At 38.8% G+C, this 115,343-nt stretch carries 68 protein-coding genes and 3 pseudogenes (1 of these 71 running past the window's edge); 48 read left to right on the top strand and 23 right to left on the bottom strand.

Features of this window, described 5'->3' with window-relative positions:
• Together E7K77_RS06385 and E7K77_RS06380 are read left to right on the top strand one after the other, a co-directional pair.
• Positions 1-572, top strand: partial view of a hypothetical protein gene (locus tag E7K77_RS06385; RefSeq protein WP_215676029.1) — the 3' portion only. 94 nt of this gene lie to the left of the window's left edge; only the last 572 of its 666 coding nucleotides appear in the window; its start codon lies off the left edge, out of view; the stop codon is at positions 570-572.
• A 233-nt stretch (positions 573-805) separates the two neighbouring features.
• Complete coding sequence (locus E7K77_RS06380; protein WP_004694414.1) at positions 806-1,093, top strand: cupin domain-containing protein; 288 nt, start codon at positions 806-808, stop codon at positions 1,091-1,093.
• Between the two features lie 162 nt (positions 1,094-1,255).
• On the opposite strand, the gene E7K77_RS06375 is transcribed toward E7K77_RS06380, so the two are convergent.
• The 10 genes from E7K77_RS06375 to E7K77_RS06330 all read right to left on the bottom strand — a co-directional run bounded on the left by E7K77_RS06375 (position 1,256) and on the right by E7K77_RS06330 (position 10,100).
• Positions 1,256-1,777 (bottom strand): nitroreductase family protein, encoded by a 522-nt coding sequence (locus E7K77_RS06375; RefSeq protein WP_077707864.1) that lies wholly within the window; start codon positions 1,775-1,777, stop codon positions 1,256-1,258.
• An 88-nt stretch (positions 1,778-1,865) separates the two neighbouring features.
• On the bottom strand, positions 1,866-2,324 hold the full coding sequence (locus tag E7K77_RS06370; protein ID WP_004698051.1) for an OmpH family outer membrane protein: 459 nt from the start codon (positions 2,322-2,324) through the stop codon (positions 1,866-1,868).
• Between the two features lie 280 nt (positions 2,325-2,604).
• A complete protein-coding gene (locus E7K77_RS06365; protein WP_004698027.1) occupies positions 2,605-2,982 on the bottom strand; it encodes a GerW family sporulation protein in 378 nt (125 codons plus the stop codon).
• Positions 2,983-3,059: 77 nt separating this feature from the next.
• On the bottom strand, positions 3,060-4,199 hold the full coding sequence (locus tag E7K77_RS06360) for a hypothetical protein (RefSeq protein WP_077708642.1): 1,140 nt from the start codon (positions 4,197-4,199) through the stop codon (positions 3,060-3,062).
• A 29-nt stretch (positions 4,200-4,228) separates the two neighbouring features.
• Positions 4,229-4,807, bottom strand: a complete 579-nt coding sequence (locus E7K77_RS06355; RefSeq protein WP_004694402.1) for a cob(I)yrinic acid a,c-diamide adenosyltransferase — start codon at positions 4,805-4,807, stop codon at positions 4,229-4,231.
• Between the two features lie 129 nt (positions 4,808-4,936).
• Positions 4,937-5,893: a M23 family metallopeptidase gene (locus tag E7K77_RS06350; protein ID WP_077707865.1), complete on the bottom strand. Its 957-nt coding sequence runs from the start codon at positions 5,891-5,893 to the stop codon at positions 4,937-4,939.
• Between the two features lie 9 nt (positions 5,894-5,902).
• Positions 5,903-6,424 (bottom strand): DUF4446 family protein, encoded by a 522-nt coding sequence (locus tag E7K77_RS06345; RefSeq protein ID WP_004694397.1) that lies wholly within the window; start codon positions 6,422-6,424, stop codon positions 5,903-5,905.
• A 207-nt stretch (positions 6,425-6,631) separates the two neighbouring features.
• On the bottom strand, positions 6,632-7,897 hold the full coding sequence (gene hydF, locus E7K77_RS06340; protein WP_195213403.1) for a [FeFe] hydrogenase H-cluster maturation GTPase HydF: 1,266 nt from the start codon (positions 7,895-7,897) through the stop codon (positions 6,632-6,634).
• A 323-nt stretch (positions 7,898-8,220) separates the two neighbouring features.
• Positions 8,221-9,150: a ParB/RepB/Spo0J family partition protein gene (locus tag E7K77_RS06335; RefSeq protein ID WP_118091170.1), complete on the bottom strand. Its 930-nt coding sequence runs from the start codon at positions 9,148-9,150 to the stop codon at positions 8,221-8,223.
• 179 nt (positions 9,151-9,329) lie between these two features.
• Positions 9,330-10,100, bottom strand: a complete 771-nt coding sequence (locus tag E7K77_RS06330) for a ParA family protein (protein ID WP_004698040.1) — start codon at positions 10,098-10,100, stop codon at positions 9,330-9,332.
• Positions 10,101-11,020: 920 nt separating this feature from the next.
• Between E7K77_RS06330 and E7K77_RS06325 the strand changes: the two genes are divergently transcribed.
• The 3 genes from E7K77_RS06325 to E7K77_RS06315 are packed head-to-tail and all read left to right on the top strand — an operon-like array spanning position 11,021 to position 15,150.
• Complete coding sequence (locus E7K77_RS06325) at positions 11,021-11,788, top strand: hypothetical protein (protein ID WP_004698043.1); 768 nt, start codon at positions 11,021-11,023, stop codon at positions 11,786-11,788.
• A 47-nt stretch (positions 11,789-11,835) separates the two neighbouring features.
• Positions 11,836-14,271, top strand: a complete 2,436-nt coding sequence (locus E7K77_RS06320; RefSeq protein WP_316689706.1) for a homocysteine S-methyltransferase family protein — start codon at positions 11,836-11,838, stop codon at positions 14,269-14,271.
• Between the two features lie 21 nt (positions 14,272-14,292).
• Entirely contained in the window at positions 14,293-15,150 is an 858-nt protein-coding gene (locus tag E7K77_RS06315) for a methylenetetrahydrofolate reductase (RefSeq protein WP_081094610.1), read from the top strand.
• 309 nt (positions 15,151-15,459) lie between these two features.
• Here E7K77_RS06315 and rsmG read toward each other — a convergent pair whose 3' ends face one another.
• The 8 genes from rsmG to rpmH all read right to left on the bottom strand — a co-directional run bounded on the left by rsmG (position 15,460) and on the right by rpmH (position 22,316).
• Positions 15,460-16,212, bottom strand: coding sequence for a 16S rRNA (guanine(527)-N(7))-methyltransferase RsmG (rsmG, locus tag E7K77_RS06310; protein ID WP_325306246.1), 753 nt, complete (start codon positions 16,210-16,212; stop codon positions 15,460-15,462).
• 119 nt (positions 16,213-16,331) lie between these two features.
• Entirely contained in the window at positions 16,332-18,203 is a 1,872-nt protein-coding gene (gene mnmG / locus E7K77_RS06305) for a tRNA uridine-5-carboxymethylaminomethyl(34) synthesis enzyme MnmG (protein WP_325306247.1), read from the bottom strand.
• 50 nt (positions 18,204-18,253) lie between these two features.
• Positions 18,254-19,639 carry a tRNA uridine-5-carboxymethylaminomethyl(34) synthesis GTPase MnmE gene (gene mnmE, locus E7K77_RS06300; protein WP_316704413.1) on the bottom strand — a complete coding sequence of 462 codons (1,386 nt, stop codon included), beginning with the start codon at positions 19,637-19,639 and terminating at the stop codon, positions 18,254-18,256.
• 190 nt (positions 19,640-19,829) lie between these two features.
• The gene (jag, locus tag E7K77_RS06295; protein WP_227065082.1) at positions 19,830-20,627 is read right to left on the bottom strand and encodes an RNA-binding cell elongation regulator Jag/EloR; all 798 of its coding nucleotides are present in this window, start codon (positions 20,625-20,627) and stop codon (positions 19,830-19,832) included.
• 11 nt (positions 20,628-20,638) lie between these two features.
• Positions 20,639-21,304 carry a YidC/Oxa1 family membrane protein insertase gene (locus E7K77_RS06290; RefSeq protein ID WP_278617591.1) on the bottom strand — a complete coding sequence of 222 codons (666 nt, stop codon included), beginning with the start codon at positions 21,302-21,304 and terminating at the stop codon, positions 20,639-20,641.
• 168 nt (positions 21,305-21,472) lie between these two features.
• Positions 21,473-21,694 carry a membrane protein insertion efficiency factor YidD gene (yidD, locus tag E7K77_RS06285; RefSeq protein WP_012865047.1) on the bottom strand — a complete coding sequence of 74 codons (222 nt, stop codon included), beginning with the start codon at positions 21,692-21,694 and terminating at the stop codon, positions 21,473-21,475.
• 48 nt (positions 21,695-21,742) lie between these two features.
• Complete coding sequence (gene rnpA / locus E7K77_RS06280; RefSeq protein ID WP_302943643.1) at positions 21,743-22,102, bottom strand: ribonuclease P protein component; 360 nt, start codon at positions 22,100-22,102, stop codon at positions 21,743-21,745.
• A 79-nt stretch (positions 22,103-22,181) separates the two neighbouring features.
• Positions 22,182-22,316, bottom strand: coding sequence for a 50S ribosomal protein L34 (gene rpmH, locus E7K77_RS06275; RefSeq protein ID WP_004692946.1), 135 nt, complete (start codon positions 22,314-22,316; stop codon positions 22,182-22,184).
• 1,200 nt (positions 22,317-23,516) lie between these two features.
• Here rpmH and dnaA point away from each other — a divergent pair.
• From dnaA to E7K77_RS06230, 9 genes are all read left to right on the top strand, one after another.
• A complete protein-coding gene (gene dnaA, locus E7K77_RS06270) occupies positions 23,517-25,091 on the top strand; it encodes a chromosomal replication initiator protein DnaA (RefSeq protein WP_325306249.1) in 1,575 nt (524 codons plus the stop codon).
• A 326-nt stretch (positions 25,092-25,417) separates the two neighbouring features.
• Positions 25,418-26,530 carry a DNA polymerase III subunit beta gene (gene dnaN / locus E7K77_RS06265; RefSeq protein ID WP_004698016.1) on the top strand — a complete coding sequence of 371 codons (1,113 nt, stop codon included), beginning with the start codon at positions 25,418-25,420 and terminating at the stop codon, positions 26,528-26,530.
• Between the two features lie 253 nt (positions 26,531-26,783).
• Positions 26,784-27,017, top strand: coding sequence for an RNA-binding S4 domain-containing protein (locus E7K77_RS06260; protein WP_004692943.1), 234 nt, complete (start codon positions 26,784-26,786; stop codon positions 27,015-27,017).
• Positions 27,018-27,020: 3 nt separating this feature from the next.
• On the top strand, positions 27,021-28,121 hold the full coding sequence (gene recF, locus E7K77_RS06255) for a DNA replication/repair protein RecF (protein WP_004698068.1): 1,101 nt from the start codon (positions 27,021-27,023) through the stop codon (positions 28,119-28,121).
• Positions 28,108-29,010 (top strand): DUF721 domain-containing protein, encoded by a 903-nt coding sequence (locus E7K77_RS06250; protein ID WP_325306250.1) that lies wholly within the window; start codon positions 28,108-28,110, stop codon positions 29,008-29,010. Before recF ends, E7K77_RS06250 begins: the two co-directional genes overlap by 14 nt.
• A gap of 13 nt (positions 29,011-29,023) precedes the next feature.
• Entirely contained in the window at positions 29,024-29,272 is a 249-nt protein-coding gene (locus tag E7K77_RS06245; RefSeq protein ID WP_004692940.1) for a DUF370 domain-containing protein, read from the top strand.
• A gap of 77 nt (positions 29,273-29,349) precedes the next feature.
• The gene (gyrB, locus tag E7K77_RS06240) at positions 29,350-31,251 is read left to right on the top strand and encodes a DNA topoisomerase (ATP-hydrolyzing) subunit B (RefSeq protein WP_038125606.1); all 1,902 of its coding nucleotides are present in this window, start codon (positions 29,350-29,352) and stop codon (positions 31,249-31,251) included.
• 10 nt (positions 31,252-31,261) lie between these two features.
• Positions 31,262-32,743 (top strand): amino acid permease, encoded by a 1,482-nt coding sequence (locus E7K77_RS06235; protein ID WP_325306251.1) that lies wholly within the window; start codon positions 31,262-31,264, stop codon positions 32,741-32,743.
• A gap of 209 nt (positions 32,744-32,952) precedes the next feature.
• A complete protein-coding gene (locus E7K77_RS06230) occupies positions 32,953-33,270 on the top strand; it encodes a YbjQ family protein (RefSeq protein ID WP_004692937.1) in 318 nt (105 codons plus the stop codon).
• A 194-nt stretch (positions 33,271-33,464) separates the two neighbouring features.
• Here the strand turns inward: E7K77_RS06230 and E7K77_RS06225 are convergent, their stop codons facing one another.
• The 3 genes from E7K77_RS06225 to E7K77_RS06215 all read right to left on the bottom strand — a co-directional run bounded on the left by E7K77_RS06225 (position 33,465) and on the right by E7K77_RS06215 (position 39,362).
• A complete protein-coding gene (locus E7K77_RS06225; RefSeq protein ID WP_325306252.1) occupies positions 33,465-36,527 on the bottom strand; it encodes an efflux RND transporter permease subunit in 3,063 nt (1,020 codons plus the stop codon).
• Positions 36,524-37,588 carry an efflux RND transporter periplasmic adaptor subunit gene (locus tag E7K77_RS06220; protein ID WP_156697390.1) on the bottom strand — a complete coding sequence of 355 codons (1,065 nt, stop codon included), beginning with the start codon at positions 37,586-37,588 and terminating at the stop codon, positions 36,524-36,526. The genes E7K77_RS06225 and E7K77_RS06220 overlap by 4 nt, the downstream gene beginning before the upstream one ends.
• Before the next feature lie 418 nt (positions 37,589-38,006).
• The gene (locus E7K77_RS06215) at positions 38,007-39,362 is read right to left on the bottom strand and encodes a hemolysin family protein (RefSeq protein ID WP_270279110.1); all 1,356 of its coding nucleotides are present in this window, start codon (positions 39,360-39,362) and stop codon (positions 38,007-38,009) included.
• A 254-nt stretch (positions 39,363-39,616) separates the two neighbouring features.
• On the opposite strand from E7K77_RS06215, the gene E7K77_RS06210 reads away from it, so the two are divergent.
• The 22 genes and pseudogenes from E7K77_RS06210 (at position 39,617) to E7K77_RS06105 (ending at position 65,707) form a co-directional block, all read left to right on the top strand.
• The gene (locus E7K77_RS06210; protein ID WP_325306253.1) at positions 39,617-40,216 is read left to right on the top strand and encodes a class I SAM-dependent methyltransferase; all 600 of its coding nucleotides are present in this window, start codon (positions 39,617-39,619) and stop codon (positions 40,214-40,216) included.
• A gap of 304 nt (positions 40,217-40,520) precedes the next feature.
• On the top strand, positions 40,521-41,699 hold the full coding sequence (locus tag E7K77_RS06205; RefSeq protein ID WP_325306254.1) for a transcriptional regulator: 1,179 nt from the start codon (positions 40,521-40,523) through the stop codon (positions 41,697-41,699).
• Positions 41,700-42,035: 336 nt separating this feature from the next.
• Positions 42,036-44,069 carry an LTA synthase family protein gene (locus E7K77_RS06200; protein ID WP_325306255.1) on the top strand — a complete coding sequence of 678 codons (2,034 nt, stop codon included), beginning with the start codon at positions 42,036-42,038 and terminating at the stop codon, positions 44,067-44,069.
• A 99-nt stretch (positions 44,070-44,168) separates the two neighbouring features.
• The gene (locus E7K77_RS06195; RefSeq protein WP_128114445.1) at positions 44,169-45,137 is read left to right on the top strand and encodes a glycosyltransferase family 2 protein; all 969 of its coding nucleotides are present in this window, start codon (positions 44,169-44,171) and stop codon (positions 45,135-45,137) included.
• A gap of 15 nt (positions 45,138-45,152) precedes the next feature.
• Positions 45,153-45,911, top strand: coding sequence for a glycosyltransferase family 2 protein (locus tag E7K77_RS06190; RefSeq protein ID WP_325306256.1), 759 nt, complete (start codon positions 45,153-45,155; stop codon positions 45,909-45,911).
• A gap of 13 nt (positions 45,912-45,924) precedes the next feature.
• Positions 45,925-46,863: a VirK/YbjX family protein gene (locus tag E7K77_RS06185; protein WP_325306257.1), complete on the top strand. Its 939-nt coding sequence runs from the start codon at positions 45,925-45,927 to the stop codon at positions 46,861-46,863.
• Positions 46,864-46,872: 9 nt separating this feature from the next.
• Entirely contained in the window at positions 46,873-48,093 is a 1,221-nt protein-coding gene (locus E7K77_RS06180; RefSeq protein ID WP_325306258.1) for a glycosyltransferase, read from the top strand.
• 46 nt (positions 48,094-48,139) lie between these two features.
• Entirely contained in the window at positions 48,140-49,318 is a 1,179-nt protein-coding gene (locus E7K77_RS06175; RefSeq protein WP_325306259.1) for an O-antigen ligase family protein, read from the top strand.
• A gap of 246 nt (positions 49,319-49,564) precedes the next feature.
• Positions 49,565-51,004 carry an undecaprenyl-phosphate galactose phosphotransferase WbaP gene (gene wbaP / locus E7K77_RS06170; protein WP_325306260.1) on the top strand — a complete coding sequence of 480 codons (1,440 nt, stop codon included), beginning with the start codon at positions 49,565-49,567 and terminating at the stop codon, positions 51,002-51,004.
• 40 nt (positions 51,005-51,044) lie between these two features.
• A complete protein-coding gene (locus tag E7K77_RS06165; protein WP_287540735.1) occupies positions 51,045-52,094 on the top strand; it encodes a glycosyltransferase family 9 protein in 1,050 nt (349 codons plus the stop codon).
• Between the two features lie 102 nt (positions 52,095-52,196).
• On the top strand, positions 52,197-53,375 hold the full coding sequence (locus E7K77_RS06160; protein WP_325321179.1) for an O-antigen polymerase: 1,179 nt from the start codon (positions 52,197-52,199) through the stop codon (positions 53,373-53,375).
• A 3-nt stretch (positions 53,376-53,378) separates the two neighbouring features.
• A complete protein-coding gene (wzx, locus tag E7K77_RS06155; protein ID WP_325306263.1) occupies positions 53,379-54,779 on the top strand; it encodes an O-unit flippase-like protein in 1,401 nt (466 codons plus the stop codon).
• 3 nt (positions 54,780-54,782) lie between these two features.
• Positions 54,783-55,919, top strand: a complete 1,137-nt coding sequence (locus E7K77_RS06150) for a glycosyltransferase (RefSeq protein ID WP_325306264.1) — start codon at positions 54,783-54,785, stop codon at positions 55,917-55,919.
• A complete protein-coding gene (locus E7K77_RS06145) occupies positions 55,900-56,970 on the top strand; it encodes a glycosyltransferase family 9 protein (RefSeq protein ID WP_325306265.1) in 1,071 nt (356 codons plus the stop codon). Before E7K77_RS06150 ends, E7K77_RS06145 begins: the two co-directional genes overlap by 20 nt.
• A 55-nt stretch (positions 56,971-57,025) precedes the next feature.
• Complete coding sequence (locus E7K77_RS06140) at positions 57,026-58,090, top strand: acyltransferase (protein ID WP_325306266.1); 1,065 nt, start codon at positions 57,026-57,028, stop codon at positions 58,088-58,090.
• A 74-nt stretch (positions 58,091-58,164) separates the two neighbouring features.
• The gene (gene gmhA, locus E7K77_RS06135) at positions 58,165-58,725 is read left to right on the top strand and encodes a D-sedoheptulose 7-phosphate isomerase (RefSeq protein ID WP_325306267.1); all 561 of its coding nucleotides are present in this window, start codon (positions 58,165-58,167) and stop codon (positions 58,723-58,725) included.
• Positions 58,718-60,199: a D-glycero-beta-D-manno-heptose 1-phosphate adenylyltransferase gene (rfaE2, locus tag E7K77_RS06130; RefSeq protein ID WP_325306268.1), complete on the top strand. Its 1,482-nt coding sequence runs from the start codon at positions 58,718-58,720 to the stop codon at positions 60,197-60,199. Before gmhA ends, rfaE2 begins: the two co-directional genes overlap by 8 nt.
• Before the next feature lie 344 nt (positions 60,200-60,543).
• Positions 60,544-60,830 (top strand): annotated as a pseudogene (gene tnpA / locus E7K77_RS06125) (IS200/IS605 family transposase); the annotation flags it as partial.
• Between the two features lie 222 nt (positions 60,831-61,052).
• The gene (locus tag E7K77_RS06120) at positions 61,053-63,218 is read left to right on the top strand and encodes a KAP family P-loop NTPase fold protein (RefSeq protein ID WP_322352814.1); all 2,166 of its coding nucleotides are present in this window, start codon (positions 61,053-61,055) and stop codon (positions 63,216-63,218) included.
• A gap of 27 nt (positions 63,219-63,245) precedes the next feature.
• On the top strand, positions 63,246-63,860 hold the full coding sequence (locus tag E7K77_RS06115) for a hypothetical protein (RefSeq protein ID WP_325306270.1): 615 nt from the start codon (positions 63,246-63,248) through the stop codon (positions 63,858-63,860).
• 377 nt (positions 63,861-64,237) lie between these two features.
• Positions 64,238-65,314 (top strand): annotated as a pseudogene (locus E7K77_RS06110) (acyltransferase).
• Between the two features lie 66 nt (positions 65,315-65,380).
• Positions 65,381-65,707: a hypothetical protein gene (locus tag E7K77_RS06105; protein ID WP_008714489.1), complete on the top strand. Its 327-nt coding sequence runs from the start codon at positions 65,381-65,383 to the stop codon at positions 65,705-65,707.
• Positions 65,708-66,307: 600 nt separating this feature from the next.
• Here the strand turns inward: E7K77_RS06105 and E7K77_RS06100 are convergent.
• Positions 66,308-67,717, bottom strand: a complete 1,410-nt coding sequence (locus E7K77_RS06100) for a YadA-like family protein (protein ID WP_325306271.1) — start codon at positions 67,715-67,717, stop codon at positions 66,308-66,310.
• A 372-nt stretch (positions 67,718-68,089) separates the two neighbouring features.
• On the opposite strand from E7K77_RS06100, the gene E7K77_RS06095 reads away from it, so the two are divergent.
• The 7 genes and pseudogenes from E7K77_RS06095 to E7K77_RS06075 all read left to right on the top strand — a co-directional run bounded on the left by E7K77_RS06095 (position 68,090) and on the right by E7K77_RS06075 (position 85,391).
• On the top strand, positions 68,090-69,133 hold the full coding sequence (locus E7K77_RS06095) for an inverse autotransporter beta domain-containing protein (RefSeq protein WP_325306273.1): 1,044 nt from the start codon (positions 68,090-68,092) through the stop codon (positions 69,131-69,133).
• A gap of 500 nt (positions 69,134-69,633) precedes the next feature.
• The gene (locus E7K77_RS06090) at positions 69,634-78,075 is read left to right on the top strand and encodes a YadA-like family protein (RefSeq protein ID WP_325306274.1); all 8,442 of its coding nucleotides are present in this window, start codon (positions 69,634-69,636) and stop codon (positions 78,073-78,075) included.
• An 87-nt stretch (positions 78,076-78,162) separates the two neighbouring features.
• On the top strand, positions 78,163-78,807 hold the full coding sequence (locus E7K77_RS06085) for a hypothetical protein (RefSeq protein WP_325306275.1): 645 nt from the start codon (positions 78,163-78,165) through the stop codon (positions 78,805-78,807).
• Between the two features lie 508 nt (positions 78,808-79,315).
• Positions 79,316-79,453, top strand: a complete 138-nt coding sequence (locus E7K77_RS09990) for an ESPR domain-containing protein (protein ID WP_443084083.1) — start codon at positions 79,316-79,318, stop codon at positions 79,451-79,453.
• Positions 79,438-83,385 (top strand): hemagglutinin, encoded by a 3,948-nt coding sequence (locus E7K77_RS06080; RefSeq protein WP_443084082.1) that lies wholly within the window; start codon positions 79,438-79,440, stop codon positions 83,383-83,385. The genes E7K77_RS09990 and E7K77_RS06080 overlap by 16 nt, the downstream gene beginning before the upstream one ends.
• Before the next feature lie 58 nt (positions 83,386-83,443).
• A pseudogene (locus E7K77_RS09985) lies at positions 83,444-84,640 on the top strand (YadA-like family protein); the annotation flags it as partial.
• A 106-nt stretch (positions 84,641-84,746) separates the two neighbouring features.
• Positions 84,747-85,391: a hypothetical protein gene (locus E7K77_RS06075; protein ID WP_316072915.1), complete on the top strand. Its 645-nt coding sequence runs from the start codon at positions 84,747-84,749 to the stop codon at positions 85,389-85,391.
• A 112-nt stretch (positions 85,392-85,503) separates the two neighbouring features.
• On the opposite strand, the gene E7K77_RS06070 is transcribed toward E7K77_RS06075, so the two are convergent.
• A complete protein-coding gene (locus E7K77_RS06070; protein ID WP_004692901.1) occupies positions 85,504-85,770 on the bottom strand; it encodes a hypothetical protein in 267 nt (88 codons plus the stop codon).
• A gap of 700 nt (positions 85,771-86,470) precedes the next feature.
• Here E7K77_RS06070 and E7K77_RS06065 point away from each other — a divergent pair.
• From E7K77_RS06065 to E7K77_RS06050, 5 genes are all read left to right on the top strand, one after another.
• Positions 86,471-91,360, top strand: a complete 4,890-nt coding sequence (locus tag E7K77_RS06065) for an ESPR-type extended signal peptide-containing protein (RefSeq protein WP_443084081.1) — start codon at positions 86,471-86,473, stop codon at positions 91,358-91,360.
• A gap of 104 nt (positions 91,361-91,464) precedes the next feature.
• On the top strand, positions 91,465-92,607 hold the full coding sequence (locus E7K77_RS09980) for a YadA-like family protein (RefSeq protein ID WP_443084080.1): 1,143 nt from the start codon (positions 91,465-91,467) through the stop codon (positions 92,605-92,607).
• Between the two features lie 464 nt (positions 92,608-93,071).
• Positions 93,072-103,112 carry an ESPR-type extended signal peptide-containing protein gene (locus tag E7K77_RS06060; protein WP_325321178.1) on the top strand — a complete coding sequence of 3,347 codons (10,041 nt, stop codon included), beginning with the start codon at positions 93,072-93,074 and terminating at the stop codon, positions 103,110-103,112.
• A 518-nt stretch (positions 103,113-103,630) separates the two neighbouring features.
• Entirely contained in the window at positions 103,631-113,974 is a 10,344-nt protein-coding gene (locus E7K77_RS06055) for an ESPR-type extended signal peptide-containing protein (protein ID WP_325321177.1), read from the top strand.
• Between the two features lie 90 nt (positions 113,975-114,064).
• Entirely contained in the window at positions 114,065-114,814 is a 750-nt protein-coding gene (locus E7K77_RS06050; RefSeq protein ID WP_058948381.1) for a hypothetical protein, read from the top strand.
• Positions 114,815-115,343: the final 529 nt, after the last annotated feature.

Below are 115,343 nucleotides of genomic sequence, written 5' to 3'. Positions count from 1 at the left end.
AAGTTGTTGATGATTTGGCAGAGGAACTACACTCCATCTCCGTAGATACATACGGCGAGCCAATTAATCCAAGCATTCCCTTGGAAAACATCATCGACCATGGCAATATTCATGGCTGGTTATCCAACCAAATCAACATCGCTTCCGTTCGCGAAGCAGCTTTCATCAAGGATATGCTCGACACAAACTCCGGCGATGAAGCAGTAAACGTAGTAACCGCTATTCTAGATGCCTTTGCAGTACAAGGCCAAGCATGTGGCGTTGTGGCACAAGATAACCTTGAAGAACACACTGCACCAGCGATTTACAATGCGTTACAAAACTTCTACGTAAATGGCATGCCTTGCGATGGTGGTGACCAAGTGGTTTCTGAAAGCCCAGAAGAATTTACATGGGTTGGCGACCACAGATTACAAGCAGGCTACTGGCGTACAGCAGGCGTTGACCCTAAGTTCATGGCATTAGCTTACCAAACATGGTTCGAGGCCTTTGTAAAAGCTATCGATCCAGCATTTGAACTTGTAACGACAGAAGAAAACGGCACACGTTTATACTCAATTCGTAAAAAATAATATAAACTATCTACTCTCAGATATATGTACTGAAAAAGGAGCGTAACTTACGCTCCTTTTTTCATACCTATTTTTATATAAATTATACAATAGCTTAACTATTTTCGAAACTGTAGCCATAAGCACAGCATTGATAAACAATATCATTTATAATACAATTATAAGACAGATATACAACATAGTATGTATTACATTAAACTTTCAATATAAAAATTAGAACTAGGAGGTCCATTATGGCAGGCACAGTTAATCAAGAATTAGGTTTATTATTCCAAGGTCCTAACTATGTAATCGTAAAAAAAGGCGGCAAGGCTGGTGAAAAGGTGGAAAAACACAACCATCCAGAAGCTAATGTCATCTTTACAGTAGTAAAAGGTAAAGTACAAGTGTTCCTTAATGAAACGGAAGAGCATGTACTTGTACCAGGCCAAGTATTGGAATTCAATGGCGACAACTACATCCAAGCTACACTCGTAGAAGACAGCGAATTCGTTGTAAACCTCATTCATAAACCAGAATAAAATACCAAAGGACAGTTGATACAAGCAACTGTCCTTTTTATATGGAGTATGTATTAAAGAGAAATCATATAGTTATTAAGTTTTATATAACTGTTCAATAGTTCAGTTATATCCATAGTTATTAAATACTTATAGAGTAATACATAGTCTAAAAACATTCTTTTAAAAGGAATTATAGATTGTAAATTCACTCACATCAAAGCGTTTTGTATGGCCTGGTGCAGGAACACAGTCTGGATGAGGGTAACCAATTGGGAAGATAGCTACAGGGATGATATTATCAGGCAAGTTATATGCCTTGCGAACTTTAGCAGGATCAAAATGAGCAATCCACGTTGTGCCTAGACCGATATCGGCTACGGTAAACATAATGTGGGATCCCACAATGCTAGCATCTACAACCCCCATATCTGCATCATCGTATTCTCGCTTCCAGCTCACCGTATTATCGTAACAAACGATAATTGCCAACGGTGCATTGAAGTGACCATTAGTGCAATCTTTTAGTTTCTTTAAGCTATCTTCTGTATTTAACACGAGCAGTCGTTGTGGCTGATAATTGTGCGCCGTAGGTGCTAATCGAGCGACTGCTAGTAACATATCTACCTTCTCCTGCTCCACTTGTCGAGTATCGAATTTTCGAACCGAATACCGCTCTGTGGCTAATACTTTAAAATCTTTCATTAAATCTCACTCCTTTATCGGATTTATTAAAATGTATTTTAATAAATAACCCCCTAGCTGATACCTCAGTTAGGGGGTTTCGTGCTTATTATTTTTTAAGACGGCTAATTACTTCGTTAGTAATGTTTTCGATTTTGCTGTTAGCGTCAGCAGCACGAATTGTGTATGGATCATCCAATACTACGTCCATTTGTTTTTCAACACGGATAGCTTCAACAGTGTTGTGAATTGCTTGCATCATAGGTTGAGCAATTTTATTGATTTCTTCGTTTTCTTTTTGAAGCAATGGAGCTACAGTTTTGTTGAATTCTGCTTCTGCTTGTGCAGAGTCTTTAATTTTTTCAATTTCTTGTACTTTTTTTTCAATTTGTGGACGGTATTGAGCGTCTACTTGTTGCATTTTCATATCTAATGCACCGTAGCCAGGGTAGCTATTTACTACTTGGCTCATATTTACTAAGCCAATGTTAGCAGCACTTGCTACTGCAGCAGTAGCAGACATAGCACCAACGATAGCTAAGGTAGTCAATTTTTTAGATAATTTCATCTGAAATCCTCCTCGATTAAAAGTGTCACTATACAATCCAATAGTGTACTATTTTTACTATAACAAATCTTGCTAACTTTCACAAGACTATGATAAATAGCATAATAAAGCCCTATGAACTACTTATGAAAGTTATTAGAACTTAAAATAATACCCACAAGCATACTCTGAGACCCTTAAAGCAATCGATACAGACATATTCAGAACACACATGTGGGCATTTCGACTTTCACCAATTATTTATAATTTGTCATCAAATTATGGTTTATTATTCACCGAATTATTGTTCATCATTTAAATAGATGTATTTATCGGATTTCAATTTGGACACGAGATCAGGCACCAAACCGATAAGGCGATCAAAGCTGCTGCTGTAAGGGTTGCCCTTAATGTTGAACAATTCGATGCGGTCACCTTTAATAACAAGGATTGCGCTTGGTTCCATTTTGGCACCACCGCCACCGCCGCCAGATTCTTGGCTTTTGTTGGCTGTGCAATGGTTTGTACCAGTACCGAAGCCAAAGGTTACATCAACGAATGGAACGAGCGTAGTATCGCCAATTTGCACAGCTTCACCAACTACAGTTTCCACTTTAATCATATTTTTAAACTTCTCGAATAGGACTTCCAAATTCTCTTTTACATTACTGTTCTCCATCACAGTACCTCCGCTTTTTGTGAAAGTATTATAGCTATAATAATATAGCTCATATACTCAATTGACTTTATATATCCTTACGCTGTTTGACCCTGTTCGGCTTTTAGCTTTTCTAGCTGCTTTGCTTCCTTCCGTTTAACCCAGAAGACACGAGCGCTTTCACCCAATAGGGAACGCATAGGTTTAGATACCAAGAATCTAGTACCATACCATGCCAATACGGCAAGAATCATACGACCTTTAATATGGCCGCTGCCTTCAGCTACCCAGTTCACATAATCTATCTCAATAGACTCTGCTTGCTCAGGCCAAATGCTATACAACATAGAGGCAATAAGCCCCATCCGATACGGATCACCAATACCAAATCGGCCCTCTATAGCCATATCACGTGGTTTAGAGTGATTATAGCATCGTTTCGACACAAGGAATATCTGACGCCACAACTCTGTATTTCTCAAGTGTTTCATGAACCAGAATGTAGGAATTTCAGACTTGAATGATGCTACCGGATCATTGGAATCAGGCTTTCCAAAACGTTGTTTCACAGTCGTTTTAATATCATTTACCTTTGTAAAGACCTTTTCCTTGATAGAGCCGTCACTATTGAAAGTAACATGACTTATTACTTCATCATCATCTTGAATATGAGCCGTTGGATCTTGTTGTATCGAATCATACCGCTCAGCACGAGCTTGTGCATCCATATCCTTAGAAGCCGCATCAGGTCGCTCAATGCGCTCCTTTGCCCTAGATGCGCTCCCCGCCCCTGGTGATTCGTCATCATCAAAGATTGTATCGGAGCCTTGGGCGCTCTTCAAGTCATCAAAGCTTGTGCCGCTAGAGCTTGCAGTTGGACCTTGTCCGCCTCCTTGCATAGCCTTTGCAAAAGCTTCTGCCTGTGATATGTCGCCGTCATCATCCATTACCTTTTGATATTCTTCATCTACACGATTTTCAAGCCATTGTTCATAGTCTTTCACAGGACCGATCTTAAGTACACCTAAAACGTATAATTCCTTAAAAAATGGTTTATTTTGAATGTACGCTAAGTGGAGTGAAAATACGCGCCACAGCCATTTGATGCGCAGCTCGCCACGATATGGTGTCCGCCCATCAATTTCGATGCTATATGTGATTGGTGCCAGTAGGATAGTCAAGATGAGTGCTACAATGATGGCCACAATAACGAGGGCCACAATAGCCACTGTACTCAACCACATCACCTCCTTAGGTGTTCCTATGATTAGTTTTCAATGCCTTTTCGAGCCATTACGCCTTGTAGGTAGTAATGTTTAATCTCTTTCATCTCCGTTACGAGATCGGCCTCATCAATTAATTCTTGAGGAGCCCCACGTCCCGTAAATACGAGTTCCGTTTCTGGATGACGAGCATCGAGTAAAGCTTTAGTTTTATCCCATGTAATGAGTTCAAAGAAGAGAGCCATATTGTACTCATCAAGTACAACGAGGTCGTACTCACCACTGCTGATAGCAGCGAGTGCACGTTCATAGCCTTTTTCGATGAGCGCTACATAATCCTTCGGAGGATTACCAGACTCAAAGACAACGACTTCATCGCCCCATTTAGCAAGTTCATCCTTACTCTTCATCCCTTCTTTGATGATAAAGAATGGCTTGCCCACAGTTTCTAAGGTTAAATTTGTTAAGGTAGGTAAAATAGTATGCTCACTATATACTTTAGATTTCATAAATTGTAAGAAGAGGACTTTCTTGCCAGCGCCGATGGCACGAATGGCTAGGCCGATTGCGGCAGTTGTTTTGCCCTTGCCTTCGCCGGTATAAACTTGTACATAGGCCTTCATAGATATACCTCCGTTCATATACTTTTATTTTACAATATATATATACAAAAGGAAAGAAAAAGAACTTGCTATGAGCGCATATGCACGCATAACAAGTTCTTTTTAGGTCTTATATAAGCTTTTATATTTCTAATTGCTAATTGGTAAGAAGATCATAGGGTCTACAGGCGTATTGTTAAGGCGTACCTCGTAGTGAACGTGGGCACCCGTACTTTTACCAGTACTACCCATCAAAGCTATGGTTTGACCTTGTTTCACGCTCATCCCTACCGTTACCAATACGGCACTATTATGGCCATAACGGGTAACAAAGCCATTGCCATGATCGATTTCAACGAGATTACCATAACCGCCGCTTGTATACCCCGCAAAGGTTACCACCCCTGCCGCAGTAGCCACGATTTGAGAACCATAGTCATCGGCAATATCGATACCTTCATGGAATGCACCAATAGCACCCGTAACAGGGTCAACACGGCTACCAAATGGAGATGTAATAACGCCCTTACTTGGCCAAATACTAGGTGTCGTACTATTCACAGCACCACCAGAACCAGCGGAGAAATTGATGGATTGTAATGCCATCAAATCTTGTGCGCCACCATCGCGAAGGATATTGCGCATCGTATAGAAACTAACAAGCAATTTTTGTGCTTCCTTATCCATTTTGGATAGTCGAGCCGATAATTGTGCCGCTGTTAACGTCTGTGCTTCACTATTATCAGCGGCTTCCTGCTTTGGGTCGCTACCATCCCCGCCACCTTGAGCTGGTGTGCCAGATTCAGCGCCCTTCAGCATTTGCTTATTCTCTTCACTAATTTGATTTAAGTTTTGAATTTTCTTATCCAGAACTTCTGTTTTTTGTTGTAACAATTTCAACTGTTCCGATTGCAATTGCGTTTGTTGACGTAATTGCACAATCTCAGCTTGGCGCACGATGCCCCAAATACCGAGTACCAATGCCAAGACCAATACTACGGAACCAATAATGGCAACGAGTTTCGCTTGCTTGGTAGTTAATGTCAATATGCAGTTGTCACCATTTCTTTCAACTTTGTTTGAAATGAATGCCGGTATTTTCAACATAAAACTTCCTTATTTCGAAACGATAGCGCTCGTCAACGCTTCCTCATTAGTACGCTCACCCAACGCTTCGTTCAAACTTTCTAATTCTTCTTGTGAAAGACTTACTAAACTTTTACCTTTCACAATAGGTTTACTAAAAATACGAGATTCGCTACGACCGTAAATACTAGAGATACAGATACCATTATTGTTGCCATCTAGCAAGGTAAGCGCAAAGGACAAATCATTTCCGATATTTTCAAAGGCATTATACTTAATAAAGCCAATTTTTTGTATCGTATTACTCTGAATATTGCGGATTGCCACTTGCTCGGATAACAAGGACTCAAGGCCCTTCGCAGCATCGCGAATTTCACTGACCTCTACAGATAATTTACGCTCTAGGCTCGCACCATGCTCCCCTTGCATAAAGAAATCGTATTTCTTTTTCAAGCTACCTAAGCGGATGTGTAAGATTACACAATATACGAATAACACTATAACAAGAACGATGGTAACCATGCCTATCCACGGTTGAATCGATTCGAACATGTATTTTCCTTCCTATACAATCATCAAAACTCCAACAGTTAATTATACCATTCCAATTGTGAAAGTTAAATGACTGCATGCAATTTAATTTAATATATCTAATATAGATAAACGATATCTATATAACAATTTATATAGCAAGTATGTAATGTATATCTAAATGTATGTGTTACATACATATTACAATGCTATTTATTAGGCTATTTATCAGCCCTCTAGTTCGTCAACAAATGGGCTTATTGCTCGTTCTAGTATACCATGTAGAGCTGCTATGAGTACACCGTAATTTACAATGGGTGTACCTTGTACAACAGCGCATTCTATACGACGTAACACCTCACGGCGTGTTAACATACAAGCACCACAGTGGATGATCAAATCATACTGTGATACATCCTTAGGGAATGCTCCCCCACTAGTGAATTCTAACTGTAAATCTGTATAGCCTTGCTTTTTTAAAAGATTAGGTATTTTTACAGTCCCAATATCATCGCATTGACGACGATGTGTACAACCTTCACTGATAAGTACCTTGGAACCAGCTTTCAAATTCTTAATAGCCTTAACACCAGTTACTAAATCCTGTAATTTTCCCTTGAACCGCGCCATCAAAATAGAAAAGGATGTCAATGGAATCGAATCGGGTGTCAACTCATCAACCCGATCAAATGCTTGGGAATCACAGATTACCATTTTAGGGGGATTCTTAAGCGAGTGAATCATAGCCGGTAATTCTTCTGTTTGGCAGACTAAAGCTAAGCCTTTATGATCGAGAATTTCTCGGATAGTCTGTACCTGTGGCAAGATGAGTCGCCCCTTTGGTGCGGCACTGTCGATAGGACATACAAGAATGATTGTATCCCCCTCTTCAACTAAACCTTGTAAAAGAGTTTGCTCCCCTTCTACATCAAGTGGTGTTAGCCCACCGAGTAGATCAAGCAACTCTAATCGTTTCGCATCAGATGTGAAGTCAGCAGAGCCAATGACAGTAACCAATTCAGATAAACCCGTATGATCTGCTATATAACGCTCTCCCAGTATATCTCTGCCTATACTAGCTTTAGACTCCGTTAAATTGTTTGGCACCGCATTAATCTCATTAATGAAAAGTGCAACAGGTACATTATTTTGTTTCAAAAGACCTAACCAGTGCATATCGTCGGAGGTTGGCTCTTCATCGGTGCGAAGCACATAAACAGCCAAGTTAATCTTTTTCACGACCTCTTCGGTTTTCTCCATGCGCAATGCACCTAATTCAGTTGTATCATCTATACCAGCAGTATCAGTAATCACCACAGGGCCAAGTGGTAAGATTTCCATAGCTTTGCTTACAGGATCTGTTGTAGTCCCTGCCACATCGGATACTAACGATACAGGCTGATCAGTTAACATATTGATCAATGTAGACTTACCAGCATTACAACGGCCAAAAAAGGCAATATGTATGCGGTTTGCCTTAGGTGTTTGTTCCATAACCTATCCTTGTTACTTAACCTTCACATATATTACAAAATATATTATAAAGCTTCTGATAAATTATCTAATAACTTATCATATTATTTATTATAATCTCTTTAGAATACAGTAAAAGCGCAGCCCGTAGACTACACTTTTACTGCAGATTGTTATTATTACTATTACGACTATTGCAATTGCTATAGCTGTTATTATTGTTATTGTTGTTACTATTAGCTTTTGCTTTTGCTTTTGCTTTTGCTTTTGCTTTTGCTTTTGCTTTTGCTTTTGCTTTTGCTTTTGCTTTTGCTTTTGCTTTTGCTTTTGCTTTTGCTAGCCAATTATACTCTAAACTCTATTGTTTCCGCATCTTCTGTTTGATCTTGCCCATCCATATATGCAATAAGTCTTTCTAATTCAGCTTCAGAGGAGAAAGCAATTTCAATTTTTCCTTGTACTTTTTTGCCTGCACGGAATTTAATATTCACAGGGGACCCTAAGCTTAGTTTTAAACGGTCCATTAGGGCACGAACCTCTGCCGTATTTTGAGGTTTACCAGTCTTTGCTTTAGACGATTTATTTTGCATAGACTTAACAAGGGCCTCTGCTTGTCTAGCACTTAGCTCACCCTCTTTAATACGTTCAGCTGCTTCTATTTGTTGAGCTGCACTTCTTAACGCTAATAATGGACGAGCTTGACCAACCGTTAAATCACCTTCGATAAGATCCTTTTGTACAGAATCACATAATTTTAAAAGACGAACCATATTAGCAATATATGAACGGCTACGGCCAAGACGAGCAGAAATCATTTCTTGCGTTTGCTTATAAGTATCCATCAATCCTTGATAAGCCAATGCTTCTTCAATGGGATCTAATCCTTCACGTTGTAGGTTCTCTACAAGAGCAACCTCTGTCATTTCTTCGGTATTATATTTTTTAACAATAACTGGTACTGTTTTCAATCCAGCAATCATAGCAGCACGATAACGGCGCTCACCAGCTACAATTTGATATTTATTCTTTTGTTTACGAACTACAATCGGTTGGAAAATACCAAGATTCTTGATTGATTCAGCCAATGTAGCTAGACTATCTTCATCAAAACTTTTACGCGGTTGATCTACATTTGGAACTAACTCAGAAATTGGCAGTTCATGTATCTCCTTTTCAGGCAATACAGACTCTACAGAGTCAACCTTCATTAAATTCTCAAGGCCCTTCCCCAATCCAGACGCTTTGCTTTTTTTGCTTTTAATTTCTCTTGGCATACAACTAACCTCTCTCGGCCTTACAAATATTTACAAATTTAAAATATGTAAATCACGCAAACCACCAAAAACTAATATTCTTAGCATTAGATACATACATATAACAGATACTTATTACCTTTAGGTACTTACTTCGCTTTTGTGTTTATTGAGCTTTAATACTTATTTATCTCTAGTGCTTATTTAGTTTTAGATGCTTTAATTACCTCTTTAGCTAATTTCGTATATACATCAGCACCTTTGGATTTTGGATCATATACAATGATTGGCTCCCCATAACTAGGTGCCTCACTTAAACGTACATTACGAGGAATAATTGTTTTATATACTTTATTGCCAAAGAATTTTTTTACTTCATCGGCTACTTGAATCGATAAATTTGTGCGGCCATCAAACATAGTCAATAGCACGCCTTCAATTTCAAGATCCTTATTTGATGTTTGTTGTACAATTGTTATCGTTTTAACTAATTGACTAACCCCTTCCAATGCGTAAAATTCACTTTGAATCGGAATCAATACACTATCAGCAGCAGTGAAGGCATTTAATGTTAATAACCCGAGAGATGGTGGACAATCAATAACGATAAAATCATATGTATCTCTTACTGACGCTAATGCTTTTTTCAACATTGTTTCACGTGAAACAACGGAAACTAGTTCTACTTCAGCACCAGCTAGTTGAATTGTTGCAGGCGCCACAAATAGGTTTTCAAGCATTGTAGGTTGTACAATATCAGCAATTGGTTCTCCATCAATTAGAACATCATGCACACAGAGCTCTAAATCATCCTTTTCAATACCTAACCCAGAACTAGCATTACCTTGTGGATCCAAATCAACCAGTAATACTTTTTTACCTGCATCAGCTAAACAAGCACTCAAATTTACTGATGTTGTAGTTTTACCAACACCGCCTTTTTGATTAGTAATAGCTATAACTTTGCCCACTTAATTCACCTCACATCTTCGTTCAAAATATTTCTTTTCCATTATAACATAAAACAATGCTAATTACGGTATTTATAAATCAAATTCTCATTAATTTTTTATCTACTATATTATTTTATTTATCTACTACATTTTTCCCACTTACATTTATATTACGCACATAAACTTATAGGTAAATAACTTCATTAATATAATTACAACACTTATTTTTTATTGTTTCACGTGAAACATAGCAATTTATTCCTTTACTATATAGTACAACACAAAATAAGAAAAATTACATCAAATGTTTTATAAGTTTTACGATTAAATGTTTCACGTGAAACATTTAAGGATTAAAATCTAACGTAAAATTAAGTTATAGAATTAATAAAAAATTTTACAGTAAAAAATTATTGCCTTAATATAAATCTATACCAATAGACAAATATATACAAAACTATTTTATATCATTTTTTTATTTATAGAACAACACCATCAGCGAAAGGTATAAAGTAATCAACTTTTGATCGGTAACATTATATATAACAATAATATACGAAATGTAATGAACTAATATTAATATACTTATATACTCATAACAAATTATTAGATTATATTTAATAAATTGTTTCACGTGAAACATTATGGTTAACATTAAACATATAAAACCTTCATCATCAATAACTTTTATGAACAAAAATCATTTTGATATAACTTTAAACTATACCTATATACTACTAAATTATATGAGAATACAGGCCCCATATACTTTGACAGGTATTATTCATATCTATATACTATTAGTTAGATAGTAATTAGATTGATAATCTTAAGAGTCTAGAAAAATCACTTTATAAGATCTATATATACAATTGATAACAGTAAGCACACGCTCTACGGATACGCAGAGCTTTTTATTTTGAAGAGGAGGCGTTTCTATGCCCATCTATAACGGAATGCTTCCTGCCATCGACAAAGCAGAAGTAAAACGATACGCAGGACTTCGTCACGCTGAGGATTTCCCACAAAACTATGTTGACGAAGCATGTAAGGAAATCCAATTATTGGCTACACCTAGGGGTGTATATCAAGAATATGATTACGATGCAGAAACAAAAACAATTTTAAGCAATCCACCGCTTAAAATTGAAGGGTCTATCATCGAAAAGCATCTAGAAAAATCTACTAAAGTATACGTATTAGGCGTAACAGTTGGAGAAGATGTAGAAATTCGTAGTGAACAGTTATTTAAACAAGGTAACTATACGGTAGGCTTATTACTTGATGCAGCAGCCACAACTGCTGTAGAACAGGTAGCTGATCAGGTAAACGAAGTAATCAATACAATTGCTAAAAAACAAGGCTATAAGCCAACTTGGCGTTTTAGCCCTGGTTATGGCAACTGGCCACTAGAAATCCAACCACAATTAGCTAAAATCATCAAAACAGAGATGATTGGCTTACAAGTAACAGAGAACTATTTATTATTCCCACGTAAGTCTGTAACGGCTATCATCGGTTTAATGCCAGCAAACGAAGATATTAAAACTAAACGAGGCTGTACATCTTGTTCACAACAAAACTGTGCATCTCGAAAATTACCAGAGAAAGCAACAGTCAACACCCAAGATGGGGGAGAAGAGGAAGGTAGTAAAACTACTGCCGACATTTCTGGTATTGCCATGAAGGGGCAGCCAATACAATAGTGTTTCACGTGAAACATTGTAATTTAGGATGTTAAAGGAAGATGTTTATGTATATATTTGACGGTGCTATGGGCACAATGCTTCAAGCGGCAGGCTTAGAAGAAGGCTATTGTCCAGAGCTATTTAATATTGAAAGACCAGAAGTAGTAAAGGATATTCATGCTCAATACTTACAACATGGCAGTGATGTAATCACTACCAATACATTCGGTGCTTGTGGTCTTAAATTAGAAGATTATGATTTACAGGATCGCGTAAGAGAAATTAATATTGCAGCTGTGAAGGTAGCAAAAGAAGCCATTGCAGAGACTAAACCAACTGCTCGTGTAGCAGGTTCTATGGGACCTACAGGTCGTTTTTTACAACCATTAGGCAATATGAGCTTTGACTCCATTTATGATACATATCGTGAACAAGCCGAAGCATTAATCGAAGGTGGCGTTGATTTTATTATCATTGAAACTATCATCGACGTACAGGAAATGCGTGCCGCTTTATTAGCCTCTTTAGATGCTCGTGAAGCAGCAGGGAAGACAAAAGATGATGTACAAATCATCTGTCAATTTTCTTTTAGTGAAGACGGTCGTACTATTACAGGTACACCACCAGCAGTAGCAACTACTATCGTAGAAGCTATAGGGGCTGATATCATTGGTATCAACTGTTCCCTTGGACCTGAACAAATTACACCACTTATCGAAGAGATTGCAAGCGTTACAAATTTACCAATAAGCTGTCAGCCAAATGCCGGTATGCCTCAATTAATAAATAAACAAACTGTATTCCCACTTTCAGCTGAAGAGATGGGGCCTTTGATGCTTCCAATTGTTGATGCTGGTGCAAGCTATGTTGGCGGCTGCTGTGGTACAACACCAGCTCATATTCAATCTATTTCCGATGCTGTGAAAGCTCATACGCCAAAAGAACGCGCCCACATTGCACCTAAAACAATTATTACAAGCCGTACTAAACTTTTAGAGTTAGGCCATCATACAAAACCACTTATCATTGGCGAACGTATTAATCCAACTGGCCGTAAAGTCCTTGCTCAAGAATTGCGCGATGGCTCTTTCATCCGTGTAAAACGGGATGCCTTAGACCAAGTAGAGGCAGGTGCAGATATCCTAGATGTAAACATGGGTGTAGCCGGCATGGATCAATCACCCTTAATGGAACGCGCCATTTTCGAGTTATCCATGCTCGTAGAAACACCATTATCCATTGACACATTAGACCCAGTAGCTATGGAAATAGCTCTTAAAAACTATCCAGGTCGTGCCCTCATTAACTCCGTAAATGGGGAGGAGGAGTCTATTACTCACGTAATGCCTTTGGCTAAACGGTATGGTGCAGCATTGCTTTGCTTGCCAATCTGTAGTGGTGACTTACCTGAAAAAGCAGAGGACCGCGTTGCTTTAGCTGAAAGCATCATAAATCGCGCTTACGGTTATGGTCTTCAACCACATGACTTATTACTCGATCCATTGGTATTAACACTTGCCAGCGGTGAAGATAGTGCACGCCAAACATTGCGTACGCTACAATTATATAAAGAAAAATTTGGCTTCCCAACAGTAATGGGCTTGTCCAATATCTCCTTCGGTATGCCTCAACGTCCTTATTTGAACGGCCAATTCTTAACAATGGCCCTCGCATGTGGCTTAACAACACCGATTATGAATCCACTCAATTATCCAGCAAAAAAAGCATTTGTATCTAGTACTACCTTACTAGGCTGGGACCCAGGTTCTGCTGAATTTATTAAAGAATACGGCTATGAAGACGAAACTACCGCTCCTGGTAACTCTGCTCCTAAAGGGCCAGATAAAAAATCCTTCGATAGTAATGATCCTTTAGCCAATATTCGCGCATGTGTAGAACAAGGCGAAAAAGAAGCTATCATTGATCTTGTAAAAAAAGCCTTAGCAGATGGTATCGATCCATTAGATCTTACGAAAAAAGGCTTATCGGAAGCGATGAACGTAGTGGGGGATAAGTTTGGTTCTGGTAAATTATTCTTACCACAAGTAATGCTTGCTGCTGAAACAATGCAGGCTGCTTTCAACACCATTAAAGAAATTATTCCTGCTAGTGAAAGCTTAGATAAAGGCACCGTTGTCGTGGCTACAGTTAAAGGCGACATCCACGATTTAGGTAAAAATATCGTAGCAGCATTGCTCGAAAACAATGGTTACAAAATCGTCGACCTGGGTAAGGACGTTGACCCAGAAGTTATCGTACAAGCCATTAAAGATAACAAAGCTGCCCTCGTTGGCATCTGTTCCTTGATGACGACTACCATGCCACAAATCGACAATACTATCGCTGCTATCCGTGCAGCAGGCCTTAAAACTAAGGTCATGGTTGGTGGCGCTGTAGTATCTCAAGACTACGCAGACCAAGCAGGTGCAGATATCTACGCTAAAGACGGCATCGCTGCTGTTAACCACGCCAATGACTTCTTTGAAACACTAGAAAAATAATGTATAGTAACGAGGTACATGATGACATTACGAGAAAAACATCAACAAAGACAGTTCACCATTACTGTTGAATTGGATCCTCCTAAAAGCAGTTCTGCAGAAAAGACCTTCGAACAAGCAGCCCGTTTGAAAGGGAAGGTCGATGCTATCAACATCGCTGATAGCCCTATGTCCAAAATGCGCATGAGCCCAATTTCTCTTTCTTATTTGTTACAACATAACAAAGAAATTGAAACTATTTTCCACCTTACATGCCGCGACCGTAATATTATCGGATTGCAATCTGAATTACTCGGTGCAGCAGCATTGGGCGTGCATAATATTTTAACACTCACTGGTGATAAACCAGATAATGGGGACCATCCATTTGCACAATCCGTATTTGAAGTCGACTGTATGGGACTACTTAACATCGCTAAGACATTAAATGCAGGCAAAGACCTGGCAGGTAATGACCTAGATGCACCTACGAACTTCTACATCGGTGCCACTGGTAATCCTGGTGCTCCAGATTTAGAGATTGAACGCCAAAAATTAGCTGCTAAAATTCAAAATGGCGCTCACTTTGTACAAACACAACCAATTTACGATTTAGAACAGGCAAAACGCTACATTGACAAGATGTCTGAATTCGATGTACCTATCATGCTCGGTTTGATTCCACTTAAAAGCTTTAAAATGGCTACATACCTCCATGAAAAAGTGCCTGGAATCAATCTTACTCAAGAAATATTGGACCGCATGGAAAAAGGTGGTAAAGAAGCGGGTACAGAAATTGCGATTGAAACACTTGAACAAATCAAGAAAATGGCAGCAGGCGTACATATTATGCCTTTAAATGATATCGATACAACATTATATATTATTGATCACCTATAAAGTCATTCTGAGATTAACATATAACACCTTTCCCACGACCTCCATAGTGAACTAAGTCGTTCTTAGGGAAAGGTGTTATATGTATCTTTATCTCCGCCTCATATAGTGAACAAAATATATAATTTTGTCGTAAACGATATCATTTAATAGATATAGAGTGGGGGAGGGCATACAAACTAATTCGTTACTAAGAAAAGGAAAAGAGGATGCAGATCTATGATTTGCATCCTCTTTTTCTTTATGTAGCAATGTAACATGGGGTTTAGTTATATTAATTTATATTAGTTTCTACGCCTAAATCATTAACTGCTATACTAACGGTTTGTCTTTGATTTCTTTTGGTTTTCGTGGATATTGTTTTGGTGTTTTTCCAATTTTCTTTATATATACGATTGCTCGTTTATCCTCTAAGGTTGGCAAAGTAACGGTTCTTACTTCTTCGATAGTAGCTTTTAGTGTGCTAAGGGCTTTATTAGATTCTTTCACTTCTTCTTCGTAGATAGCTCCTTTTAAAGCAACTATGTATCCACCTTCTTTTACGTATGGCACAGTCCATTCTAAAAGAATCGGCAAGCGTGCCACGGCACGGCTCGTAGCAATATCAAAGCTTTCACGGTAATCTTGATGACTCAAATCCTCCGCACGTCCGTGTAAGGTAGTACAGTTCGTCAGTTTCAGTTCATCTATAACCGATTCCAAAAAGTTAAGCCGCTTTTTTAAAGAATCAAACAGGGTAACCTTGAGGCTACGGTCATAGATAGCCAACGGAATACCCGGGAAGCCTGCACCCGTACCGACATCAATAATGGACATGCCAAATTTGATAATTTCAGAATTATAACAGGAGAGGGAGTCAATCATATGCTTAATCACGACCTCTTTCATGTCTGTGATACCCGTTAGATTAAGATATTTATTTGTTTCAATCATATGCACATAATACAAGTAAAAGTCTTTTGCTTGCTCTTCCGTGCACGGCAAACCAAAATGACTCATTTGCTCCATCATATATGAAACAAATTCAGACAGAGGTGCTATAGGCACATCGTATTTTTCTTTCATAAGTACTCCTAATGAATTGTCTAATATGTATACGACAATAAGATTTGTAGGAAATATCTTTTAAAAAGTTCATATAAAATGCATGTTATTACATGAATTCATATTATTACATGCTATTTTTATTTACTTCTGTTGTATTGCTCTAATTGGATCAATAGAACAGATACGTCTGCAGGAGAGACGCCAGAGATACGGCTTGCTTGGCCGATGGAGTGAGGACGAATCTTGTTGAGCTTTTGTTGAGCTTCAAGAGAAATGCCCTTAATTTCTGTGTAGTCCCATTCTTTTGGAAGAATTTTTTCTTCTAGTTTGCGAACTTTATCGACTTGGTCCATTTGCTTTTTAATGTACCCTTCGTAGGTAATGGAAATATCGACAGCCTCTTCTACATCAGGTGTATAGCGTTTCAAACCAAATGCATCAGCTACAATGGCGTAAGAGAGTTCATTACGTTTTACTAAATCATAAGCATGAATACCTGTTCTAATAGGTGCTGTACCTAAACCTTCAAGCAAAACTTGTGTTTCTTTAGACGGATTGACAGGTGTATTTCGTAACATATCCATTGCTTCTTCGATAGCAGCTTTCTTTGCTGTAAATTTGGCCCAACGATCGTCTTTTACAAGACCGATTTCGCGGCCTTTTTCTGTAAGACGCAGGTCTGCATTATCTTGACGAAGCAATAGACGGTATTCACTGCGGCTTGTCATCATGCGGTACGGTTCATTTGTACCTTTTGTTACAAGATCATCGATAAGAACACCGATGTACGCTTCGGAGCGAGCAAGGATGAACGGTTCCTTCCCTTGAATCCACAATGCTGCGTTGATACCAGCCATGAGGCCTTGAGCAGCCGCTTCTTCATAGCCAGATGTACCGTTGGCTTGACCTGCAGAGTAGAGACCTTCAATATGTTTCACTTGAAGTGCTGGTGTCAATTGCATTGGATTCAAGCAATCGTATTCGATAGCATAGGCAGGACGCATAATTTCAACATTCTCAAGACCTGGGATGGTACGCAAGAAAGCATATTGTACATCCATTGGAAGAGACGTACTCATACCTTGTACATACATTTCATTTGTACCCGTGCCTTCTGGTTCTACGAATAATTGATGGCGTTCTTTATCGGCAAAGCGCACTACTTTATCTTCGATGGAAGGACAGTAACGAGGGCCTACGCCTTCGATTTTGCCACTATACATAGGAGCCCGGTGAATATTGCTATGAATGATTTCGTGCGTTTCTTTATTAGTATAGGTCAACCAACATACATCTTCATTACGATTAATCCATTCATCCATGAAGGAAAATGCGTGATGATGTGCATCGCCTTCTTGAACTACCATATTTTCGAGGTTTAAAGTACGTTTATCTACACGTGCTGGTGTACCCGTTTTAAAGCGCATCAATTCAATACCATTATCGAGTAAGGATTGAGAGAAATGTTCTGCTACGCGTTGACCATTTGGACCGCCCACATAATCGATATCACCGATGAGGATTTTACCTTTCAAATAGGTACCTGTACAAAGAATAATAGCCTTAGCGCCATAGAATTCACCAAGCTCTGTAACGATACCTGTTACCTTGTCATCCTCAACCTTAAGTTCTGTCACCATGATTTGCTTAACATTGAGATTATCTGTATTCTCCAATGTTCGTTTCATCAAATGTTGGTATTTAATCTTGTCAGATTGGCAGCGCAAAGAATGAACGGCAGGTCCTTTGCCCATATTGAGCATACGCATTTGGATAGCTGTAGCATCCGCATTGATACCCATTTGACCGCCTAATGCGTCAACTTCGTAAACAAGATGGCTTTTACCAGGGCCACCCACGGCAGGGTTGCACGGCATAAGCGCAATATTATCTAAACTGATGGTCGCCATCAACGTGCGATGACCCATGCGGGCAGCGGCGAGGGCCGCCTCACAACCAGCATGACCACCACCGATGACGATGACATCATAATTATCTACTGTGTACATATCAATTAAATTCCTTATATTTGTTACTTATCATATTGTAAAAGTTTAAATCACTTACCAAGGCAAAAACGACTAAACAATTCATCTATCATGCTTTCTCGGATGGTATCGCCTGTGATGTCGCCTAGTAGTTCCCAAGCGCTACGCAGGTCGGTGGCTACAAAGTCTACAGGCATGCCCATGTCGATAGAGGAGAGGGCTTGTTCTACTTGAGCCTTCGCTTGTTCCATGAGGCTGATGTGGCGCACATTACTGATCATGGCGCTATTGTCTTGTTTTACGCGACCGCCGTAGACGAGTTCTTGCACCCATTTGGCAAGAACCGCAGAGCCTTCGCCTTCTTTAGCACTGATTCGTTCGATAGCCGTGAAGGTTCCGTGTTCTTTAATATTTTCATCTGTAACGACTTGTGCCACATCGGACTTATTAAGGAGTACGATAGTATTCAAACCGCTCACAGAGGTCAAAATTCCGATTTCTTCAGAGGTTAAAGGAGTAGATCCGTCAATAACGCAGAGCACGATATCTGCTTTGTTGATATAATCGCGAGCACGCTCAACACCGAGGGCTTCCACCGTATCTTGTGTGTCGCGAATACCTGCTGTATCAATAAGGCGTAAAGAAATACCTTCTACGGTCATATATTCTTCAATACTGTCACGTGTCGTCCCCGGAATATCCGTTACGATAGCGCGGTTTTCGCGCAAGAGAGCATTCATAAGGCTCGATTTACCTGCATTTGGACGACCTACGATAACCGTCGTAATACCGTCGCGAATTAGACGGCCTATATTAGCTGTGGACAAGAGTTCATCCATAGCTTTCAAAATAGGCTGCAACTGTTCGCGAACCTCTTGGCTCGTTACGTCTTCTATATCCTCCTCAGGATAGTCGATGGTTACCTCTAAATGAGCAATCATAGCAATGAGCTGTTCACGCACATCTTTTACAAATGAAGAAACAGTCCCATCTAGCTGAGCCACAGCGAGGGAGAGGGAGTCCTCCGTTTTTGCTTCAATAATATCAATAATCGCCTCCGCTTGCGTGAGGTCGATACGTCCGTTCATAAAGGCACGCTTCGTAAATTCACCGGCATCAGCCATGCGCACATCGTGATTTACAAGCAATTTTAGAATTTGTCGAACCGGCACAATACCGCCGTGACACTGAATTTCTACCACATCTTCCGCCGTGTAAGAATGAGGGCCTTTCATTAATAACACAAGAACCTCGTCGATGGTCTTGTTCGTCGCTGGATCCACAATGGTCCCGTATTGAATCGTTCTATTTTGGCGGTCCATCAAAGGAACGGTGCCAATGCTCTTGAACAGGCTATTTACAATAGGAAAACTATCCTTGCCGCTGACCCGAATAATACCAACCCCGCCGATGCCGGGCGGCGTCGCAATGGCCGCTATTGTATCATCTATATACATACATATCTCCATATTTCGATTATCTAGTATTTGCTTTTGTATATGTTCTTCGCCTGTGAAAGTTAAACTAAACCAATCTTACCCGCGCGAAGATTAACTTAGGTTAGCTTTCACCATAACCTAAAGAATAAAGGGAACAGCCCTCAAGTAACGGAAAATCCTAGTTACTTGAAAGCTGCACCACTATATTTTATTTTTTGTACGAAATCACAACGTGACGGAACGGTTCGTCCCCTTCACTGTTAGTAATAACATTTTTATCGCCTTGAAGGGCAGTGTGAATGATTTTACGTTCAAAAGCATTCATCGGTTCTAAGGAAACCTTTTGACGATTGCGTTTCACCTTAGAAGCCAAGCGTTTCGCGAGATTCACCAATGTTTCTTCTCGGCGAGAACGATAATTTTCCACATCTACCACGATATGGCAATGGCCAGATACATCCTTATGAGCCACGAGATTTGTTAAGTATTGAATAGCATCTAATGTTTGACCATGTTTACCAATCAAAATACCTAGCTCTTCGCCGTGTACTTGGAATGTAATCTTATCTTTCGTCATCATCTTCTCGATAACGACAGTAAGACCCATTTGTGTAAACATATCATCAAGGAATTGTTTACCCTTTTCAGCAATTTCTTGTTGATCTTCTTTTGAAAGTTCTTTTTTAGAAGGTTTTTCTTCTACAGTACCTTCAGAAGTTTCAACTGCTGTATCTTGTACTTCTGTTTCGCTTGTTGCCACCGGCTCGGAAGCAACAGCCACAGATTGTTCTTCCGCATTAGTTGCCTCTTCTGCAGTAGCAGATTTAGCTAAAGCGGTGAAGAATAAGCGAACAACTGCTGGTTTACGACCAATGCCTAAAAATCCACTAGAAGGTTGTTCTAAGACTTTAGTTTCTACCAATTCTTGGCCTTCAGCAGCTAATTGAGCTACACCTTTAGCAATGGCATCTTCAATGGTTTTAGCAGATACATCGATAAATTCCATAGTGCCTCCTATTATTTAGCTTCTAAGCCTTTGTAAATAAAATGTTGTTGTACAAATTGGAACACATTGGATACGATCCAGTAAATAACTAAGCCAGAAGGGAAGTTAAGGGAAATGTAACCAATGAATAGAGGCATAAAGATTGTCATAATCTTTTGTTGTTGTGCAGCAGCACCAGTTGCACCGCTACTAGTTTGACGAGACATAACCCATGTGGATAATGCACTCAAAACTGGCAAGATGTACATTGGATCTGGTTCGCCAAGGCTAGGAAGCCATAAGAACTGTACATAATTTTGATCGTATGGATAGCTTTGTAAAGCATAGAAGATAGCGATCAAGAATGGCATTTGTACCAACAATGGCAAGCAACCAGCCAATGGGTTAACGCCCATTTCTTTGTACAATGCACCCATTTCCGCTTGCAGTTTTGCAGGATCATTTTTGTATTTATCTTGCAATTGTTTCATACGAGGCTGCAATTCTTGCATAGCCTTCATGGATTTGATTTGCTTAACAGTAAGTGGTGCCAAAATCGCTTTGATAACGATTGTTAAAAGGATAATAGCCACACCGTAGCTTGGATAACCTATCATTTGAGTCAATTGGAACGCATAAGTTACCAATGTGCTCATTAAATCAACGATAGGTTGGAAAATACCACTTAAAAAGTCCATTGTTTCTCCTTTTTCATACAGTCCGAAATCGTCCTTTGCGCATCTATATATCGTTATGGTATGGTCTAAATTTCATCCATACAGATGCTCAGGTATTTCCAAAACTGTGCTTGATGGTGATGGTGAAAGTTACTTTCACAGAACACATCCAGCCTAATCCCACGTGGGTTAGGGAACTGGATCGTAGCCACCCTTATGGAAAGGATGACAGCGAAGAATGCGTTTTAAACCCATCCAGCTACCTTTCAAAGGACCATATTTTTCGATAGCCTGCAGAGTATATGTGGAACATGTCGGATAATAACGGCAACATCCAGGTTTTAAGGGAGATATGGCGAGCTGATAAAACCTAATTAAAAGTCGTAAAAGCATGGTTATACAGCGTTTCATGGAAACCTCCATATACACAAAAAGGACCAAAGCCTCTAACTTGTGGTCCTATTTATCATTTTGTATCAATAATTTGCTTTTTCGCAAGAGATACAAAATCTCCTTTTCCGCTTTTTCGTAGGTAGCGTTTTTCAGAGGGCCACGTCCAACAATTACGATATGATACCCTTCGCGAATGGCGTGCTGATTGAGGCGATATACCTCTTTCATCAGGCGTCTAGCTCGGTTGCGCTCCACTGCACAACCAACCTTTTTGCCGGTTACAAAACCAATGCGCGTAGGTTGCTTTGCCACGGGCATACGATACAGTACACACATACGGCCTACTTCGTATTTACCGTGCTTATACACAAGGCGATATTCATTATTGTGCGTCAGTCGTCTTGCTTTATCAAAGCAATAATCCATATGCATTGTCCTTAAGTCCTAAGAATAGAAAAACTTGGCAGCAGCGCCAAGTTTTTTCTCCTGCCTAACAGCTATTATATTATGCAGATAAGCGTTTTCTGCCTTTTGCACGTCTTCTTTTCAAAACGAGACGGCCGCCGATAGTTTTCATGCGTTCACGGAAACCATGGGTACGTTTTCTCCAAAGAGTATTTGGTTGGTAAGTACGTTTCATTAGTAAAACACCTCCTCGTCATTCTGTATTGTTTTACTTATACCATAACAGGGTAATTATAGAGGTAAAACGTAAATTTGTCAATATAATAAAGGGGTTCTGCTGTGAGTTCTTGTATTTCTGAAAATAATTCTACTACACATTTTATCCTGTAATTGATGTTACGTTTCCAGGGGGAGGAATATAGGGCTCCTTCATCGTTCCATACTCATCGTAAAGTCGCTCAAAAGGACCCTATATTCCCTCCCTAAGGCAACCCTAATGTCACCTTCAACACCACTACACGATGTAAACGTAACATCAATTTATCAACATACAAGAACTCACAATTCAAATCTTTTTATACTTTGGCAAATTTATGTTTTGATCTCCAGTTGAAGAGAGGGGAGGAATAGATGTGGTTTTCTCCCTCCATACTCATCGTTTCGGTCAAAAATCCACATCTATTCCTGCTCCTAACACACTCTAATAACTACTCATACACCTACCACCAGTATAAAAAGTAGTATCAGTTTTTATAGGAAATCTAAAAGTCTTTCAGAATACGGATCTAAGATTTAACAAATGTTACCTTTTAACCTCTTGCTAGGAAAGGGGGAAAATTGATGCTATTAATTTCCTCTGACTTCTTTCCCCGATTTTCATTTAAGTTGTGTTGATAACGTTTTATAAACAGATCTAATGTAGATTGATAAAAGGTATATCTATTACTTTTTCGATTGTATATAAAAATCATAAAATTATATGGTTGGAGGAGGGGAAGTGAAACTACTTTTTGAGCGACTTGCGTCAGAATGGAGCGATAAAAGTAGTTTCACTTCCTATCCCAAAAGTAATAGATATACCAAGAAAAAATTAAAATATACATTATAAACAGTTTATAAAAGTTATCCACAGATTGAATGACAAATTACTTATTTTTTGGTACAATCATACTTGAAATTAGGGAAAATTATATATTTTTATAAGTTTTTGATGGATAACTTTCGAGGTTATCCACATTTTTTCTCTTTTAATCTATAAAAACTAAAAAGTCAGTAATTATCTATATAAAATAGACTTTTATTTTTACTTATTCACAGGTTATACACAAGTTATTCACAGGAATAATAGTTTTTTCCACAGCTTTTACAATGGTTATACACATTATTCCTAAAGTTATGCACATTTATCGCAATAGTTATTCACAAGAGGCACGTCATGCAATCATTTGATTTAAATAATATATGGGAGCATATATTGCAAGAGGCGAAAAAGAATATGCAGCATTTACCTGACGCATTGTATTTGCGCGTCACGTCATCGTTGATTCCCATGTCTCTCGAAAGTCATTCGATCCATATTGGGGTCATGCAAACATTTGTAAAAAACTTAATCGACCAGCAGCCGCAAATTAGCAAGGCTTTACAAGATGCGATTACCACGGTCATCGGCTCTCCTCGAGATATGGTTTTATTCGATTTTAATCAAGAGAGTATAGATACAAATTTTGTTGATGAAAGTCTCATCGATACACCAGTTGTAGCACCGCCGATGCCTTTACCACCTATAGTAGAGGAAAAGGCTCATCAAGAGGAGTTTTACACACCAGTCTATCAAGATCCGGTCTATATCGACCGCGCGCCAGCGCCTGTAGAGATTCCAGACGAACCAATGGTAGCTACACCAAAGAAATCTACAGAAACAACGCCAACATTGCAGTCTGATAATGTACCTGTGGATTTATCGTTATCTAATCTCAATCCGGCGTACCGTTTTGATAACTACGTAACGGGTAATGCCAACCGTATACCATTTGGGGCTGCACAAAATGTAGCTGAATTTCCTGGTGGAGACTATAATCCGCTCTTTATCTATGGTCCATCGGGCCTCGGCAAAACACACTTAATGCACGCCATCGGTAATGCTATCAAGGAAAATCATCCACATATGAAGGTCATGTCTATTACGAGCGAAAATTTTATGAATATTTTCGTTGAAACATTACAGCGCAATCAAGGTAAATTATTCCGCAACACATTCCGCAATATAGACGTGCTCATGATTGACGATATTCAGTTCCTTGAAAGCCGTGAAAGTACGAAAACTGAGCTGTTTAATACATTCAATGAATTATTAAATAACAACAAGCAAATCGTACTTACCTCTGATACGATGCCAAACGATATGGAACAGTTCGAAGATCGTCTTCGCTCTCGTTTCCAAGCTGGTTACATTGCCACAATGGAAAATCCAGATTTAGAAACGCGCATTGCCATCTTCAGGTCACTGCTCGAACGAGAATATAAAAAGAATCGCATTATTCGCATCGATAATGATTCAATTAACTACGTAGCATTACAATTTAGCGAAAACGTCCGCGTATTGCAAGGTGCTTTCACCAAGCTCATCGGTACAGCATCCATCGATCAACGTCTCGAATCTATCGACCTAGAATACACAAAACACGCCTTGGCGGGCCTCGTTCATACCGAAGAGGTGAATATGGTTAATATTGAAAGCATCCAGAATTTTGTAAGTTCTTATTTCAATATTAAAAAGCAAGACCTACTCGGCAAGAAACGAAAAGCCCAATTCGCATTTCCACGGCAAATCGCCATGTATCTATGCCGCGATATGATCAATGAAAGCTATCCTCAAATCGCAGCAGCTTTTTCTCGTGACCATACGACAATTCTCCATGCGTACGATAAAATAACGAAGGAAATTGAAAAAAATGAAGAAACTAAACGAATGGTTGCAGAAATTAAACAGAAATTAACAACCTGTGGATAACTCTGTGGATATATAGTGAATAACTTTGTGGATATCCTAAAACTCGTACTTTGATGTTAATATGTGGATAAGTAGGTACAAACTATCAACATAGTTATACACAACTCATAATTCACACAGTTAGTGGTGCCAAATCATTTTTACACATATAAACAGGCCCCTACTATTACTACTACTAAAACTAACAAACAATCAAAAAACTAGTAGAAATAGATCTACCGTAGAATATCTATAGAACATCTACGATAGTAAACATTAAATATTACAAACAAAGCAAGTAATTATTAGTGCTTTTACAATATATAAAAATCATAAAGGAGTAACATATGCATATTACATTCCCTAAAGCAAATCTCCAAAAAGCAATCAACGTATTGCAAAAGGTATCTCAAAATAAAACAAGTTCTAACTTGCCAGGCGCTATTTACATGACTACAAAAAATGGTCAAGTAGAATTGCAAGGTAACGACTTCGAACTCGGCATTCGCTTAACCATCGATGGAGATATCAAAGAACCTGGTACTTTAGTGGTAGGTTCCCGCTATTTCCAAGAATTAATTCGCAAATTACCTGGCGATACTATCGAACTTTACAAACCAGAAGACGGAAATTCTTTGACAATTACATCTGGATCTTCCGAATTTAACCTTGTTACATTACACCCAGATGATTTCTCCTTGGTTGAACAAATTCACGACCAAGATCATGTAAACATCGATAGCTTTGCTATGAAAGAACTTATCGATTTAACAAATTATGCAGCTGCTACTGATGAAGATCGTCCTGTATTTACCGGTGCTCTTCTTGAAATCAAAGAAAACGAAGTGACTATGGTTGCTACTGATACACACCGTATGGCTGTAAAAAAAATTACCATCGATGAACCAGCAACGACTCCAATGCGTGCTATCATTCCTACAAAAACGTTGGCTGAAGTATCTCGTTTATTACCAACAGATAATCCAGCTATGATCAATATCATTTGGAATCGCACACAAATCGTATTCAATTTTGAATCTATTTATATTATTTCTCGCTTGATTGAAGGTACATACCCTGAATATGAAAAGGTAATTCCTTCTCAATTCGATTCTAGCGCTGTAATTGATCGCCGCGAATTCGCTGGCGCTGTTGATCGCGTATCCTTATTGGCTAAAGACATTAGTTATAATGTAATTCGTTATGATTGGTCTGAAAGCAATGTCACATTGTCTACTCAAAATACTGAAATCGGTATGGCGAAAGAAGACGTAGCTGTTGAATTTAAAGGCACACCTTTCACAATCTCCTTCAATGGTCGCTACATCTCTGACATCTTGCGTCACAGCACAGGAGATAATATTCACTTGTTCTTAAAACAAAATGGTCCTGTTGTTATTCGCCAAGACAATAATCCGAACTATACATACGTAGTAACACCAGTTCGCACAAATGCATAAAAGTAAAAGCAGGGCAGTAGTCAATGGAGGAGCTTGCGACGACAGAGACACTGCATCGCTTTGTTCTGAACGTAAGATTTTCTAGATAACAAAGTTATCTAAGAAAATCCACAGTGAAGAACTGTGCTTTGGGCTCCAACCAAATATAACTTTGGTCGGAGCGTGCAATTTTTCGAAGAAAAATGCCCAGCGAGCGACCTGGACTCAGTATGATATATATGCTTATGTTAATTGTCTACTTTAGGAGAACGTTATGAAAGAGCAACAGCAGGTACCCATTCATACGGAGTATATTCAAATTGATCAGTTGTTGAAGTTAGAAGGCATCATTGAAACAGGTGGTCAAATTAAATCTTTCATCGATGAAGGCATCCTTACCTTGAATGGTCAGGTCGTAACGGAAAAACGCAAGAAATGCCGCGTTGGTGATGTGATTTCTTGTGAAGGTCTCGATGTAGACCTCGTGATTACACAAGAGGAGGCATAATCGGTGAGAATTGACTCACTGCAGTTATTTCAGTTTCGTAATTATAAGGATGTACAGATACAGTTTAATCCTGAGATTATTGTTCTATATGGCACTAATGGGGCTGGTAAGACGAATATCCTCGAATCTATCTATGTTGGTACGATTGGTAAAAGCCATCGTACAAACGATATATCGGATATGCTCATGTTCAATACTGAAGAAGCAGGCATAGTTGTAAAATTCGAGAAAAAAGATACACCTCAAAAGGTAAATATTAAATTATTCCGTCAAGGCCCTAAGGATATTCGATTAAACGACACAAAAATATCTCAAAAAGAGCTGATTGGTACATTAAATACAGTTATCTTCTGTCCTGAAGATTTACAGCTCATCAAGGGGACTCCATCGGGACGTAGGCGATTCCTCGATATGGAAATATCTCAGACTAGTGCTACATACTATCATCAATTGATGCAGTATAATCGGTTGTTACAACAACGAAATGCAGTCCTAAAAGAATATAGAGGAAAGAATACTATTCCTCTTGAAGAATGGGATTTGCAGCTAGCAGATATGGCAAGCTTTATTGTGAAAAAACGATTAGAAAGCCTAAAGAAAATCAATTTGCTTATCGATTTGATGAATCGTAAATTGACAGGTGGTCTTGAGAATTTAACCATTGGTTATGAACAGCCGTATATGGACAATGGTTCATTGGAATATACAAAGGAAGGCTTTTACGAACGCATCAAAGCAGCGTTGCCTCAGGATCGTCATCGTTTAAGCACTAGCGTTGGTCCTCATCGCGATGATTTACGATTCTTTTCCGATGCGATGGATTTAAAGAAATTTGGATCTCAAGGGCAGCAACGAACCGCTGTATTGTCCTTAAAGTTGAGTGAGCTTGAATTTATCAAGTCAGAGGTAGGAGAATATCCAGTACTTCTTTTGGATGATGTATTGAGCGAACTTGATGAGTCGAGACGAGCGAATTTATTGCAGTTTATTCATAAACGAATTCAAACATTTATTACCACTACAGATATTCACGATTTTAAAGATTTAAAATCCGTTCAATTTATTTCTTGTGAAGGGGGACAGGTTCAGTATGGACAGCCTTGATCTTTGTTTACCAAAGGCCTTAGCAGAACTGAATTTACTGGAACAATATAAATTAAATACCCTTGTTCACAAGTGGCGTGATGTAGTAGGTGATGTCATTGCGGATCATACAAAAATTGTGTCCATCAAGCCTCCAAATATGGTTATCAGCGCAGATAATTCCATGTGGATGCAGGAATTACAGATGCAAAAACGACGTATCATCGAGGCTATCAACAAGTATTACCGCCAAGAGGTAATCACCGATATTCGCTTCATCATGAAACGTCAGAGCTATGTGAAAGTAGAAACTAATACGTCTCTCACGATTCCTGATGAACAAATTATTACAAAACGTATTAACTTTGCAGATATCGTGCTTTCAAAAGAAGACGTAGACGCTATCGATACATCGTTGAAACAAACGGATAACGAAGTATTAAAAGCTGCTTTCAGGAAAGTACAGATTACGGCTCGTAAGAGAGAAATCTATTTAGAGCAGCATGGATACCATCGTTGTAAACGATGTGGCATGCATATGAAATCTAAAAAGGAAATCTGTCCTACTTGTGAATATGAATTGCATCGGGCTCATATCAAGGACATTAAAGCTGTTATTCGAAAGTATCCGTACTTTAAATATAGCGATTGCCAGCAATTTATACAGTGTAGTTTTCCAGACTTTGCAGAAGCGATGCGAGAATCCATATACTTTTACCTTGATAAGATTTATAAAGGATCTATCAATCGCCGTCATATGTTTATGGTGGCCATGCTTATCACCCACAAAAAGCCTGATGAGTTGACGGATCAGCACGTTATTAATTTGTGTAATAAATATCGCTCTAAGTTCCTTGCTGAAGAAGAACAGCGCAAAATCGATGCCCTTAATGGGACATTAGAAAAGTAGAGGGGTCATTCTTATGTACGTTCATATTGGAGATACCATTTCCGTGCCCATAGAATCCATTATTACGATGGTGCATGCCAAGGGCGGAAAGTCCCATAAAAGTCCTATTCATCACTATGAAACACTAGAATATATCGCCATGGTGCCAGAGGAGCAAATCAAGACATATGTGGTCACAGATGACTGTGTGTATGGATCTGGTATCAGTATTAAGACTTTAATGAGACGGATTGATGAGTTTTATAGTATAATAAAGAGATAAAGTTTAATCCTGTACATGTTTTGTTACTTTATTTCAATCAAGTGCAGTATGATAGATTGTTAGGAGGAGTTTGTTTCATGCCTGAACAAAATTATGGCGCTCAGAATATTCAGGTTCTTGAGGGTCTAGACGCGGTGCGTAAACGCCCAGGGATGTATATTGGTAGTACGTCTGCTCGTGGTTTGCATCACCTCGTATACGAAGTTGTAGATAACTCTGTGGACGAAGCGCTTGCTGGTTATGCTACACATATCGAAGTATCCATCAATCCAGATAACAGTGTTACCGTTGTCGATGATGGTCGTGGTATTCCAACAGGGATGCATGAATCCGGTATGTCTGCGGTAGAGTTAGTATTAACGAAATTGCATGCCGGTGGTAAATTCGGTGGTGGCGGCTACAAGGTATCTGGTGGTCTTCACGGCGTAGGTATTTCCGTAGTTAATGCATTGAGTGAATGGACTAAGGTTCAAGTATCTCAAAATGGTATTGTTCAAGAGATTTCCTTTGCTCGTGGTCATAAAACTTCTGAGTTGCACGAAATTGGTAAGGCCGAAGGCACTGGTACTACAGTTATTTTCAAGCCAGATGCAGAAATCTTTGAAACTACCGTATTTAGCTTTGATACCTTGAAAATGCGTTTACAAGAATTGGCATTCCTTAACAAAGGCCTTCGCATTACATTGAGCGATTTGCGCTTAGAGGAACCTCGTGTTGAAAGCTTCCACTATGAAGGTGGTTTGGTTTCTTTCATTACCTTCTTGAACGAAAATAAAGAGGCAATTAATCCAACTGTTATCAACATTGAAAATACAAAAGACGATGTTGTGGTAGATGTAGCATTGCAATATAACGATAGCTATAGTGAAAACTTGTTGTCCTTCGTAAATAACATCAATACGATTGACGGTGGTACACATCTATCTGGTTTCCGTGCTGCCTTGACTCGTACCCTCAATGATTATGGCCGTAAATCTGGTTTGATCAAGGAAAATGAGTCTAATCTTTCTGGTGAAGACGTACGTGAAGGTTTGACAGCTGTCGTATCTGTAAAAGTTTTGGAACCTCAATTTGAAGGCCAAACAAAAACTAAACTTGGCAATAGTGAAGTTAAAGGTATTACAGATGTTATCGTTACAGAAGGTCTTAAAACATTCTTCGAAGAACATCCTCAAGATGCGAAGAAGATCATCGAAAAAGCAACGATGGCGAGCCGTGCTCGTGAGGCTGCTCGTAAAGCCCGCGACTTAACGCGCCGCAAAAATGCGTTGGAAGTATCTAGCCTTCCTGGTAAATTGGCGGACTGCTCCGAAAAAGATACATCTATGACTGAAATTTATCTTGTGGAAGGTGATTCTGCGGGTGGTTCTGCAAAACAAGGGCGCGATCGTCGTTACCAAGCAATTTTGCCATTACGTGGTAAAATTCTTAACGTAGAAAAAGCACGTCTCGATAAGATTTTGGCTAATAACGAAATTCGCTCCATGATTACCGCTTTTGGTACAGGTATTGGCGATGAATTCGATATTACAAAATCCCGTTATAACAAGATTATCATCATGACAGATGCGGACGTTGACGGCGCTCACATCCGTACATTGTTATTAACATTCTTCTACCGCTATATGAAACCATTGGTAGAGGAAGGTCATATCTATATTGCTCAACCACCTTTGTATCAAATCAAGAAGGGTAAATCTCACTGGTATGTATACTCTGATGCAGAGTTGACTGCTAAACTTGATGAAGTAGGTCGCGATGGTACTACAATTCAACGTTATAAAGGTTTAGGTGAAATGAATCCTGAACAATTATGGGAAACTACAATGAATCCTGATAATCGTACGATTTTACAAGTTAGCTTAGAAGATTCTATCGAAGCTGACAAAATCTTTACGGTTCTCATGGGTGATAAGGTAGAGCCTCGTCGTAAATTTATTGAAGATAACGCGAAATACGTGCGTAATCTAGATTTGTAAGAGGTGACCCATGTCTGATAATCATAATAATAACGTAGAGTTTACGTCTAACAAAGATCAACACCTAAAACGTTCCCTAAAGGCGCGTCATATGAATATGATTGCTTTAGGTGGTGCTATCGGTACAGGTTTATTCGTTGCTGGTGGTGAAGTCGTAAGTACAGCTGGCCCTGGTGGTGCTCTTGTAGCTTACGGCCTTATTGGTATCATGGTTTATTTCCTTATGACATCTCTTGGGGAAATGGCCACATATTTACCAATTCCAGGTTCCTTCGGGACTTATGCAAAACGTTATGTAGATCCTGCCTTTGGGTTTGCCTTAGGTTGGAACTACTGGTTTAACTGGGCTATTACCTTGGCTGCTGAAGTATTAGCAGGGGCGCTCATCATGAAATATTGGTTCCCTGATGTGCCTGCCATCGTATGGTCTGCTCTGTTCTTGTTCATTTTATTTGGCTTGAACTATTTATCTACTCGTTCCTTTGGTGAAAGTGAATATGTGTTCTCTAGCATCAAGGTAATTACTGTATTCGTATTCCTATTCTGTGGCTTTATGCTCATCTTTGGCATCGGTGGTACATCTCCAGGATTTGCGAACTGGACCGTAGGAGAAGCTCCATTTGTAGGTGGCTGGGAATCTATTCTGGCTATCTTTATGGTAGCAGGATTTTCCTTCCAAGGTACTGAGCTAATCGGTGTAGCCGCTGGTGAAGCGGAAGACCCTGAAAAGAATGTGCCAAAAGCGATTAATACAATCTTCTGGCGTATTCTATTATTCTATATCGGTGCTTTCACGGTTATCGGTTTCTTGATTCCGTACACAGATCCAAATTTGTTGAATTCTAGTGTAGAGAACGTATCTATTTCTCCATTTACACTCGTATTTGACCGCTTTGGTTTTGCCTTTGCTGCTAGTTTTATCAATGCTATCATCTTAACGGCTGTATTGAGTGCTGGTAACTCTGGTCTGTACTCTTCTACGCGTATGCTGTACGCACTCGCTAAGGAAGGTCAAGCACCTCAAATTTTTGCTAAGTTAAATAAACGTGGCGTTCCAGTGCCTGCGTTAATCTTAACGACGGCAATCGGTTTATTTGCATTCCTAACAAGCTTTATCGGTGAAGGTACAGCTTATACATGGATTGTTAATATCTCTGGTTTATGTGGTTTCATCGCATGGGTTGGTATCGCAGTATCTCACTATCGTTTCCGTCGAGCTTTCATTGCACAAGGCAGAGATCTTAGTGAATTGCCATACAAAGCGTGGTTATTCCCAGTTGGCCCAATCTTGGCGTTCATTCTTTGCGTCATCATCATCTGTGGTCAAAACTACTCCGCTTTCACAGGCGATACCATCGACTGGTACGGTGTATCCGTTGCCTATATTGGCTTGCCAATCTTCTTCGCAGTGTACCTTGGTTACAAATACATCAACAAAACTAAAGTTGTGCCGTTGAAAGAAGTTAACTTAGACCGCGATTTTGATAGATAAAAATATAAAATTAGACCTGTTCATTATGAAAGTAGTGAACAGGTCTTTTTTTGATGTATAATATGTAAATTTTTGATATATAGTATGTAATTTTTGGAGATATACTATGTAATTGTTTTATGTGAAAGCTATATTTATATTTGTTTTTCTCTAAAAGTCTTGTTATAATAAATCAAAATATATTGTAGTCAATTAGAAAGGATACAATTATGATTATTACTACAACTATGCATATTGAAAATAAACCTGTACAAGAGTACAAAGGTATTGTATTTGGTGAAGTCGTAGAAGGCCGTAACTTTGTAAAAGATTTCATGTCCGGTATTCGTGACATTGTTGGTGGTCGTAGTGGCAGCTATGAAGATTCTTTGATGAATGCGCGCAAAGCAGCTCTCGACGAAATGTCTCAACGAGCTTCTAAATTGGGTGCTAATGCTATTATTGGCGTATCCTTCCAATACAGCACAGTAGGTGCACAAAATGGCATGCTTATGATTACATGCAATGGTACAGCCGTTGTAGTTTAATAATAAATAATATAAATCCCCTAATCGATGTTTAAGTGTAAACTTTTACAATGATTAGGGGATTTTTACTAAGGAAATGAAGTTACTAGCTAATGCTAGATTTTATGATGTTACGTAAATACTAGATATTTCGTTAGAAAAATATTAGACATTTCATTAGATTAATATTATATATTTTATTAGCTAAATATTAGTTATTTTACCTTATACCAGCTTGCATACATGACTGGTAATACGATGAGTGTTAGAACCGTTGCCACTAGTAAGCCGCCGCTGAAGGCGATGGCCAATGGGCTCCAGAAGACAGATCCCATGAGCGGAATCATGCCTAAAATCGCTGCGATAGCGGTGAGCATGATAGGGCGGAAACGAAGTGTAGCGGAATTGATAATCGCTTCATGAGGTTCTTGTCCTTCTGCTTTGTGAATTTCGATTTGGTCTAACAAGATAATGGAGTTACGGATGATCATACCCGAGAGGGCGATAATCCCTAGAATAGCCATAAAGCCTAATGGTGTTCTCGTAATATTGAGTGCTAATACAACACCGATTAGTCCCAATGGAGCCGTGAGTAGAGCCATTATCATGAGGGCGATACGCTTTAATTGGAACATGAGGATGGTCATGATTACAAAGAGCATAATTGGCATTGGCGTTAATAGCTTTTGAACGGCTGTTTCACTCTTTTCAGCGGCGCCGTCTAGGTCAATAGAATAGCCTGTAGGCAAGGAATCGCGAATGTCTTGTAAGGATTTGTAAACCTCTTTTGTTTTCGCATTACCCAATACACCTGCTTTTACATTGGCATGCACACTAATGGTTGGCATCATATTGCGATGCCAGATAATACCATCCTCTTGTGTCATGGTAATGGTTGCAATTTGGCTAAGTGGTACATAGGAGCCATTTCCTGTTTGAATTGGCAAGGATGAAAGAGCACTTAAGTTATGTTGCTCGTTGTCACCTAAACGGAAGGTAACAGGAATGGTTTGGTTCCCTTCGTAGTATTCACCAGATTTAGTACCAGACAATAGACTTTGCAAGTGCAAGGATACAGCATAGCTATCGATGCCGAGTAAACGTGCCTTGTTTGGATCGATGTGAATATTGGCTACAGGCTCTGTATCTGGCCAGTCAAAGGCGATATTTTGTAAGTCTTTATCGTCTTGCATTTTAGCTTTTACTTGATTTGCAATTTCTTTTACCACCTTTTGATCAGGGCCAGCAACGCGAAGCATGACTGGAAATTTGGATGGTGGACCGATTTGTAAGAATTGCGTATTTACAAGGGCCGATGGGAATTGCTCGTTTAAATACGGAGTCAATTCAGCATAGAGTTTATCGCGATCCTCTAAGGATTTTGTGACGATTACATATTGCAAGAAGTTGTTCCGTTGCAATTCCGGTTCCAAGGTGAGGACGAAACGTGGAGAACCTTGTCCGATGTAGGAGGTGAAGGTTGCAATGCGTTCGTCATCTTTCAAATGTTCATCGATGAGTTTTGCTTGGTTAGCAGTATATTCGATGGACGAGCTTTGAGGAAATTGCATGGATACAATGATTTCATTACGCGTTGATGATGGGAAAAATTCCTGTTTGATCAATGGTAGTGAAAGCAAGGATAAAACGAAAGCACCTAGGGTGACTAGTAGGACTACCTTGTGATGTCCTAGAGCCCAATGTAATAGTTTTTCAAACTTATCATAGAAGGTCACATTGAGCTTGTGCATGATACGGTCTCGTTTAGTCCATTCCGATTCCGGCTTGGGAGCCTTGTTTTCAATGATTTTATAACCCAATACAGGGCTGACGAGAACAGAGGCAAACCAAGATAGAATAAGCGCCATAAATACAACGATGGATAGGGATTTTGTAAACTCTGCTACCATACCTTGTGCTAATGCTAATGGCAAGAAACCTGCACAGGTAATGAGGGTACCCGATAGCATTGGAAATGCTGTAGATTGGTAAGCAAAGGTAGCCGATTTAAAGTGGCCCCATCCTTCTTCGAGCTTAACGCTCATCATTTCTACAACGATGATGGCATCGTCTACGAGGAGGCCTAAAGCTAGAATTAAGGCACCTAAGCTAACTTTATGTAGATAAATGCCACTTTCATACATCAAGATGAACGTCGTAGACACAACGACTGGAATGGTAAGGGCTACCACAACACCTGTTCGTAAACCAAGGGATGCAAAGCTTACGAGCAATACGATGGCGATGGCTTCAAATAAGGATTGAGAGAAATCGCCAATAGATTCCTTAACGATATGGGGCTGATTCGATACTTGCTTGAGTTCGAGGCCGGCAGGAATCGTTTTATTCAATTCTGCTAGCTTTTTATCGATGGCTTCACCAAATTCTATATTATTCCCACCTGCATCCATGGAGATAGCAATACCTATAGCCGGCTTGCCTTCGTAGTAGAACTGAGGACTACTAGGGTCTTGGTAGGTCATGGTTACATCGGCCATGTCACCGAGGCGCAACGTTTGGTTATTGATGCGGATTGGCATATCTCGCACCGCTTGAGGGCTATCGAATAGACCGTTGACGCGAAGATATACATTGTTTGTATCCGTTGTAATCACACCAGCTGGAACCATCATACTTTGCTGTTTAAGCGCTGTTAACAGCTGTTGTGTACTGACTTTATAGGATGCGAGTTTATCCTTGTTTATGGTTACATTGAGGGTTTGTTGTTGAACCCCAATGAGGCTGATTTTTTTAACATTAGGAACAGATAAAAGCTGACGCTTTAAGTCTTCTGCTTGTTGACGCTTTTCTTCATAAGAAAATTCATCACCACTAATGGCATAGATAATGCCATATACATCGTCGAACCTGTCGTTGATGGTCGGTCCTTGAACGCCTGTAGGCAATGATTTCCATTCGTCGTTGATCATATTCCGCGCTTCTTCCCAAGCGGGACGAATCTTATCGGATGGCAAATCCTCTCTTAGATTGATATAAATAACGGATTTGCTGCCATCTGTGAAAGATTTTGTATAATCTACACCAGGAAGGTCGCGTAGTTTTTCTTCGAGTTTATCCGTTACCTGATTCGACATTTCTTGTGGAGAAGCCCCCGGCCAAGCAACACCGACCACCATGGTGCGCATCGTAAAATCAGGATCTTCCATGCGTCCCATATGGGTAAATGAGAAAATACCGAAGGTGAGGAGCACAGCCATGAAGTAGTAGATAATGGACTTGTGTTTAAGAGCCCATTCGGCTAAGTTAAATTGTTTCATTGACTAACCGCCGTCCCTTCTTGTAATTGTTGGGTGCCTGCGGTGATGACAATGTCGCCTTTAGCTAAACCAGATGTGACGATGACGGAGTTCTTACCGAATTCACCAGTCTTGATAGGCACGAGATGAGCCTTCTTATCGCGGATGATATAGACCGCATTATTGCCGTTAGAGTCTTTTACAAGAGCCGTTAACGGAATAGAAATATTGGTACTATCTGTGGTAGATAGATTAGCATTGACCGTCATACCTAGTTGTACCTCTTTAGGCGCATTTTGCAAGGTGATTTTTACGGTATACGTTCTCGCTACAGGGTCAGGAACTGGTGAAATTTCACGTACAACGCCTTGTACTGTTACATCTGGTAAGGCCCAGAAGGTAATAGTAGCAGGGCTTCCTACATGAATTTTACTCAACTCTTGTTCAGGAAGGGCAATGACTGCTTCTGGATTGTGACCAGCTGCTAAGGTACCAACGCTTTGACCGGCTGCTACGACTTGTCCTGCTTCAATATTGAAAGCTGTAATAATACCTGTATCAGGAGCCGTTAAATTAGTATAGCTATTTTGATTACTACTCAAATTAAGGTTTGCTTGTGCTTGTTGTAATTGAGCAGATGTGGCATTCAATTGGTTTTCAGCTTGGTCTAATTGCAATTTACTAATCGCTTGTTGTGCATAAAGCTCGCGGTATCGTTTAGCATTGGTTTCTGCCAATTCGTAGGCCGATTGAGCAGCTTTTACAGCACCTTCAGCATTTTGCACCTGAGCTGATGTATCTGAACCATTGACTTGAGCAATCACTTGGCCTGCTTGCACTACATCACCAACATTTACAAATTTGTTGATGACACGCCCTCCAATTTGAAAGGCTAAGTTTGTTTCTGTTTTATTATGAATGGTGCCTGCATAGCCAGCATCAGTAGTTCCAGACTCTTCACCTATAGTGATGGTACGCACCTTGAGACTTGTATCTTCAGGGGGCTTTTCTGATCCACAACCACTTATGATGGCGGTCCCTATTAATAGGGCTCCTATGGTTGCTATGATTCGTTGATTCATAGAATCTCTCCTTTTACTACTACATATAAGTCCTATGAAATACACTATACAAAGTGATCATAGGACTTTATATTTTATTGAACCTATTTTAGGATAGCTATTATTTCTATATTAGGTTTAATTATATATTTTATACAATTTAATAATACTATATTTATATTGAAAGTTCTAGCCTTTATGCAGAAAATTAAAGAATTATATACTATTTATATAATTGATGATATATTTTAACGATAATTTTTAAAAGTAATCTATATTTTGCTAGTATTTGTATTACTTATATTATGAATACAAAATTGTAGCAAAAAAAGTGAGTTCTCTATTGATTGAGCTGTATCCAAAAATATGTCCAATTTTTGGGGTACAGTTCATAGTAAGAGAACTCACTTCTTTAGCTTTTGTCTATATAATTTGAACTTTATTTTTCTTCTTCTTGTTCTACAATAGGTTCTTCATAGGTTACAAGGATTTTATCGATACGAGTATGATCCATATCGATGACTTCAAAGGTATAGCCGTTCCATTTTGCCTTGTCGAGTTCCTTTGGGATACGACCGAAGAGGACGTTTAAAAGACCGCCCATAGTTTTGTACAAGTCGTCTTCTTCGCCTGGTAATTCTTGATCGATGTGAAAGAATTCTTTAAATTCATCTACGTTGAGAAGGCCATCTACGAGCCATGCACCATCGCGTTCGATGATCTTGTTTTCTTCTTCCTTGATTTCTTCCTCACCGGAAGGCATAAGACCTACGATTTCCTCCATGATGTCATGTAAGGTGACAAGGCCAGTAAAACCACCATATTCGTCGAGGATAATTGCTTCGTGAACGCCTTCTGTACGTAGAACGTTCAATAATTTCATGAGTGAAATGGATTCAGGAACAAGAACCGGTTCTTTCAAACAAGCTTTGATGATATCATGAATGGAACTTTCACTAGGACGTTGCATAATTTGAACTAATACATCGGATACGGTAACGAGACCCTTTAATTCATCCAAGGAATCGGTACCTACAGGAATGCGGTAATGGTTGGCATTCTTGAGGACCTCCATAATTTCGTCTTCCGTGCCGTTAAGATCAATCCATTTGAGCTGTGTACGAGGCGTCATGATGTCACCTGCGTTCATATCTGCGAGATGGAAGATATTTTCTACGAGGATAGGTTCTTCTTCTTCGTAAGCACCCATGGCAACGCCTTCGGTAAGCATTTTATTAATTTCAGATTCTGTAACAGGGGCTTCTTCTTTTACAGTAACGCCTAGAATTTTTAAGAGGAATTCTGTGGAAATGCCGAGGAAGCTAACGATTGGTTTCAACGCCACAGATAGCCAGTAAATTGGTTTTGCTACTACAACGGCAATGCTTTCAGGGCTATTTAAGGCCAAGCGTTTAGGCACAAGTTCGCCGATAACGAGGGATAAATAGGTAATGATAGCAACGATAATGAAGGAGCTCACAGAGGCTGCGTATGGTTCGATGCTTGGAATATTTGATACTAAAATTTCTTCTAATGGACTAGAGAAGGTGGCACCAGAATACAAACCAGTTAAAATACCTACGAGGGTGATGCCGATTTGAATGGTAGAGAACATTTCATTTGGGTTCTCTGATAATTCAAAGGCTGTTTTCGCGCGTTCATTGCCTGATTCTGCTAACTCTTCAAGTTTACGTTTTTTCGCATTTACAATGGCTAACTCCGTCATGGAGAATAAACCATTTGCAATGATTAATACGATGATAATGATAAAATCTAAGGTCAGATCACTGTCCATGTAAGTAGATACTCCTTTTTAATGACATATAATTCTGCACATGAGAATAATAGAAATATTACTCCTAGTATACCATATCGACATTAATAAGTGTTTCATATAACAAAAGCACCCGATGTGGATGCTTTTGTTATATACTATAGGTGTTACTGGACTAGTAAATAGTACCCTAATAAGGGTATAGTATGTATAGAAATTAAGATTAATATCAGTATTAGGTCATATAATTTAGGCTTCATAATAGGATTATATAGATGGCAACAGAGCAAGAGTGGGAAAGTGTATTACAAATTAAAACCTCTGGTCGCGATGATAGTCGTTCCGATACGGAGCATCATCCGTACGAGCCGACGGATTATTGCGTGTTGGAGCGTTTAGCAAATAGTGGTCATATTCGCAAGAAAAATACGCTCATCGATTATGGTAGTGGCAAGGGCCGAGTGAGTATTTTCATGGCTTACCAAACGGGCTGCCATTCTATAGGCATCGAATACGATGAACGGCTCTATGAAAAGGCTTTAATTAATGGTGAAAGCCCGGCAACTCGTAATCGTGTAAGCTTTGTACTAGGTGATGCAGCACTGTATGAATTGCCAGATCAGGCTGATCGATGCTTTTTCTTTAATCCCTTTGCACTCCATACGATTAAGCGGGTATTAGGAAATATTTTTGATTCGCTATATCATAATCCTCGGGAGATTAAGTTATTTTTCTACTATGTTAATGAAGAGGTGGAGAACTTTTTAAATAGCCATGTGCGCTTGGAACAAGAGGAAACTATTGATTGTAGTGACCTCTTTGAGGCCAGCGATGCAAAGGAACGAATTCTCGTCTATTCAGTCAACTTGTTTTAGTGCAGTAATGTAAGACTTTTATGTAACAATTAGATATATTTTAATGTAACAGTTAATTAAATAACCTCGGTTTGAATAGTGTTTTAGTAGTATGAAATGCATACTATTAGGAACGTATTTAAATTGAGGTTTTATTCTATTTTTAAGGAACTTTTACACATATTATTAAGGAAAAAGCATATAAATTCTGCTATAATAATATATTAGAGATTATAAAATCAATTCATTTTTATGGTTCTATACATTGATTCGTATACGCTAATGTAGCGGGTAGGACTGAGTGTATTGAATATAGGAGGTGCATATGGAACTCATCGATACAATGTTGATTGAACGCATTCGTAAAGCGTTAATTAAACGATATGACCGAGATCAACAGATTCAACAAATGATTGAAGAAATTGGTGCAGAGGAAGGTCTTAATGAGACCGAATTATCTATCGTTTACCAAGCTTATTTAGAGGTAAAAGAACGGGTGTACTATACATCTTCTCTCGTTGATTTGTGGAATCAAATTGAAGATGTTCAAAAACGTATGGCCTTATTGCATTCTTACGAATCTTTAGAAGAAGATTTATTTGGTGATGTGTTAGGCGACGATAAGGAAGATATCGTCATTTCTAATACATCTGAACTTGGCAAGGGCGCTAGTTATAATGATGATGCATATGCTATGGAACAGGTACAATTATCTGATGTTCCTGTGCATCATGATTCTACGGTGGGCATGAACCATATTAAATTGAACGAATTAAAATCTATAGGCGGCCTCTTTACTGGTTTTGGTGAAAGTTCCAATAAGGAAATGGCAGATTTTGAAGATACTGCGATTGAGCACCTTGATGTAAAACCATTAGAAGGCGTTGAAAGCTTAGCAATTCATCATTTAGATGAAGATGAAGCATTAGATGTAGATGGTCTTGATGAACTTTCAAAAGATAAGAAATCAGAGGCAGCTAAAGTGGATGATGAGGATATGTCGTCTATCGATCCATACACGGCGGTGAATGCTTTATTATTTGGTAAAGCCGGTTTAGAGTCCGATAAAACAAATAAGAAGATGGAAAAGCTTCTTAAAAAGAAATTGAAACGCGTTGACGATGAATGGGCGCGTATTAACGGCTCTGAAGATAAGAAATTTAAGGGCGATAAAAAATTCAAGGAAGATAAAACATCTAAAGAGGATAAGAAATCCAAAGAAGACAAAAAGTCTAAAGACGAAAAAAAATCTAAGAAAGATAAAACGTCTAAAGAAGATAAAAAAGAGAAAAAACACAAGAAGTCTAAGGAAGAAAAACGCTCTAAAGACGAAGAAAAGTTAAAGAAAAAGAAAGACAAAGCTGAAAAGAAGCTTAAAGTCTTAAATGATAAGTTAAAAACAGTCTTCTTGGCTGATACTTTCAAGAAAAAAGATAAGAAGAAAGATAAGAAAAAGGATAAAAAATCCAAAAAGGATGAATCCGCAAAAAAGCAAAATCGATAGTTTCCGTATGGAATAGTAAGGCCTCTGAAAAGATGGCCAAGGAGAGTGCTAGTGCGAAGAAATCAGCAGGTGCTGAGACTATCGACCGTGGATGCGGTAAATGCAAACGATGTAAAGGTCCTAAATGTAAGAAATATCCGAAATAATTGATAGTTATGTAATTAGTAGAATATTACGTAATATATTACGTAGGATATATATATAGCATATATATGTAGTTTATAAATTTTATTACTCATTTAGGCAGTATAGTTATGTAGTTTTGTTACGTTTGTAACAATATAGTTGGATTAGTGATTTAACAATTTGGTTATACGATTCAACAGTTAGGGGTTAATGATGAACCGATGGCAGCGATTATTTGAAGGCATACGAACAGAGATTAAGGCATTTATCTTTTTCTCTGTTTTGTTGACTGCATTTAGAATCGTGTTTCTTGCAGTATTTCAATCACAACTAGCTTCCGTGACGATGGAGAATATCCTCACATCCTTATGGCTAGGATTTAGATTGAGTCTCAAGACCGTCGGTTCTTTGTGTTTACTAGGCTTTTTAGGGGGGACGTTGGTACATACCTTTGTGCCAAAATGGCCGTCCTTGCGCATTAAACAGGTCCTCTACTCCATTGCGACTATATTGTTGACCTTCCTGTTTTTGGGACGCATTCCGTTCTACAAGATATTTAACTCTTCCTACAATGCGATGCTCATCAACGGTAAAAACGATGATATCGGCGCCATTGTAAATACAGCTATCAACGAATATAACGCTTTAATGTACATCGTTGGAGCCGTTGTATTGAGCGCAGCGCTTTGCTATTTTTTAGTTCGTTTCCTAGAGTGGGGAGCCAAGAAATATAGTGATTACGCTGTTGACCTAAGGAATGGTGATGATGCGGATAATGTAAGAAATAGTGATTCTGCAGATCATCAACGACTTTGTACTACTTGGTATCCTAAGACGAAGAAAACGCAATGGATGACGGGCATTGGATTGACTGTCGCTATTGGCGTAATAGGTTTATTTTTTAGATTTGGCGGTGCTTTCAGCTATACAAATTCTATTAACTGGGAAAGTGCGGCCCGACTTAGTTCCAATTTGTTGAACGAAAATATTCTAGACGATGTACAGGCTCTCTATCGAGTTAAAAGCATTGCGAAACGGACGGCTGAGCTTGAGGTTATTAACTTAACGCCTCAAGAGTTAAATGAAAAAATCACTGCCGTTGGTGGTAAGTTTAACGGTACAAATTTTGACGGTTCTTTCACGAGAACCATTACGACACAACGATTAGCGGATCAACCGCACTCCATAAACCTCGTTCTTGGAGAATCCTATGGCTTGTGGCCGTTCCTCGCTGAATATAACGAGCCTGGTGCCTATCTCGTTGAGCAAGGTCGTAAATACGCTGCCAGCCCTCAAGCGATGAGCACGCAATTAGCCCTTGCCCAAGGCACAGGCACGATGCCGGCCATCAATGGTTTATTGACAGGGATGCCTGATACAGGGCTATATCCTAACTATGAAGGTGAAAGTTTCAAAGAGCCTTACGGTTTAGGCATTGGTCCTGTTATGAAAAAGCTAGGATACAAGACTGTATTCTGGTATGGTGGCTTTAGCACATGGCAAAATGTTAAAAACTTTGTTTTATCTCAAGGTTTTGATGAATTCCACGATGCCTCCGAAATGCCAAGCGAAGACGGCAATGCTTGGGGTGTAGGCGATAAAGATTTGTTTAAAGCTATTTCTGCCTACATGGATCAGCATAGAGGGGAAAAAATCCTCAATGTGATTATGACTACCTCTAATCATCCGCCGTATAGCATCAATGTGGCTAAGGAAGGCTACGATGTGAATAAGGTAAAAGGGCATTTGCCAGATTCTATCGAAGAAAACGATAAGCAATTGAACGAAATGGGCCATATTTGGTACGCAGACCACGTAATGGGTGATTTTATTGCTCGCGAAGAAACAGCAGATCCGTCTGCACTCTTCGTCATTACAGGTGACCATAGCGAACGCTTTAACTTTGCTCGTGAAGTAGGTCCTAATGTGGCATCTACTATTCCTATTATTTTTTATGGCCACGGCATTCATAAAGATTGGCTTGCGCCTAATGCGTTCGGCATGAGCATTCAAATCATTCCAACCTTGGCGGAATTGGTAGGCCGACCTGGTCAAACCTATGAAGCGATGGTACCAAGCTTGTTTACACAAGAGGAATTTGTATTTAATCATAGACTATATCTCGATAAAAGTGGCAAAGTGTTAGAACAAAGTGCGAGTATGCCTCAATCCTATGGAGATATGATTAAAAACATGCGCGAACTTGCGGCATGGCGCATTAAACATGGAAATAACATTAAGTGAGGAACATTTTAGCTAATGATATGTAGCTAGAACGAACTATATAAGTTTGAGAGTTTGTAAATCTAGTTTGGCTAGTACATGTTGTAAGAGGAGCATGGAATGGAGTTAATTTCGGTCATTGTACCCGTCTATAATGTGGAATCTTATGTTGCAGAATGTATTGAATCCATTCAAAACCAAACCTATATGAATTTAGAAATCATCTTAGTAGATGATGGCTCTAAAGATATGAGCGGTGATATTTGCGATCAATATGCAGCCTATGACGAACGCATCAAGGTCATCCATCAAGAAAATGGCGGTCTCAGTGCAGCTCGCAATACGGGGATAGAAGCGGCTAATGGTGACTATATTTCCTTTGTAGACTCCGATGATTACATTGGGCTTACCCTCTTTGAAGATATGTTGCAGCTTCTAAAAGAATATGATCTTGATATTATCGAGTTTACTGCTTTCAGAGATAAAAGTGGCGATATTATTGAAGGTTGTAATGATGGACACTTAGAAATTTATAGTAAAGAGGATGCCTTGCGATTAGCCATGCACGATTGTTTTGTGGCTGCTTGGAGTAAGTTATATAAACGCAGTGCTATTGGCGATGTGCGTTTTCCTGTAGGTCGAAAATTTGAGGATACTGCTACATCCTATCTCTATGTGGCCAATGCTAATCGGGTGGGTCATATCAATCGTTGTTACTATTACTATCGACTCAATCCAAATTCCATAACTCAAACCTCTTTTGATGCTAAATCTCGATGGGACTTTGTGCTTGGTTACGAGGAACGTTTGCAATACGCTATGGATCATCAATTACCATATGTTGATGATTGTAATAGCTTATTGATGAAAGCTGTATTATCCTGTTTAACGGCTTATTATGCAAAACCAATGGGTAATCAAGTGTATTACGATAAGTGCAAAAGAACGATTGAAACCTATCGCAATGATGCATCCTACAAGCTATTAAATTCTAAATATAAGCTCTTTTTATGGTCCTTCGGTCGTGCCGATTGGATTCATAAAATAGGGGCTCGTTTATCGTATTTAGCAAAACAAGTACGTTCGTAAGTGAAAGGTAAATCTATGGCAACTGTATCTGTAATAATCTTAGCGAGAAATGAAGAACACAATATTCATGACTGCATTGAGTCTGTGCAGTTTGCCGATGAAGTTTTAGTTATCGATGATTTCAGCACCGATGATACCGTAAAAATTGCCAAAGAAATGGGTGCTCGTGTTGTGCAACATGCCATGAATGGCGATTGGGGTGCGCAGCAGACCTTTGGTATTAAACAGGCTAAGTCCGACTGGATCTTATTCCTTGATGCGGATGAGCGCATTTCTGAGCCTTTAGCAAAAGAAATTCAAGAGATTGTTGTAAATGAACCTAATAAAGCATATTGGATTCAACGGCGTAATAAATTCCATTATAATCATGCTACTCATGGTGTATTACGTCCGGACTATGTGCTTCGCCTCATGCCGAAAGAAGGCAGTTATGTAGAAGGCTACGTGCATCCAGCCATAATTACGCCGTATCCAACAGAAAAATTACGACATCCCATGTACCATTACACCTACGATAATTGGCATCAATATTTCAATAAATTCAATAACTATACCACATTATCTGCGGAAAAATATCGTGATAATGGTAAAAGCTGCTCGTTCATCAAGGATATAATTCTGCGCCCTACCTGGGCTTTCATCAAGGTGTACTTCTTACAAGGTGGTATTCTCGATGGGAAGATGGGCTTTATTTTGTCCGTTAATCACTACTTTTACACGATGACTAAATACGTGAAGTTTTACTATTTACTAAAATCCAAGGGAAAATTGTAATAGAGGAAGCATTATGTTAGGCAATTTTGGAAAACATTGGCACATAGGCCGTACTATATATGGTAAGCGCACATGGCGTGAAACGAGACGCACCTTCTTACATACCATGCGCTCTTGTCGTCATGACTCAACGGTTACTGAATTTGAAAATTTCTTTAAGTCCTATACGGCAGATCCAAAGCTGTTGCAAAAACATCCAAGTCTTTATGAATTGATGAGCCGTATGTTTTTGATTAAAAACTCTACACCTCAGTGGCGCTTGGAAGCCCTTCGTCAGCATTTTACCATCTTACAAGAGGTGTTTACGGATGAAGCGATTCAGCTCATGTATGTAGACGAAGCAGAGTTTGATTATTTCGATAAAAAACGAGGTATTACCCTTTGGAGTTCCGATGAGCTCGATATGTCTGCTCACCTCTATTATGAGCCTGGTCAACGTAAGGAAGGCTTCTTGACTGTTATGCTCTTGCTCGAAGATAAGGGTGTATATCATGCAAATATTCGCTTTGCTAAAGGCCCTAATGGAGAGAGAACTCTTGTTATCGGTACGATTCAAGGTTATAAAGATGGACTTGAGCGAGCTAAGAAGATTACGAAAAAGATGTATGGTTACCGTCCGAAGAACTTTATTACTTTCTTAATTCGTGAAATCGGTCGTGCTGCGCAAGTAGAATCCATACTTGCCGTATCTGATGAAGGCTTCTATGCAAATTCCCATATGGTGCGCGGTAATAAAGCAAAGGTAGCCATCTTAGATACTTTGTGGGAGGATATTGGGGGTACAGTATTGGAATCTGATCCAAATTATTTTACCATTCCACTTGAAGAAGAACGTAAACCTATGGAAGAGATTAAATCACAAAAACGTAGCCAATATCGCAATCGCTATGCTCTTTTAGATGAGTATGAAGCTATGATTCAAGAAAACATAAAACCGTACGTAAAGGCCTAGAGGTGTGCTATGCGCGTAGCAATTTTAGAAAGTATTGTCATGCCTGCTGGTCATGAGGTGGAGTTTGATCGCATCCTCATCAATGAACTGAAGCGTCAAGGTCATGAGCCAGTACTATTCGTGCCGGAGAACTTTCCTTTCAAAGTAGATTATGGAGTAGATATAGTGTACTTAGAAGGTGGAGAGGTAGTGACATATGCGGGAGCGTCTAAATGGAAGAAGCCGTTTTTATCCATTTTACGAGAACGCCGTCGCCGCAATTGGTTCACATCAGCAGCAGAAAAAATTAAAGAACATAATATAGATGCTTTGATTATTCCCACAGGGACATACCGTTATATTAAAGCTTTGTTAGACACGCCATTAAAGGATAGTAAGGCAGCAGTACATGTTATCTTCCATGGTATTGGGAAGGGCGAAATGGATCGCTTTATCAAGCAAGCTCATCGTGCTAATGCGTATAAAAACGTGTACCTCGATGTTATCTCTTTGCGCGATGATATGTTGCGCCCTGATCTACCAAGAGTCCGTAAAATTTTGCCTCCTGTGTTCTTGCCATCGATTGAATTGAATGGAGAACAAAAGAATAGTGATACGCAGGGTAATGCTAGTATACAAGACAAAAAAAATCCGAATTCTGCAACTTGTATAGGTAGTAATTTGGAAACTCCTATATTAACGAATAAACCGATAAAATTAGGTTTCTTTGGTCAGTATAGAAAAGAGAAAAATATTGAGCGCTTTTTAGATGCCTTTGTATCACTTAATTATGATGATTCGGTACAACTTGTCGTTCAAGGAGCAACAGTAAAACCTGAAGATGGGGCATTATTTGAGTCTATCATTAAGAAATATAGCCAGTATAGTAATATTAAGTTCATCCATGCCAGTTTGATAGGGAAAGACTGGGATACAGCATTATTGAGTGTAGATGCTCTATTATTGCCCTATGGGGCTGAGCGATATCGGTATCACTGGGCAGCTATGCTATTTACGGCTATTGGCTTTCACAAACCTGTTCTCATATCTCCAGAAATTAATCCCGAGGTATTAGAACAGTATTCCATTGGGGAATTTTTAAATTTAGATGATGTAAACTCTATCAGACAGGGGATTCAAACGTTTGTAGAAAATTTACAGCATCATAAAGAGCAATATAATCAAGGTTTAATGAATGCAAATGAGGACTACAGTCATCGTGCATTAATTCAATCCATCATACATGTATAAGGGGCACTATGTAAGGTTTGTAGTTTATATGTAAGGGAGAATGAACATGGGGGTATTATCAAGTGTAAGATTAGAGTCGTGGATTGCCATTATGATTACGTTGATGGCGTGCTCTACAAGGCTATCCATGGCAGCTGGTCAAGTATTTTATGTTATTGCCATTTTGTTAAGTATTTTCTATATTTGGAAACATAGGCATGACCTATATGTTCCGTCCTATGTTAAAAAATATAGTAAAACGTTTGCTCTAATGTTGTTATTGTTATTGCCTTCCGCAGTATTAACGAACAATATAGCTGTAGGATTACCTGAATTTATCAATGTTTGGCTGTGGCGGATTCCTGTATTTTTCGTTATCGCCCTGTGTATTCGTGATAAGAAAACATTATTTACAATGCTTGCCGTATTTTTTGTGGATTTTGGTATCGATAATTTAGTAGCCTTTTATCAACACGTTTCAGGAATGACCGATAGAGGCTGGGGATTTGGCAGTAGTGTGTTGACCATATCGGGTCTCATGGTTATGCTAGTACCTATTTTCTGCGTCATTTTATTAGATTCGGCCTTTCCTAGCTATGTGAAAGCATCCGCTTTATGGGCACTGGGTTGTGTTGGTTTTGGTATGTATGGTAATCAAAGTAGAGGATCTTGGCTCTTTAATATGATTATGGTACCTATCGTATCCTTACCGTATTTGATAAAGCGTTTTGTCTATGTAATAGCAGTTCTCGCCGCATTAGGTGGCATCGTATGGGGATTTAGTACACAGCCTCAATATGTAGCCAGATTTGAATCTATTACTAATACGACTACAGATGGTTCCAACTTAGGTCGCTTTGATGTATGGACATCGTCTATTAATATGTTTAAAGACCATCCTGTGACAGGAGTAGGTATAGGACAATGGCGTACTATATATGAAGCATCCTATCGATTACCAACGGAAAATCAACATTTATATCATGCTCATAATAACTTTATTCAACTTCTTGGTGAGGTAGGTCTGTTAGGTCTACTAGGGGTTCTCATCTTTTATGGATCTATTATCGTTGATAATTTTGTGGCTTGGGTTAAGAAGCGAGATCCTTATAGTCTTTGTGCTATGATTGCTGTTATCTGTTATGTATTTGTATTTGGCCAAGTGGAGTATACTTTAGATAATTCATCAGGAATGCGCATCATGTATTTTATGTTAGCTACGATGCTTCAATTGCGGGATAATTAGGGATAACTTAATTATTGGAAAGTAAATAAATATTATTCTAGTGTAGATGTTTACGGATAATTTAATACACTTAAAAATCAAATTACTACATAAAAGATAGGTGAAGTCTATGTTTTTATAGTTTTACATATTTAAATATGATACAATATATGTAAATATTGGTACATTGTATTCGTATGATAGAGAGGTTGTTTTCTTGAAAATATATTGAGAAAACAATCTTTTTTTATAATTTGGGGTATTAGTATGAATAGTTCCATCTGTAATAACAATAATAAAAGGTTATTTATTAGTAAGCTCATAGTGCTTATAGCAGATTATATAGCTATTGTTTTGGGGACATTAGCAGCCTATTATTTGCGTTTAAACTTATCAATTCTACCGGTAAGTTCAAATTTTAAGGTAGAAGAAATTTACGTATATGGTGTTGTGCCTATCGTATTTTTAACTATCTTGCTGCTTAATAATGCCTATTCTGTGGTAACACCTTATTGGGATACGATGAAAAATTTGTTTCGTAGCATTACAATAGGGGTTGTCGTATCGATTGTCCTCATGTATACGGGCCATGTAATTAATGATGTGTCTCGTTTATTTGTTGCTTTTGCTTATATATGTATGCTCGTATTTATCTTTAGCGAGCGTTTTATCGTAGGAAAAATACTTTCAAAAACAGGATATCTAACAATTCCAATCCTTCTTGTTGGAGCGGGGAAGACTGCAGAACTTGTAAAGAGGTCTTTAGATCGCATGCCGATTACTACCTATAAGATTATTGGTTATGTAGATGATAATCCTAAATCATCATCCATCGCTAAAGAATACCCATGCCTTGGGGCCTTTAAAGATGTAGAAAGCGTTATTAAAGATACAGGAGTTCAAACTGTACTTATTTGTGCTCCTGGACTTGAGTCTAAAAGATTAGTATCCTTGATTAATCAATTACAATTATTGGTAAAACGAGTAGCATTTGTACCTGAATTATTTGGTTTACCCACTAGTAATATCAGTGCTCGTGGCATGATGGAAGAACAAGCCGTCATATTGCGTGTACAAAATAACCTAGCGCGCAAGTCTAACCGTATTTTTAAACGTATTTTTGATATTGTAGCTACTGTATGTGGTGGTATTTTGATTTTACCAATTCTCGGTATCATTGCTATATTGATTTACTTGGACTCTCCAGGACCTATCGTATTTGGTCATAAACGTGTTGGTCAAGGTGGGAAATCATTTTCTTGTTATAAATTCCGATCTATGGTACCAAATGCGCAAGAGGCTTTGGAGCAATATCTAAAAGATAATCCTGCTGCTCGTGAAGAATGGGAACGAGATTTTAAATTAAAGGATGATCCTCGCGTTACAAGAATCGGAAAATTCCTTCGAAAAACAAGTCTTGATGAATTACCACAGTTGTGGAATGTTCTTGTTGGGGACATGAGCCTCGTAGGGCCACGACCTATTGTTCGAGCTGAAATTGTAAAATACGGCGATTATATTAATGACTTTTACCTTGTACCACCAGGGATTACTGGTGTTTGGCAGGTAAGTGGTCGCAGTGATACCACCTATGAAGAACGAGTTCTCATGGATTCTTGGTATGTGCATAATTGGTCTGTATGGATTGATATAGTGTACTTATTAAAAACAGTATTGGCTGTGGTGAAGTCTAAAGGCGCTTATTAATTAAGCTTTAACCATAACCATGTACCTCATAGGAAGTCATATGAATACATATCTTATTTATATTGCGCATGGCATCGGTGATTTTGTTATTGCCATGCCGCTCATTCAGAGCATTAAATCGCAAGATCCAACAGCTGTTATTGATATATTCACATGCAGCGAAAAGAGACGCATTAATTTGAATAAAATGATGGTGGAATTACAAGGGGATATTCGTCATTGTTACTACTATACCAAGAATGAACCATTTCATTCTTTAATGTTTTTATTAAAAGCTGGTTATCATAGTTATGATTATGGTATTGTGCTCGAGCATTTGAACTCTAAATACATGTCGTCATGGCCAAGTAAAATTATTAATTTTTGTTGTAAAACCACGATAGGTGCTCATAATCCATATAATGGGGCTACTTATGATAAAGAAATTATTCGTCCAGATAGTTACTATATATATGATCTGGAAAATGATATTCTTGAACAATTAGGCTTTGAACGAATAGTTATGCACCGTGAATCTTATTCTCTTGATAAGAATCCTGCGTTAAAACCAATCATAATCAACCATCCATCTATCGTATTTTGTATAGGCTCAGGTCATGTAGCGAATGAAAAATTATATGATCCTTATGCATTAAGTCTTAAGTCATGGCCGACTAAGAATTGGGTTGAACTCGGAAATAAACTTGTTCAACGAGGTTATGAGGTTATCCTTATTGGTGGTTCAATGGAACAAGGTATGATTGAACCTTATCACGATGAATTAGATTCACGTATTGTTAGTTTTATAGGAAAACATTCTATTAAAGAGAGTTTTCAAGTGGTACGAGAAGCAGATCTTGTTGTTGGTGTAGATACAGGCCTTATTCATGCAGCCGCTATACAGGGAACTGCTACGTTAACACTTTTTGGATGTACAGATCCCATTATTGTTAAGCCATTCGGTCCGTATAGTGAGATTATTCATCATGCTGTAGAATGTTCACCGTGTTTAGGCTATGATCAATCCTATACATGTACTAATAATAAATGTATGCAAGGAATCTCAGTAGCGGCTGTATTAGATTCTATATTACATATTTTTGAGAGATAGAAAAATAGAGAGATAGGAAGAATTAATGGATTGTTATTTATTATTACTAGTATCGTATGTAATATTTGTAATATTAGGCTATAAGAAGTTTATAGATATGAAATGGGAACAGACCTTTACTTCTATACCTTTATAGTAATAGCTCTTGGTGGAGGAGCTATTTTAGGCACTGGTTATGGTGTGCAGAGATGGGCTAAACTTAATTGGGGAGACCCAACATCTATTGAGTATAATTTTGATAGTAATCGCTACCCTTTAGTGGGAATAGTAAAACTTCCTGTACGATATAAATACATATCTATGTATATGATATTTTTTATTTTGTTTTCTTTATTCTGTGTATTCATTAATACGACTGGTGATAGTGATGCTAGTCGTATGACTCAATATAGAGATATTATTTTATATCCTCAATTACATCCTAATGATACACGATTTGTATTTATTAACTCTCAATTTTATAAGATTGCATGGGCCATAACATATGTATCGGCTTATATAGCTATATATAATGGCGTTATTTTAAATAAGCCTATTTTTAAAGGAACGGGTCTTCTTACAATAGTTATTTTTTTCTGTATTGGTAGTTCTATTGCTATGGGCGCACGCCAACCAGCCATCGAAATATTTATCTTCATGATTTTGACGTATTTATTTTTCCTAGTAAAAGAGCAATATTTTGATCAAATTAAAAGATTTTTATTTAAACTCATTCCTATTACTATAATTAGCCCGTTTATATATATTCTTTATGGTATATTAGTAGGTCGCCATGATGGTAATAATGTAACATTACAACGGGTCACTGAATTATTAGCTGGTGGTATTTATGCGTTGAATATTCATATATGGGAGCCAGCACGTACTACTTATTTCGGACAATCTAGTTTTGCAGATGTATATGATAAATTGATTAATTTTGGCTTGTTACCAGAATCAGCACGAATGGCTTATCATGAATTTGATAAATTTGGCAACACATTATCTTTATTTGGGCGTTGGTATGAAGATTTTGGTATTTTGGGTGTTATTATTATGAGTATTATAGTGACTGCATTATTTTCATTAGCCTATGAATACCTACAACGTCGCTCTAATGGTAATATTTGGACTCATGTTTGGACAGCTATTTTTCTTACTGAACTAGTATCGCTTGTATGGGCAGGCTATGATGATCGTATCCGTGCATTATTAGCATTTTCTCAATTTGTTATTGTTGGTTTAATAGGTCTATTTATTTACGTAGGTTATCAAGTAAAGATAAAGCAACCAAAGAGGTAGATTATGAATATTTCCATCAAAAAAAGAGATGTTTTATGGTCTTATGGAAGTATGGCTCTCACGATGGCAGTAAATCTCTTATTATTGCCACTTTATATCTATTTCTTTACACCTGATATGGTGGGACTATGGTATGTATTTATTAGTATAGGATCTATTGCCTTATTATTTGATTTCGGTTTTTCCATTACCTTTGCTCGTAATATAACGTATTGTTGGAGTGGTGCTCAAGAACTTAAAGCAAAGCATGTTGCTTTTTCTGAATCAAAAGAAGTTAACTTTTCCTTATTAAAAGCTGTTCTTAAAGCTTGTCAATCGATTTATGCTATCTTAGGTGGTAGTGCTTTAGTCTTAATGTACACTTTAGGAATGTATTATATAGGTAGCTTAGTTAGTCCGAGTTCTCGTTGGGAAGCCTATATCGCATGGGCAGCGTATGGGTTTGGAATTTTTTTAAATCTTTATTACAGCTACTATATCTCATTTCTTCGAGGTGTAGGTGCTATTACATTGGCTAATAAAAGTATTGTTTATGCTCGTTTATTGCAAATGGTATTTACGATTATTTTACTTTTATTGGGCTTTGGTATTGTTGGGGCGAGTATAGGTTACCTTATATATGGTCTTGGATTTAAACTCTTTGGGCACAGATATTTTTATAAATATGAGAATATTGGCGAGAAATTGAGATCTGCTACAAATCTTGTTACTACATCTACAGCAGATATATTCCGAACTATTTGGTATAATGCGTGGCGAGACGGGATTGTATCTATATCTAATTATATATCAACTCAAGCAACTATTATTATTTCATCATTCTATTTAAGTTTGGCACAAACTGGTATGTATTCCATTGCTATTCAACTGACTACTGCAGTAGCTGTTGTTGCTAGTACACTATATAATACATACCAACCGGCCTTTCAAAATGCATATATCACTAAGGATCAGTCTCGTTTAAGAGAATTATTTTCTTTTTCGGTGACGTTATTTATCGTGATTTACTGGGTTGGTATATTTGGCTTATGGCTTGTTGGGCTACCATTATTAAATATGATTAAGCCTAATTTTGCTATTTCTGATACAGTTCTTTGGGGTGCAAGTATTATGCAATTTGTTATTTACTATCGGAACTGTTATACATCTTATTTCTCTTGTACTAATCGTATTATCTATGTAAAAAGCTTCATTCTATCTTCTGCAATAGGTCTTGTACTATCTCTTGTATTTATGGAACTTTTCGATCTTGGTATTTTGGGGTTACTTGGTGGGATAATTTTATCTCAATTGATGTATAACAGTTGGTACTGGCCCTACAAGATGCATAAGGAAATGGAGATGAGTTGGATAGAATCTATTGTGAAAGGTATTGAAAGTGCTCTTAGTAAAGTTAAGAGGTAAATTATGAACACAGAACCAATAAGGGTTTTGCAAGTCATTGGTATCGTAGCTGGTGGCGGAGTAGAATCCGTTGTGATAAATTATTATAAACATATAGATCGTTCAAAGGTACAATTTGACTTTGTTGTACATGATGATAATATCGTGGATATTACAGATACAGTTGAGTCTATGGGTGGTAAAGTTTATAAAGTACCATCGTACTCTAAAAATATATTTGGTTTTATGCAAGGTGTTTATCATATAGTAAAAGAACATAAGTATAACATTGTTCATTGCCATATGACGACATTGGGCGTGTTTTCACTAGGACCTGCATGGCTAGCAGGTGCTAAGGTTCGTATTTTACATGGTCATAGTACAACTGTTAAAAGTGAAACAAAACGTAATATTATGAAACTTGTATTACGCCCGTTCTCTACATTTGTGGCTAATTATCATTTTGCTTGTGGTCGCCTTGTAGCGCGTTGGTTATATGGTACTGAATCAGGAGTACATATTATCAATAATGCTGTAGATATTGAGCGTTTCCAATACAATGAAGGGTACCGAGAAACTTTACGTGAAGAATTAAACTTAAAGGGTAAGTTTATCATTGGTCATGTGGGACGTTTTATGTATCAAAAAAATCATGAGTATTTAGTACGACTTTTTAGTTATGTATTAAAACGAATACCTACAGCACATCTTGTTCTCGTAGGCGATGGTCCATTACGTGAAACGATTTTAAATCAAATTAAAACATTAGGTATAGCAGATTCTGTTACCTATTTAGGACTGCGAAATGATGTATATAGATTATATAGCTTGTTTGATATATTTTATTTACCATCCTGGTATGAAGGATTGGCAGTAGTTGCTGTTGAATCACAGGCAACAAATTTACCATTGCTAATGAGTAAGTTTGTAACTGATGAGGCGGTTATAGATGATTCTTTAGCAAAACGTATAGGTATTACCGATGATGATATGACTTCTTGGGCGACTGAGACTGAACAAATATATAATAAGATTAACAGTCAGCAGACTGAAGTATATGATCGTTCTAATATTAATGATAGTATCAATACTAAAGGCTATAACATTCGATTAGAGGCAAAGCGATTAGAGGAGCTCTATTGTGCATATAGTAAAAACTAGTTCTAATCAATTACATATCTTAGTGGAAGTCATGCATGGATTAGGCGATACAGTATGTTCATTAGCTTTATTGAAAGGGGTACGTTATTTATTTCCTAATGCCAAGCTTACAGTATTGTGTAAGATGAATGCTGGTCGTGATATTATTGAATCATCGCATATTTTGGTAGACGAAATCATAGTTATTGATATTTATAAATCTATAATTAATACTTTAAAAACTATAGATTATTTACGTAAACAGAAATTTGATCTTGGTATTAGTGCAGCTATTACTCCTGTCAAAAAATCACAGCTTTTTATGAAATTATGTGGGGTAAAACAACATATAGGTTTTCAAGCTTCGGGCACTAATAAATTTGACTATGATATACATTTTGTAGAAGCTAATGTTAGGACTTTAGGTTTAAAGGTTAGTGATGAATTAAGACCACAGTTATATGTAGATACTGATAGTGATAAATCTATATGTCATTATTTTGATGGTTTAGACCAATCAAGACCTATTATTGGTTTATGTATTGGTAATGCAGATCCATCCCTTACCAATCGTTGGTTACGAACGGGTCGTGTTTTTCCTAGGGCTTGGGGGATTACTCGAATGCATAATCTTCTAGAACTATTGGTGAAAGATGGAAATCAAATTGTACTAATTGGAGGACCTCAAGAGATACCCTTATTAGAAGAGCTAACCGAGTTTTTAAAGTTACCACAAGTTATAAATTTAGTAGGAAAATGTCGTATTAAACAAAGCATAGCAGCTATTAAACGATGTACCTGTTCTATAGGTATTGATACGGGAATGCAACATATAGCGGGGGCCTTATCTGTACCGACTATATCAATATTTGGTCCTACAAATCCTAAAAATCATGGTGCATTTTCAACGTGCAGTTACTTTGTAGAACATAATGTGGATTGCAAGTACTGTTATGGAACGGAAAACTATATTCATTGCAAACATCGTCGTTGTTTAACAGAAATTACTCCACAACAAGTGATGGATACTGTGTATCAGGTATTAGATTATGAGAATAATAAGAGATTATAATCTGTGTAGTTTAATTATATAATTATTAGATTATATTAGTTATATGGGGAAATATATGAATAGGAATTTGGGGATTGAACTATTTCGTATAGTCTGTATGTTATTAATCATAGCATTTCATATGTCAGATCATGGTGTCATATCTATTAATAGTTCTATGCCTATTACAGGAAATTGGCTAACTCTTGCTTTTGCAAGGCTAGGTGGTGCTATAGGCAATTGCGCCTTTGTAATAATTGGTGGCTATCTGTTATGTATGAAAGAGTTTGATAGTCGTCGTGTTATTAAATTATGGCTACAAACACTTTTTTACTCTATTATATGTGGTCTTATAGCCTTTAAAATAGGAGTTATCGATGTAAGTATAAAAAGTATTATAATGATGTTATTGCCAATTACCTATAATGAATATTGGTTTATTTCATCCTATTTAATTCTTATGCTATTGGTGCCTTTCTTAAATCCATTATTGAAGGGGATGTCACGTAACAAGCATCGAGCTTTTATAGGTCTAGGTTTACTTGTATTTAGTATTATACCAACTATAACACGAAATTCTTGGATGGATACTTATAACCATATATTGTTATTTATATTCTTATATACGATTGGTTCATATATTAAAATTTACTCTATACAGGGTCATCTTAAGTATCTATTGTATGGTTTTATATTGATGATACTAGTAACGGGATCAATTTGGGGCATAGCTTATGTAAATCAGTCTTTTGGTAAAAGCATAGATATATTTGCACTAGTATGGCCAACCTATAAATTTACTGAATTATTGATAGCGTTATTTTTCTTTTTAGGTTTTAAGGATATACGACCATTTTGTGGAAAGATAATTACATTTTTCTCTACATCTGTATTTAGTGTATATCTTCTCCATATAGGGCGTTTGCAAAATTGGATATTCCTTAGCCTACTAGATGACTCTTATGTTTATACTCAATGGTTTTTCCCTTTATGGTTAATAGCGATAGTATTACTTGTTTTTATAACCTGTGTGCTTATTGATAAGATACGTATTTACCTTGTAGAACGGCCAATGGATCCATTAGTAAAATCGCTGGCGGGACGGTTAAACGCGTGGCTTAAAAGTAAAGAGATTATATAGGATTTATTGCTTAGGGAATTAATGTGCTTTTTAGCATTAATATTAGTTCATTATATAAATAGGAGGCATTACTTATGGATATTATTACACAAAGATTTGATGATCATTTAGATACTCATATGAAGATGCGAAATTATATTGAAGAGATTCGAGTAGTTGCGGATATATGTAAGAATGCTCTTGATAAAGGACATAAAATTCTTTTCTGTGGTAATGGGGGATCAGCTGCTGATGCTCAACATTTGGCAGCTGAATTGGTAGGACGTTTTGTAAAAGAACGAGAGTCTTTACCTGCTATTGCTCTCACAACAGATACTTCTATTTTGACAGCGGTAGCAAATGACTATTCTTATGATGATGTCTTTTCTCGTCAAGTAGCTGGTTTGGGACAGGCTGGAGATGTATTAATAGGCATTTCTACATCAGGAAATTCTAAGAACGTGGTTAAGGCCACAGAAATAGCAAGACAGAAAGGTCTAAAAACAGTTGCATTTACTGGTGAAGGTGGCGGTAAACTTGGTGCTCTTTGTGATGCCGTGATAGCTGTTCCGTCTAAGACTACGGCCCGAATTCAAGAAATGCATATAATGGTAGGTCATATTATCTGTGAAATTGTTGAGGAAGATTATGATTAAGAAAACTATTAATAAGTTCTTACATGATAGTCTGCCTAATCTTCGTATAGCTGTCATTGGCGATCTAATGGTAGATCGTTATGTTTTTGGTGACGTAAGTCGTATATCTCCAGAAGCTCCAGTCCCTGTGAATCGAGTAAAACAGATGAAAGAAGTCCTTGGTGGGGCCGCAAATGTTGCTGCGAATCTTGCCAATTTGGATGTCCATGTATATGTCGGTGGAGTAGCGGGACAAGATACTCATGGAAATCTTTTACAAGACTTATTAGATTCTAATGGTATTGATAAAAGTGGTGTAGTAATCTCTAATGAAAGATCTACTATAACTAAGATGCGAATTTTAGGTGCTCGTCAACAAATGATGCGGCTAGACTTTGAGACAATTCGAGATGTAGACCAACAGGAAGAGGAGGAACTCATTCGTTGGTTGACTATTCTCTGCCAAAAAGGATTAGATGGAATTGTTATCTCTGATTATGGAAAAGGGGTTTGTACAGACACTCTTTTAAGACAAATTTTCAACTTGGCTAATCAATATATGATATCGACTATTGTTGATCCTAAGGGAGCTCAGTGGAATAAGTATGATGGGGCTACCTTTATTACTCCTAATGTGAAGGAGTTATCTGAACGAGTTGGTTATTCTATTAGAAATGATGATGATAGTATAGTGACTGCAGCTAAAGAGGCTCTAGATACTAATCATATTCAATATATTATTGCTACTAGATCTGAAAAGGGTATCTCTGTTATTGCTAGAGATGGCCGAATTTGGCATAATCCAGCTACTCAACAAGATGTTTTTGATGTATCTGGTGCTGGTGATACAGTTGTGGCTACGATGATTTGCTCTATCGCAGCTAATCTTTCTATGCGGACCGCTCTTCATGTAGCTAATGGGGCAGCTGGTATCGTAGTATCTAAAGTGGGTACATACCCTATCCATCGACAGGAATTAATTGATTTGTGGATGTCTCTTCAAGAAGGAAAATCTATAGAAAAGTCACTATATTCTTGGGAAGAAATGAAGACTTTAGTTCGACAATGGCAAGATCAAGGAGATACAGTTGTTTTTACTAATGGATGCTTTGATATTCTTCATAGAGGGCATATTACGTACTTGCAAGAAGCGGCTCAACTAGGTGATCGACTTATTATAGGCCTAAACTCTGATGCTTCCGTAAGGCGTCTTAAAGGGGAAACTCGTCCTTTAGTAGAGGGAGAAGATAGGGCTTATTTATTGAGTGCTTTGGGTTGTGTAGATGGTGTTGTACTTTTTGATGAAGATACTCCATCCCAATTATTAGAAACTATTCGACCTAACATACTTGTTAAGGGTGGAGACTATAAAGTAGAGGAAGTAATCGGCCGTGAGTTTGTAGATTCAGTACAAATTCTATCTTTTAAAGACGGATACTCAACCACAAATGTGGTAAATAAAATTGCTAATTTAGTAAAAGACAATAAATTATGATAATCATAATAAGATAGATTTCTTAAAATGTAATATGAAATTGAACTATTCCAAATTTACAATTCTATCAAATTATTCAAGAAAGACGTCTAAGGTTGTTCTACAATTAAGCTATTTATTTTTATAAATCACCATATAGAACTATAATATTAGTTCTATATGGTCTTTTTATTTTAATGTCTTTAGATTGGTTCGTGACATAGTCGCGAATTATAAACCATCCGCTATGCGGGTACAGTAGCGATAGTTATACAAAAAAAATCATCTTGCTTAAGTATAATGTAGGTGTTCAAGTTACATTATATACAAAAGAAAGGTGATATTATATGGCAACAAAGACATAGATTCTTGCATACAAAAAATGGTTATGCAAATACCACATAATATTTACACCTAAATATAGATGTAAAGTTATATATAATCAATACAGAAATAGTTTACATGAAATATTAAAGCGTTTGTGTGAATATAAGGGTGTCAAAATTATGGAGGGGGAGTTGCTGGCAGGTTATATTCATATGTTAGTATTAATCCTACCTGAAATAGGAGTTTTATCTTTTTTAGGATATTAAAAAGTGCACTTATGATATTTGATAAATATATAAATTTAGAATATAAATATGGAAATAGGTATCTGGGACCAAAGGATATCATATATAGATGATAAATCTAAATGAGATTCTATTTAGAAAAATATACATGAGCAAAAGATTCACTTTACGGGTGACTTCGATTATAAGTGCTATAATATGAATAATAGGTAATCAATTATAAATTGGGATTATATGACGATATTGTGTAAGTCATTATAATTGTATGATGTGGAATTTGTAATTTTTAGTAGGGGGAAAATATGAATTACAATTCGGATAAAGCAATTGAATCTTCGGAACAGGATTTACTGGGGAGAGTAACATTCTCCAAACAATTAGGGGAAGCGATATATAAATATGATGGAAAAGATGGATTAGTGTTAGGTGTATTTGGTAAATGGGGAACTGGTAAGACATCTATTCTGAATATGGTTGTCAATGAAATAAATTGTTTATCTGACAATGATGATGACAGCCCTATTATTGTAAATTTTTCTCCTTGGAATTATTCAGATAAAGACAATCTAATAAGTCTATTTTTTAGAGTATTAAAAAATAAACTTAATATGGACAAATATGAAGAAACAAGAAAAAAGATAGGAAAAGCATTAACTGATTATTCAGATGCTCTAGATGCTTTAGCTTTGGTTCCTATAGTTGGATCTGGCCTAGCAAATATATTAAAGACGATAGCTAAAGCTCAAGGTGCTGAATTATCAAAAGATGTAGATATAGATACGACTAAAGAAAATTTAGAGACAGTTTTAGGTGATACTAATCAAAAAATTGTTGTGATTATAGATGATATTGATCGCTTAACCAATACACAGATTAGAGATATTTTTCAATTAGTTAAGCAGGTTGGTAATTTTCCAAATATAATATATGTCTTATCTATGGATAGAGATGTTGTATGTAGAGCTTTAGAAAGTGTACATGATATTGATGGTGCAGAATATTTAGAAAAAATTGTACAGATCCCATTTGAAATACCTGCACTTTTGAAGCCAAGATTACGTGAGATATTTTTAACAAATCTTGAAAATACAGTTAAAACTATTTCTGATAACCCAAAAATTGATCAATCTTATTGGAGTGAAGTGTTTACAAATTGTATAGAACCTTATATTGAAACATTAAGAGATGTAAATCGAGTTATAAATACATTTCAATTTAGATATAAAATATTATATGAAGAAACTGCTTTCGAAGATATGGTGGCTCTTACTACTATTGAGGTTTTAGAACCTCAATTATATCAGTGGATTGGTAGAAATAAAGATTTGCTTTGTAGTACATATTCTCATAGTTTTTCAGCTTTGTTTCGTGATAAAAGTAATTATCGTACATCTATACATGAGGAGCTTAAAAAATTAGGTATAAATACGGATATAGGAATAAAATTTCTCTCCACTTTGTTTCCTGTATTTGCAAATGATATAGATGAACGTGATTATAGATATACAGAATCGAATATAAGAGAGACAATGAGAGTAGCACAAGAAGAACGGTTTGATTCATATTTTATGTTTGACTTGGGTGGAATTCCTGTTTCAAGATATATTATTAATTCTTATATAAATATATTACCTTTAGATGATTTAATCGATACAATTACTGAAATTAATAATAATGGGAATATTGAATATTTTATAGATGAATTAAGATCATTGGTTGATACCATTCCTGAAAAGCGTTTAGGTTTATTATCATCTGTCATTTTGAATGTATTACATAAATTCTCTCAAAATAGTCAATTTTATATGTTATCAGCATATACTAAAGCAGAATTCCTTGTTTATGATATTATAAGTAAGATCAATGATGAAAATGAACGATATAATTTGATTAAAAGTGTATTAGAAAATATAAATAAAGAGCAACTAGGAACATTAGCTTCTTTTATCAATAGAATAGAATTATCTCATGGAAGGCTCGCAGGAAAAGAGGAACATATAGAGAAACAACTTATTACTTTACAGCATTTAATTGATATAGAACTAATTTATGTTTCAAAAATCAATGAGATTACTCAATCTGAAGTAATTATTGATATAAGCGACTTCCATATGGCTTTCTATTTATGGGAGTGTCTAGATAAAGATAGAGCAAGAACTTATTTAGACAATATATTGAAAGAGGACAATAATATACTTAAGTTTATATGTGCTATTGCAAATAAGTGGACAAGTGAGAATGATGTTGGATGGTATTATTCATTAGATAAAGTTTCAAATTATATTTCTGCAGATATAGCTTATGAAAAAATTAAAGAGATTAGTAAAAAAGATTTGGATATGTTTAGATTAGAGGATCAGATTAAATTGGCTTCTTTTGTTTTGTCGTATGGTAAATCTGAAAGCTATCGTGTTGATGAGAAAGAAGCTATGAAGCTTGTAAATGATTGGAAAGATAATAAAAGTTAAATAATATATTGTAAAAATGGTAGGCTTATGAGTAAAATAATTCAATTACTAACATTTATTTGGTACTCCATGACAACCGATTTATATACACAGTATCGTTCTTATATAAAACAACAATTAATGAATAAATCTAACTCAGAGTTACAAATTATACATGAATTATTAGTAAGCGATATTGAGAGTCGATACATGTTTATATGGGGAACTATTTCTTTAGGTGCTATTTTAGCCCTTATAGTAAGTATAGGATCAAATTTGGCAATAGAAGCCTTGAAGGAAGGTGCTAGTGAAAGTATTATTTTTGCTTATAGTCAATTTATAATAATTACTATAATAGCACTGTTAGGTTGTAGTATGGTAGGCTTTGTTTCAACTATGCTTTTGAGTATTTCTAAGTTCAAATCTATTGGATTTTATGGTATTTTATTTGTTGGAATAATAGGATTAGCTTATTGGAGCCATTTTGAACACTCTATTCTTATGGACTTATTCTTTCTCATATTGAGTTGTATATGTACAGGTATTATGTTTGCTACAATTTTTGATGCGATAAAGAAATGTGCTGTTATCAAGAAATTAATAATAGAGGAGCTTATAAGTGGTAGGAAAATGAAAATACGATTGCCAAAAACTATTAGTTGATTAGATTACTTTTCTAATATGTATGTAGTATGAGTATTATCTAAATAGGCATTTACTTGTTCAAAGAGGATGTTTATTGAATTAATAACTAACAAATCTTAGTAATTAATGTTCAAAAAGAAGGATTTTTGAACATCACTTTTCTAAATAGTAGATTGATGTACAAAATGCTAATTTTTTGTATATTAATTATTATCGTAATAACTATAGCTTAATAAAAGGACAGTTGATTATATCAGCTGTCTTTTTTATGTGTAAAATTTGTCACAACATTCTCATATATTTCATGTATTTTATGATGTATACAAGTCATCATGGTAGTTACCAGTTGGCGTAGTATTCATATAGTTTGAGAGGAAGAATATGAGGTATAGAGAATGAGAGCGAGCAATATTGAATTGTTGCGTATCATTTCGATGATACTAATTATTATGCACCATTTTAGCGTGCACGGTTGTTTCCCCATTACGCCAGATTTAACGTTTAATAAGGTGTTTCTCCAAGTATTTGGACTTGGAGGCAAGGCTGGTGTAGTTGCCTTTGTTATGATAACGGGCTATTTTATGGTTTCTAGTAGTTTTAAGCTGCACAAGTTTGCCAAGTTAGTAGGGCAAATATGGTTTTACAGCATTGCCATGTTGGGCGTGGCTATGGGTTTAGGACTCGATACGGTGACGTCAAGGAATATGATGCTCGCTTTATTGCCTATTGGCGCCATGAGTTGGTTTGGTCAGAACTTTTTGGTACTCTATTTACTAGCGCCTATTATTAATCGAGTACTTCGTTGGCTATAGCATAAATACTACGTTATGCTTCTAGTGATTTCCACGGTAATTTGGTTCTTAATACCGACGGCGCTGAATTTGTGGCCTAATGTACCGCATACCACCTTTGGCTTTAAGCATATCTTTTCCTTTATCGTGTTCTATTCGATGGGGGCGTACATTAAGCTGTATGGCTCACATATAACAAAGAAAATAGGTATTATATTTAGCGCCATAGGCTTTGTAGGGGCCTTTCTAGGGGACATCCTCGTCGATGTACTGGCCATGATGGATCCAGCGTATATGAAACAAATTTTTTACTTTACGCAAAATGATTATGGTTTCTTTCAATTGCTATTAGGTATTGGCTTGTTTATTATTTTTTTGAAAGCAAAGATCACTTATCGTCCTTGGATTAATGTGGTAGCATCTACTACCTTTGGCATATACCTATTGCATGATAATAAGTTATTCCTCCATTATATGTGGGACAATGTATTGGCAACGTATCAGTACTATGATTCAATAGTATTACCTCTGTATGCAATCTTTGTAGTGGCGCTCATTTTTGTCGTCGGTATGACCGTAGACTATGTGCGGTTAGCTTTCATAGAAAAACCTGTGATGAAAGCAATTACGCCAAGCCTAGACCGGATTCAGTCAAGGGTTGAGAAAGTACTGCCATTATAATGCGATTATCGGTGTTTTTTGGTATAATATATAAGTATTCTTACCATAAAACGGGAGGTAATTATAATGCGTAAATTCTTGTATATGTTAGCGGTATTGCTTGTATTAATTGGCATTAGCACAAACGATGTAGAAGCTCGTCAAGATGTGTATGCTACGACATATCTCGGTAATAACTGGTATGTAGATCAAGACTCTGTAAAGCGAGTGGGGGATATACTCAACTTTACGGTGTACACAACAGCAGGTCTTAGCTATAAAGTGACATCTAGTGATGATAACTATTACAATGCAGACGTGTTTTACGATAATAATAAACTCGTATCGGATAATGGCCAATCCGTCTGGAAATCTCCAGGCATGATGGCAGCCATGCGCGTGGCGCGTAAATAAGAATAAAAGGCAGCGATTAAATCGCTGCCTTTTTTGTTAACATACTTTCGTATATTTCTATATATAGATTCTTATTGATTCGCTTATATGTTCGCCATATAATTATCTTAGGATAGCCGGCGAGGTTGGGCCTCTCTTCGTTAATGAAGGGAGGGGTGTCTATGAGTGATTATGAACTAATCATGCTCCTGCTTCAAGTAATGGCTGTTGTCATCGCTTTCGGAGCTCTAGTAGCACTTATTTGCTTTGGAAAAAGCAAATAGCCCTTCGTTACCAATAACTGGATAACTGAAAGGCCATTTCATCACGTATTTATTTCTTGAGATGAGCCCGACGGAACCACTCGCTTGGCTATCTACTTATATTATAGAGATAATCACATATATCGTCAAATTGAGATGAAATACATTATTATAATAACTACATATAAATAATCATAAAAGCTGTACATACATAGATTAGACTAAACGGCTTTGATGTCAAAATTATTTTACATCAAAGGGACGTTCAAAAATCGACTATGTGTGTACAGCTTTTTGGTGTTTTGGTTTTAGTGTGTTTGTGTGAAAGTAGTTATAAGACTACCATAAAGTGATCTTATTATTTTTCAAGTTTGTCTACCAAGCGTTTTACTGTTTCTTGTAGATCTTTATTTTGAGTTTCTAATGCTTGTACGCGTTGTTCTAGTGCGTTATAAGAGGCAGGGGACATAGCAGTAGACAAAGATTTTCCTGGTTTATAGGTGATGCCTACATTGGCCATAACGTGATTGTTCATTGTAAATCCTGTGGTGAGTAAAAGATTATCTTTGTGATAATAGCCTACACCTAGAGCTACTGCATTCGCATTTTTATAATGACCGTAGCCTGCCATGTATTGAACGCGATTATCTGGATCATATGGTAGTGGATGCAATGCGGCTAACGCAGCGGCACGAGCATCGCCTTTATTGGATTCCGTTTCGACACGTTGTACCTCTTGAGATACATGTTGTACAGATTTTTCAATGGTACTGATAGAATTATTAAGCTGTTGACTTGTACTTTTACCAAGGGTATCAATCATTTGATGAACGCCGTAGAGTTGGGATCCGTTGATTGCATCAGTAGAGGTATCACTCACGCGACCTGCTGCGAGATTGGTGATCGTCCGTTCCTTGCCCTTAGCCCCTACGGATACTGTTGATACAGGGGCGGTGCCGGCATAGTTGACGGTAGTACCATTTTCAAAGGTATGACTTGCTGTACCGACTACATCGCCGTCAGCGGAATTATTGCCAAGGACAACTCCGTTTTTTAGAGAGGTAGTCACATTATTGCCGAGAACAAAGGTGTTTTCTCCAGAAATGTGGTTGTAATTACCTATACTGTAAGAATTGGCCGCATCAATAGCTGTTTTACCGTATTGGCCTTGACCGAATACGCCAGATGCAGTTGCTTTTTCAGATAGTGTGTTATAAGAGCCGACAGCCAAACCTTTTGCGGCTTTTACATTTACATAATGCCCTACGGCAAGGTCGAACTGTCCGTTTACTGTCGAATTTGACCCGATGGCTACAGAATTGCTGGCTTTACTGTTAGCACCTTGGAAGTTCCCAATCCACACGTTTTTATCACCTGCGGAGTTTTCCCCTGATTGAGTCCCCATGACAATGGAGTTCGTCAACTGGCTCGCATTACCTGCGGCGAAACCGACGGTTACGTTAAAATCGCCAGTACTGCCTCGGAAGGACTTCGCCCCAAGGTTGATATTGCCACCGCCTGATGAGCCGGCCCCAGCAGCTGCACCCAAGGCTATATTATTGCCTTGGGCATTGGGCTCCTTACCTTTTCCGTTCGCCGCACCGGCGTTCTCACCGAGGGTGATGTTGCCGCCTGTTCCTGCGGTGAAAGTTTGACCTTCCTTGCCGATGTTACCGTTGTTATCAACGATATTAACCGGCGCCGCATAAACTGAGGCGGATAAAGCTACCATTACAACACTTGCTAATACAAAACGTTTCTTACTCATCGTATACACTCCTTTGTGTACAAACAAACTTTCACAAAACTTTCATAAAAAGACTTACATGGCTACTATAATACCAAAAAGGTATATTGTAAATAGAATATTCACATAATTCCAATAAATATACAATATATTCTATAGGTATTTATAGTTGATAAAACATCTTTGACACATAATTATAAAGTTTAAATATTTATTTATTCTATCAATTGCAATCTATATGCATTGACAATTCTCTATATATTTATATAAAATAGAAATAATTTCATGTGTTGCTCATGATAAAATCATGAGTCATCAGCATATGTAATCGTGTGTAATTAAGTATGTACGGTATTAAGCAATGAGAAGTGTGTTTGTACGTAAGAGTGTGTAATGAAATATATAATCGTGTTGATGAGTGCCCTTTGCATGTTCGTTATGCCCGTATCGGGGGAGCAGGTAAATAAAGCAGAGCAGCCTATGCAGGGGACTACGGTAAAACAAGTTCATAGTGAAAGTAAGACCGTATTATCTGACGACTTAGATACATTCCATGTTAATTCATCTCATACTCCAGATCATGTCATCGGTCAGGGCGGATTGGAGATGCCAGACTCCACAGATAAAAAGACGACTCGTTATTCCGATACGGATGCGGTCAACTCTGCGTTGCAGGCGGTGGTCATGACTGGTGTTCATTCCGCAATGCACGGATCGAAGGCGAAACCGTGGATGCAGCGAACCGTCTTGTCATTGTGCTTTCAGAAAAACTGGAAGCCCTTGTACGGTGTGGAAACATTGCAGCCGTTAGGTCATTATGATGAGACATCTCGTCATGTGTGGTTTACACAGGAGCGGTTGGCGAATGCAGCGGATACAGGAACGACGGCGAATGTAGGCATCGGTTATCGCCGAATTGCAGTGAACGATGAACACTATTACGGTGGTAATCTGTTTTATGACCATCGGTTCAGAGGCAATCACGGTCGCATGAGTGTCGGGCTGGAGTACGTGTCGGGGATTGGTGCGTTTCGCATGAACTGGTATCGCGGTGTGTCTAGTGAGCGTTCCCTTGATGGTGCGACACGCATGGAAAATGTGTCTAACGGATATACTGCGGAGTACGGGACTAGTTTCAAGAATGCCCGTTGGGCGCGCGTGTATATGGAGGCCTATCGTTGGCAGTTGCGGCGCAGTGCGGATAAGCATGGCTTGCGCATCGGTACGGAGTTGCAGCTCACGCCGAGAATTTCCGTGGACATGGGCTACAACAAGCCGGAGCATGAGCACGGCAGTCCGTACGGTAAAATCATGTTCCGTCTAGCCGGTGTCGATACGGCTTGGTTTGGTGGTAACCATCGATCGGATGTGAAAGCATCGGTTCGTGCGAATATGCTCGAAAATGTGCATCGTCATCATACGGTGTATGTTGATTAATAGTGATATTGTGAAAGCCGAGGCTCTAGGGCCTCGGCTTTTTCGTGTATCTGTAGGTGATAAATTTTCTGTATATAAAATTATCTTATCTATGAAAGCATTAAACTGAAAAGTCTAAAAATATGAAATTGATTACGTAATTACAATAATCGTTATATTCCGATATATGGATTTATCGTAAAATTTGATAGGAAAGATGAAGATTCTATTTCTTAAAATTAAAAAGTATTAAATATGAAATAAATAAACGACAAAAATGAAGAAAAGATGAAAAAGTCGTTTACAAGATAGAAATTTTTTGATATTGTATTGCCGTGGGTGAGTATATGATGAAGAATCATGAATAATTATAGTATTCGTATCGTAATTGAGAATACTAGTATTTGGTGTAAGAAGTGTAGATGATAATCAATCTTTATACTTCTTCTTTTTATTATCTTTGCAATATTATGCAACACAAGTGATGTGTTTTACTGAGGTTTCGGTAAGAAAGGATAATCATGAATCGAATTTATAATGTGATTTGGAGTAAAACAAAAAAATGCTACGTAGTAGTATCTGAAATCGTAAAAACAGGTGGCGGAAAGGTAAAATCCGTACAAACTGGTACAACTTGGGCACGCATGAGTGCAATCATGGCGGTAGCCGCATTATTGATGGGTGGTAATATTACTACGGTTAATGCAGCTACTTATGCTGCGATGACTATTGATGCTGTAAATGATGCTGGCTATGCTACCGGTAAGAAATCTTATAGTGAAGGTAGTTATTTATATAACTATCAAAATCCTGGGAACTTGACACCATTTGATAATAGTCATTTGTACAATGGTACAGATAGAGGTAACTATACAGAAAATAGCTTTGCCGGTATTGCTATCGGTACGCATACAAATATTGTAGAATCAGGTAATTCGAATTATCATTCCGGTTTAGCTATCGGTAACTATGCTCAGGCCACAGGTGGTATTTCCTTTGCTTTAGGTCATTATGCTCAGGCTTTATCACCATCTGCTATGGCTCTTGGTACAGCTACAAAGGCGAGCGGCTTTAACTCCTTGGCTATGATGCGTCAATCCGCTGCAGAAGGTGAGTTCTCTACAGCATTGGGTACTGCATCTTGGGCAAAGGGTAATGGTAGTTTTGCCATGGGTTACTCCGCTACAGCAAAAGCGGATCAATCCATCGCAATCGGTGCGGCAGAAACTATAAAATTACCTGGTCAACAACATGGTACTCCAAGTGCTAAATATAATGGCGATGGTAATACCGTAACAGAAGGGGCTCGTTCTCTTGCTTTCGGTACGAAAGCTCGTACTGCAGTTGGTGCAGATGATTCTATGGCATTCGGTTCTTCATCCAGTACTGGTGGCGCCAATGCGGTAGCTATGGGTTATAGTGCTAATGCTAGTGCAGAGAATGCCTTTGCCATCGGTAATACGGCACAATCATCCGCACAAAATGCCGTGGCAATGGGTAAAAGTGCAAATGCAAGTGGTGTAAGCAGTTTTGCTATGGGTAGTAGTTCTAATGCTGCTGGTGCTGATGCTATCGCTATGGGTAGTTCTTCCCAAGCAAAATTATCCAACTCCATCGCATTGGGTGGTAATGCAAAATCCTTGGGTGCCGATGCGCTTGCACTTGGTGGTGCGGCGAATGCCTCTAAAGATGGTGCCATTGCAATCGGTAAAGAAGCAAAAGCAAACAATACTAATACGACAGCTATCGGTCTTGGTGCAACTGTTACAGGTACTAACTCCATGGCTATCGGTACAAATGCCGTTGCAGAATCCAATAACTCCTTGGCATTGGGCACTGGTACGGAAGTAAGAGGTGCCTTGGTTAATGGTTTCTCTGCTTTCACTAACCAACAAAATAACAATGTTGCAAACGGTGTAGTTGCGGTGGGTAATGTAGGTTCTGAACGCCGTATCATCAACGTAGCGGGCGGTGAAAACGATACTGACGCAACAAATGTTAAACAATTAAAATTTGTAAACAGTAACTTGGCAAAATCCATCGCAGGTCCTACATATACGGGCTATGAAGCGAATGGTTCTACATATAAAGCGCCTGATTTCAATATCAAGAACAGTACGTACCATACGGTAAAAGAAGCTGTTGAAGCGGCGCAAACGAATTTCTTCAGTGCTAAAGGCACATCTGCTGATGCGAACTACGATAACACAGGTGCTACAGGCAATAATGCGACAGCAGCCGGTGTACGTACTTCCGCAGCAGGTAATTTCGCGACAGCTGTCGGTGCTGATGCGACTGCAGCGAATGCGAACAGCACTGCAATCGGTTATAAAGCTAAATCCAGCGTAGATGACGGCGTTGCATTGGGTGCGAATTCCGTTGCTTCCGTTGCGGCCGGTAAAGCAGGTTATAATGTTAAAACTGCAGACAGCCGTACAAACGGATATAGCGGATTGACTGGCGCTGCGTTGACATCCACTATGGGTGCGGTGTCCGTAGGTGACGGCGGTACAAAAACTCGTCAAATCACTAATGTGGCTGCAGGTACAGCTGATACTGACGCTGTTAACGTGGCACAATTGCGCAATGTTAATTTGAAAGTAGCTGGTAACACTGGCAAAAATGACGTTTTATTGGATAACCAAACATTGACTGTAAAAGGCGATGGTTCTTATGTTACGACATCTGTTAACAACCAAACAATCGATGTAGCGTTGACTGATGCTACTAAGAATAAAATCGACAATGCGGCAAATAAAGACTTGTCCAATATTACAGACGGCGGTAAATCCGTTATTCGTGATGAAGCACAAAAAGCCGTAAAAGTTGTTGCTGGTAAAAACACAACGATTACAGAAGGTACTGATGGTACATATAAAACATATAAAGTTGACGTAGATGCTCCTGACTATCAATTAGTTGAAAATAGCAGTGCTGCTGATAAAGCTTACACTGTATCTGGCAATAAAGTTGACTTAACTGTACAAGATGCTAAAAATCCTGCGAATAAGAAAACTGTAACTATCAAGGATATCGCATCTAAAACAGAACTTGATGATACAAAAACAGAGCTTATTAATAAAGGTTTGAAATTCGATGCGGATAATGGCGGCGAAAAAACAAATAAATTAGGCTCCAAGGTAACAGTAGCTGGTGATGGTACTAACATCAACACTACAATTACACAAACTGGCGACGATACAACGATTAAGGTTGCATTGGGTCAAGATATCAATGTTAATACGGTAGCTGCTACAAGAACTGTAAAAGCTGGTACTGCTACTATGGGTACCCAATCTGTAACAGATAACAAAAGTGCTGCTCAGAACGGTAACTTTGTATCCGGTTTGGACAATAAAAATTGGACATTAACTGATCCTGCCTATGTATCTGGCCGTGCGGCAACAGAAGATCAACTTAAGATTGTTAGTGATGCTGTAAAAGCGGCTAATGCGGCTAACGCAAGTGCTTCTGATTATCGTTTAATCGATAATCCGAACAATGCGGCAGATGGCTCTTATAAGGTTGATAACAATAAAGTTGATTTGCAAGTGAAGGACGATAAATCCGGTACAGTTAATACTGTGACAATTAAGGATATTGCGTCTAAAACTGAGCTCGATAAGGTAAAAGACCGTTCTGTGAAATACGATGGTAATACAGGTCATGACACAGTAACATTAGAAGGTGCTAATGGTACAAAAATTACCAACTTGAAAGATGGTAACGTAGCGGCTGGCTCTAAAGACGCTGTAAACGGTGGTCAATTACATCAAGTTAAGCAGGATCTTGGTGACCAAATCACAAATACTAAAAATGATTTAAACAATAAGATTGATACAACTAAACAAGATCTTATTGATAAAGGTCTTAAATTCGACGCTAATACAGGCGGCGAAAAAACAAATAAATTGGGCTCCAAAGTAGCAGTTAAAGGGGATAACTCCAACATCATTACGGAAATCTCTCAAGACGGTAACGGCGACAGCACAATTGATGTGAAACTTGGCAAAGACCTCAAAGTTGAAACGATTACTGCTACTGGTGCAAACGGTAAAGACGGTAAAATCGGTATCAACGGTAAAGACGGTGTAACGACTAACATTTCCGTTAGCCGTGATGGTCAACCTGGGGTTGACGGTGCAACAGGTACAACTACAACTCGTATCGTGTACCAAAAACCTGATGGCTCTAACGAAGAAGTGGCAACCTTAAACGACGGCCTTAAATTCAAAGGTGACATGGGTGCTACATCTAATGTAAAACTTAACAAACAAGTGGACATCAATGGTGGTGTAACAAGTGCTTCCGATCTTGCTACAGGTAATAATATCGGTGTTACTTCTGCGGCTGTCGGCGCTGACGGTAATACAAAATTACAATTGCAATTGGCGAAAAACTTGACTGGTTTGCAATCTGTAACGGCATCCGACACTGTGAAAGCAGGCACTGCGACTGTAGGTAATCATACGGTAGCGGATAAAAAAGGTGGCAACCAAACTGGTAACTTTGTAACAGGTTTAGATAATAGAACTTGGGACATTTCAGATCCTACGTATGTAGAGGGACGCGCAGCGACAGAAGACCAACTTAAGAAGGTTAGCGATGCTTTGAAAGCGTCTAATGCAAGTGCTACAGATTACCGCTTAATTGCTAATCCGAACAACGCGGTAGACGGCTCTTATAAAGTTGAAAACAATCAAGTTGACTTGAAGGTAAAAGACGAAAAATCCAGTGATGTTAAAACTGTAACGATTAAGGATATTGCGTCCAAAACTGAACTTGATAAAGTAAAAGATCGTTCCGTGAAATATGACGGTGAAACTGATAAAGATACGGTAACTTTGGAAGGTCCTAACGGTACAAAAATTACTAACTTGAAAGATGGTAACGTAGCGGCTGGCTCCAAAGATGCTGTAAACGGCGGTCAATTACATCAAGTTAAACAAGACCTTGGCGATCAAATTACGAATACCAAGAATGACTTGATTAACACAGGTCTCAAATTCGATGCCAATGTAGGCGGCGTACAAACTAACAAATTAGGATCTACTGTTACAATTCAAGGTGAAGGCACTGCAGCTGACGCTGATTACAGTGGTGAAAACCTTAAAACTTTTATCAAACAAGATGCGGCGACAGGCAATACGACTATCGACGTGAAGATGAATAAAAACCTTAAAGCTGAATCTGTGAAGGTTGGCAAAAATGGTAAGGATGGCGTATCTATTACAGGTCCTGACACAGCGAACGGTACAGATGGCAAGGTAGCTGTTACTGACAAAAATGGTAAAGAAGCAGTTTCTATTTCCGGTAAGGATGGCGTAGGCCACATCGGCTTGACAGGCCCTGCCGGAACAAACGGCGTGAACGGTACTAATGGTATCGACTTGTCCGTAAAACCTGGTTACGATGATCCTGCTACTGGCGTTAAAGGCGAAAAAGGTGTAGACGGTACAAACGGTCTTACACGTATCGTTTACAAAGACGGCAACGGCGAACACCAAGTTGCGACTATGGAGGACGGTTTACAATTCACTGGTAACAATTCTGGTACTGTGAATAAACAAAAATTGAATTCCTTGGTGAAAGTACAAGGTGAAGGCGTAACTGAAGCTGAATCTGCAGCGTTCAAGAGCGCAGCCGGCAATATCAACGTAAAAGCTGATGGCACTAACAAATTGGAACTTCAATTGGCGAAAGACCTTAAAAATCTTGATTCCGTAACGGCTGCTAAGACTGTGAAAGCAGGCGGTGCTACTATGGGTAGTCAAACTGTTAACAACGCGGCCGGCGACAGCGAAACAGGCAACTATGTAACAGGTCTTGATAATAAAGATTGGGATGCAGATAAGATTGTATCCGGTCGTGCGGCAACAGAAGATCAGTTGAAAAAAGCGTTGGATGCTCAAAGTGCTAACTCCACTGATTATCGTTTGATCAGAAATCAAGCAGCAGGCTCCAATGGAGACTACACTGTGGATGCGAACGGCGATGTAGCGTTGACTGTACAAGATAAGAATCATCCAGATAAAACAGAAACCGTTACCATCAAAGACGTTGCTTCTAAATCCAAACTTGATAAATTGAATGACCGCGCTGTTAAGTATGATTTGGATCCTACTGGTAATCCTGATAAATCCAAGGTAACTTACGAAGGTCCTGCATATAACAATAAGCAAGGCGGTACTCACGTAACGAATGTGGCATATGCTACAGGCAACGATGGTAGCGAAGCGGTTAATGTAGACTACTTAAATGACAAAATCAAAGATAGTGCAGACGCATTGACTAATAAAGGTTTGAAATTCGATGCTAATCAAGGCGGAGAAAAAACTAATAAGCTTGGCTCTAAAGTGACTATTAAAGGTGAAGGCACGGCAGCTGACGAAGATTACAGCGGCGAAAACCTTAAAACTTTCATCACACAAGACCAAACATCTGGTGATACAACTATCAACGTAAAGATGAATAAAAACCTTAAAGCTGAATCCGTGAAAGTTGGCAAAGACGGTAAGAACGGCGTGTCCATTACAGGTCCTGATAACGGTACAGACGGCAAGGTAGCTGTGACTGGTAAGGACGGTAAAGAAGCTGTATCTATTTCTGGTAAAGACGGCGTAGGTCACATCGGACTCAACGGTAAAGACGGTCGTAGCGCTGACATTTCTGTTGAAAAAGGTGATCCGGACCTCAACGGTAACGAAATCACTCGTATTAAATACACTGATGAAAATGGTAAGACACATCAAGTGGCAACCAAGGATGATGGTATGGCATACGGTGGTGACTCCGGTAATGTGATTAAGAAAAAACTTAATGAACAATTGGACATTAAGGGCGGCGTAACAAACGAAGCTGATTTGACTGAAAACAATATTGGCGTTATCAGCAAAAATAATATCCTCAATGTTCGTTTGGCTAAAGACCTTAAAGACTTGAACTCCATTACTTTCAACAACGGAGCTAACGGTGCAAACGGTAAAACCGTTGTAAACGGCGCAGGCATGACTATTAATGATGCAGCAGGTAATCCGTTGACAGCTGTTACAAAAGACGGTGTGAAGATTACTGATGGTCCATCCATGACGAAGGACGGCATCGATGCAGCAGGCAAGAAGGTTACTAACGTAGCTGACGGTACGGTTGCAAAAGATAGCAAAGACGCTGTAAACGGTGGCCAATTGCATGACGCTGTTGAAAGCCTTAAAACTAAAGGCTTCGGTCTTGAAGCGGAAGACGGTCAATCCGTGAAGAAACCTCTTGGTGAAACTGTTAAGGTTAAAGGTGATGGTACGAATATCAAAACATCCGTAGACGGCGGCGCTGTTAAGGTAGAATTGAAAAAAGACATCACTGTAGATACTGTAACAGCTAAGACTGTAACTACAGGAGACACTAAGATGGATACAAATGGCGTTACTATCAAGGATGGCGCTAATGAAGCGACTAAGTTGACTAAAGACGGCTTGCAAATCAATGATGGTGGCAACAAAGCTGTTACTGTCAATAAAGACGGTTTGACTATCGAAAATGGTCCTAAGGTAACAAAAGACGGCATTGATGCGGCTGATAAGAAGATTACTAATGTGGCTGATGGTACTATTGGCGCTGGTAGCAAGGACGCTGTAAACGGCGGTCAATTGCATACAGCTATTGAAGACATCAAAACTACAGGCTTTGGTCTTAAAGCGGAAGATGGTCAATCGGTGAAGAAACCTCTTGGCGAGACAATCGACTTGAAAGGTGACGGCAACATCAAAACTTCCGTGGACAATGGCGCTATCAAAATGGCATTAAATGATAAGATCACTCTTGGTCAAGATCCAGCAAAACAAGTTAACATTGATGGTTCTGCAGGTACAATTACAGCTGGCAATGGCGGCAATCAAGTTAAGATTGACGGCAATGACGGTTCCGTAACGGCAAATACTGTGAAAGCTGGCGATGTAGTCGTAGGGAAACAAACTTCCGACGGTAAAGAAGGAAACTTCGTAACAGGTTTGGATAACAAAACTTGGAATCCTGAAAATCCTGTAGCAGTTCCTGGTCGTGCGGCAACAGAAGATCAATTGAAAGCTGTTAATGACGACTTCAATAACAAAGCAAGAACAGGCCGTGTATTCCAAGGTGACCAACCTGGTGATAGCGGTAAAGTGGTTCGTGGATTGGGAGATACTATGAACCTTACTGGTGGTGCTGATGTGAACCGTTTGGCAGATAATAATATCGGTGTTGTGAAAAACGCTGCTGGTGATGGTTATAACATTAAGTTGGCTAAAGACTTGAAAGGTCTTGAGTCCGTAACGACTACGGATGCTGCTGGTAATACAACTGTTATGAACGGTGGTGGTATGACAATTACACCTGCTCAAGGTAATGCTGTAAGTCTTACTAAAGACGGCCTCAATAACGGCGGTAATAGAATTACTAATGTAGGCCCTGGTGTAGATGGTACTGATGCGGTTAACGTAAATCAATTGAGCAGTGCTATGCGTAGCGTGGATGGTAAAATCGCTGATGTAGGTGCTACTAGTGCGGCTATTTCCGGCCTCAAACCATTACAATATGATCCATTGGAACCAACTCAAGTATTGGCTGCTGTAGGCCATTATAAAGGCAGCACCGCTGCAGCTGTAGGCGTGGCGCACTATACTAATGAATCTACAATGTTCCATATGGGCGTATCTCTTGGCGGTCATGACAACATGATTAATGCGGGCGTATCCTACAAATTCGGTACTTCCGATGCGAAGAAAGCGGTTCCTGCACGTTATAAGGCTGGCCCTATCAGCTCCGCGTATGTATTGCAGGATGAAGTGACTGCATTGAAAGCTGAAAATGAACGTATGAAACAACATGATCTAGAGTTAACTGCTAAATACGATCAAGTACAACGCGATAATGAAGAAATGAAAGCTCAAATCGCATTGTTGATGCAACAAGCAGGTCTTACAAAATAATCGAATCTGAATATTCGAGTTCTTAACCACTCATGTAAGGATTGTGAAAGCCGCCCTTTCTAGGGCGGCTCATCATAAGGAGGATTTATGAAATTCAAAACATTTATGCCTGTATTGGCACTGGCTTGTGTGTGTGCGGTAGGTCAAGCGGATGCGGCTCAAGATCGATTGATGATGCCGGAACAGCCAGCTGAACCATTAAACGTGATTGAAGCAGAAGTGGCTGTTCCTGTACCTAGCGAAGAAGTTCGGGACGTAGTGAATGCTTTCACACAATTCCAATTGGACCAAAAGGGCAAGCGCATCATGGATGATTCCCGCGTTATGACTGGTCAAGAGCGTTACCGTAACAATGTGTTGTATTACATGAACGTTCGTCGCAGCTGGTACATCGTAAGCCATCGTTATAAAAACGACAGCTATGCGCGCATGGCGTTAGATCGTTTGTACAACGATTACAAACAGTTCTTTACAGAACATGCGACTGTATCTGAAGAGGCTAAATTGGACTATGCGCAACAAATCATCGACATCTTGGATCGCAATACGGCCAATGTACATGATGACGAATTGCGTTTCTACATGAACGAAATGGTTATCTTCAGCTTGAACGAAGCTATGAAAGACGGCAATAATCGCGTGAAAACTGTGGATGAAAAAGCAGCTCCTGCAATGGACGAACTTCATACAGTGGATCTTCGTAAAGCGATTAATGCACCAACAATTCAGTAAGATCTGGTGTAAGTAATAAACCGCTAATTTAATTAAATATTGTAATTGAATCAGGGACAGTTTCATTAGATTCTGTGATAATACACTGATAACTAAATAATATTTAGAATGTATGGTGTCTATAAAAGCCGGGGCATAGATTGCCTCGGCTTTTGTTATGTATAAATTGAAATTGTTACATGCAAATATGTAAATTCAATGGCATAAATGTATCGAAAAGATGAAGATTTTATTTCCTAATTATTAATTTTGTTAAATAAACCATAAAAATGAATGAAACATGAAAAATTTGTTTACAATATAGATTTTTTTTGATATGGTATACGAGTAGATGAGTATATGATAACAATCTGTAATAAGTGTAATATTTGACTTGTTATGTTGAATATTGTTGGTTTGTATTAGAAGTATAGATAATTTTTATATCTATTACTTCTTATTTTTATTATAGTTTTATATAAGGTTAGATAGGTATTACGCAACGAAAATGTAGTACGAAAGGAACGTTATGAATCGAATTTATAAAGTCATTTGGAATCGGGTGAAAAACTGTTATGTAGTTGTGTCCGAAATTGCTAATAATCGCGGGAAAATTAATGGAAGAAGCACAACATGCGTTAGTACACTTTTATGTATTTTGGACTAGTAGGCGGTACATTATTGCCACTGAATACTGCTAATGCAGTAAATCCTGCGGGGACTGGTGCAGGGGTATCATGGGGAAATGGCACGAATAGTGGCACAGATCAAAATAATGTAGCTATTGGCGGTTATGCGCAGGCCCTTGGACCGGTTTCCTTGGCATTAGGTGCGCATAGTAATTCTTCTGCTTCATATTCAACCGCTATCGGTGGAGGAACACAATCTACTGCGGAAAACGCGACAGCCATTGGTGGTGTAGCCAAGGCACAAGGGAAAAATGCTACCGCTATTGGGGCAAAAGCCGAAGCTAATGGAGAGTATGCTACCACTATCGGTGCAGGTGCAAAAGCGGATAATACCTATGCTATAGCCATCGGCAGCCTTTCTCATGCTACTGAGGTATCCTCGTTAGCGATGGGAAATAATTCAAAAGCTACTAATACCTATGCTTATGCAATCGGTGGGAGCGCGGAGGCTAAGGGCAGATGGAGTATTGCCATGGGGACAAATGCAGTGGCCGAAGATGATGCCAGCGTGTCTATCGGTACTTGGTCAAAAGCTACTACTGGACAGTCCGTGGCTGTCGGTTATCTAGCTAACGCGAAACAATTAGGGGCAACGGCACTTGGCAGACAGACGAATGCTAGTGCAGTAGATGCAACTGCTATAGGATCTGGATCTAATTCTACTGCTGAAAACGGTACAGCTATAGGTAAAAATGCTTCGGTCAGTGCGAAAAACAGCGTCGCTATCGGTACTGGGGCGAAAGCAACCAATGAAAATGCGGTGGCTCTCGGCACCGGTTCTGAAACTGCTGCAGCGGTAGCAACAGCCTCTGAGTCAGTTAATGGAATAGTACATAACTTTGCAGGTATAAATCCTGGTTCCACAGTTAGCGTAGGTAAGACAGGTATGGAACGGACGGTTACCAATGTAGCGGCCGGCCGTATTTCCGCTACATCTACAGATGCTATTAACGGCAGTCAACTGTATGCAGTGACTACGGAAGTGAATAAGGGCACAGTTTATGCAGGAGATGTAAAAGGTACGGGGGCTACAGATAATAAGTTTACCCAAAGACTGGGGGCACAAACTAATATCGTTGGTGGCGTAGCCGATACATCCAAATTGAGTGATAACAATATTGGAGTGGTATCTAATGGCACAGATACATTGAACGTGAAATTGGCTAAAGAACTGAAAGACCTAACTAGTGTGACTGCTGGTGATACAGTGATGAACACGGATGGTGTGACGATCACTGGAGGCCCTAAAATTGTAAAAACCGGCATTGATGCAGGAAACAAACAAATCGTTAATGTGGCTAGCGGCGGAGACGTAACGACGAATGGTGCCAATATTGGCGATATTAACCGTATCATTACGGCGAAGGATAAGTATGTGACTGGCGGTTCAGTGACTTATCAAGCAAATGGTGAGGGTGCCACAAATTTAACCGGCACAAACGGATTGACTGCCAACGTAAGCGGATTGAAAAATAACTATGTTACGAGTGGCAGTATTTCTAATGACGGCAAAGTGTTGACACTGGAACGTAACGATACGGGCAAAGTTAATGTTGATTTGAGTAATATATTTACTGAGGTAGCAAAGGGAGATTACCGTTTGGTAGAAAATCCTGAAGCGGGTAGTCAGGGTAAATATAAGGTTGATAGCAATGGAAATATGGTATTGACTGTAGCAAATGATAAAGGCGACAAAAAACAAGTTACATTGACAGATATTGCATCTAAGGCGCAACAAGATAATAATACATCAAGTATTACTACGATCAATACAACTCTTGATAAAGGCTTGAACTTTGCCGGTGATATCGGTGCTGTGAGCAACAGAAAATTAGGAGATACTGTAACTGTTAAAGGCGGTGCTACAGGCGCATTGTCCGACGGTAATATCGGTGTTGAATCCGACGGCAATGGCACATTGAATGTGAAATTGGCGAAAACGTTAAGCGGTTTAGATAGCGTTACAGCTGGTGGTACTACTATCAACAACAGCGGTTTGACTGTAGGTGGTAAAACATATGTATCTCCAACAGGTATCAATGCAAATGATCAAAAAATTACCAATGTTTCTGATGGTACTGTAGGTGCAGGCAGTAAAGACGCTGTAAACGGCGGTCAATTGCACGATGCTAAAAACGAATTAAATACTAATATCAATAATGCTAAAACTGATCTTATCAACAAGGGCCTTCGTTTTAACGCTGATAATAACGCTGAAAAAACGAATAAACTTGGTTCTAAAGTAACAGTCAATGGTGATAACAATATCACTACTGAAATTACGCAAACTGGCGATGATACTACAATCGGCGTTAAATTGAACAAAAATCTTAATGTTCAAACATTGACGGCTACAGATACTGTGAAAGCCGGCGGTGTAACAATGGGTAAACACGCTGATACTAAGAACTATGTAACTGGTCTTGATAATAGAGATTGGGATGTAAATACATCTAATCCTGTAAACGGTCGTGCTGCTACAGAAGATCAGTTGAAAAAGATTAGTGATGTTGTTAAGAGCCAAGGTGCTGCTGCTACAGATTACCGTTTGGTGAAAAATGCAGCTGCTGCAGATGGTGCTTATACAGTTGATTCTAACGGCGATGTTGACTTAACTGTAGAGGATAAAAACCATGCAGGTAGTAAAGAAACAGTTAAGATTAAGGATGTTGCCTCTAAATCTAAATTAGATAAAGTTATCAATGACGGCTTGAAATTCGATGCCAATACAGGCGGCGAAAAAACGAATAAATTGGGGTCCAAGGTATCCGTGAAAGGGGATAATTCCAATATCATTACAAGTATCTCCCAAGATGCGAACGGTGACAGCACCATTGATGTGAAACTCGGCAAAGACCTTAAGACCGAAACGATTACCGCTACCGGTAAAGACGGCAAGGACGGCAAGATCGGCATCAACGGTAAAGACGGTGTTACGACGAATATTTCCGTAACCCGTGACGGCAAGCCGGGCGTCGACGGTGCCGCCGGCACGACCACTACGCGCATTGTATATCAAAAACCGGACGGCACGAACGAAGAAGTGGCGAACCTAAATGACGGTATGATGTACGGCGGCGATACAGGCAATGTGATTAAGAAAAAACTTAACAACCAAGTGAATGTTAAGGGCGGTATCTCCGATGAAAGCAAATTAGCTACTGAAGACAACATCGGTGTTGTTTCTGACGGTTCCGATACATTGAAATTGCGTTTGGCGAAAGAATTGAAAGGCTTGACGTCTGCTACTTTCACAAACGGCGGCAATAATACTGTTATCAATGGTGATGGTATGACAATCAATCGTGCTGGCGGCAATGCAGTAAGTCTTACAAAAGACGGCTTAAATAATGGCGGTAATAAGATTACGAATGTAGCTGACGGCACAGATCCTAACGATGCAGTTAATAAATCTCAATTGGATAAAGCTACAGCAGCTGCATCCACAACGGTATCGGCAGGTAATAATATTACTGTGACACCTAGCACTAATGCGAATGGTTCCAAGAACTATGAAGTAAGTCTCAAAGACCAAGTGACATTGGGCTCTGATGCTACAAAACAAATCGCGATGGACGGTACTACAGGCACAATCAAAGCTGGCGATAAAGTGACAATCGACGGCAACAAAGGTACTATTAAAGCCGGTAATGTAACAATTGACGGTGAAAACGGTACCATTAAAGCTGGCGACAAGGTAACTATCGACGGTAAAGATGGTAAGATTGCGGCAGGCAAGGTATCTGTTGATGGTAAAGACGGCTACGTGACAGGTTTGGAAAATAAAGATTGGGATCCTAACAATATCACAAGCGGTCGTGCTGCTACAGAAGATCAATTGCAAAAATCTCACAAAGCCTTGGATAATAAGATTACTAACCTTAGGCCAAAAGGTTACTATCAAAGGTGAAGGTACAGAGTCTGACGATAAATACTCCGGCGAAAATATTAAAACAGTAGCCGACCAAGATGGTAATGTTACTATCAAGATGGCGAAAAACCTTAAGACTGACAGCTTAACTACTGATAAGGTAAAAGTTGCTAAAAACGGTAAGGACGGCGTATCCATTACTGGCCCTAACGGTGCTGACGGTACAGACGGCAAAGTAGGTATCACAGGCAAAGACGGTAAAGATGCTGTATCCATGTCCGGTAAAGATGGTGTTGGTCATATCGGTTTAACTGGCAAAGACGGCCGTAATGCGGATATTACCGTTGATAAAGGTGATCCAGACTTAGACGGTAACAACATCACTCGTATTAAGTATCAGGACGAAAACGGTAAGACCCACCAAGTGGCAACTAAAGATGATGGTATGAAATACGGTGGCGATAGCGGTTCCGTAATCAAGAAAAAGCTTAACGAACAAGTTAATGTAGTGGGTGGCATTACTGATGCTAGCAAGTTGACTACAGAAGATAATTTAGGTGTTGTATCCGATGGTACTGGCAACCTTAAGGTTCGTATGGCGAAAGACTTGAAAGGCCTTGAAACAGTAACAACTAAGGATGCTGCAGGTAATACTACAGTTATGAACGGTGGCGGTGTAACAATTACACCTGCTAGCGGTAATGCTGTAAGTCTTACTAAAGATGGCCTCAACAACGGCGGTAATACAATTACCAATGTAGGCCCTGGTGTAAACGGCACGGATGCAGTTAACGTAAATCAATTGAAAGGTGCTACAGATGGGTTAGCTAATGCTATTAACTCCGTAGTGGGCGAAACACAACGTGTAGGCGCACATGCAGCGGCTATGTCTGCATTGAAACCGATTCAATATGATCCATTGGAACCAACTCAAGTGATGGCCGGTATCGGTAATTACAGAGGTGAAACTGCGGCGGCTCTTGGCGTTGCACATTATACAGCAGAAGATACAATGTTCCATGTAGGCGTATCTGTTGGTAGCCACCATAACATGGTAAATGCTGGTGTAACTCGTAAATTCGGTACTTCCGATGCGAAGAAAGCGGTTCCTGAACGTTACAAAGGTGGTCCTATTAGCTCCGTTTATGTGTTGCAAGATGAAGTGACAGCGTTAAAAGCTGAAAATGCACGCATGCAAGAAAGCCTCAATGAATTGTCTTCTGTGAAGGAAGATAATGAACAAATGAAAGCTCAAATTGCATTGTTGATGCAACAAGCAGGGCTTACAAAGTAAATTTGACTTGATTAAATGGGGTATTTAGTATACTCTAGTCATGTAAGAATCATGTAAGGAATATGAAAGCCGCCCTTTGAGGGGCGGCTCGTCATTAGGAGGATTTATGAAATTCAAAACATTTATGCCTGTATTGGCACTTGCTTGTGTGTGTGCAGTAGGTCAAGCGGATGCGGCTCAAGATCGATTGATGATGCCAGAACAACCGGCTGAACCATTGAATGTGATTGAAGCGGAAGTTGCAGTTCCTGTACCTAGCGAAGAAGTTCGCGATGTAGTGAATGCTTTCACACAATTCCAATTGGACCAAAAGGGCAAACGTATCATGGATGATTCCCGCATTATGACCGGTCAAGAACGGTACCGTAACAATGTGTTGTACTACATGAACGTTCGTCGCAGCTGGTACATTGTGAGTCATCGTTACAAAAACGACAGCTATGCGCGCATGGCGTTAGATCGTTTGTATAACGATTATAAACAGTTCTTTACAGAACATGCGACTGTATCTGAAGATGCTAAATTGGACTATGCGCAACAAATCATCGATATCTTGGATCGCAATACAGCCAATGTACATGATGATGAATTGCGTTTCTACATGAACGAAATGGTCATCTTCAGTTTGAATGAAGCTATGAAAGACGGCAATAATCGCGTGAAACCTGTGGATGAAAAAGCAGCTCCTGCAATGGACGAACTTCACACAGTGGACCTTCGCAAAGCGATTAATGCGCCCACAATTCAATAATTTTAGATGATTCAATTATAAGAATTAAGTGTTGTTGTGTTGTATTTCTTATAATTGTATGACCGATAAAAAATATCGGGGTGTTGTTTGTATTAACAATACCCCGATATTTTTATGCATATAATTTTGCAATCAATGTGATTCGCTGACCTTGAATCACCTTATATGTAATTTTTTTTACGATGGCCGTAAAGTTGTGATGCAGAAATTGTAACTGATCGTTAGGTTGAACGTCCGCATCATATGTGAATACGCCTTCTTCCCCATTAAAGCGACCTTTGATTGTGAAAGTTTGATTATCTCGTGTAACTACGATATCTTCTTCTGTAACCGTATTTGGTTTATCTATATTTTGTTGTAAGATATTGAGTTCTGACATAGATTTCTTCCTCCTTTCTGCTTTCAGTATAACAATAAAAATTAAAAAACACATGGAGTAATCGTATAAATTGTTTTTATACACATATGCTCTATTTCTATAAAGCCTATAAAGCCCGCCAATACGCCTTTAGAGTGCCTTAGAATAAAAAAGGAATGACGGCGATTTGAATTTCACCTGTCATTCCTTTTACTATATAATAAAATGCTACCTTTATTGATTGTGCAATAGTTAATTGGCTTAAGTAGGTATGTAGTAATTGTGTACGTACATTGAGTCAAAATGGCAGAAACACTGTACGATATCTGTTTATGCAAAGATATCATTCTATTATATGGTTCATCATAAATCAGAATGATGAAGAGAAAATAAATTGATTATATATGAAGTGATATTGGTACATAATTATGGAGCATATTAGTATTATTTATGAAAGTTGGTGAATAATAGTAAAAAAATACAGCATTTATGTAGAATATTCAGTATATTTAATTTTATCGAAATTATTAATATCTTAAACACAAAAGTTTTATGAAAATAAAATGAAAAAAAGTTTACAATTCCTGTAATATGTGGTATTTTAGATATACACATTCAAGAATGTCGATGAATTCTCAATACATCATCGATCCATCATTGTTATTTCATTAAATATATAGGATAGTTAGTAAGTTTTATAAGTTTTCTAGGAGAAAGATTAATGAATCGAGTATTTAAAGTGATTTGGAATCGCACAAAGGGCTGCTATGTTGTTGTAGCAGAAACAGCAAAGAACATGACGAAACGTTCCTCTTTGTCGGTTGTATTCTCTAAAATGGTAGGTGCTACAGCAGTTGCCGTTATGTTGACAGGCGTTATGATGCCTACGGATGCCTTGGGGGCACCTATTACAAGAGGTAACGGTGCACAAGCTGAAAACGACGGTGGTATTGCTATCGGTGATAATACGGCATCTAAGGGCGACTATAGTATTTCAATCGGTACTAATGCATCTGTAGGTAGAGGCGATACTGATGAAGGTAAAACGCAGAGCGGTATTGCTATCGGACAAGGTGCAACTGTAACTGTTGATGTTGCTAAAGGGAAGGATGTCCCGGCAGATCAAAGAACGGGTGGTATCGCGATTGGTCAAGGTGCAACGACTAAGGTTGTTAATGCCATTGCTGTTGGTTCCGGTACTAGTGCTGATGGTGCACAAGCGGTAACCATTGGTCATAATTCACGTTCGATTACCAATAACAGTGTAGCATTAGGTAATGAAACACGCGTGGCATCTCTTAATGGTTTTGCTCTTGGTAATAATGCGCGTGCCGGCTATGATGAAACCAATAAATTGATAGGCCTTGATAATGACCAGGCTTTCGGTTCCAATGCACGTGCTTATGGCGGTTCCTCCATGGCCTTCGGTAATAATGCGAAGGCATCCAAAGGCGGTGCTATCTCCATGGGTAACGGTTCCGAATCCAGAGGCAGTTGGGGTGTAGCCATCGGTAATGGTGCGAAAGTATATGCAGATGGTGCTCGTGCTATTGGTGCCAATTCTATAGCTAGAGGTGTTAATGCTGCTGCCATGGGCTGGGATAGTGAAGCTAGTGGTGCTTCTTCTATCGCTATTGGTGAGACTTCAAAAGCGACTGCAGATAATTCTATTGCTATGAGTAAAGCTGCAATCGCAGCTGCAGATGATTCCATTGCCATCGGTAAAAATGCATCAGTTGATGCGAATCAACAACGATCGATTGCATTAGGTGCTAATTCCAAGACCGCTAATGTGGTAAGCACAGCAAATCAATTGGTAAATGGTTTATGGTATCAAAATTATGCTGGTGGCAGTGCTGACTCTACACTTAGCGTAGGTAGCGATACATTAAAACGTACTATCACAAATGTAGCTGCAGGTCGTGTGAATGCACAATCTACAGATGCAATCAATGGTAGTCAATTATATGGTGTTGCAAATACTTTAGGTAATTTAGCAAGCACTACAAAAGGTATTTTAGGTGGCAATGCAGCGCTTGACTCTAATACTGGTAACTTGTCGATGAGCAATATCGGTAACACTGGTAAAGGTACGATTCATGATGCTATTAAATTCAATAAAGACACTATAGATAAAGGTCTTAACTTCGATGCTAATACAGGTGGTGCTAAAAACAACTTATTAGGTTCTAAAGTTACCATTAAAGGTGACGGCAGCAATATCAATGCCGCAATTACACAAGCCAATGGTGATACAACTATCAACATGACTTTGGGTAATACTATTAAAGTAGGTACAGCAAACCCTGTAACGATTGACGGTACTACAGGTCATGTAACAGGCCTTCAAAATAAAGACTGGAATGTAGATAACCCTGTGGCTGTATCTGGCCGCGCTGCTACAGAAGATCAGTTGAAAAAGGTTAATGATAAAGTTAACACTAATAAGGCTCAAATTGACAAGAATAAACAAGATATCGCTGATAATAAGCAAAATATCACAAACAATGCCAACAATATCGCTCAAAATAAGCAAGATATCTCTAATATTAATACAAAAATTAATAAAGGCTTGAACTTTGCTGGCGATACGGGTGCTGTAAGCAACAGACAATTAGGTGATACTGTAACTGTTAAAGGCGGTGCAACAGGCACATTATCTGACGGTAATATCGGTGTTGTATCCGATGGCAATGGCACATTAAATGTGAAATTAGCTAAAACATTGACAGGTTTAGATAGCGTTACAGCTGGTAATACTAAGATTGATAATGGTGGCTTGACTGTAGGTGGTAAGAACTATGTATCTACAACAGGTCTCAATGCGAATAATCAAAAGATTACTAATGTTGCTAATGGTAGCGACCCTAATGATGCAGTTAACTATAGTCAATTACAGGCTGCTATCGGCGGTACAGCCAAAGCATCCACTGTAAAAGCAAAGGATGCGAATGTAACTGTAACAGAAAGTACAAACGCAGCAGGTGGTAAGGAATATACTGTTGGTTTAGGTAATAAAATTACCGTAGGTACAGCATATCCTGTAACTGTAGACGGTGATGCTGGTCATGTAACAGGACTTACAAATACAGATTGGGATGTAGATCATCCTGCGGCTGTATCTGGTCGTGGTGCTACTGAAGATCAGTTGAAAAAAGTTAACGATAAAGTTAACACTAATAAGACTCAAATCGACAAGAATAAACAAGATATCGCTGATAATAAGCAAAATATCACAAACAATGCCGGCAATATTGCTCAAAACAAACAAGATATTTCCAACATTAATACAAAGATTAATAAAGGCTTGAACTTTGCCGGTGATACAGGTACTGTAAGTAACAGACAATTAGGCGATACTGTAACTGTTAAAGGTGGTGCTACAGGCACATTATCCGACGGTAATATCGGAGTTGAATCCGACGGCAATGGCACATTGAATGTGAAATTAGCTAAAACATTGACTGGATTGGATAGTGTTACAGCTGGTAATACTAAGATTGATAACAGCGGTTTGACTGTAGGCGGTAAAACATATGTATCTCCAACAGGTCTTAATGCGAATGACCAAAAGGTAACAAATGTTGCTGATGGTACTGTAGGCGCAGGCAGTAAGGACGCTGTAAACGGCGGTCAATTGCACGATGCTAAAAACGAATTAACTACTAATATCAATAATGCTAAAACTGAACTTATCAACAAAGGCCTTCGTTTCGATGCGGATAACAACAGCGAAAAAACGAACAAGCTCGGTTCCAAGGTGACTGTAAACGGCGATGACAACATTACTACAGAAATCACGCAAACCGGCGACGACACTAAGATCGGCGTTAAATTGAAAAAAGATCTTAATGTTACTACTGTTACTGCTACAGATACTGTAAAAGCAGGCGGCGTAACAATGGGTAAACACGCTGATACTAACAATTATGTGACAGGTCTTGATAATAAGGACTGGGATGTGAATACATCTAATCCTGTAAGCGGTCGTGCTGCTACAGAAGATCAATTGAGAAAAATCAGCGATGTAATTAAGAACCAAGGTGCTAATGCTACAGATTACCGTTTGGTGAAAAATGCAGCAGCTGCAGATGGTGCTTATACAGTTGATGCTAACGGTGATGTTGACTTAACTGTTGAGGATAAAAACCATGCAGGTAGTAAAGAAACAGTTAAGATTAAGGACGTTGCGTCTAAATCTAGTCTCGACAAATTAAATGATCGTGCTGTTAAGTATAATTTGGATAATGGTGCTGTTGATAAGACAAAAGTAACTTATGAAGGTCCTACCTATGGTAATAAAACCGGTGGCACTCATGTAACAAATGTGGCGTATGCAACAGGCAACGATGGTAGCGAAGCGGTTAATGTGGATTACTTGAAAGATAGAATCAAAGATAGCGAAGACGCATTAACTAATAAAGGTTTAAAATTCGACGCTAACAGTGGCGGCGTAAAAACTAATAAACTTGGCTCTACGGTTACGGTTAAGGGTGAAGGTGCTGATGCTGATGCTAACTACAGCGGTGAAAACCTTAAAACTTTCATCACACAAGACAAAAATGGCAACACAACTATCGATGTGAAGATGAACAAAAACCTCAAAGCTAATAGTGTGGCTATTGCTGGTAAAAACGGTCAAGACGGCGTTACACTTAAAGGTGGCGACGCTAAAAACGGTGTAGATGGTACAAGCATTAATCGTTTAGTAACTGAAGATAAAGACGGCAATACACATACGCTTGCAACCCTTGATGATGGTATGATGTACGGCGGCGATACAGGCAATGTGATTAAAAAGAAACTTAACAATCAAGTGAATGTTAAGGGTGGTATCTCCGATGAAAGCAAATTAGCTGCTGAAGATAACATCGGTGTAGTTTCCGACGGTTCCGATACATTGAAATTGCGCTTGGCGAAAGAATTGAAAGGCTTGACGTCTGCTACTTTCACAAACGGCGGCAATAATACTGTTATCAATGGTGATGGTATGACCATCAATCGTGCTGGTGGCGATGCAGTGAGTCTTACAAAAGACGGCTTAAATAACGGCGGTAACAAGATTACAAATGTAGCTAATGGTACGGACCCTAACGATGCAGTTAATAAATCTCAATTGGATAAAGCTACAGCAGCTGCATCTACAACGGTATCTGCAGGTAATAATATTACTGTGACACCTAGCACCAATGCGAATGGTTCCAAGAACTATGAAGTAAGTCTTAAAGATCAAGTGACATTGGGCTCTGATGCTACGAAACAAATCGCGATGGATGGTACTACAGGTACTATCAAGGCTGGCGATAAAGTTACAATCGATGGCAATAAAGGTACTATTAAAGCTGGCAATGTAACAATTGATGGTGAAAATGGTACCATTAAAGCTGGTGACAAGGTAACTATCGATGGTAAAGATGGCAAGATTGCAGCAGGCAAGGTATCTGTTGATGGCAAAGACGGTTATGTGACAGGTTTGGAAAACAAAGATTGGGATCCTAACAACATCACAAGCGGTCGTGCTGCTACAGAAGATCAATTGCAAAAATCTCACAAATCCTTGGATAACAAGATTAATAACCTAGGTGATGAAATCACGAAAAAAGGTATGTAGGCCAAAAGGTTACTATCAAAGGTGAAGGTACAGAGTCTGACGATAAATACTCCGGCGAAAATATTAAAACAGTAGCCGACCAAGATGGTAATGTTAATATCAAGATGGCGAAAAACCTTAAGACTGACAGCTTAACTACTGATAAAGTGAAAGTTGGCAAAAACGGTCAAGACGGCGTATCCATTACAGGTCCTAACGGTGCTGACGGTACAGACGGCAAAGTAGGTATCACAGGCAAAGACGGTAAAGATGCTGTATCCATGTCCGGTAAAGACGGTGTTGGTCATATCGGTTTAACTGGTAAAGACGGCCGTAATGCGGATATTACCGTTGATAAAGGTGATCCAGACTTAGACGGTAACAACATCACTCGTATTAAGTACCAAGACGAAAACGGTAAGACCCACCAAGTGGCAACTAAAGACGATGGTATGAAATACGGTGGCGATAGCGGCTCCGTAATCAAGAAAAAGCTTAACGAACAAGTTAATGTAGTGGGTGGCATTACTGATGCTAGCAAGTTGACTACAGAAGACAATTTAGGTGTCGTATCCGATGGTACTGGCAACCTTAAGGTTCGTATGGCGAAAGACTTGAAAGGTCTTGAAACAGTAACCACTAAGGATGCTGCAGGTAATACTACAGTTATGAACGGTGGTGGTGTAACAATTACACCTGCTAGCGGTAATGCTGTAAGCCTTACTAAAGATGGCCTCAACAACGGCGGTAATACAATTACCAATGTAGGCCCTGGTGTAAACGGCACTGATGCAGTTAACGTAAATCAATTGAAAGGTGCTACAGATGGGTTAGCTAATGCTATTAACTCCGTAGCGGGCGAAACACAACGTGTAGGCGCACATGCAGCGGCTATGTCTGCATTGAAACCTATTCAATATGATCCATTGGAACCAACTCAAGTGATGGCTGGTATCGGTAATTACAGAGGTGAAACTGCGGCGGCTCTTGGCGTTGCACATTACACAGCAGAAGATACTATGTTCCATGTAGGCGTATCTGTTGGTAGTCACCATAACATGGTAAATGCTGGTGTAACTCGTAAATTCGGTACTTCTGATGCGAAGAAAGCGGTTCCTGAACGTTACAAAGGTGGACCTATTAGCTCCATGTACGTAATGCAAGATGAAATGACTGCTTTGAAAGCTAAGTATGAAAAAGTACAACGCGACAACGAAGAAATGAGAGCACAAATTGCATTATTGATGCAACAAGCGGGCTTGAAATAATATGAAATAACATATTGATACGGCAGTGCTTATAAAAGGCGCCAAAAGCGAAATGCTTTTGGCGCCTTTTTGCATGCAAGAAATAGATTCAATAGCTATTTGAGCATATATATGTCATAGTATTTTGTAATGTAATTAAAATAGGTGAGTAATAGTCAGATCATAATAGTTTACTAAGGTGAAATACATTTTTTTTATGAAGTTAATTTTATGCGAAAAAATTAGTACATTTAGCATATTCATAAGGTATATGGCGGAGTTTTTGTATATTCATAAATATTTATGATTTGGAAGTGAGTGTAGAGTGAAAATTTTTTTACTTTTAGTATAGAATATGATATGTTTAATATGATATGCATCGGTAAATAGCCATATATTAACTGTATTTTTACTTTTTAAAATAATTATAAAATATTTTATTATATTCATATAATCTGATAGTTTTATGCAAGGAGTAAGACGAGATGAACCGAATTTTTAAAGTAATCTGGAGTCGTACAAAGGGATGTTATGTCGTTGTGGCTGAAACAGCGAAAAATATGTCGAAACGATCGACAATGACATCGGTATTTGCCAAGATGTCTGGGTCTGTAATTGCTACGGCTTTATGTATGTCCATGATGTCTCCAATGATCGTGCATGGGAGTACTATTGTGCAAGGGGCTGGTGCTCAGGCTAAAAATGGCACTGTAGCGATAGGTGACAATAGTACAGCAATGGCAGATAACAGTGTGGCTTTGGGGACAGGGGCTACTGTTACAAAAACTAATAGGGCTAATGTTGGTAATGTGCAAGGCATTGCAATCGGAAGAAATGCAACCGTTGAAGTAAATAATGGCGTTGCTATCGGTAATTTGACAAAAGTAGCTTCTTTGAATGGCTTTGCCCTTGGTAATACATCCTGGGCTGGATATGATGAGGCCGGTAACTATGTGGGCGCCGATAACGATCAGGCATTTGGTACTAATGCCAGAGCTTGGGGTGGATCCTCTATGGCATTTGGTAATAATGCTAAAGCTGCTGCCGGTGGTGCCGTTGCAATGGGTAACGGGTCGCAGGCAAGAGGTAAATGGGCCGTTGCAATCGGTAATAATGCACAAGCTAAGGGCGAAGGGTCCAGAGCTCTTGGTGTAAACTCCTATGCAGTAGGACTCAACTCCATTGCAATGGGCTGGGAAAGTAATGCCCGTGAGGATTCTTCTATAGCTATTGGTACAGATTCTGACTCAGTTCAGAAAAATAGTATTGCCATCGGTAATCGTGCAGTTAGCTATGCAGAGGATAGCGTTACACTTGGTAGAAATACAACAGTAGGGAAAAATCATATTCGTTCTGTTGCATTAGGTGCAAATTCTGCAACTGCGGATACTCATAGTACACCGAATCAACTTGTAAATGGTTTGTGGTATAAGAATTTAGCGGGGGGAACGGCAGATTCTACCGTAAGTATCGGTAATGATACGGTAAAACGTACGATTACAAATGTGGCTGCAGGTCGTATGAATGCTTCGTCTACAGATGCTATTAACGGTAGTCAATTGTTTGGTGTCGCAAATAGTTTGGGAAATTTAGCCACTACAACTAAAAATATCCTTGGCGGTAATGCAGCTCTCGATCCTGATACCGGTAAATTAACGATGAGCGATATCGGTTTTACAGGTAAAAGCACAATCCACGATGCTATTAGATATAATAAAGACAATATCGATAAAGGATTGTTCTTTTATGGTGATAACTTTGTTCAGAACCAAGTAAAATTAGGTGACACAGTAAGAATAAAAGGTGGCGCTAGCGGTGCTTTGGCTGACAACAATATTGGGGTTCAAGCAGACGGAAATGGCACACTAAATGTGAAATTGGCTAAAAAAATAACTGGTTTGGATAGCGTAACAGCGGGAACTGCTACGATTGATAATAAAGGGGTGTCTGTAGGCGGTAAACTCTATGTGTCAACAGGTGGTCTTAATGCCAATAATCAACAGCTTAGAGGTGTTGCAGACGGTAGCGGTAGTCAGGACGCAGTTAACTACGGTCAGTTGCAACGCGCAATTAACGGTACAGCTAAAGAAGCCATTGTAAAAGCAAATGATGATGGTAATATTACGGTAAGGGAAAACTCAACGGCGAAAGGTGGTAAGGAGTATACTGTTGGCTTAAATTATAAGATTACTGTAGGGAAAGGGGCGGCCTCGCATCCTGTAACCATAGATAGTGGTACAGGAACGGTCACAGGTCTTACCAATACATCATGGAATGTAAATAATCCAGCACCTGTTACAGGACGTGCTGCTACGGAAGATCAGTTAAAGCGGGTTAATGAGAGAGTTAATTCCAATCAGTATTTTATTAATCAAAATACGCAGAATATCTCAGATAACTCAAGCCGTATTGGTGCCAATGCACGAAATATCACAAAAATACAAGGTGATATTACTACTAATAAGAATGATATTAACACTATCAATAATACTCTTGAAAAAGGGCTCTATTTTAGCAGCGATACAGGTGCTTCGATTAAGAGAAAATTAGGTGATACTCTAGTCATTAAAGGCGGTGCTACAGGGGCATTATCCGATAATAATATTGGTGTTGTATCCGATGGTACCGGTAGATTGACTGTAAAGTTGGCAAAATATTTAACAGGATTAGAGAGCGTTAATGCAGGAAATACTACTATTAGTAAAAATGGTTTGAGTGTAGGTGCTAGAACCTATGTAACACCTGATGGCATCAATGCTAATAATCAAAAGATTACTGGTGTTGCTAATGGTACAGCGCCTAACGATGCGGTTAATTTCAGTCAATTACAAAGTGCTATCGGTGGTACTGCAAAGGCGACTACAGTAAAATCAAAGGATGCAAATGTAACCGTAACAGAAGGTACCAATGTGAATGGTGGTAAGGAATACACTGTTGGATTGGGCAATAAACTTGCGGTAGGTACGGCACATCCTGTAACTGTGGACGGAACCGCAGGAACTGTAACAGGACTTACTAATGTTGCTTGGAATGTAAATAATCCACAAGCCGTAACTGGTCGTGCTGCAACGGAAGATCAGTTAAAAACTGTTAATACGCAAGTCAATACAAATAAGGATAAAATAGCTCAGAACACAACTGACATTGCTCAAAATGCGACTGATATCGGTAAGAATAAACAAGATATAACTAAGAACAAGACTGATATAGCTCAAAATACTACTGATATCGGTAAAAATAAGACTGATATTGCACAAAACAAGCAAAATATTACTCAGAACACACAAGATATTGCGACTAATAAAAATGCTATCTCTACAATCAATACAACTATTGCTAAAGGTCTAAATTTTGATGGAGACAGCGGTGCTGTAATTAACAAACAGTTGGGCGATAAGCTTAGCATCAAGGGCGGTGCAGCGGCTGCGAATTTGACGGATAATAATATCGGTGTCGTATCTGATGGCAGCACATTAAATGTAAAACTAGCTAAAACATTAACCGGTTTGGATAGCGTAACGGCTGGGGGTACAACTATCAATAGTAGTGGTTTGACCGTAGGCGGTAAGACCTATGTAACTCCGAACGGTATTAATGCGAATGACAAGAAAATAACTAATGTTGCTGATGGTGAAGTGGCGGCTAATTCCAAAGATGCAGTTAACGGCGGTCAACTTCATGCGGCTAAAACCGAATTAAATAACAACATTAATGATGCTAAAACTGAATTAAACAAAAATATCGGTGATGCCAAAACTGAACTCAATAAAAATATTAATGACGCTAAAACTGAACTGAATGGCAATATAGATAATGCTAAAACCGAGCTAAACAATAATATATCGACTGCGAAGAATGATGTGATTAATACAGGTCTCAAATTTGATGCGGATACAGGCGGTGCTAAGACCAATAAATTGGGTTCCAAGGTAACGGTAAACGGCGATGATAATATCACGACAGAAATCAGCCAAACTGGTGACGATACTAAGATCGGTCTTAAATTAAAGAAAGATCTCAATGTTACTACTATTACTGCTGCTGATACTGTGAAAGCCGGCACTGTGACTATGGGCAAACAATCAGGTGGTGCAGGCGGTGCAAACGGTAACTTTGTAACAGGGCTCGATAATAAGTCTTGGAACGCGGATAATCCTCAAGCTGTAAGTGGTCGAGCTGCTACGGAAGATCAGTTGAAATCCGTTAATGATAAGGTCAATACAAATGTAACCAATATCAATAAAGGATTAAACTTTAACGGCGATAGCGGTGCTGCGATTAATAAAAAATTAGGCGACACTGTTACCATTAAAGGTGGTGCTATGGCGGATCTTACGGATAATAATATCGGTGTCGTGTCTGATGGCAGCACATTAAATGTGAAACTAGCTAAAACATTAACTGGTTTGGATAGCGTAACGGCTGGTGGAACAACTATTAATGGTAGTGGTTTGACCGTAGGCGGCAAGACCTACGTAACGCCAAACGGTATCAATGCAAATAATCAAAAGATTACCGGTCTAGCAAAAGGCACAGATCCTACTGATGCGGTTAACTTCAGTCAGTTGCAGGATGCTATCGGTGGAACTGCTAAGGCAAGTACTGTGAAAGCTAAAAACAGCAACATCACTGTAGAAGAAGGTACAAATGCAGCCGGCGGTAAGGAATATACTGTCGGATTAGGGGATAAAATCACCTTAGGAACTGCTAATCCTGTATCTGTGGATGGTACTGCAGGCACGGTAACTGGTCTTACCAATACTGCTTGGGATGTAGATAATCCACAAGCCGTAACTGGTCGTGCTGCAACGGAAGATCAGTTGAAATCTGTTAATACGCAAGTTAATACGAACAAGGATAAAATAGCTCAAAACACAACTGACATTGCTCAGAATACGACTGATATTGGTAAGAATAAACAAGATATAACTAAGAACAAGGCTGATATTGCTCAAAATACAACTGACATCGGTAAGAATAAGCAAGATATAGCTAAAGGTCTTAACTTTGATGGAGATAGCGGCGCTGTAATTAATAAACAGTTGGGTGATAAGTTATCTATTAAAGGTGGCGCCGCAGCTGCAAACTTGACGGACAATAATATCGGTGTCGTATCTGATGGTACAACATTGAACGTGAAGTTAGCTAAAACATTAATCGGTTTGGATAGTGTTACAGCGGGTGGCACAACTATTAATGCTGGAGGTTTAACTGTAGGTGGTAAGACCTATGTATCTCCGAACGGTATCAATGCAAATGACCAAAAGATTACTAATGTTGCTAATGGTGATATTGCTGCAAACTCCAAAGATGCGGTTAACGGTGGTCAATTGCATGACGCTAAAACTGAACTTACCAACAAAGGCCTTCGTTTTGACGCAGATAATAACGCTGAAAAAACGAATAAACTAGGCTCCAAGGTAACGGTAAACGGCGACGACAATATTACGACGGAAATCACGCAAACCGGTGACGATACGAAGATAGGTCTTAAATTGAAGAAGGATCTTAATGTTACATCTGTTACGGCTACGGAAACTGTGAAAGCCGGCACTGTAACCATGGGTAAACAAGCCGATGGTGCAACCCCTGCTAATACGGGTAATTACGTAACAGGTCTTGATAATAAGACATGGAGCGTAACTAATCCTACTGCTGTTAGCGGACGTGCTGCAACAGAAGATCAATTGAAGACAGTTACTGAAGCTATCAAAACTCAAGGTGCTAATGCAACGGACTTCAGTCTTGTTGCTAATCCTGCGGCGGGTTCCAATGGTGACTATACTGTAGCTGCTAACGGTGACGTGGCATTGACCGTACAGGATAAGAATCATCCGGATAAAACAAAAACCGTAACGATTAAAGATGTAGCATCTAAATCCGAAGTGGACAAAGGCTTGAACTTTGACGGTGACTCTGGTACGACTATCAACAAGAAGCTAGGTGGTACTGTTGCCATTAAAGGCGGAGCTGTAGCTGCAGATTTAACTGACAATAATATTGGTGTTGTATCTGATGGCAGTACGTTAAACGTGAAGTTAGCTAAAACATTAACTGGTTTGGAAAGCGTAACAGCTGGTGGCACAATCATCAATAGTGGTGGTTTGACCGTAGGTGGTAAGAATTATGTATCTCCAAATGGCATCAATGCGAACGACCAAAAGATTACCAATGTTGCTAATGGCGATGTGGCGGCTAACTCCAAAGATGCGGTGAACGGCGGTCAATTGCATGACACTAAAACTGAGTTAAATAAAAACATTAGCGATACTAAGACCGAGTTGAATAAAAATATCAGTGATACTAAAACTGAACTCAACAAAAATATTGGTGACGCTAAAACTGAACTTACCAACAAAGGCCTTCGTTTTGATGCGGATAATAACGCTGAAAAAACTAATAAACTAGGCTCTAAGGTAACGGTAAACGGCGACGATAACATCACCACAGAAATTACACAAACTGGTGACGATACGAAGATTGGTCTTAAATTAAAGAAAAATCTTAATGTTACCACTGTTACGGCAGCGGAAACTGTGAAAGCTGGTACGGTAACTATGGGTAAACAATCCGATGGTGTAACCCCTGCTAATACGGGTAACTACGTAACAGGTCTTGATAATAAGACATGGAGTATTGATAATCCTACGATTGCATCTGGCCGTGCAGCAACGGAAGACCAATTGAAAACGGTTAGTGATGAAGTTAAGAAACAAGGTGCTAGTGCAACAGACTTTAGTCTCGTTGCGAATCCTACGGCAGGCTCTAATGGTGACTACACTGTAGATGCCAATGGTGACGTAGCATTGACCGTACAGGATAAGAACCATCCGGATAAAACAAAAACCGTAACGATTAAAGATGTAGCATCTAAATCCGAAGTGGACAAAGGCTTGAATTTTGACGGTGATTCTGGCACAACTATTAACAAGAAGCTAGGTGGTACTGTTGCCATTAAAGGCGGAGCTGCAGCTGCAGATTTAACTGATAATAATATTGGTGTCGTATCTGATGGCAGTACGTTAAACGTGAAGTTAGCTAAAACATTAACTGGTTTGGACAGCGTAACAGCTGGTGGAACAACCATCAATGGTGGTGGTTTGACCGTAGGCGGTAAGAATTATGTATCTCCAAATGGCATCAATGCGAATGATCAAAAGATTACCAATGTTGCTGATGGTAATATTGCGGCTAATTCCAAAGACGCGGTTAACGGCGGTCAATTACATGAAGCTAAAACTGAGTTAAACAAGAATATCGCTGATACAAAGATTGAATTAAATAAAAACATTGGCGATACTAAAACCGAATTAAATAAAAATATCGCTGACACTAAAACTGAACTCAACAATAATATTAATGACGCTAAGACTGAACTGACCAATAAAGGTCTTCGTTTTGACGCAGATAATAATGATGCAAAAACGAATAAATTAGGCTCCAAGGTAACGGTAAACGGCGACGATAATATTACGACGGAAATCACGCAAACCGGTGACGACACTAAGATTGGTCTAAAATTGAAGAAAGATCTTAACGTTACCACTGTTACGGCTACAGAAACTGTAAAAGCCGGTACTGTAACCATGGGTAAACAAGCCGATGGTGCAACCCCTGCTAATACAGGTAACTACGTGACAGGGCTTGATAATAAGACTTGGGACGCAGGTAAAGTCGTATCCGGTCGTGCTGCAACAGAGGATCAATTGAAACAAGCTTTGGCGGGTCAAACTGATACAGGTCTCAAATTCAATGCCAATGTAGGCGGTGTACAAACTAATAAATTAGGCTCTACTATCACTGTTCAAGGTGAAGGCAATGCTGCTGATACCGACTATAGCGGTGACAATATTAAGACGTTCATCAAACAAGATGCTGCAACAGGTAATACAACAATTGATGTAAAAATGAACAAAAATCTTAAGGCTGAATCCGTGAAAGTCGGCAAAGACGGTAAGGATGGCGTATCTCTCACAGGTCCAGATGGGGCTGGCACCGACGGTAAAGTAGCTGTTACAGATAAGAACGGCAAGGATGTAGTGTCTATGTCCGGTAAAGACGGTGTAGGTCACATCGGTTTAACTGGTAAAGATGGTCATAGTGCGGATATTATCGCTGATAAAGGCGCTGCTGATATTAATGGAAATGAAATCACGCGCATTAAATATCAAGATGAAAATGGTACAACCCATCAAGTGGCAACCAAAGATGATGGCATGGCATACGGTGGCGACTCCGGCACTACCATCAAGAAGAAACTTAATGAACAATTGGACATTAAGGGCGGTGTCACCAATGAATCTGAGTTGACCGAAAACAATATTGGAGTTATTAGCAAGAATAATATCCTTAATGTTCGTTTGGCAAAAAATCTGAAAGGCCTAGATTCCATAACTTTCAACAATGGCACTAATGGTGCAAACGGTAAAACCGTTGTTAATGGTGAAGGCATGACCGTTCAAGATAAGGATGGCAACCCGTTGACTGCTATTACAAAGGACGGCGTGAAGATTACCAATGGTCCATCTATGACGAAAGATGGTATTGATGCAGCCGGCAATAAGATTACAAACGTAGCTGACGGTACAAATCCTAAGGATGCGGTTAATAAATCTCAATTGGATACAGCGGCTAACGCTGCTAAGGCAATCGTAACAGAAGGTAATAATATCAAAGTTGATAAGACCACTAATGGTGATGGCTCTACAAATTACAAAGTGGGCCTCAAAGACCAAATAACAATGGGATCTGATGCTACGAAACAAATTGCGATGGATGGTACAACAGGTACGATCAAAGCCGGTGACAAGGTTACAATCGACGGCAACAAAGGCACCATTAAAGCAGGTGATAAAGTTGAAATCGATGGCGATAAAGGCACAATCAAGGCTGGTAATATTGCGATTGACGGTACAAACGGTACAATTAAGGCTGGCGACAAGGTAACTATTGATGGTAAAGATGGTAAGATTGGAGCAGGTAAGGTCTCTGTTGATGGCAAGGACGGTCATGTGACAGGTTTGGAAAACAAAGATTGGGATCCTAACAATATCACAAGCGGTCGTGCTGCTACAGAAGATCAATTGCAGAAGTCCCATAAAGCCTTGGATAATAAGATTAATAACTTAGGTGATGACATTACGAAGAAAGGCATGGATTTTGCCGGTAATACAGGTGATTTCCACCGTGATTTAGGTCAAAAGGTTACCATCAAAGGTGAAGGTCAAGGGGCTGATAGTGACTATTCTGGCGAAAATATTAAAACGGTAGCCGAAAATGGTAATGTTACTATTAAAATGGCTAAGAATCTTAAGACCGATAGTATTACTACCAAAACAGTTACTGCTGATACGGTCAATACTGATAAGGTGAAAGTCGGCAAAAATGGTCAAGATGGCGTTTCCATTACAGGTCCAGACGCTGCGAATGGCACAGACGGAAAAGTAGCTGTTACAGGTAAAGACGGTAAAGATGCTGTATCTATGTCAGGTAAAGACGGCGTTGGTCACATCGGTTTAACTGGCAAAGATGGTCGTAATGCGGATATTACCGCTGATAAGGGCGATTCTGATCTCGGAGGCAATGCTATTACTCGTATTAAGTACCAAGATGAACAGGGCAAGACACATCAAGTGGCAACCAAAGACGATGGTATGAAATACGGTGGCGATTCTGGTAATGTGATTAACAAAAAGCTTAACGAACAGGTAAACGTAGTCGGTGGTATTACTGATGCTAGCAAGTTGACGGCCGAAGATAATTTAGGCGTCGTATCTGACGGCACTAATCTTAAAGTTCGTATGGCGAAAGATTTGAAAGGTCTTACGTCAGTAACGACTAAGGATGCTGGAGGTAACTCTACGGTTGTGAACGGCAGTGGCGTAACCATTACTCCTGCTAGCGGTAACACCGTAAGCCTTACTAAAGATGGATTGAATAACGGTGGTAAAACAATTAGCAATGTAGGTCCTGGTGTAAACGGAACGGATGCGGTTAACGTAAATCAATTGAAGGGGGTTACGGAGGGAATGGCTAATGCAATTAATTCCGTGGCGGGCGAAACACAACGTGTAGGTGCTCATGCGGCGGCGATGTCTGCGTTGAAACCAATTCAATACGATCCGTTAGAACCAACTCAAGTGATGGCTGGTATCGGCAATTACAGAGGTGAAACCGCAGCGGCTTTAGGTGTTGCGCATTACACATCGGAAGATACTATGTTCCATGCAGGTGTATCTGTTGGTAGCCGTCATAATATGGTGAATGCCGGTGTAACTCGTAAATTCGGTTCTTCTGATGAGAAGAAGGCTATTCCTGAACGGTATAAGGGCGGTCCTATCAGCTCTATGTACGTAATGCAGGATGAAATGACTGCTTTGAAAGCTGAAAATGCACGCATGAAAGCGCAGGATGAAAAATTAACTGCAGACTATGCGGCATTGAAAGAAGACAACCTTCGTCTACAGAAAGATAACGAAGAAACTAAACGACAATTAGCTCTTATTATGAGTCGTTTAGGCATGTAAATCATATAAATTTCATTTTATATTCATGCGGTAAAATCTGTTGATGTACCAGAAAATACCCATGAAGATTAGATGATTTTAACCCTATATGGTATATAAAATGAAAGAACGAAAGTCTACTGTGAAAGGACTTTCGTTCTTTTTTTGTGTTTGACTTCACAAACTTTTCATAATAGTGTATAATACAGAACATATAATTTTAATCGAAAATTATAAATGTGATTAATTTACTATAAAATCATTAGCTTTAGATTATAAGTGTTGTTTGGCCCATTGTAGCAAGGGTTTTTATGATTGAAAATATATTTAAATGAGTAAGAAAATCAATTTTTAAAAGAAGTTTAAAGTTCTGAAAATAAATGAGCGAAATGTGAAAAAAATATATTTACATTCATAAACTAATCTGATATTTTATATGTATAGTAATTAAATTTTTGATGAAAATTTTATTATTTTTAGTGTTTTAGTGTTGGTTTTAGAATCCCTTATAAAACTGTGTGAAAGGTAGGTACTACTAAATGAATCGTATTTATAGGGTAATTTGGAGTCAGGTACGAGGCGCATATGTCGTTGTATCTGAAATCGCAAAAAGCCATACTCGTGGCTCCAAAAGCTTTGTTAGTAATTCCGCTAAAGCTTCGGTAAAAGTTGGCTTGGCGGCTATGGTTTTAACCTGCGGTAGTGGGTTGGTTTCGGGTGTTCAGGCAGAATCTGATCGAGGGGTTGCTTTAACACCGGCTAATGCGGATCGTCAGGAATATACTGCGGGCGGTGTGACATGGTTAACACCAAACCCTGGTGCACCAACTATTAATATGTATGATTACAAAACACCAGGGAATCCAGGACAAGGACACTTATATACCAATAATAAGGTGTTCGGCATCCAAATCGGTAATAAAGCTAATGCACGTGCTAAAGATGGATCCGTATCCGGTATTTCTATCGGCGACTATTCTCAATCTCGTGCGTTGGGTATCGGTTTAGGCCATTATGCTCAATCTGAAGAAATCGGCGCTATTGCTGTCGGTTCTGCTGCTAAAGCAAAAGGTTTTAACTCCTTGGCTATGATGAGACAAGCCTATGCTGGCAAACAATATGCGGCAGCTATCGGTACGGCTGCATCTGCACAGGGTAAAGCTAGCTTGGCTATGGGGCACTCTGCATTGGCAACAGGTGATCAATCTATTGCTATCGGTTCTGCAAATCCAACTCCTAAATATGATGATAATGGCACACCGTATACAGCATATGACGAAACTACTAATACCCAAGCTAATGCAGCTCGTTCCATTGCTATTGGTCAAGGTGCTAAATCAGATACCGAAGATAGCGTAGCTATGGGTACTAGTGCGTATGTAGCATCAGGTTCAAATTATAAAGGTGAAGGTTATGTAAGAGGCGTAGCCATCGGTAATCATGCGACATCTCAAGGTATTCAAGGCGTGGCTATCGGTAACGGTGCAGCACATTATCGTGATAACGGGGTTGCTCTTGGTAACAATGCCAAAACTCGTGCAATGGACGGCATTGCCATTGGTAACAATGCTGAATCCGGTATTCAAAATGACCCTCAATATAAAGTAAATAACTCCGTTGCCGTAGGTAACTCCGCGCGTGCTCATGGTGGTTCCGGCGTGGCATTGGGTAATGATACTTATGCATTGGGCGGTTCCTCTGTGGCTGCAGGTAATGCGGCATGGGCATTAGGCGAACGTTCTACAGCTATCGGTAACAATGCTCATTCCGAAGGTTACGGCTCTATTGCTATGGGTCGTGAAGCAAGTGCGTTAAGTACTCAAGATGGGGACAAGAAAAATGTTGTGGCTATCGGTGATGATGCACAAGCAACCGGTTCCCGCTCCATCGCATTGGGCGTAAGCGCTCAAGCTGGTACATTAGAACGTGTACGTGATCGTAGCGTTTACAAAGATAATCCTGAATTAATCACTAAACTTAAAGCTCAAAAAGAAGTAACTGATGCGGTAGCAATCGGTAGCGAAGCAAGTGTACAAGAAAACGAAGGCTTAGCTCTCGGTAGCAAAGCAACAGTAAATAATGTTCGTGGCGTTGCATTAGGTGCTAATTCTGCAACAGCTGCTCCTGTAAGCACTGCTAGTGAAACTATTAACGGTTTGCAATATAACTATGCTGGTGGTACTGCTGATTCTACCGTTAGCGTAGGTAATAACTCTACAAAACGTACAATTACTAACGTAGCAGCTGGTCGTGTGAATGCACAATCTACAGATGCTATTAATGGTAGCCAATTATATGGCGTTGCTAATGCAGTAGGTAATGTAGCTAAAAGCACTAAAAATATCTTAGGCGGTAATGCTAAGGTTGACCAAAACGGTACTATCACCATGACTAATATTGGTGATACAGGTAAAAACACTGTTCATGAAGCAATTCAATCCGTAAACCAAGGTTGGGAACTTCAAGTTAATGGCCAAAAGGTTAAAGACGTAAAAGCTCCAAACCGTACAGTGAACTTTAACGCTGGTAAAAATATTAAATTAGAAGGCGCCGGAGACAATGTTACAGTTGCAACAGTTGATAATGCAAACTTCAACTCCGTTACAACTGGTAGCGTATCTATGAGCAAAACCGGTATCAATGCTGGTGGTTATCAAATTACCAATGTGCAATCTGGCGGTGATACATTAACTAATGCGGCTAATATTGGTGATATTTCTCGTATTGCTGCAAAATACGATAAATACTTGCAACGTGGTTCTGCAACGTATGAAGCAAACGGTAACGGCAAGATTAACATGACCGGTACAAATGGTTTGACTGCTGAAGTAACAGGTTTGAAAAATACGTATGTTACATCCGGTACAGTATCCAATGACGGTAAGAGATTGACATTGACACGTAATGACAATCAAACATTCGATGTTGATATCTCTAAAATCTCTAATGGTCTTTCCAAAACTGACTACCGTTTGATTGCAAACCCTGCAGCAGGTAGCAATGGCGAATATAAAGTAGCTGCTGATGGTAGCATGACATTGACTGTTGCTGATGCTGATGGTTCCAACCCTAAACAAGTTAAGTTGACGAACCTTGCTTCTAAAGAGCAACAAGATATCAATACTACTAATATCACAAATAACACTAACAAGATCGCTAAAGGCTTGAGCTTCCAAGGCGATAACAATGTTAAAATCAATAAACAACTTGGTGATACTTTAGGTATTACTGGTGGCGCTACAGGTGCTTTATCTGACAATAACATCGGTGTTGTAGCTAAAGACGGAAACCTTAATGTTAAGTTAGCAAAAGACCTAACAGGTTTGAACAGCGTAACTGCAGGTTCTGTTCGTGTAGGTAAACATAGCGACAATAAAAACTATGTAACTGGTTTGGACAATAAAGAATGGAATGTTCAGAATCCTACCATCACATCTGGTCGTGCAGCAACTGAAGATCAGTTGAAAAAAGTGTCTGATGAAATCAAGACTACTAATGCGGCTAAAACAGATTACCGCTTGATCAATAATACAAATTCTGCAGATGGTTCTTACTCTGTAGAAAACAACAAAGTTGATTTGAAAGTTAAAGATGAAGCTCATCCTAACAACCCTGCTAATACGGTAACAATCAACAATATCGCATCCAAAACTGAATTGGATAAATTGACAGAACGTGCTGTTAAATATGATCTTAACGGTACTACTGTTAATAAAAACAAGGTTACTTTGGAAGGCCAAGGCGGTACAACAATTACTAACTTGAAAGCTGGTGAAGTATCCTCTACTTCTACAGATGCTGTAAATGGCAGCCAATTACATGATGTGAAAATCGAAGCAGGCAAACATTCAAAAGTAACTGTTTCCGATGATAACCTTAAATTGACAACAACTCCTGCTACAAGCACTGAAGGCGCTAAATATGATCTTCGTTTGAACAACAAAGTGACATTGGGTAGCGGTAACAATCAAGTAGTTCTTGATGGTACAGCAGGTAGAGTAACTGCTGGTGCTGTTGTAATGGGCGCTCAAACTGTTCAAAATACGAAACATGCAAGTGAAACTGGTAATTATGTAACTAACTTGAGCAATAAGAACTGGGATTCCACATCTATCGTATCTGGTCGTGCAGCGACTGAAGATCAGTTGAAAAAAGTTAGTGAACAAATTACTCAACAAGGTAGCAGTGCAACTGACTATCGTCTTGTAAGAAACTCCAGCGCTGACGGTTCCTACAAGGTAAACGACAATGGTGAAGTATCCTTGACCGTAGAGGATAAAAACCATGCAGGCGTTAAAGAGCAAGTTACAATCAATAACATTGCATCCAAGACTTCTGTAGATAAATTGACAGATCGTGCTGTTAAATATGACATCAATAACGGTGTTGTTGATAAGACTAAGGTAACATTGGAAGGTGCTGACGGCACTACAATTACAAATGTAAAAGATGGTGCTGTAACAGCTACATCTAAAGATGCTATCAATGGCAGCCAATTGTTCAAGACTAAAGAAGAATTGATCAATAAAGGCATGAAATTCGGTGCTGACTCCGGTAACGTAATCAATAAAAAACTTGGTGAACAAGTTAACGTTAAAGGTGGCATTACTGAAGCTTCCAAATTGACTGCAGAAGACAATATCGGTGTTGTATCCGATGGTTCTAACGATTTGAAAGTTCGTTTGGCAAAAGACCTTAAAGGTTTGAACAGCGTAACTGTAGGCGATACAAAAGTTACTTCCAACGGTGTAACTATCAGCAACGGTGCTACAAACAATGCATCTGTATCTCTTACTAAAACTGGCTTGGATAATGGTGGTAACAAGATTACTAACGTTGCTCGTGGTACAATCGACAGCGATGCAGTAAACTTGGCACAATTAAAAGAAGTATCCAACAGTGCATCTGCAGCAAATACAAAGGTAGCTGAAGGTAAAAACATTAAAGTTGATGAAAGTATCGACAATGTAACTAAAGCTAAAACATATACTGTAGGCTTGAAAGATGAAGTAACATTAGGCTCTGGTAATACAGCTATCAATATTAACGGTACAACAGGTATCGTGAAAGCTGGTACTGGCGATAATGCTGTGACTATCAACGGCACAAATGGTATTATCAACTCCGGTAAAGTAACAATCAATGGTACTACAGGTACTGTTAACGAATTGACTAACAGAACTTGGAACCCTAAAGCTATTACTAATGGTCAAGCTGCTACAGAAGATCAATTGAAAGTAGTAGATAATAAAATTGATACTACAAAAACTGAAATCGTAGAAAAAGGCTTGAACTTCCAAGGTGATGCAGGTACTGCAATTCATAAAGACCTTGGTCAAACTTTGAAAATCTCTGGCGGTCAAGCTGACGCATCTAAACTTTCAGAAAATAACATCGGCGTAGTTAATAACAACGGCGTATTGAATGTTAAACTTGCTAAAGATTTGACAGGCTTGAACAGCGTAACAACTGGTGCTACAACTATTAACAACAATGGTTTGACAATCGGTGGCAACACATTTGTTACAAGTAATGGCTTCAATGCTAACGATACTCAAATCACAAATGTGAAAGCTGGTACAGAGGATAACCATGCAGTTAACCTTAAACAGTTGAAAGAAGTATCCAACAACGCAGCGGCAGCTAAAACAGTTGTAAAAGCAGGTAAAAACATCAATGTAACTGATTCTGAAGATCCACTTACTAAAGCTAAGACTTATACAGTTGGTTTACAAGACACAGTAACATTGGGTTCCGGCAATACAGCTGTTAACATCGATGGTACAAAAGGTATTGTAAAAGCCGGCGAAGGCAACAATGCTGTGACTATCAACGGTACAAACAGCACAATTACTGCTGGTAACGTAGCGATTGACGGTGTAACAGGCAATATCAATTCCGGTAAAGTTCTTGTTAACGGTGCTAAAGGTACTGTTAACAACTTAACAAATATCACTTGGGATGCTAATAACATCACAAGCGGCCAAGCTGCAACAGAAGACCAATTGAAAGTTGTTGATAAGAAAATCACTGACAACGGTAGCAACTTGACTAAGAAGGGCTTGAACTTCAAAGGCGATGATGCTACAAGCATTCATAAAGACCTTGGTGAAACATTAGACGTTGTAGGTGGTACTTCCGATAAAGCTAAATTGTCCGACAATAACATCGGTGTGGTATCTGAAAACGGTAAGTTGAATGTTAAACTCGCTAAAGAGTTGACTGGCTTAACAAGCGTAACAACTGGTGCTACAACAATTAATAACGAAGGTTTAACAATTGGTGGTAAGAAATTCGTTACAGCTAACGGTTTTGATGCTAACAACACACAAATCAAAAACGTAAAAGCTGGTACTGATGGCAATGATGCAGTTAACTTGAATCAATTGAATGAAGTTAAAAATGCATCTAACACTACAGTTGAAGGTAGCGAAAACATCAATGTTAACTCCACAGTAGATCCTAATACACAAGCTAAAACTTACAAAGTAGCATTGAAAGACAATGTAACTTTAGGTTCCGGCAATAATGCAATCAACATCAACGGTACTACAGGTATCATAAAAGCTGGTGACGGTGCTAATGCTGTAACTATCAATGGTACAAACGGCACTATCAACTCCGGTAAAGTGACTGTCAACGGTACTGCTGGTACTGTAAATAACTTGACAAACATCACTTGGGATGGCAAAAACTTCACAAGTGGTCAAGCTGCAACAGAAGACCAATTGAAAATTGTTGATAAGAAAATCACTGACAATAGCACTGACTTGACTAAGAAAGGCTTGAACTTCCAAGCTGATTCTGGCGAATTAATCCATAAAGATCTTGGTCAAACATTGGATGTTGTAGGTGGCATTACTGAGAAATCTAAATTGTCTGACAACAACATCGGTGTGGTATCCGAAAACGGTAAGTTGAATGTTAAACTTGCAAAAGACTTAACAGGCTTGAACAGCGTAACAACTGGTCAAACAACTATCAACAACGATGGCTTGACAATTAACAACAAACAATTCGTTACAGCTAATGGCTTTAATGCTAACAATACGCAAATCAAAAACGTAACTGCTGGTGTAGAAGACAACGATGCTGTTAACGTTAAGCAATTGAACGATGTAAAAGCTGCATCTAATACAAAAGTAGAAGGTAGCAAAAACATCAATGTTGATGAAACTGTAGATAATGTAACAAAAGCTAAAACCTATACAGTGGCATTGAAAGACACTGTAACATTAGGTTCCGGTAATAATGCAGTCAACATCGACGGTACAAAAGGTATCGTAAAAGCTGGTGAAGGCGCTAACGCAGTGACTATCAATGGCGTAAACAGCACAATCAATGCTGGTAAAGTAGCGATCGATGGTGTAACAGGTAACATCAATGCTGGCAAAGTTCTAGTTAACGGTGCAAATGGTACTGTAAACAACTTGACTAACAGAACTTGGGATCCTAATAACATCACTAACGGTCAAGCTGCAACAGAAGATCAATTGCAATCTGTAGATCAAAAAGTTACAGACAACAGTAAGAAAGGCTTGAACTTCCAAGCTGACTCTGGTGAATTAATTCATAAAGACCTTGGTCAAACATTGGATGTTGTAGGTGGTATTTCTGATAAAGCTAAATTGTCTGACGGCAATATCGGTGTTGTATCCGAAAACGGTAAGTTGAATGTTAAACTTGCAAAAGATTTAACAGGCTTGAACAGCGTAACAACTGGTCAAACAACTATCAACAACGATGGTTTGACAATCAACAACAAACAATTCGTTACAGCTAATGGCTTCAACGCTAACAATACGCAAATCAAAAACGTAACAGCTGGCGTAGAAGATAACGATGCTGTAAATGTTAAACAATTGAACGATGTAAAAGCTGCATCTAATACAAAAGTAAAAGGTAGCAAAAACATCGACGTTGATGAAGCTGTAGATCCAACTACAAAAGCTAAAACTTACACAGTTGCATTGAAAGACACTGTAATATTGGGTTCCGGTAACACAGCTGTTAACATCGACGGTACAACTGGTATCGTGAAAGCTGGTAACGGTGCGAACGCAGTAACTATCAATGGTGTAAACAGCACAATCAACGCTGGTAAAGTAGCAATCGATGGTGTAACAGGTAACATCAATGCTGGTAAAGTTCTTGTTAACGGTGCAAACGGTACTGTAAACAACTTGACTAACATTTCTTGGGATCCTGCACACATCACAAGTGGTCAAGCTGCAACAGAAGATCAATTGAAAGTTGTAGATAACAAAATTGATAAGAACACTGAAAACTTGACTAAGAAAGGCTTGAACTTCCAAGCTGACTCTGGTGATTTAATTCATAAAGACCTTGGTCAAACATTGGATGTTGTAGGTGGCGTTTCTGATAAAGCTAAATTGTCTGACAACAATATCGGTGTTGTATCCGAAAACGGTAAGTTGAATGTTAAACTTGCAAAAGATTTAACAGGCTTGAACAGCGTAACAACGGGTCAAACAACTATTAACAATAATGGTTTGACAATTGGCGGTAATACATTTGTTACAAACAACGGCTTCAATGCAAACAATACACAAATCAAAAATGTTAAAGCTGGTACAGAAGATAGCGATGCTGTTAACCTTAAACAATTGAACGAAGTAAAAGCTGCGTCCGATACTAAGGTAAAAGGTAGCAAGAACATTCATGTTGAAGAAGAAATCAACGATCTTACAAAAGCTAAAACATACACTGTAAACTTGAAAGACACAGTGACATTGGGCTCCGGCAATACATCAGTTCATTTCGATGGTACAACAGGTATCATTAGAGCTGGCGAAGGTGCTAATGCTGTAAATATCAATGGTACAAACGGTACAATCAACTCCGGTAAGGTAACTATCAACGGTGGTTCTGGTACTGTTAACGATTTGACTAACAGAACTTGGGATCCTAATAAGATCACTAACGGTCAAGCTGCAACAGAAGATCAATTGAAAGTTGTAGATAATAAAATTGATAAGAACACTCAAGACTTGACTAAGAAAGGCTTGAACTTCAAAGGCGACTCCGGTGAAGCTATCCATAAAGACCTCGGTCAAACATTGGAACTTAAAGGTGGCGAAGCTGATGCTTCTAAACTTTCAAATGGTAACATTGGCGTAGTTAATGAAAACGGTAACTTGAACGTTAAACTTGCTAAGAACCTTAAAGGTCTTGACTCTGTAACAGTTGGTTCCGATCCAAACAAACAAGTTGTACTTGACAATAAAGGTGTATCTGTAGGTGGTAAAACATACATTTCTAACGAAGGCTTAAACGCAAATAATCAAAAGATTACTAACGTGGCAGCTGGTGTAAATGATACAGATGCAGTTAACGTTCAACAGTTGAAGAGCAGCATGGCGGCAGCAACTACGACAGTGAAAGCTGGCGATAGCGGCAATACAACTGTAGAAACTACAGTTAATGCAGATAAGTCTAAAACATACACTGTAGATATCAAAAAAGACTTGAACTTACGCAGTGTAACTACAACTACAGACGATCAACAACACTCCACTTTAACAAACGGTAGAGGTGTTACAAGCACTGATACATTTGGTAATAAGACTACTCTTACTGCAGATAATGTGAAAGTATCTGATAGTCAAAATAATACAACTCAAACAACAGCTAAAGGTGTACTTGTAGATAATCCAACTAAGGCCACTGAGTTGACTGTTGACGGTGTTGTAACTACTGACAAAAAGACTAAGAGAACAAGCACAACTGCAGATGGTGTGGTTGTTACATCTGGCATGGGTAGTACTAAAGTAACTACTACTGTTAGCAGCAACGGTGTTGCAATTACTACTCCTCCAGCAGGTCAAGGGTCCCCTAAAGATGGTACTGGTGCAGTAACATTGACTAAGGACGGCTTGAACAATGGTGGCAATAAAGTTGTTAACATGGCAAGTGGTTATGGCGAAGGCGAAGATATCAACAATATTGCTGATAATAGCAGCAGCTTAACAAATGGTGCTAACATCGGCGACTTGAAAAAAGGTATCGATGGCCTTAAGAAAGCTGGCTTAGACTTTGCAGGTGACAAAGGTGAATTCCATCGTAACTTAGGTGAAAAAGTAACCGTTAAAGGTGGCGTTACTGATGAAAGCAAACTTTCCTCTGCAAACAATATCGGTGTTATTTCCGATAACAACGGCAGCTTGAATGTTCGTTTGGCAAAAGATATTACTGGTATCAACTCTATTACAACTATGGATAACTCCGGTCATACAACTGTAACAAACGGTAATGGTATCACAATCAAAAATAATGGTGGTGGCAGCGTATCCTTAACAAGCTCTGGTTTGAATAACGGTGGTAATAAGATTACTAACGTAGCACCAGGTGAAATTAGCTCCACTTCTACTGATGCTGTTAATGGTTCCCAACTTAATCGTGTTGCAAACAGCATGAATAATGTTGTAAAAGAAGTTCGTCAAGTTGGTGCTTTATCCTCCGCGTTGTCTGCATTGAAACCTATGGCTTATGATCCTTACGAACCTACTCAAATCATGGCAGGTTATGGTAACTACCGTGGTGACTCCGCATTGGCATTAGGCGTGGCTCATTACAAAAATGAATCCATGATGTTACATGCTGGCGTAGCTTGGGCGGGTAGCAATAGCCATATGATGGCAAATGCTGGTGTAACTTGGAAAGTAGGCAACAGAGACGGTGAAGCAGAAACTGCAGATCGTTATCGTAAAGGACCTATCAGTTCTACATATGCAATGCAACGTGAACTTGCTGCAATGAAAGCTGAAAATCAAGGATTAAAAGGTGAAGTAGCTGATTTGAAAGCTGAAAATGAACAAATGAAAGCTAATATTGCTGCAATGATGGCAAGACTAGGTTTATAATACGTTCATGCTGAACATTACGGGTTGAGGATTCCCTTTTGGGGGTCCTCTCACCCGATTTAATTCGTTGATAGAAAAGAGGAATATATAATGAAAAAATCCACTTTGCTTGCTTTCACAGCGGCAGTATTATTCGGCAGTGGCGTATTCCATGTTAATGCGGCATCTGCTACATTTGATGATCCATTGCTTTTACCAAATCCGGCTAAAGCGCCTACAACAGGTTCTGTTGTATTGGTTCCTGTGGCTAGCCCTCAGGCAGTGCAAAGTATCCATGAATTTGTGAAAGCATGGGAAAATGCGGAAAAACACATTGCTTTAGCTGAAAGCAAAAAGAATAATCATCAAGCGTTAACTAAAGAAGAAGCTAAATGGTTACATTCTAAAGATAAGCATAACTATGCTGATTATTTCCGTAAACATTCTTTAGGTTATGTACATGGCCAAGAAACTGCATTGAACTGGAATGGTGAAAACCGTAATAAAAACGAGTATAGCTATTACACATTTCCTAAATATGATAAGGACCAAGGTTACACAAATAGCTATGGTTACAATGTATTGCGCAGCATGGTTGATCGCATGAATGAATTGCTTCAAAAACAAAAGGCCGTTGGCGGTCCTTTGACTGATGAAGAAGCACAAGCATTGGAAGATGCTATGCTTGATATCATGGCTCAAGATCAAGAACATGTATCTAATGAAGAATTGCGTTATTACATGAACGAAGCAGTTTGGTTTGCTACAAAACAAACTGTAAAAAATATGTCTGCAGAAGAACCTTCTGTTGGAGACATGCACGAAATTAACCTTCGTGAAGCGATTCAGACAGATAACTAATCATCTAATACATATATAATCACATTATATGTATAGCTTTTGTTATAAGGAATGTGCAGTTACAATAACCTTATATAAAAGTTTTTAATATACAGTGTTGAGACACAAATAAGGGATTCTATTAACACACTGTCATATAGACAAGAAGTCGCAACAGAATGCAATAGATGTATTCTTGTTGCGGCTTCTTTTTATTTTAAATTCTCCCTATATGATATGTCTGAAAGAGTAATATAACTCAAGTTTTAAATCTGTAAAATTAGGCCGTGAAATTGTGCAAAAATAATAATAAAATTTTCCTGAAATTTGTCGTAAAAATTGTCCAAATATTGTTGACATCAGTATATGGAAATGTTATTATATTCAAGTACCCCATATGAAGGGGCACAGATCTTTGAAAACTGAACAATGATAGGTAATCAATCATAACGATTGAACATATGCCAGAGTGCGGGTTTTGACATAGTCAAAACCAACCATAATTCAAAGTTACTTCAATGTAACGACAACAAATAATGAGCTATTCAAA

This window comes from Veillonella parvula (genome assembly GCF_032577575.1).
Classification (GTDB): Bacteria; Bacillota; Negativicutes; order Veillonellales; family Veillonellaceae; genus Veillonella.
This window is presented reverse-complemented; position numbering and strand designations above follow the sequence as displayed.

Bases quoted from the DNA above. Each gene is read 5' to 3' on its own strand.
- E7K77_RS06380 (WP_004694414.1), top strand. From the start codon at position 806: ATGGCAGGCACAGTTAATCAAGAATTAGGTTTATTATTCCAAGGTCCT.
- E7K77_RS06375 (WP_077707864.1), bottom strand. From the start codon at position 1,777: ATGAAAGATTTTAAAGTATTAGCCACAGAGCGGTATTCGGTTCGAAAA.
- E7K77_RS06370 (WP_004698051.1), bottom strand. From the start codon at position 2,324: ATGAAATTATCTAAAAAATTGACTACCTTAGCTATCGTTGGTGCTATG.
- E7K77_RS06365 (WP_004698027.1), bottom strand. From the start codon at position 2,982: ATGGAGAACAGTAATGTAAAAGAGAATTTGGAAGTCCTATTCGAGAAG.
- E7K77_RS06355 (WP_004694402.1), bottom strand. From the start codon at position 4,807: ATGAAGGCCTATGTACAAGTTTATACCGGCGAAGGCAAGGGCAAAACA.
- E7K77_RS06350 (WP_077707865.1), bottom strand. From the start codon at position 5,893: ATGTTGAAAATACCGGCATTCATTTCAAACAAAGTTGAAAGAAATGGT.
- E7K77_RS06345 (WP_004694397.1), bottom strand. From the start codon at position 6,424: ATGTTCGAATCGATTCAACCGTGGATAGGCATGGTTACCATCGTTCTT.
- hydF (WP_195213403.1), bottom strand. From the start codon at position 7,897: ATGGAACAAACACCTAAGGCAAACCGCATACATATTGCCTTTTTTGGC.
- E7K77_RS06335 (WP_118091170.1), bottom strand. From the start codon at position 9,150: ATGCCAAGAGAAATTAAAAGCAAAAAAAGCAAAGCGTCTGGATTGGGG.
- E7K77_RS06325 (WP_004698043.1), top strand. From the start codon at position 11,021: ATGCCCATCTATAACGGAATGCTTCCTGCCATCGACAAAGCAGAAGTA.
- E7K77_RS06320 (WP_316689706.1), top strand. From the start codon at position 11,836: ATGTATATATTTGACGGTGCTATGGGCACAATGCTTCAAGCGGCAGGC.
- E7K77_RS06315 (WP_081094610.1), top strand. From the start codon at position 14,293: ATGACATTACGAGAAAAACATCAACAAAGACAGTTCACCATTACTGTT.
- rsmG (WP_325306246.1), bottom strand. From the start codon at position 16,212: ATGAAAGAAAAATACGATGTGCCTATAGCACCTCTGTCTGAATTTGTT.
- mnmG (WP_325306247.1), bottom strand. From the start codon at position 18,203: ATGTACACAGTAGATAATTATGATGTCATCGTCATCGGTGGTGGTCAT.
- mnmE (WP_316704413.1), bottom strand. From the start codon at position 19,639: ATGTATATAGATGATACAATAGCGGCCATTGCGACGCCGCCCGGCATC.
- jag (WP_227065082.1), bottom strand. From the start codon at position 20,627: ATGGAATTTATCGATGTATCTGCTAAAACCATTGAAGATGCCATTGCT.
- E7K77_RS06290 (WP_278617591.1), bottom strand. From the start codon at position 21,304: ATGGACTTTTTAAGTGGTATTTTCCAACCTATCGTTGATTTAATGAGC.
- yidD (WP_012865047.1), bottom strand. From the start codon at position 21,694: ATGAAACGCTGTATAACCATGCTTTTACGACTTTTAATTAGGTTTTAT.
- rnpA (WP_302943643.1), bottom strand. From the start codon at position 22,102: ATGGATTATTGCTTTGATAAAGCAAGACGACTGACGCACAATAATGAA.
- rpmH (WP_004692946.1), bottom strand. From the start codon at position 22,316: ATGAAACGTACTTACCAACCAAATACTCTTTGGAGAAAACGTACCCAT.
- dnaA (WP_325306249.1), top strand. From the start codon at position 23,517: ATGCAATCATTTGATTTAAATAATATATGGGAGCATATATTGCAAGAG.
- dnaN (WP_004698016.1), top strand. From the start codon at position 25,418: ATGCATATTACATTCCCTAAAGCAAATCTCCAAAAAGCAATCAACGTA.
- E7K77_RS06260 (WP_004692943.1), top strand. From the start codon at position 26,784: ATGAAAGAGCAACAGCAGGTACCCATTCATACGGAGTATATTCAAATT.
- E7K77_RS06250 (WP_325306250.1), top strand. From the start codon at position 28,108: ATGGACAGCCTTGATCTTTGTTTACCAAAGGCCTTAGCAGAACTGAAT.
- E7K77_RS06245 (WP_004692940.1), top strand. From the start codon at position 29,024: ATGTACGTTCATATTGGAGATACCATTTCCGTGCCCATAGAATCCATT.
- gyrB (WP_038125606.1), top strand. From the start codon at position 29,350: ATGCCTGAACAAAATTATGGCGCTCAGAATATTCAGGTTCTTGAGGGT.
- E7K77_RS06235 (WP_325306251.1), top strand. From the start codon at position 31,262: ATGTCTGATAATCATAATAATAACGTAGAGTTTACGTCTAACAAAGAT.
- E7K77_RS06230 (WP_004692937.1), top strand. From the start codon at position 32,953: ATGATTATTACTACAACTATGCATATTGAAAATAAACCTGTACAAGAG.
- E7K77_RS06225 (WP_325306252.1), bottom strand. From the start codon at position 36,527: ATGAAACAATTTAACTTAGCCGAATGGGCTCTTAAACACAAGTCCATT.
- E7K77_RS06220 (WP_156697390.1), bottom strand. From the start codon at position 37,588: ATGAATCAACGAATCATAGCAACCATAGGAGCCCTATTAATAGGGACC.
- E7K77_RS06215 (WP_270279110.1), bottom strand. From the start codon at position 39,362: ATGGACAGTGATCTGACCTTAGATTTTATCATTATCATCGTATTAATC.
- E7K77_RS06210 (WP_325306253.1), top strand. From the start codon at position 39,617: ATGGCAACAGAGCAAGAGTGGGAAAGTGTATTACAAATTAAAACCTCT.
- E7K77_RS06205 (WP_325306254.1), top strand. From the start codon at position 40,521: ATGGAACTCATCGATACAATGTTGATTGAACGCATTCGTAAAGCGTTA.
- E7K77_RS06200 (WP_325306255.1), top strand. From the start codon at position 42,036: ATGATGAACCGATGGCAGCGATTATTTGAAGGCATACGAACAGAGATT.
- E7K77_RS06195 (WP_128114445.1), top strand. From the start codon at position 44,169: ATGGAGTTAATTTCGGTCATTGTACCCGTCTATAATGTGGAATCTTAT.
- E7K77_RS06190 (WP_325306256.1), top strand. From the start codon at position 45,153: ATGGCAACTGTATCTGTAATAATCTTAGCGAGAAATGAAGAACACAAT.
- E7K77_RS06185 (WP_325306257.1), top strand. From the start codon at position 45,925: ATGTTAGGCAATTTTGGAAAACATTGGCACATAGGCCGTACTATATAT.
- E7K77_RS06180 (WP_325306258.1), top strand. From the start codon at position 46,873: ATGCGCGTAGCAATTTTAGAAAGTATTGTCATGCCTGCTGGTCATGAG.
- E7K77_RS06175 (WP_325306259.1), top strand. From the start codon at position 48,140: ATGGGGGTATTATCAAGTGTAAGATTAGAGTCGTGGATTGCCATTATG.
- wbaP (WP_325306260.1), top strand. From the start codon at position 49,565: ATGAATAGTTCCATCTGTAATAACAATAATAAAAGGTTATTTATTAGT.
- E7K77_RS06165 (WP_287540735.1), top strand. From the start codon at position 51,045: ATGAATACATATCTTATTTATATTGCGCATGGCATCGGTGATTTTGTT.
- E7K77_RS06160 (WP_325321179.1), top strand. From the start codon at position 52,197: ATGGGAACAGACCTTTACTTCTATACCTTTATAGTAATAGCTCTTGGT.
- wzx (WP_325306263.1), top strand. From the start codon at position 53,379: ATGAATATTTCCATCAAAAAAAGAGATGTTTTATGGTCTTATGGAAGT.
- E7K77_RS06150 (WP_325306264.1), top strand. From the start codon at position 54,783: ATGAACACAGAACCAATAAGGGTTTTGCAAGTCATTGGTATCGTAGCT.
- E7K77_RS06140 (WP_325306266.1), top strand. From the start codon at position 57,026: ATGAATAGGAATTTGGGGATTGAACTATTTCGTATAGTCTGTATGTTA.
- gmhA (WP_325306267.1), top strand. From the start codon at position 58,165: ATGGATATTATTACACAAAGATTTGATGATCATTTAGATACTCATATG.
- rfaE2 (WP_325306268.1), top strand. From the start codon at position 58,718: ATGATTAAGAAAACTATTAATAAGTTCTTACATGATAGTCTGCCTAAT.
- E7K77_RS06120 (WP_322352814.1), top strand. From the start codon at position 61,053: ATGAATTACAATTCGGATAAAGCAATTGAATCTTCGGAACAGGATTTA.
- E7K77_RS06115 (WP_325306270.1), top strand. From the start codon at position 63,246: ATGAGTAAAATAATTCAATTACTAACATTTATTTGGTACTCCATGACA.
- E7K77_RS06105 (WP_008714489.1), top strand. From the start codon at position 65,381: ATGCGTAAATTCTTGTATATGTTAGCGGTATTGCTTGTATTAATTGGC.
- E7K77_RS06100 (WP_325306271.1), bottom strand. From the start codon at position 67,717: ATGAGTAAGAAACGTTTTGTATTAGCAAGTGTTGTAATGGTAGCTTTA.
- E7K77_RS06095 (WP_325306273.1), top strand. From the start codon at position 68,090: ATGAAATATATAATCGTGTTGATGAGTGCCCTTTGCATGTTCGTTATG.
- E7K77_RS06090 (WP_325306274.1), top strand. From the start codon at position 69,634: ATGAATCGAATTTATAATGTGATTTGGAGTAAAACAAAAAAATGCTAC.
- E7K77_RS06085 (WP_325306275.1), top strand. From the start codon at position 78,163: ATGAAATTCAAAACATTTATGCCTGTATTGGCACTGGCTTGTGTGTGT.
- E7K77_RS09990 (WP_443084083.1), top strand. From the start codon at position 79,316: ATGAATCGAATTTATAAAGTCATTTGGAATCGGGTGAAAAACTGTTAT.
- E7K77_RS06080 (WP_443084082.1), top strand. From the start codon at position 79,438: ATGTATTTTGGACTAGTAGGCGGTACATTATTGCCACTGAATACTGCT.
- E7K77_RS06075 (WP_316072915.1), top strand. From the start codon at position 84,747: ATGAAATTCAAAACATTTATGCCTGTATTGGCACTTGCTTGTGTGTGT.
- E7K77_RS06070 (WP_004692901.1), bottom strand. From the start codon at position 85,770: ATGTCAGAACTCAATATCTTACAACAAAATATAGATAAACCAAATACG.
- E7K77_RS06065 (WP_443084081.1), top strand. From the start codon at position 86,471: ATGAATCGAGTATTTAAAGTGATTTGGAATCGCACAAAGGGCTGCTAT.
- E7K77_RS09980 (WP_443084080.1), top strand. From the start codon at position 91,465: ATGGCGAAAAACCTTAAGACTGACAGCTTAACTACTGATAAAGTGAAA.
- E7K77_RS06060 (WP_325321178.1), top strand. From the start codon at position 93,072: ATGAACCGAATTTTTAAAGTAATCTGGAGTCGTACAAAGGGATGTTAT.
- E7K77_RS06055 (WP_325321177.1), top strand. From the start codon at position 103,631: ATGAATCGTATTTATAGGGTAATTTGGAGTCAGGTACGAGGCGCATAT.
- E7K77_RS06050 (WP_058948381.1), top strand. From the start codon at position 114,065: ATGAAAAAATCCACTTTGCTTGCTTTCACAGCGGCAGTATTATTCGGC.